Origin of the sequence: Mycobacterium sp. URHB0044 (genome assembly GCF_000620625.1) — a bacterium.
GTDB lineage: Bacteria > Actinomycetota > Actinomycetes > Mycobacteriales > Mycobacteriaceae > Mycobacterium.
This window is the reverse complement of sequence record NZ_JIAW01000002.1, coordinates 1-110,860: the sequence shown is the minus strand read 5'-3', so window position 1 is coordinate 110,860 and position 110,860 is coordinate 1. Positions and strand designations below refer to the sequence as shown.

At 67.8% G+C, this 110,860-nt stretch carries 118 protein-coding genes (1 of these 118 cut by a window edge); 42 read left to right on the top strand and 76 right to left on the bottom strand.

Annotation, left to right across the window (positions count from 1 at the left end):
• Positions 1-620, top strand: partial view of an APC family permease gene (locus N536_RS0104545; protein ID WP_029112518.1) — the final stretch only. Its footprint begins 805 nt before the window's first position; only the last 620 of its 1,425 coding nucleotides appear in the window; the start codon falls outside the window, past its left edge; the stop codon is at positions 618-620.
• A 31-nt stretch (positions 621-651) separates the two neighbouring features.
• Here N536_RS0104545 and N536_RS0104540 read toward each other — a convergent pair whose 3' ends face one another.
• The gene (locus N536_RS0104540; RefSeq protein ID WP_029112517.1) at positions 652-960 is read right to left on the bottom strand and encodes a hypothetical protein; all 309 of its coding nucleotides are present in this window, start codon (positions 958-960) and stop codon (positions 652-654) included.
• 100 nt (positions 961-1,060) lie between these two features.
• Here N536_RS0104540 and N536_RS0104535 point away from each other — a divergent pair, with 100 nt between their 5' ends.
• Positions 1,061-1,825 carry an META domain-containing protein gene (locus N536_RS0104535; protein ID WP_029112516.1) on the top strand — a complete coding sequence of 255 codons (765 nt, stop codon included), beginning with the start codon at positions 1,061-1,063 and terminating at the stop codon, positions 1,823-1,825.
• Positions 1,826-1,829: 4 nt separating this feature from the next.
• On the opposite strand, the gene N536_RS37460 is transcribed toward N536_RS0104535, so the two are convergent.
• Positions 1,830-2,708, bottom strand: coding sequence for a hypothetical protein (locus N536_RS37460; protein ID WP_051574246.1), 879 nt, complete (start codon positions 2,706-2,708; stop codon positions 1,830-1,832).
• A complete protein-coding gene (locus N536_RS0104525; protein ID WP_029112515.1) occupies positions 2,705-3,220 on the bottom strand; it encodes an Lrp/AsnC family transcriptional regulator in 516 nt (171 codons plus the stop codon). The genes N536_RS37460 and N536_RS0104525 overlap by 4 nt, the downstream gene beginning before the upstream one ends.
• A 92-nt stretch (positions 3,221-3,312) precedes the next feature.
• Here N536_RS0104525 and ald point away from each other — a divergent pair, with 92 nt between their 5' ends.
• The 4 genes from ald (at position 3,313) to N536_RS42520 (ending at position 6,739) form a co-directional block, all read left to right on the top strand.
• The gene (ald, locus tag N536_RS0104520) at positions 3,313-4,428 is read left to right on the top strand and encodes an alanine dehydrogenase (RefSeq protein ID WP_029112514.1); all 1,116 of its coding nucleotides are present in this window, start codon (positions 3,313-3,315) and stop codon (positions 4,426-4,428) included.
• A gap of 191 nt (positions 4,429-4,619) precedes the next feature.
• On the top strand, positions 4,620-4,964 hold the full coding sequence (locus N536_RS0104515) for a hypothetical protein (RefSeq protein ID WP_029112513.1): 345 nt from the start codon (positions 4,620-4,622) through the stop codon (positions 4,962-4,964).
• Positions 4,965-4,992: 28 nt separating this feature from the next.
• Positions 4,993-5,256 carry a hypothetical protein gene (locus tag N536_RS0104510; RefSeq protein ID WP_029112512.1) on the top strand — a complete coding sequence of 88 codons (264 nt, stop codon included), beginning with the start codon at positions 4,993-4,995 and terminating at the stop codon, positions 5,254-5,256.
• A gap of 100 nt (positions 5,257-5,356) precedes the next feature.
• The gene (locus tag N536_RS42520) at positions 5,357-6,739 is read left to right on the top strand and encodes an RNA polymerase sigma factor (protein WP_081809074.1); all 1,383 of its coding nucleotides are present in this window, start codon (positions 5,357-5,359) and stop codon (positions 6,737-6,739) included.
• Here the strand turns inward: N536_RS42520 and bla are convergent.
• The 6 genes from bla to N536_RS0104475 form a co-directional block, all read right to left on the bottom strand.
• Positions 6,736-7,638 (bottom strand): class A beta-lactamase, encoded by a 903-nt coding sequence (gene bla / locus N536_RS0104500; protein WP_029112511.1) that lies wholly within the window; start codon positions 7,636-7,638, stop codon positions 6,736-6,738. The two genes, N536_RS42520 and bla, sit on opposite strands and share 4 nt — an antisense overlap.
• 18 nt (positions 7,639-7,656) lie before the next feature.
• Positions 7,657-8,958, bottom strand: coding sequence for a pitrilysin family protein (locus N536_RS0104495; RefSeq protein WP_029112510.1), 1,302 nt, complete (start codon positions 8,956-8,958; stop codon positions 7,657-7,659).
• The gene (locus N536_RS0104490; protein WP_029112509.1) at positions 8,936-11,209 is read right to left on the bottom strand and encodes a polyribonucleotide nucleotidyltransferase; all 2,274 of its coding nucleotides are present in this window, start codon (positions 11,207-11,209) and stop codon (positions 8,936-8,938) included. The genes N536_RS0104495 and N536_RS0104490 overlap by 23 nt, the downstream gene beginning before the upstream one ends.
• A 286-nt stretch (positions 11,210-11,495) precedes the next feature.
• Entirely contained in the window at positions 11,496-11,963 is a 468-nt protein-coding gene (locus N536_RS0104485; protein ID WP_029112508.1) for a hypothetical protein, read from the bottom strand.
• Positions 11,964-11,989: 26 nt separating this feature from the next.
• Positions 11,990-12,259 carry a 30S ribosomal protein S15 gene (rpsO, locus tag N536_RS0104480; protein WP_029112507.1) on the bottom strand — a complete coding sequence of 90 codons (270 nt, stop codon included), beginning with the start codon at positions 12,257-12,259 and terminating at the stop codon, positions 11,990-11,992.
• A gap of 102 nt (positions 12,260-12,361) precedes the next feature.
• Positions 12,362-13,339, bottom strand: coding sequence for a bifunctional riboflavin kinase/FAD synthetase (locus N536_RS0104475; protein WP_029112506.1), 978 nt, complete (start codon positions 13,337-13,339; stop codon positions 12,362-12,364).
• A gap of 81 nt (positions 13,340-13,420) precedes the next feature.
• On the opposite strand from N536_RS0104475, the gene mntR reads away from it, so the two are divergent.
• Positions 13,421-14,134 (top strand): manganese-binding transcriptional regulator MntR, encoded by a 714-nt coding sequence (mntR, locus tag N536_RS0104470; protein WP_029112505.1) that lies wholly within the window; start codon positions 13,421-13,423, stop codon positions 14,132-14,134.
• Here mntR and N536_RS37450 read toward each other — a convergent pair.
• Together N536_RS37450 and N536_RS37445 are read right to left on the bottom strand one after the other, a co-directional pair.
• Positions 14,131-14,637: an SRPBCC family protein gene (locus tag N536_RS37450; RefSeq protein WP_064751520.1), complete on the bottom strand. Its 507-nt coding sequence runs from the start codon at positions 14,635-14,637 to the stop codon at positions 14,131-14,133. The two genes, mntR and N536_RS37450, sit on opposite strands and share 4 nt — an antisense overlap.
• A 130-nt stretch (positions 14,638-14,767) precedes the next feature.
• The gene (locus N536_RS37445; RefSeq protein ID WP_051574245.1) at positions 14,768-15,355 is read right to left on the bottom strand and encodes a TetR/AcrR family transcriptional regulator; all 588 of its coding nucleotides are present in this window, start codon (positions 15,353-15,355) and stop codon (positions 14,768-14,770) included.
• A gap of 154 nt (positions 15,356-15,509) precedes the next feature.
• On the opposite strand from N536_RS37445, the gene N536_RS0104455 reads away from it, so the two are divergent.
• The gene (locus tag N536_RS0104455; protein WP_029112504.1) at positions 15,510-15,959 is read left to right on the top strand and encodes an SRPBCC family protein; all 450 of its coding nucleotides are present in this window, start codon (positions 15,510-15,512) and stop codon (positions 15,957-15,959) included.
• Positions 15,960-15,963: 4 nt separating this feature from the next.
• On the opposite strand, the gene truB is transcribed toward N536_RS0104455, so the two are convergent.
• The 3 genes from truB to N536_RS0104440 are packed head-to-tail and all read right to left on the bottom strand — an operon-like array spanning position 15,964 to position 18,484.
• The gene (gene truB, locus N536_RS0104450; RefSeq protein ID WP_029112503.1) at positions 15,964-16,866 is read right to left on the bottom strand and encodes a tRNA pseudouridine(55) synthase TruB; all 903 of its coding nucleotides are present in this window, start codon (positions 16,864-16,866) and stop codon (positions 15,964-15,966) included.
• A complete protein-coding gene (locus tag N536_RS0104445; RefSeq protein WP_029112502.1) occupies positions 16,863-17,531 on the bottom strand; it encodes a 4'-phosphopantetheinyl transferase in 669 nt (222 codons plus the stop codon). Before N536_RS0104445 ends, truB begins: the two co-directional genes overlap by 4 nt.
• On the bottom strand, positions 17,531-18,484 hold the full coding sequence (locus N536_RS0104440) for a metallophosphoesterase (RefSeq protein ID WP_029112501.1): 954 nt from the start codon (positions 18,482-18,484) through the stop codon (positions 17,531-17,533). The genes N536_RS0104445 and N536_RS0104440 overlap by 1 nt, the downstream gene beginning before the upstream one ends.
• 131 nt (positions 18,485-18,615) lie before the next feature.
• Between N536_RS0104440 and N536_RS0104435 the strand changes: the two genes are divergently transcribed.
• Positions 18,616-19,200 carry a membrane protein gene (locus tag N536_RS0104435; protein WP_029112500.1) on the top strand — a complete coding sequence of 195 codons (585 nt, stop codon included), beginning with the start codon at positions 18,616-18,618 and terminating at the stop codon, positions 19,198-19,200.
• Here N536_RS0104435 and N536_RS0104430 read toward each other — a convergent pair.
• Both N536_RS0104430 and N536_RS0104425 read right to left on the bottom strand, forming a co-directional pair.
• A complete protein-coding gene (locus N536_RS0104430) occupies positions 19,197-20,273 on the bottom strand; it encodes a hypothetical protein (protein ID WP_029112499.1) in 1,077 nt (358 codons plus the stop codon). The two genes, N536_RS0104435 and N536_RS0104430, sit on opposite strands and share 4 nt — an antisense overlap.
• Positions 20,258-21,427 carry a sulfotransferase gene (locus N536_RS0104425; RefSeq protein ID WP_029112498.1) on the bottom strand — a complete coding sequence of 390 codons (1,170 nt, stop codon included), beginning with the start codon at positions 21,425-21,427 and terminating at the stop codon, positions 20,258-20,260. The genes N536_RS0104430 and N536_RS0104425 overlap by 16 nt, the downstream gene beginning before the upstream one ends.
• A 70-nt stretch (positions 21,428-21,497) precedes the next feature.
• Between N536_RS0104425 and N536_RS0104420 the strand changes: the two genes are divergently transcribed.
• Complete coding sequence (locus tag N536_RS0104420) at positions 21,498-22,100, top strand: TetR/AcrR family transcriptional regulator (RefSeq protein ID WP_231514422.1); 603 nt, start codon at positions 21,498-21,500, stop codon at positions 22,098-22,100.
• 36 nt (positions 22,101-22,136) lie between these two features.
• Entirely contained in the window at positions 22,137-23,819 is a 1,683-nt protein-coding gene (locus N536_RS0104415; RefSeq protein ID WP_051574244.1) for a CocE/NonD family hydrolase, read from the top strand.
• Here the strand turns inward: N536_RS0104415 and N536_RS0104410 are convergent.
• Positions 23,808-24,356 carry a DUF1802 family protein gene (locus N536_RS0104410; RefSeq protein ID WP_029112495.1) on the bottom strand — a complete coding sequence of 183 codons (549 nt, stop codon included), beginning with the start codon at positions 24,354-24,356 and terminating at the stop codon, positions 23,808-23,810. The genes N536_RS0104415 and N536_RS0104410 overlap by 12 nt on opposite strands.
• Complete coding sequence (locus tag N536_RS0104405; protein ID WP_029112494.1) at positions 24,353-24,619, bottom strand: DUF2277 domain-containing protein; 267 nt, start codon at positions 24,617-24,619, stop codon at positions 24,353-24,355. Before N536_RS0104405 ends, N536_RS0104410 begins: the two co-directional genes overlap by 4 nt.
• Before the next feature lie 31 nt (positions 24,620-24,650).
• On the opposite strand from N536_RS0104405, the gene N536_RS0104400 reads away from it, so the two are divergent.
• Together N536_RS0104400 and N536_RS0104395 are read left to right on the top strand one after the other, a co-directional pair.
• Positions 24,651-25,415 carry an enoyl-CoA hydratase gene (locus N536_RS0104400; RefSeq protein ID WP_029112493.1) on the top strand — a complete coding sequence of 255 codons (765 nt, stop codon included), beginning with the start codon at positions 24,651-24,653 and terminating at the stop codon, positions 25,413-25,415.
• Positions 25,416-25,465: 50 nt separating this feature from the next.
• Positions 25,466-26,029 carry a class I SAM-dependent methyltransferase gene (locus tag N536_RS0104395; RefSeq protein WP_029112492.1) on the top strand — a complete coding sequence of 188 codons (564 nt, stop codon included), beginning with the start codon at positions 25,466-25,468 and terminating at the stop codon, positions 26,027-26,029.
• A 12-nt stretch (positions 26,030-26,041) separates the two neighbouring features.
• Here the strand turns inward: N536_RS0104395 and N536_RS0104390 are convergent, their stop codons facing one another.
• Genes N536_RS0104390 through N536_RS0104380 form a run of 3 tightly spaced genes read right to left on the bottom strand, consistent with a single transcriptional unit; the run spans position 26,042 to position 29,231 of the window.
• Positions 26,042-26,887, bottom strand: a complete 846-nt coding sequence (locus N536_RS0104390; protein ID WP_029112491.1) for a sugar phosphate isomerase/epimerase — start codon at positions 26,885-26,887, stop codon at positions 26,042-26,044.
• Complete coding sequence (locus N536_RS0104385; protein ID WP_029112490.1) at positions 26,887-28,074, bottom strand: dihydrodipicolinate synthase family protein; 1,188 nt, start codon at positions 28,072-28,074, stop codon at positions 26,887-26,889. The genes N536_RS0104390 and N536_RS0104385 overlap by 1 nt, the downstream gene beginning before the upstream one ends.
• A complete protein-coding gene (locus N536_RS0104380; RefSeq protein ID WP_029112489.1) occupies positions 28,071-29,231 on the bottom strand; it encodes a Gfo/Idh/MocA family protein in 1,161 nt (386 codons plus the stop codon). Before N536_RS0104380 ends, N536_RS0104385 begins: the two co-directional genes overlap by 4 nt.
• A 211-nt stretch (positions 29,232-29,442) precedes the next feature.
• Between N536_RS0104380 and N536_RS0104375 the strand changes: the two genes are divergently transcribed.
• From N536_RS0104375 to N536_RS0104360, 4 genes are all read left to right on the top strand, one after another.
• Complete coding sequence (locus N536_RS0104375; protein WP_029112488.1) at positions 29,443-30,474, top strand: LacI family DNA-binding transcriptional regulator; 1,032 nt, start codon at positions 29,443-29,445, stop codon at positions 30,472-30,474.
• Positions 30,475-30,748: 274 nt separating this feature from the next.
• Positions 30,749-31,489, top strand: a complete 741-nt coding sequence (locus tag N536_RS0104370) for an ABC transporter permease (RefSeq protein ID WP_231514421.1) — start codon at positions 30,749-30,751, stop codon at positions 31,487-31,489.
• Between the two features lie 31 nt (positions 31,490-31,520).
• On the top strand, positions 31,521-32,555 hold the full coding sequence (locus N536_RS0104365) for an ABC transporter substrate-binding protein (protein ID WP_029112486.1): 1,035 nt from the start codon (positions 31,521-31,523) through the stop codon (positions 32,553-32,555).
• Between the two features lie 13 nt (positions 32,556-32,568).
• Positions 32,569-33,381, top strand: coding sequence for an ABC transporter ATP-binding protein (locus tag N536_RS0104360; protein ID WP_029112485.1), 813 nt, complete (start codon positions 32,569-32,571; stop codon positions 33,379-33,381).
• An 8-nt stretch (positions 33,382-33,389) separates the two neighbouring features.
• Here the strand turns inward: N536_RS0104360 and N536_RS0104355 are convergent, their stop codons facing one another.
• The 7 genes from N536_RS0104355 to rimP form a co-directional block, all read right to left on the bottom strand.
• Positions 33,390-34,697, bottom strand: coding sequence for an MATE family efflux transporter (locus N536_RS0104355; RefSeq protein ID WP_036435488.1), 1,308 nt, complete (start codon positions 34,695-34,697; stop codon positions 33,390-33,392).
• 16 nt (positions 34,698-34,713) lie between these two features.
• Positions 34,714-35,721 carry a bifunctional oligoribonuclease/PAP phosphatase NrnA gene (locus tag N536_RS0104350; protein ID WP_155948455.1) on the bottom strand — a complete coding sequence of 336 codons (1,008 nt, stop codon included), beginning with the start codon at positions 35,719-35,721 and terminating at the stop codon, positions 34,714-34,716.
• Positions 35,690-36,208 (bottom strand): 30S ribosome-binding factor RbfA, encoded by a 519-nt coding sequence (rbfA, locus tag N536_RS0104345; protein WP_029112482.1) that lies wholly within the window; start codon positions 36,206-36,208, stop codon positions 35,690-35,692. The genes N536_RS0104350 and rbfA overlap by 32 nt, the downstream gene beginning before the upstream one ends.
• Before the next feature lie 38 nt (positions 36,209-36,246).
• A complete protein-coding gene (infB, locus tag N536_RS0104340) occupies positions 36,247-39,036 on the bottom strand; it encodes a translation initiation factor IF-2 (RefSeq protein ID WP_081809049.1) in 2,790 nt (929 codons plus the stop codon).
• A 77-nt stretch (positions 39,037-39,113) separates the two neighbouring features.
• Positions 39,114-39,422: a YlxR family protein gene (locus N536_RS0104335; protein WP_081809048.1), complete on the bottom strand. Its 309-nt coding sequence runs from the start codon at positions 39,420-39,422 to the stop codon at positions 39,114-39,116.
• A gap of 110 nt (positions 39,423-39,532) precedes the next feature.
• Positions 39,533-40,573 (bottom strand): transcription termination factor NusA, encoded by a 1,041-nt coding sequence (gene nusA, locus N536_RS0104330; RefSeq protein ID WP_029112479.1) that lies wholly within the window; start codon positions 40,571-40,573, stop codon positions 39,533-39,535.
• Positions 40,570-41,166 (bottom strand): ribosome maturation factor RimP, encoded by a 597-nt coding sequence (rimP, locus tag N536_RS37440; protein ID WP_036435485.1) that lies wholly within the window; start codon positions 41,164-41,166, stop codon positions 40,570-40,572. The genes nusA and rimP overlap by 4 nt, the downstream gene beginning before the upstream one ends.
• 155 nt (positions 41,167-41,321) lie before the next feature.
• Between rimP and N536_RS0104320 the strand changes: the two genes are divergently transcribed.
• Positions 41,322-41,855: a hypothetical protein gene (locus tag N536_RS0104320; protein WP_029112478.1), complete on the top strand. Its 534-nt coding sequence runs from the start codon at positions 41,322-41,324 to the stop codon at positions 41,853-41,855.
• Positions 41,852-42,331: a ferritin-like domain-containing protein gene (locus N536_RS0104315; RefSeq protein ID WP_029112477.1), complete on the top strand. Its 480-nt coding sequence runs from the start codon at positions 41,852-41,854 to the stop codon at positions 42,329-42,331. The genes N536_RS0104320 and N536_RS0104315 overlap by 4 nt, the downstream gene beginning before the upstream one ends.
• An 8-nt stretch (positions 42,332-42,339) precedes the next feature.
• Here N536_RS0104315 and N536_RS0104310 read toward each other — a convergent pair whose 3' ends face one another.
• The 11 genes from N536_RS0104310 to mqo form a co-directional block, all read right to left on the bottom strand.
• Positions 42,340-44,085, bottom strand: a complete 1,746-nt coding sequence (locus N536_RS0104310) for a proline--tRNA ligase (protein ID WP_029112476.1) — start codon at positions 44,083-44,085, stop codon at positions 42,340-42,342.
• A gap of 27 nt (positions 44,086-44,112) precedes the next feature.
• A complete protein-coding gene (locus N536_RS0104305; protein WP_029112475.1) occupies positions 44,113-44,793 on the bottom strand; it encodes a VOC family protein in 681 nt (226 codons plus the stop codon).
• Between the two features lie 10 nt (positions 44,794-44,803).
• On the bottom strand, positions 44,804-45,841 hold the full coding sequence (locus N536_RS0104300; RefSeq protein WP_029112474.1) for a hypothetical protein: 1,038 nt from the start codon (positions 45,839-45,841) through the stop codon (positions 44,804-44,806).
• A 56-nt stretch (positions 45,842-45,897) separates the two neighbouring features.
• A complete protein-coding gene (locus N536_RS0104295; RefSeq protein ID WP_029112473.1) occupies positions 45,898-47,403 on the bottom strand; it encodes an MFS transporter in 1,506 nt (501 codons plus the stop codon).
• A 57-nt stretch (positions 47,404-47,460) separates the two neighbouring features.
• Positions 47,461-49,029, bottom strand: a complete 1,569-nt coding sequence (locus N536_RS0104290; protein WP_029112472.1) for an MFS transporter — start codon at positions 49,027-49,029, stop codon at positions 47,461-47,463.
• A 33-nt stretch (positions 49,030-49,062) separates the two neighbouring features.
• On the bottom strand, positions 49,063-50,259 hold the full coding sequence (gene cobA, locus N536_RS0104285; RefSeq protein WP_029112471.1) for a uroporphyrinogen-III C-methyltransferase: 1,197 nt from the start codon (positions 50,257-50,259) through the stop codon (positions 49,063-49,065).
• Between the two features lie 9 nt (positions 50,260-50,268).
• A complete protein-coding gene (locus N536_RS0104280; protein WP_029112470.1) occupies positions 50,269-51,651 on the bottom strand; it encodes a cobyrinate a,c-diamide synthase in 1,383 nt (460 codons plus the stop codon).
• A 74-nt stretch (positions 51,652-51,725) separates the two neighbouring features.
• Positions 51,726-52,340, bottom strand: coding sequence for a cob(I)yrinic acid a,c-diamide adenosyltransferase (cobO, locus tag N536_RS0104275; protein WP_029112469.1), 615 nt, complete (start codon positions 52,338-52,340; stop codon positions 51,726-51,728).
• 23 nt (positions 52,341-52,363) lie between these two features.
• A complete protein-coding gene (locus N536_RS0104270; protein WP_029112468.1) occupies positions 52,364-54,220 on the bottom strand; it encodes a magnesium chelatase subunit D family protein in 1,857 nt (618 codons plus the stop codon).
• Positions 54,217-54,681 (bottom strand): GNAT family N-acetyltransferase, encoded by a 465-nt coding sequence (locus N536_RS0104265; RefSeq protein ID WP_029112467.1) that lies wholly within the window; start codon positions 54,679-54,681, stop codon positions 54,217-54,219. Before N536_RS0104265 ends, N536_RS0104270 begins: the two co-directional genes overlap by 4 nt.
• Entirely contained in the window at positions 54,678-56,210 is a 1,533-nt protein-coding gene (gene mqo, locus N536_RS0104260; RefSeq protein WP_029112466.1) for a malate dehydrogenase (quinone), read from the bottom strand. The genes N536_RS0104265 and mqo overlap by 4 nt, the downstream gene beginning before the upstream one ends.
• A 142-nt stretch (positions 56,211-56,352) precedes the next feature.
• Between mqo and N536_RS0104255 the strand changes: the two genes are divergently transcribed.
• Positions 56,353-57,378 (top strand): alpha/beta hydrolase, encoded by a 1,026-nt coding sequence (locus N536_RS0104255; protein WP_029112465.1) that lies wholly within the window; start codon positions 56,353-56,355, stop codon positions 57,376-57,378.
• A 4-nt stretch (positions 57,379-57,382) separates the two neighbouring features.
• Positions 57,383-58,762 (top strand): mycothione reductase, encoded by a 1,380-nt coding sequence (mtr, locus tag N536_RS0104250; protein WP_029112464.1) that lies wholly within the window; start codon positions 57,383-57,385, stop codon positions 58,760-58,762.
• 12 nt (positions 58,763-58,774) lie between these two features.
• Here the strand turns inward: mtr and N536_RS0104245 are convergent, their stop codons facing one another.
• Positions 58,775-59,869 (bottom strand): HoxN/HupN/NixA family nickel/cobalt transporter, encoded by a 1,095-nt coding sequence (locus N536_RS0104245; protein WP_029112463.1) that lies wholly within the window; start codon positions 59,867-59,869, stop codon positions 58,775-58,777.
• 84 nt (positions 59,870-59,953) lie between these two features.
• A complete protein-coding gene (locus tag N536_RS0104240; protein ID WP_029112462.1) occupies positions 59,954-60,283 on the bottom strand; it encodes a helix-turn-helix transcriptional regulator in 330 nt (109 codons plus the stop codon).
• Between the two features lie 80 nt (positions 60,284-60,363).
• Between N536_RS0104240 and N536_RS0104235 the strand changes: the two genes are divergently transcribed.
• Both N536_RS0104235 and N536_RS0104230 read left to right on the top strand, forming a co-directional pair.
• Positions 60,364-61,893, top strand: coding sequence for a hypothetical protein (locus N536_RS0104235; protein WP_029112461.1), 1,530 nt, complete (start codon positions 60,364-60,366; stop codon positions 61,891-61,893).
• Between the two features lie 10 nt (positions 61,894-61,903).
• Complete coding sequence (locus N536_RS0104230; protein ID WP_029112460.1) at positions 61,904-62,308, top strand: hypothetical protein; 405 nt, start codon at positions 61,904-61,906, stop codon at positions 62,306-62,308.
• A 78-nt stretch (positions 62,309-62,386) separates the two neighbouring features.
• On the opposite strand, the gene N536_RS0104225 is transcribed toward N536_RS0104230, so the two are convergent.
• The 5 genes from N536_RS0104225 to N536_RS0104205 are packed head-to-tail and all read right to left on the bottom strand — an operon-like array spanning position 62,387 to position 67,336.
• Positions 62,387-63,112 (bottom strand): FadR/GntR family transcriptional regulator, encoded by a 726-nt coding sequence (locus tag N536_RS0104225; RefSeq protein ID WP_029112459.1) that lies wholly within the window; start codon positions 63,110-63,112, stop codon positions 62,387-62,389.
• 3 nt (positions 63,113-63,115) lie between these two features.
• Positions 63,116-63,898: a 3-oxoacyl-ACP reductase gene (locus tag N536_RS0104220; protein ID WP_197040066.1), complete on the bottom strand. Its 783-nt coding sequence runs from the start codon at positions 63,896-63,898 to the stop codon at positions 63,116-63,118.
• Positions 63,899-65,266, bottom strand: coding sequence for an aldehyde dehydrogenase (locus tag N536_RS0104215; protein WP_029112457.1), 1,368 nt, complete (start codon positions 65,264-65,266; stop codon positions 63,899-63,901). It abuts the gene before it with no gap.
• Complete coding sequence (locus N536_RS0104210) at positions 65,263-66,000, bottom strand: gamma-glutamyl-gamma-aminobutyrate hydrolase family protein (RefSeq protein WP_029112456.1); 738 nt, start codon at positions 65,998-66,000, stop codon at positions 65,263-65,265. Before N536_RS0104210 ends, N536_RS0104215 begins: the two co-directional genes overlap by 4 nt.
• Entirely contained in the window at positions 65,987-67,336 is a 1,350-nt protein-coding gene (locus tag N536_RS0104205) for a glutamine synthetase family protein (RefSeq protein ID WP_029112455.1), read from the bottom strand. Before N536_RS0104205 ends, N536_RS0104210 begins: the two co-directional genes overlap by 14 nt.
• Before the next feature lie 215 nt (positions 67,337-67,551).
• Here N536_RS0104205 and N536_RS0104200 point away from each other — a divergent pair, with 215 nt between their 5' ends.
• Positions 67,552-69,129 (top strand): amino acid permease, encoded by a 1,578-nt coding sequence (locus tag N536_RS0104200; RefSeq protein WP_029112454.1) that lies wholly within the window; start codon positions 67,552-67,554, stop codon positions 69,127-69,129.
• 16 nt (positions 69,130-69,145) lie between these two features.
• Here the strand turns inward: N536_RS0104200 and N536_RS0104195 are convergent, their stop codons facing one another.
• The 4 genes from N536_RS0104195 to map form a co-directional block, all read right to left on the bottom strand.
• Complete coding sequence (locus tag N536_RS0104195) at positions 69,146-69,709, bottom strand: alpha/beta fold hydrolase (RefSeq protein ID WP_029112453.1); 564 nt, start codon at positions 69,707-69,709, stop codon at positions 69,146-69,148.
• Between the two features lie 64 nt (positions 69,710-69,773).
• Positions 69,774-70,442, bottom strand: a complete 669-nt coding sequence (locus N536_RS0104190; RefSeq protein WP_029112452.1) for a hypothetical protein — start codon at positions 70,440-70,442, stop codon at positions 69,774-69,776.
• Complete coding sequence (locus N536_RS0104185; RefSeq protein WP_029112451.1) at positions 70,439-71,947, bottom strand: cobyric acid synthase; 1,509 nt, start codon at positions 71,945-71,947, stop codon at positions 70,439-70,441. Before N536_RS0104185 ends, N536_RS0104190 begins: the two co-directional genes overlap by 4 nt.
• A gap of 48 nt (positions 71,948-71,995) precedes the next feature.
• Positions 71,996-72,856 (bottom strand): type I methionyl aminopeptidase, encoded by an 861-nt coding sequence (gene map / locus N536_RS0104180; RefSeq protein ID WP_029112450.1) that lies wholly within the window; start codon positions 72,854-72,856, stop codon positions 71,996-71,998.
• A gap of 80 nt (positions 72,857-72,936) precedes the next feature.
• Between map and N536_RS0104175 the strand changes: the two genes are divergently transcribed.
• The 4 genes from N536_RS0104175 to N536_RS0104160 all read left to right on the top strand — a co-directional run bounded on the left by N536_RS0104175 (position 72,937) and on the right by N536_RS0104160 (position 74,599).
• Positions 72,937-73,323, top strand: coding sequence for a PaaI family thioesterase (locus tag N536_RS0104175; protein ID WP_029112449.1), 387 nt, complete (start codon positions 72,937-72,939; stop codon positions 73,321-73,323).
• Positions 73,324-73,567: 244 nt separating this feature from the next.
• On the top strand, positions 73,568-74,044 hold the full coding sequence (locus N536_RS0104170; protein WP_029112448.1) for a DUF1772 domain-containing protein: 477 nt from the start codon (positions 73,568-73,570) through the stop codon (positions 74,042-74,044).
• A gap of 43 nt (positions 74,045-74,087) precedes the next feature.
• Positions 74,088-74,219: a hypothetical protein gene (locus tag N536_RS43305; protein WP_255358399.1), complete on the top strand. Its 132-nt coding sequence runs from the start codon at positions 74,088-74,090 to the stop codon at positions 74,217-74,219.
• Entirely contained in the window at positions 74,216-74,599 is a 384-nt protein-coding gene (locus N536_RS0104160; RefSeq protein WP_029112447.1) for a DUF4267 domain-containing protein, read from the top strand. The genes N536_RS43305 and N536_RS0104160 overlap by 4 nt, the downstream gene beginning before the upstream one ends.
• A gap of 31 nt (positions 74,600-74,630) precedes the next feature.
• On the opposite strand, the gene N536_RS0104155 is transcribed toward N536_RS0104160, so the two are convergent.
• The 7 genes from N536_RS0104155 to sigI form a co-directional block, all read right to left on the bottom strand.
• A complete protein-coding gene (locus N536_RS0104155; protein WP_051574243.1) occupies positions 74,631-75,245 on the bottom strand; it encodes a DUF1707 domain-containing protein in 615 nt (204 codons plus the stop codon).
• Positions 75,246-75,277: 32 nt separating this feature from the next.
• Positions 75,278-77,101, bottom strand: a complete 1,824-nt coding sequence (locus tag N536_RS0104150) for a penicillin-binding transpeptidase domain-containing protein (RefSeq protein ID WP_029112445.1) — start codon at positions 77,099-77,101, stop codon at positions 75,278-75,280.
• Between the two features lie 175 nt (positions 77,102-77,276).
• Positions 77,277-78,131 carry a GNAT family N-acetyltransferase gene (locus tag N536_RS0104145; RefSeq protein WP_029112444.1) on the bottom strand — a complete coding sequence of 285 codons (855 nt, stop codon included), beginning with the start codon at positions 78,129-78,131 and terminating at the stop codon, positions 77,277-77,279.
• A 58-nt stretch (positions 78,132-78,189) separates the two neighbouring features.
• A complete protein-coding gene (ispG, locus tag N536_RS0104140) occupies positions 78,190-79,347 on the bottom strand; it encodes a flavodoxin-dependent (E)-4-hydroxy-3-methylbut-2-enyl-diphosphate synthase (protein WP_197040065.1) in 1,158 nt (385 codons plus the stop codon).
• An 8-nt stretch (positions 79,348-79,355) separates the two neighbouring features.
• Positions 79,356-80,585, bottom strand: coding sequence for an RIP metalloprotease (locus N536_RS0104135; RefSeq protein WP_029112442.1), 1,230 nt, complete (start codon positions 80,583-80,585; stop codon positions 79,356-79,358).
• Positions 80,582-81,757, bottom strand: a complete 1,176-nt coding sequence (dxr, locus tag N536_RS0104130; RefSeq protein ID WP_029112441.1) for a 1-deoxy-D-xylulose-5-phosphate reductoisomerase — start codon at positions 81,755-81,757, stop codon at positions 80,582-80,584. Before dxr ends, N536_RS0104135 begins: the two co-directional genes overlap by 4 nt.
• 84 nt (positions 81,758-81,841) lie before the next feature.
• On the bottom strand, positions 81,842-82,693 hold the full coding sequence (sigI, locus tag N536_RS0104125; protein WP_029112440.1) for an RNA polymerase sigma factor SigI: 852 nt from the start codon (positions 82,691-82,693) through the stop codon (positions 81,842-81,844).
• A gap of 81 nt (positions 82,694-82,774) precedes the next feature.
• On the opposite strand from sigI, the gene N536_RS0104120 reads away from it, so the two are divergent.
• Positions 82,775-83,617 (top strand): NAD(P)H-binding protein, encoded by an 843-nt coding sequence (locus tag N536_RS0104120; RefSeq protein WP_029112439.1) that lies wholly within the window; start codon positions 82,775-82,777, stop codon positions 83,615-83,617.
• An 11-nt stretch (positions 83,618-83,628) separates the two neighbouring features.
• Positions 83,629-84,072: a nitroreductase/quinone reductase family protein gene (locus tag N536_RS0104115; protein WP_029112438.1), complete on the top strand. Its 444-nt coding sequence runs from the start codon at positions 83,629-83,631 to the stop codon at positions 84,070-84,072.
• 18 nt (positions 84,073-84,090) lie between these two features.
• Here N536_RS0104115 and N536_RS0104110 read toward each other — a convergent pair whose 3' ends face one another.
• From N536_RS0104110 to N536_RS0104095, 4 genes are all read right to left on the bottom strand, one after another.
• The gene (locus tag N536_RS0104110; RefSeq protein WP_029112437.1) at positions 84,091-84,897 is read right to left on the bottom strand and encodes a DUF4097 family beta strand repeat-containing protein; all 807 of its coding nucleotides are present in this window, start codon (positions 84,895-84,897) and stop codon (positions 84,091-84,093) included.
• 38 nt (positions 84,898-84,935) lie between these two features.
• The gene (locus tag N536_RS0104105; RefSeq protein WP_029112436.1) at positions 84,936-85,427 is read right to left on the bottom strand and encodes a hypothetical protein; all 492 of its coding nucleotides are present in this window, start codon (positions 85,425-85,427) and stop codon (positions 84,936-84,938) included.
• Between the two features lie 65 nt (positions 85,428-85,492).
• A complete protein-coding gene (locus N536_RS0104100) occupies positions 85,493-86,251 on the bottom strand; it encodes an SDR family oxidoreductase (protein ID WP_029112435.1) in 759 nt (252 codons plus the stop codon).
• Positions 86,251-87,081: a MerR family transcriptional regulator gene (locus N536_RS0104095; protein ID WP_029112434.1), complete on the bottom strand. Its 831-nt coding sequence runs from the start codon at positions 87,079-87,081 to the stop codon at positions 86,251-86,253. Before N536_RS0104095 ends, N536_RS0104100 begins: the two co-directional genes overlap by 1 nt.
• Before the next feature lie 127 nt (positions 87,082-87,208).
• Between N536_RS0104095 and N536_RS37435 the strand changes: the two genes are divergently transcribed.
• On the top strand, positions 87,209-87,691 hold the full coding sequence (locus N536_RS37435; protein WP_369798377.1) for a hypothetical protein: 483 nt from the start codon (positions 87,209-87,211) through the stop codon (positions 87,689-87,691).
• A 10-nt stretch (positions 87,692-87,701) separates the two neighbouring features.
• Here N536_RS37435 and puuE read toward each other — a convergent pair whose 3' ends face one another.
• Together puuE and N536_RS0104080 are read right to left on the bottom strand one after the other, a co-directional pair.
• Positions 87,702-88,634 carry an allantoinase PuuE gene (puuE, locus tag N536_RS0104085; RefSeq protein WP_029112433.1) on the bottom strand — a complete coding sequence of 311 codons (933 nt, stop codon included), beginning with the start codon at positions 88,632-88,634 and terminating at the stop codon, positions 87,702-87,704.
• Positions 88,635-88,670: 36 nt separating this feature from the next.
• Positions 88,671-89,540, bottom strand: coding sequence for a TIGR03619 family F420-dependent LLM class oxidoreductase (locus tag N536_RS0104080; protein WP_029112432.1), 870 nt, complete (start codon positions 89,538-89,540; stop codon positions 88,671-88,673).
• A gap of 58 nt (positions 89,541-89,598) precedes the next feature.
• Here N536_RS0104080 and N536_RS0104075 point away from each other — a divergent pair, with 58 nt between their 5' ends.
• The 3 genes from N536_RS0104075 to N536_RS0104065 all read left to right on the top strand — a co-directional run bounded on the left by N536_RS0104075 (position 89,599) and on the right by N536_RS0104065 (position 92,020).
• Positions 89,599-90,891, top strand: coding sequence for a deoxyribodipyrimidine photo-lyase (locus N536_RS0104075; protein ID WP_029112431.1), 1,293 nt, complete (start codon positions 89,599-89,601; stop codon positions 90,889-90,891).
• A gap of 93 nt (positions 90,892-90,984) precedes the next feature.
• Positions 90,985-91,239, top strand: coding sequence for a DUF2631 domain-containing protein (locus N536_RS0104070; protein ID WP_029112430.1), 255 nt, complete (start codon positions 90,985-90,987; stop codon positions 91,237-91,239).
• 103 nt (positions 91,240-91,342) lie between these two features.
• Complete coding sequence (locus N536_RS0104065; RefSeq protein WP_029112429.1) at positions 91,343-92,020, top strand: DUF427 domain-containing protein; 678 nt, start codon at positions 91,343-91,345, stop codon at positions 92,018-92,020.
• A gap of 9 nt (positions 92,021-92,029) precedes the next feature.
• On the opposite strand, the gene N536_RS0104060 is transcribed toward N536_RS0104065, so the two are convergent.
• Both N536_RS0104060 and N536_RS0104055 read right to left on the bottom strand, forming a co-directional pair.
• A complete protein-coding gene (locus N536_RS0104060) occupies positions 92,030-92,950 on the bottom strand; it encodes an LLM class F420-dependent oxidoreductase (protein ID WP_029112428.1) in 921 nt (306 codons plus the stop codon).
• A gap of 42 nt (positions 92,951-92,992) precedes the next feature.
• The gene (locus N536_RS0104055; RefSeq protein ID WP_051574242.1) at positions 92,993-94,168 is read right to left on the bottom strand and encodes a phosphotransferase family protein; all 1,176 of its coding nucleotides are present in this window, start codon (positions 94,166-94,168) and stop codon (positions 92,993-92,995) included.
• Positions 94,169-94,264: 96 nt separating this feature from the next.
• Between N536_RS0104055 and N536_RS0104050 the strand changes: the two genes are divergently transcribed.
• Positions 94,265-94,738 carry a polyketide cyclase gene (locus N536_RS0104050; protein WP_029112426.1) on the top strand — a complete coding sequence of 158 codons (474 nt, stop codon included), beginning with the start codon at positions 94,265-94,267 and terminating at the stop codon, positions 94,736-94,738.
• On the opposite strand, the gene N536_RS0104045 is transcribed toward N536_RS0104050, so the two are convergent.
• From N536_RS0104045 to N536_RS0104015, 7 genes are all read right to left on the bottom strand, one after another.
• On the bottom strand, positions 94,729-95,709 hold the full coding sequence (locus N536_RS0104045) for an alpha/beta hydrolase (RefSeq protein ID WP_051574241.1): 981 nt from the start codon (positions 95,707-95,709) through the stop codon (positions 94,729-94,731). The two genes, N536_RS0104050 and N536_RS0104045, sit on opposite strands and share 10 nt — an antisense overlap.
• Positions 95,706-97,214: an NAD(P)/FAD-dependent oxidoreductase gene (locus tag N536_RS0104040; RefSeq protein WP_155948412.1), complete on the bottom strand. Its 1,509-nt coding sequence runs from the start codon at positions 97,212-97,214 to the stop codon at positions 95,706-95,708. Before N536_RS0104040 ends, N536_RS0104045 begins: the two co-directional genes overlap by 4 nt.
• A gap of 5 nt (positions 97,215-97,219) precedes the next feature.
• The gene (locus N536_RS0104035) at positions 97,220-97,951 is read right to left on the bottom strand and encodes an SDR family NAD(P)-dependent oxidoreductase (protein WP_036435475.1); all 732 of its coding nucleotides are present in this window, start codon (positions 97,949-97,951) and stop codon (positions 97,220-97,222) included.
• Positions 97,948-98,736 carry an HpcH/HpaI aldolase/citrate lyase family protein gene (locus N536_RS37430; RefSeq protein ID WP_036435473.1) on the bottom strand — a complete coding sequence of 263 codons (789 nt, stop codon included), beginning with the start codon at positions 98,734-98,736 and terminating at the stop codon, positions 97,948-97,950. The genes N536_RS0104035 and N536_RS37430 overlap by 4 nt, the downstream gene beginning before the upstream one ends.
• Entirely contained in the window at positions 98,733-99,701 is a 969-nt protein-coding gene (locus tag N536_RS0104025; RefSeq protein ID WP_029112422.1) for a zinc-binding dehydrogenase, read from the bottom strand. The genes N536_RS37430 and N536_RS0104025 overlap by 4 nt, the downstream gene beginning before the upstream one ends.
• Positions 99,702-99,704: 3 nt before the next feature.
• Positions 99,705-100,880 (bottom strand): cytochrome P450, encoded by a 1,176-nt coding sequence (locus N536_RS0104020; RefSeq protein ID WP_051574283.1) that lies wholly within the window; start codon positions 100,878-100,880, stop codon positions 99,705-99,707.
• Positions 100,881-100,942: 62 nt separating this feature from the next.
• Positions 100,943-101,647 (bottom strand): hypothetical protein, encoded by a 705-nt coding sequence (locus tag N536_RS0104015; protein WP_029112420.1) that lies wholly within the window; start codon positions 101,645-101,647, stop codon positions 100,943-100,945.
• A 137-nt stretch (positions 101,648-101,784) separates the two neighbouring features.
• Here N536_RS0104015 and N536_RS0104010 point away from each other — a divergent pair, with 137 nt between their 5' ends.
• A complete protein-coding gene (locus tag N536_RS0104010) occupies positions 101,785-102,603 on the top strand; it encodes an SMP-30/gluconolactonase/LRE family protein (RefSeq protein ID WP_029112419.1) in 819 nt (272 codons plus the stop codon).
• 30 nt (positions 102,604-102,633) lie between these two features.
• On the top strand, positions 102,634-103,449 hold the full coding sequence (locus N536_RS0104005) for a thioesterase family protein (protein ID WP_029112418.1): 816 nt from the start codon (positions 102,634-102,636) through the stop codon (positions 103,447-103,449).
• Between the two features lie 21 nt (positions 103,450-103,470).
• Here N536_RS0104005 and N536_RS0104000 read toward each other — a convergent pair whose 3' ends face one another.
• Complete coding sequence (locus tag N536_RS0104000; protein WP_029112417.1) at positions 103,471-103,662, bottom strand: ferredoxin; 192 nt, start codon at positions 103,660-103,662, stop codon at positions 103,471-103,473.
• 15 nt (positions 103,663-103,677) lie between these two features.
• On the bottom strand, positions 103,678-104,967 hold the full coding sequence (locus N536_RS0103995) for a cytochrome P450 (RefSeq protein ID WP_231514420.1): 1,290 nt from the start codon (positions 104,965-104,967) through the stop codon (positions 103,678-103,680).
• A 103-nt stretch (positions 104,968-105,070) separates the two neighbouring features.
• Between N536_RS0103995 and N536_RS0103990 the strand changes: the two genes are divergently transcribed.
• On the top strand, positions 105,071-105,646 hold the full coding sequence (locus N536_RS0103990) for a TetR/AcrR family transcriptional regulator (protein ID WP_051574240.1): 576 nt from the start codon (positions 105,071-105,073) through the stop codon (positions 105,644-105,646).
• Positions 105,647-105,685: 39 nt separating this feature from the next.
• On the opposite strand, the gene N536_RS37425 is transcribed toward N536_RS0103990, so the two are convergent.
• Positions 105,686-106,132 (bottom strand): DUF1942 domain-containing protein, encoded by a 447-nt coding sequence (locus N536_RS37425; protein WP_231514418.1) that lies wholly within the window; start codon positions 106,130-106,132, stop codon positions 105,686-105,688.
• A gap of 165 nt (positions 106,133-106,297) precedes the next feature.
• Between N536_RS37425 and N536_RS0103980 the strand changes: the two genes are divergently transcribed.
• A complete protein-coding gene (locus tag N536_RS0103980) occupies positions 106,298-106,843 on the top strand; it encodes a TetR/AcrR family transcriptional regulator (protein WP_036435469.1) in 546 nt (181 codons plus the stop codon).
• Between the two features lie 9 nt (positions 106,844-106,852).
• On the opposite strand, the gene N536_RS37420 is transcribed toward N536_RS0103980, so the two are convergent.
• Positions 106,853-107,491: a TetR/AcrR family transcriptional regulator gene (locus N536_RS37420; protein WP_051574239.1), complete on the bottom strand. Its 639-nt coding sequence runs from the start codon at positions 107,489-107,491 to the stop codon at positions 106,853-106,855.
• 147 nt (positions 107,492-107,638) lie between these two features.
• Here N536_RS37420 and N536_RS0103970 point away from each other — a divergent pair, with 147 nt between their 5' ends.
• The 3 genes from N536_RS0103970 (at position 107,639) to N536_RS0103960 (ending at position 110,827) form a co-directional block, all read left to right on the top strand.
• A complete protein-coding gene (locus tag N536_RS0103970; protein ID WP_029112413.1) occupies positions 107,639-109,123 on the top strand; it encodes an aldehyde dehydrogenase family protein in 1,485 nt (494 codons plus the stop codon).
• On the top strand, positions 109,120-109,533 hold the full coding sequence (locus N536_RS0103965) for a nuclear transport factor 2 family protein (protein ID WP_029112412.1): 414 nt from the start codon (positions 109,120-109,122) through the stop codon (positions 109,531-109,533). Before N536_RS0103970 ends, N536_RS0103965 begins: the two co-directional genes overlap by 4 nt.
• A 97-nt stretch (positions 109,534-109,630) precedes the next feature.
• Entirely contained in the window at positions 109,631-110,827 is a 1,197-nt protein-coding gene (locus N536_RS0103960; protein ID WP_029112411.1) for an IS30 family transposase, read from the top strand.
• The last annotated feature ends 33 nt before the right edge of the window (positions 110,828-110,860 follow it).

Sequence of the window (110,860 nt, the reverse complement as noted above, 5' to 3'; positions counted from 1 at the left end):
CCGAGAGCGCGAACCCGTTGCAGGACATCGCCGTTCTGATCGGCATGCCGTCGTGGTTCACTCCGATCCTGCTCTTCGGGGTGGGCGCGTCGTTCTTCGCGGTCGTCGTCGCTCCGCTCAACGTGGTGGGGCGCATCGTGTACGTGATGGGCAAGGAGGGCGTCGTTGCCGACAGCCTTGGCCGCACCCACGAGCAGCATCTCACTCCGCATCGGGTCCTTCTCGTGGCCGGACCCGCCGCAGTGGTGCTGGACGTCGTGTTGCTCGCTGTTGGTGTGCAGCCGATGGAAATCGTGGTGTGGGTGGATACCTATGGCACCTACGGCTACATGGTCGCGTACTCCCTGGTTGCCGTGGCCTGCATCGCCTATACCAAGCGCACGAACCAACCGAACCGGGGCGTCTGGGTAGCGGCGATCGTGGCGGTCCTGGCGATGGCGTACACCTTCTTCGCCAACGTGTACCCGGTTCCGGCGTTCCCGCTCAACGTGATTCCCTACCTGTTCCTGGCCACCATGGCCGCGGCGCTGGCGTGGTACCTGCTCTTGATGCGCCGCCGCCCGGACGTCATCGCAAGGATCGGTCAGACCGAGACGGACACGCTCGAGGGCGTCGGGTAGCCAACTCCAGATGTGCTCGGCGCAACCAGCCTCAGCAGGTCGCGTCGACGTACACCGTCATCGAGGTGACCGTGGTGACGATGTCATCCATCGCGCCAGGTACACCTGAATCCATGCGGGAGAACGTTTGACCCGGACGTAGCCCGCTGACCACGCACTGATCGAGCGGTGCAGTGCCGACCTTGTTGACGATGACGTGGAACCCGTCGGCTTGGAGTTTGTCGACGGTCTGATCGACCGACGATGGACCCGCCGGCGCGGCAACGGCCGAACCGGCCAATCCGATGGCGGCACTGGCGAATACACCGACTGCAGCGGCAGCCATGGCGAGAGACTTCATTGTCTTTTCCCTTCGGGGTTGAATGGCACTTCCGGTAATGACGTGTGGGCCAATCCGCCATTCGTTACAGCTGCGGCGCGCTAGCCCCTACCGTTTGGGTATGCGCCTCGTCGCACCGCCCCTGGTGTCATTGCTCCTCGTTGCAGGCTGTTCGAGCGTCGCCGCCGCCGATGACCCGACCCCTGACGGCCGAACGTTCGTCTCAGTGGGCGTCGACGGTGAGCAGATTCCGGGTGGCGGCCCGCTGGTCCTCGGATTCGAGGCCGGCCAGGTCACGGCCTATGCCGGGTGCAATCACGGCTCTGGACCGGTCGATCTTGCGGACGGCCGGATGACCGCCCAGCTGGCGACGACCCTGATGGGCTGCCCGTCCCCGGTCGGCGACGCCGATGCATGGATGACCAGACTGTTCGACGCACGCCCGGCGTGGACGCTGGCCGGTGACACCTTGACCCTGACCGGCGATGGCGCCGTCGTCACCCTTCGCGACAAGAAGGTGGTGGATCCCGACCGGCCACTCACCGACACCACTTGGCTGGTGGAGAGCCTGGTCTCCGCGCAGGCGGTGACGACGTCGGTCGTGCTCGAGCAGGCGCGGCCGACCCTGCACATTGCACCCGACGGCGCATTGACCGGATGGACCGGTTGCAACCACATTTGGGGTCACGCCGATCTTTCCGGCGCTGCCAGTGCCATCGTGATCGGCCCACTCACCAGCACGGAGCGCTCCTGCTCGGCCGAGTTGGCCGGCGTCGAGCAGTCGGTGCTACGCGCACTCGACGGCCGCGTGCAAACAACGATCGACGCCGACGCGCTGCACTTGACCGGGCCCGACGGCCACGGGCTGATTCTTCGAGCTCAGTAACGCGCTAACGTGACGAGGTAACTGCCGCCAGCACCGAATCAGCTTCTGCCAGAGCCAATTTCGCCGCTTCCACCCGCTCAGTCGCTTCTTCGGCAGCTTGCTCGGCCGCCGTGTGCTCTGCGTCGGCCTCGTTCAACTCGCGTTCGGCCGCGTGCAGGGATTCCAAGATCTTCTCGTAGCGCCTGCGCGCGGACTTCAGCTCGGCCTTCCGGTCGCCAAGCGCGTCGACGGCCTCGGCTCGCGCCTCCTGTGCGGCCTCCACCTCGGCGGCCGCGGCGGCCTGCCTCTTCCGCGCAGCCCTGACCTCGGCCGCTGACGGTCCGGGCGGGGCCGATGGCTTCGGTTCGCGGGCCTTGGGTTTACTGGTCGTGGGGGTCGGAGCGTCCGCCTTGGGACCGGCGACGACGGCCGACGAAACGCCGAAGTCTCCGAAACCCGACCACTGTTCGGCCTTCGTCAATCTTCCCAGCCGCCCGGCGATCTCGGGGTCGGCGATCGCGGCCTGCAGCGTTCCGGTCACGTCTTCTCGCAGCGCGGCCGACGGATTCTCGATCCCGGCAGCGGTGAACCCCGCGCGCACCAGCTCGTCGATCAGCTTGCGTTGTGCGGCGGACAACTCGCGGATGCGAGCGCCGTCCATCGAGGCGTGGGCGGCGCGGAGCCGTTCGCTGAGATCAGCCAACCGCTCCCGCGCAGTCTCGTCGCTGCGAACCAGCGCGTTCACCACCCACGCCGCAGCGGTCGGCCGGCGGGCGGCGCCGATCTGCTTCGCGCCGTCCGCATCACCGCGCTTCTTCGCCGCGGTGACAAGCTCGGTGCGCAGCGCGGTGAACTCCTCCGGCGGAACGCCGTACAGCCGATCGATGTCGTCCTCGGCGCTCACAGTGGCGACGCTCCGCGAAGGTGCTCGAAGATGAGGGAGGTCTGCGTGCCCGCGACGTCGGCATCGGCGTTGAGGTTCTCGACCACGAACGAGCGCAGGTCCTCGGTGTCACGGGCGGCGACGTGCAGGATGAAGTCGTCACCTCCGGCAAGGAAGTAGACGTCCATCACCTGGGGCTTGCGCCGGATCTGCTGGATGAAGTTGCGGATCTTTCCGCGGGCGTTGGACTGCAGGCTCACCGAGATCATCGCCTGCAGCGACAAGCCGATCGCCGCCGGGTTGATGTCGGTGTAGAAGCCGCGGATCACCCCGAGGTCCTGCAGCCGCCGAACCCGCCCGTGACACGTCGACGGCGCGATGCCGATCGCGTCGGCGAGCGCGCTGTTGGAGATCCGCGCGTCACCATGCAGTATCGCCAGAATCCGCCTGTCGACGTCGTCCAGATCGCCGGGCCGAACATCCTTCGGCGAGCGCGGCAGACCCGCCACCGATTTCGTTGATTCTTCGGGCACTGGCCGATCTTAGCGAATCATCAACACGATCATTGCCATTCCATCGCGAATTATTCACACTTGATGCAGTTCACACGACTTTAGGAGCCGTCATGCGCGTCGGAATCCCGACCGAGATCAAGAACAACGAATACCGGGTGGCCATCACGCCCGCCGGTGTCGCCGAGCTGACCCATCGCGGTCACGAGGTGCTCATCCAGGCCGGTGCGGGCGACGGTTCGGCGATCTCCGACCTCGACTTCAAGGCCGCGGGCGCCCAGGTGGTCAACACCGCCGAGGAGGTCTGGGCCAAGGCCGATCTGCTGCTCAAGGTCAAGGAGCCCATCGAGGCCGAGTACGGCCGGATGCGCAAGGGCCAGACCCTCTTCACCTACCTGCACCTGGCAGCGTCCAAGGCCTGCACCGACGCATTGCTCGCGTCGGGCACCACCTCGATCGCGTACGAGACGGTGCAGACCGCCGACGGGGCACTGCCCCTGCTGGCCCCGATGAGCGAGGTCGCCGGGCGGCTCTCCGCCCAGGTCGGCGCCTACCACCTGATGCGCACGCAAGGCGGTCGCGGCGTGCTGATGGGCGGCGTCCCCGGCGTCGCTCCGGCCAAGGTCGTGGTGATCGGCGGTGGAATGGCAGGCGACAACGCCGCGGCCGTCGCCTGGGGCATGGGCGCTCACGTCACCGTGTTCGACCTCAACGTCAACATCCTGCGCAAGATCGACGCGGAGTACGGCGGCGCCATCGAGACCCGCTACTCGTCGAGGCTCGACCTGGAGGACGCCGTCAAGCAGGCCGACCTGGTCATCGGCGCCGTGCTGGTCCCCGGCGCCAAGGCGCCCAAGCTGGTCACGAATTCGACTGTGGCGCACATGAAGTCCGGCGCCGTGCTGGTGGACATCGCGATCGATCAGGGTGGCTGCTTCGAGGACTCCCGCCCGACGACGCACGACGATCCGACCTTCGCCGTGCACGACACGGTGTTCTACTGCGTCGCCAACATGCCGGGCGCGGTCCCGCGGACGTCGACCTACGCGCTGACCAACGCGACCATGCCCTACGTGCTGCGGCTCGCCGACAAGGGATGGCAGGCCGCCTGCCAGTCCGATCCGGCTCTGGCCAAGGGTCTGTCCACCCATGACGGCGCGCTGCTGTCCGAGCAGGTCGCCAGCGACCTCGAGCTGCCGTTCACCGATCCGGCGACACTGCTCGTCTAGCGCTTTCCCTCCCATCGCCCGGTCGGCGCCCACGCGGCGCAGGCCGGGCGATGACCTTTTTTCCGGGCAATCCAAAAATGTCCGGGCAATCCAAAAAGGCTTCCGAAAAAAGTGTGCAACGGAGGCAGGCTCGTCGCTCCTACCCGTAGAACCCGGCCAACCCCGCCGGGTCACACGGAAGGGAATCCGACATGTCCACCACCTCACTCCGCTCCCGCACGCGCTTCCTCCTCGGCGCCACACTGGCGGCCGCCGCGATCGGCGTCGGCGCCGGACCGCTCGGCCTGGCCGCCGTGGCAAGTGCCCAGCACGACGCCAATTGGTACGACTGGTGCATGAACAACCTGGACGAAGGGTCGGACTACTGCTGCGAGCACAGCGGTGGCGTCGTGCGCGGTGGCGCATGCATCGACCCCGACGATCTGCGGGCACCGTTGCAGGACATGCAGGTACTGGAGCCCAGCGGGCCCACGCATCCGTTCAACCCGGGAGTCATCTCCCCCACCGTCCGCGACACGTGGGTCGTCGCCCGCTAGCCGGCCGACGTGAACGACGGAGCCTGACATGAATCGCTCATTCGCCTCAGCCCTGATCATCGCCGTCGCCCTCGCGATGGGCGCGATGTCATCGGTCGCGTCGCCGGTCGCCCAAGCGAAACCGATCAGCGAGAAGACCATCAAGAAGGAGTGCAAGGACGCCGGTGGCACCTACGGCACCACCGTCAAACAGGGAACGCGCTTCTCGACGTGTAGCTACAACGACATCGGCGGCGACAACTACGTCGACTACTACGCCGACGGCAATTACTACAGCACGTGGCCACACTGACCGGCCGCAGGTGTCGGGTGCGGGCCCGACTTTGTCGAAAGCCTTCCCGCACCCGGCCCGCGCTGGTCGAATGGAACCACCATCGGCACGGAGCGAACGCATGACCGCACAACCCGACCGGCACACCACCGACGCTGATCTCGCGACCGCCGCCGCGGCCGGTGACCGCCCGGCGTTCGCCGCGATCTACGACCGCTACGCCAACCGGTTGCACGACTTCTGCGTCGGCATGCTGCGCGACCGCGACGCCGCCGCCGACTGCGTTCAGGACGCGTTCTGCACGGCGGCGACGAAACTGCCGCAGCTGCGCGACCCCGACAAGCTGCGCCCCTGGCTCTACTCCATCGCCCGAAACGAGGCGCTGCGACACCAAAGGGAGCGCCGCCGCGAGGAACCCACCGACATGCTGCCCGAACTCGAAACGACCCACGCCGGGCCCGAAAAACTAGCCGCCCAAAGCGAACTCGCCGAACTGGTGGCTCAGGCGGCGGGTGGACTCTCCGACCGCGACCGGACCATCCTCGATCTCACCTACCGGCACGAACTGGACGGCCTCGAACTCGCCGAGGTACTCGGCGTCACCCAAAGCAACGCAGGCACCCTGGTACATCGGCTGCGCGACACCGTGGAACGCTCGCTCGGCGCACTGCTCGTCGCGCGCCAAGTACGCAGCGCCCCCGAGACATGCCCCGAACTGGCGGCGATCATGGACGGTTGGGACGGTCAGTTCACCGTCCTGATGCGCAAACGGGTAGCCCGCCACATCGAGTCATGCGTGGTGTGCGACGACGAGCGCAGCCGAATGCTCACGCCCGCGGCGTTGCTCGGCGGCGCACCGGTGTTCATCCCCGCGCCTGCGTGGTTGCGTGACCACACCCTCACCGCCGCCCACTCGGCGTTGCCGAGACCAAGCTCGAACGAGCCGTTGGCCGCTGGCGGTTCACCGACCGGCGAATCGACTCGGCGCCGTTCCCGGGCGCTGGCCGCCGTCGCACTGATCGGACTGATCGTCGGTGCCGGAGCGACCATCGCGACGTTGAAGCGTGCCGACGGCACGGCCATCACGCCCGTCGTGGTCACCACGCTGGAGTCATCGACTCCGACTGTCACACAACCGATTTCGCACCTGCCCGCGCCGTTGCTGGCACCGCCTCAGACGGCGGCGACCGAATCGGCGCGCACGGCCGAGTCGACCAGCGCCGCACCCACCGCCGTGGCACCCGCGACCCCCACCACCAAGCGGACCCGGGCGACGGAGGTCTCCACGACGGTCACCACCGAACCGACCCAGTCGTTCACACCGACCGTCCGCTCGACACCCACCCGCACCACGGAGGTGGAGACGACATCCGAAGAACCGCCGAGCAGCACGTCAACACCCGAACCGACGACGCCGACCAGTCGTCGGCCGCCGCCCGTGGGCACGCGCGTTCCCGGCACCATCGTCGAGGTGACGACGACGACGATTCCGCCGATCGGCTAGGGGCGGCCCGTCAGCCACGGCACTGCGAGGCCAGCCAATTCGCCGATCAGCGGGCGCAGGTTCTCGGCCTTCGGGTCGTCGGTGCGCGAACGCGTCATGATCGACAGCAGCACCCGTCTTCCATCGGGCCCGTAGACGATCCCGACGTCGTTGGTGCTGCCGTAATCGCCGCTGCCGGTCTTGTCGGCGCTCGTCCACCCTGGCGGCAGCCCCGCCCGCATGCTGGAGGTGACGTTCGCCCGCATCCAGGTCTCCAGCAGATCGCGACTTGCCGGCGCGAGCGCGTCACCGGTGAGCAGGTTCTGGTAGCCGCCACCGAGCGCCCGCGGCGTGCTGGTGTCCCGGAGATCCCCTGGCACAGCCGAATTCAGTTCGGTTTCCCAGCGGTCGAGGCGGGTCTCGTCGTCGCCGATGCTGCGGGCGAAGTCCGTGACGGCCGGTGGGCCGCCGATTGCGCGGAGCAATAGATTGGCTGCCGTGTTGTCGCTGCGCTGCAAAGCCGCTTGGCAGAGGTCCGCAAGTGCCAACGTGCCACCGACGGCGGGTTCGGTGACCGGCGAGTTGGACACGATGTCGGCCGACTCGATGGGGACCGCGTCATCCAGACGCAGCTGGCCGCGCTCGGAGCCTCGCAATACGCGGGCCGCGGCGTAGCCCTTGAACGTCGAGCACATCGCGAACCGCTCACCGTCGAGGTAGGTGATGCTGCGACCGGTGGTCAGGTCGACGCCGTACACGCCGATCTTGGCGTTGTGGCGTTGTTGTAGTGCGTCGATCCGGTCGTGGATCGGCGGCACCGGTTCATCCGTGTCGGCACGAGCGGGTTCGCGGGAGCAGGCGGCCAGCGCGGCGAGCGCCGCCGAGCCAATCAACAAGCCGCGCCTGGAGAGTCGATTCATCGACTCCCACCGTACCGATCAGCCGGCGATGGATCGAAGCGCCGACGGCAACGCCCGCTTGGACCGCATCGGCCCCAGCACGGCGGCACCGAACGGCTTGCTCAGCAGTTGCCGCGCCACCGCGTTGACCTCGTCGAGGGTGACGGCGTCGATCTGTTCGAGGGTGTTCGCGATGGTCCGGTGGCTGCCGTAGTTGAGCTCGCTTCGCCCGATGCGGTGCATCCGCGACGCCGAGTCCTCGAGACCGAGTACCAGGCCACCACGCAAGGAGCCCTTGGCAATTCGGCACTCGCCGTCGGTGATGCCGTCGCGTGCCACCTCCTCGAGCACGTCGGTGGCCACGCGGACCACCTCGTCGAACCGCTCCGGCAGGCACGCCGCGTACACCGAAAGGGCGCCGGAGTCGGAGAAGGTGTCGACCGTCGAGTACACCGAGTAGGCCAACCCGCGCGTCTCCCGAATCTGTTGGAACAGACGCGAACTCAGGCCGCCACCGAGAGCGCCGTTGAGCACCGACAGCGCCCAGCGGTGATCCCAGTGCCTGCCCGGTGCGCGTACGCCCAGGTACAGGTGCGTCTGCTCGCCGTCCCGGTTGACCACCTGCAGCGTCGGTTGGCCCGGCACCCGCCCGGTGCCCTTGCGCGGAGCCACCGGCTTGCGCCCACGCACCAGCCGCGGCCCGAAGTACTCCTTCACCAGGGCCACGACGTGGTCGTGATCGACGTTGCCCGCCACCGCCACGATCATCCGCTCGGGCGTGTACCGCCGGACGTGGAAGGAATGCAGTTGTGCGCGTGTCATTCCCTCGATCGACTCGACGCTGCCGATCACCGGCCTGCCCACCGGATGTGCCCCGAACATCGCCGAAAGGAAGACATCCCCGAGGGTGTCCTCCGGATCGTCGTCGCGCATCGCGATCTCCTCGAGCACGACGTCGCGTTCCACCTCGACGTCCTCGCTCGCACACCGGCCACGCAGCACGACGTCGGCGACCAGATCCACCGCCAACTCGACGTCGGTGTCGATCACGTGGGCGTAGTAGCAGGTGTGTTCGCGCGCGGTGAACGCGTTCAACTCGCCGCCGACGGCGTCGACCGCTTGCGCGATCTGCACCGCCGAGCGGGTCGGCGTCGACTTGAACAGCAGATGCTCGAGGAAGTGGGCGGCGCCGGCCACGCTGCGACCTTCATCGCGTGACCCGACGCCTACCCACACCCCCACCGATGCCGAATGCACCGATGGGATGAACTCCGTGACGACGCGCAGTCCACCCGGAAGGGTGGTGCGCCGTACTGATTCAGTTACTGGCGGTCGCGGCATCGGCAGGTGCCGCACCCGAATCCGTCGAGACCTCGGCAGGTGCTTCGGCAGCCTCGTCTTCGGCCACCAGCACCAGCGAGATCTTGCCGCGGTTGTCGATGTCCGCGATCTCGACGCGCAGCTTGTCGCCGAGCTTCACCACGTCCTCGACCTTGGCGATGCGCTTGCCCCGGCCGAGCTTGGAGATGTGCACCAGCCCGTCACGACCCGGCAGCAACGACACGAACGCGCCGAAATCGGTGGTCTTGACCACGGTTCCGAGGAACCGCTCCCCGATCTTGGGCAGCTGCGGATTGGCGATGGCGTTGATCTTGTCGATCGCGGCCTGCGCCGATTCGCCATCGGAGGCGCCGACGAACACGGTGCCGTCGTCCTCGATCGAGATCGAGGCACCGGTCTCCTCGGTGATCGAGTTGATCATCTTGCCCTTCGGCCCGATGACCTCGCCGATCTTGTCGATCGGCACCTTGATCGTGGTGATCCGCGGCGCGTACGGGCTCATCTCGTCCGGCGCGTCGATGGCCTCGGCCATCACGTCCAGAATCGTCAGCCGCGCATCCTTGGCCTGCGACAGCGCTCCGGCCAGCACCTGCGATGGAATGCCGTCGAGCTTGGTGTCCAATTGCAGGGCGGTGACGAAGTCCTTCGTGCCTGCGCACTTGAAGTCCATGTCGCCGAAGGCATCTTCGGCGCCGAGGATGTCGGTCAGCGTGACGAACCGGCGCTCGGTGCCGCCGCCCTCGACCTCGATGTCGTCCGAAACCAGGCCCATCGCGATGCCCGCGACCGGCGCCTTCAGCGGAACGCCCGCGTTCAGCAGCGACAGCGTCGACGCGCACACCGATCCCATGGACGTGGAGCCGTTGGAGCTCAGCGCCTCGGAGACCTGACGGATGGCGTACGGGAACTCCTCGATGCTCGGCAGTACCGGCATCAGGGCCCGCTCCGCCAGCGCGCCGTGGCCGATCTCGCGCCGCTTCGGCGAACCGACCCGGCCGGTCTCACCGGTCGAATACGGCGGGAAGTTGTAGTGGTGCATGTAGCGCTTGGACTTCTCGGGCCCCAGCGAGTCGATCTGCTGGGCCATCTTGACCATGTCCAGGGTGGTGACACCCATGATCTGGGTCTCGCCACGCTCGAACAACGCGCTGCCGTGCGCGCGCGGGATGACGGCGACCTCGGCGGACAGTGCGCGAATGTCGGTGATGCCACGGCCGTCGATGCGGAAGTGATCGGTCAGGATCCGCTGGCGCACCAGCTTCTTGGTCAGCGACCGGTAGGCGGCGCCGATCTCCTTCTCGCGGCCGGCGAACTGCTCGGACAGCCGCTCGAGCACCTCAACCTTGATCTCGTCGGTGCGGTCGTTGCGCTCTTCCTTGCCGGCGATCGTCAGCGCCTTGGCGAGCTCGTCGGTGGCCACCGAGGACACGGCGTAGAAGACGTCGTCCTGGTAGTCGGGGAACACCGGGTACTCGCCGGTCGGCTTGCCCGCGGCCGCGGCCAGCTCCTGCTGGGCCGTGCACAGCGCTGCGATGAACGGCTTCGCAGCCTCGAGGCCCTCGGCGACGATGGCCTCGGTGGGTGCCTGCGCACCGCCCGCGACGAGCTCGATGACCTTGTCGGTGGCCTCGGCCTCGACCATCATGATCGCGACGTCATCGGCGGTCTTGCGGCCGGCGACGACCATGTCGAACACCGCGCCCTCGAGCTGCTCAACGGTCGGGAACGCAACCCACTGGCCGTCGATCAGCGCGACGCGCACGCCGCCGACGGGGCCGGCGAACGGGAGTCCGGAGATCTGGGTGGACGCCGACGCGGCGTTGATCGCCAGGACGTCGTACAGGTCCTTGGGGTCCAGGCTCAGGATGGTGACGACGACCTGGATCTCGTTGCGCAGGCCACTGATGAAGGTGGGGCGCAGCGGCCGGTCGATGAGCCGACAGGTCAGGATCGCGTCGGTGGACGGCCTGCCCTCGCGACGGAAGAACGAGCCCGGGATCCGTCCCGCGGCGTACATCCGCTCTTCCACGTCGATGGTGAGTGGGAAGAAGTCGAAGTGGTCCTTGGGCTGCTTGCTGGCGGTGGTCGCCGACAAGAGCATGGTGTCGTCGTCGAGGTAGGCGACGACGGCTCCGGCGGCCTGTTGTGCCAGCCGGCCGGTCTCGAAGCGGATGGTGCGGGTGCCGAGGCTCCCGTTGTCGATGACGGCGGTCGATTCGAATATGCCGTCTTCAATTTCTACTGCAGACATGACGTGCGTCAGGCCTCTCTGGTTCTCGTGTTCGGTGTTTTACGCCATCACACGCCAGAACCCGGGAAATCCCGACGGCCATCGATCGAAGCGGCCGGACCAACCCATACGAGCTGGGTGCCCGACAGCCACTACCGAAGACCGCCCATTCGAAGACGGGTCTGGTGCGACGCGCTGGAACGGTGCGCGCGGTTGTGCGCGAACCGCACCGGATGTTCGAGCCTTTCCAGCTCAAAACACGTTCATGCTACACCGTGGCAATCGCCGGATTGCCCGATGGGACTGCTTAGCGCACGTCCTCGACGCACACCGTGAACTGGCGTTCGTCGTAGGCGTAGCCCACTCCGGTGGCGCACTGATCGACGTTCGCCACGTTCTGTAGCACCTGGGTGGCTCGCTGCCGGTCGGGCGCCGAGGCGTCGCTGCAGTCGACCCGGACCGGATCGCGGTCGTTTTCGGGGTCGACGCTCATGCAGCCGCCGACCACCCAGTCGACGTCCATGCACACCGTGGTGCCGGAGTTGCTGAACGAACTGCGGGTCGAATAGTACGAATCTGCATCCGACGGGCAGTCGTCGGTGTCTTGCACCGTCGAAATCACCTTGAAATTCGAAGCGGCGCTGCCACACTCGGCCTTCGAGGCTTCCGGGCGGTCGGGTGGGCCGCCGATCTTGAGACAGTCACCTGCCTGCATGTCCGCGGCGGCCGCCGACGAGCATCCCGAAACCGTGAGCGCGATGACGACGGCCGACATGACCGCGCGAAGCGCCCTCAGTCGGATCAGCGGCGCAGACCCAGTCGCTCGATCAGCGAGCGGTAACGCTGCACGTCGACCTGCGCGACGTACTTCAGCAGCCGGCGGCGGCGACCCACCAGCAGCAGCAGACCGCGCCGCGAGTGGTGATCGTGCTTGTGCAGCTTGAGGTGTTCGGTGAGGTCGGAGATGCGCTTGGTCAGCATGGCGACCTGCGCCTCCGGCGAGCCCGTATCGGTCTCGTGCAGGCCGTACTGGCCCAGGATTTCTTTTTTCTGTTCGGCAGTAAGCGCCACGAATTCACTCCATTTGATCGGTCCGCGAGGTTCATCTGAGGCACTGCCACCGCGAACTGCAGCAATGCTGGGTCGCCGGAGAGTCTAACAGCGCACCAGTGCTCAGAAGGAATCGCGCAGAATCGTCCGCGCCTTGGCGGTATCGGCGCCCATCGCCGTGATGAGGTCGTCGACCGAGGCGAACCTCTCCTGCCCCCGGATGCGGGCGACGAAGTCGACCGCGACGTGCTGACCGTACAGATCGGCTTCCGTGTCGAGGACGAACGCCTCCACGGTGCGCGTGCGGCCCGAGAACGTCGGATTTGTGCCCACCGACACCGCCGCCTGGTACCGCTCGCCGGGCGTGACGGTGCCCATCACCGGGCCGTGCCCCAGCACCGTGAACCACGCGGCGTACACACCGTCGGCGGGGATCGCCGAGAACATCGGCGGCGCGACGTTGGCGGTGGGAAAGCCCAGGACCTTGCCGCGGCCGTCGCCGCGCACCACGACGCCTTCGACCCGGTGCGGCCGGCCCAGCGCCTCCGTCGCGGCCACCACGTCACCGGCGTCGACGCAGGACCGGATGTAGGTGGACGAGAACGTCACCGTCTCGTCGCGGTGATGCTCGGCCACCAGCGACATGCTCTCGACGGCGAAGCCGAACCGCTCACCGGCCTTGCGCAGCATGCCCACCGTGCCCGCAGCCTTCTTGCCGAAGGTGAAGTTCTCGCCGACCACGACCTCGACGACGTGCAGCCGTTCGACGAGCAACTCGTGGATGTAGCGCTCGGGGGTCAGCTTCATGAAGTCGTGGGTGAACGGCATGACGAGGAAGACGTCGATGCCCATTTCCTCGACGAGTTCGGCGCGCCGGGTCAGCGTCGTGAGCTGGGCCGGATGGCTGCCAGGGAACACGACTTCCATCGGATGCGGATCGAACGTCATCAAGACGGTCGGCACCTCACGGGACCGGCCGGCCTTGACGGCATGATTGATCAGTTCGGCGTGTCCACGGTGCACACCGTCGAACACGCCGATCGTGACGACGCATCTGCCCCAGTCCGTGGGGATCTCGTCCTGACCCCGCCAGCGCTGCACGTCTGCAAGCGTACGGCGCGGCGGCCCCGTCGTCGTCGCTGGATCCCCAGTTGAGGTGATCATTGCCTAAACTTCTTGGTTGTGACTCCTGAAGGCAATCAGCGCGACCTGTCGACGGTTGCCGAGGACTATCTGAAGGTCATCTGGACCGCGCAGGAATGGTCGCTGGAGAAAGTCAGCACGAAGCTGCTCGCCGAACGGATCGGGGTGTCGGCGAGCACCGCGTCGGAATCCATCCGCAAGCTCGCCGACCAGGGACTGGTCGACCACGAGAAGTACGGCGCGGTGACGCTGACCGAGGCGGGGCGCAAGGCGGCGCTGGCGATGGTGCGACGCCACCGGCTGATGGAGACGTTTCTGGTCAACGAACTCGGCTACGGCTGGGACGAGGTCCATGACGAGGCCGAGGTGCTCGAGCACGCGGTATCCGACCGGATGCTCGACCGCATCGACGCCAAGCTCGGCTATCCCACCCGCGATCCGCACGGCGATCCCATCCCGGCTGCCGATGGCCAGGTGCCCACGCCACCCGCGCGCCAGCTGTCGGTGTGCCACGACGGCGACGCGGGCACGGTGGCACGGATCTCGGATGCAGATCCCGAGATGCTGCGCTACTTCGACAGTGTCGGCATCAGCCTGGACTCGCGGCTGCGGGTGCTCGCCCGGCGCGACTTCGCGGGGATGATCTCGGTGGCCATAGAGAACCCCGCGAATCCCGCGGCGCCCGGCGACGCAGGTGAGACCACCGTGGATCTGGGAAGCCCTGCGGCGCAGGCGATCTGGGTGGTCGCCTAACCCGTTGGCCCCAGTCCGTGTACCAGGCGAAGCGCCGGCCGCAGGGCGCCCGCCCGGGCACGGGCCTCGCTGCCCGACGCCAGGGCTTCGAGCAGCGCCATGCTCTTCACCAGCTGCGCGACTCCCTCTCGCTCGACGGCTTTGACGACGGAGCCCCTGACGAGGGTCCCGGCGAAGTCGCCGACGACGGTGAACCGCGAGCCCGTTCCCGCGGGGGTGATGGTGAAGCCGCACTGGGCGGTCAGGCCTGCCACTCCGGTCCCGACCATCATCATGCTGACCGGAGCGATGATCGACTCCACCGTCCACACGATGTTGTTGGCGACACCCAAGATGAACATGCCTGCGGTCAGTCTCGTCCCCGCTGCGAGACTGGCCGGCGGCTCCACCAGCCAGCGGCCGTGCACCGTGAACCACTCATCCCAGGTCCGTGGATCGGCGACGATCGCCCACAGTGCATCCGGGGCGGCGGCGAGATGCCGGGAGACTGCGACATGGCCCATGCCCGCTCCTTGCATTCGTTCGTCGGTCAGGTGCGCTTCGTGGTGTCGGTAGCATACCTGCCAGTTGGTATCTAAGTTGGCCGGAACGCAGCACGACGGGACTTTTTCCTCCCTTGTGGCCCATGCCAGTTCAGGTCTGCGGACGCCCGTCCGACGCGAGCGCCTCGCTGAGATCGCGCCGCAGGCGGGAGCTCGCCCGATCCCAACGCTTGCGCAACCGGCCGACGTCGCCGTCGACGAAGCCGGTCAACAGGATTCCCCGCAGCGCATCCATCGCCGTGTAGACCGAGTCTCTCAGGTCCTTCTGCGCGGCCCGGTCGGGCAGTACCTGCCCGATCGCCGCGAACAATGCGCCGTTCACCACCGGCTCCACCCGCTGAACGTGATGCGCGAGTGTCGGATCGGTTCGAGAAGCCATCCAAAGCTCAAGTGTGGCAACGAAGATCGGGCCCTGATGCAAATCCCAGAGGAAGTCCAGGACGGCCGTCGCCGGATCGACACTGTCGCGGATTCGGCCTACTTCGCGAATGGTCACCTGAGCCCGCTGCTGCGCCAGGTGCTCGATCGCCGCGACCACCAGATCCTCCTTGGCGCGGAAGTGATGGATCTGCGCGCCTCGGGTGACTCCGGCCAACTCGGCGACGCGGTGCGTGGTGGTGCCCGCATAGCCATACGCCACCAGACACTCGACGGTGGCATTGAGCAGGCGCAGGCGCATGGCGGCACTGCGTTCGGCCTGAGTGCGCCGCCCGCGTCGGACGTCCGCGCCCTCACGTGTGCTGACTGCGTCGGCCCCTTCCCACCCCCGGTCGGTGGATCGATGTTACCTCCAGATCGGCAGGTAATCGCGTTGCTCCCTCTACGATCCGGGGGTGGCGAAACTCGAGCTGACCCGAACGCTTTCCCTCACTCCGGAGGACGCGTGGGTGCATGTGTCCAACCTCGCGGAATTGGGCGACTGGCTGCAGATGCATCAGGGGTGGCGATCGGAACTTCCCGACGAACTCACCGTCGGAACCACGGTCATCGGCGTGGCAGGTGCCAAGGGCTTGCGCAACCGGGTGACGTGGACGGTGCGGAAGTTCGATCCGCCATCATCTTCAAGAACCACGGGGTCGCTGGAGATCACCGGCGACGGCGTCGGCGGTGCCAAGTACGCCCTCACGATGACCGTGGCGCCGAAGGACGCGGGCAGCTCGTTCACCGTCAAGCTCGATCTGGGCGGCAGGCCTCTGTTCGGCCCGATCGGAGCAGCGGCGGCCCGCGCCGTGAAGGGCGACATCGAGAAGTCGATAGAACGGTTCGAGGCGCTGTACGGCTGATCGGCTACAGCGTGGCGGGGCGCAGCACCACCACGGACTTGGTGCGCGACGCCTCGTCGCTCAGCAGCGCGATGACGTCGCCGTCCGGCGCGGCCGCCGCGTAGATGCCGTCGATGCCTGCAGGCCGCAGTGCCCGACCGTGCCGCGCCGACTCGGCTTCATCGGCGGTGAGGTCGCGACGCGGGAAGGTCAGCAGGCACGCCTCGTCCAGCGAATGGCTCAGACGCGGTGCGTCCGCGAGTTCGTCGAGCGTGTGGGCCTCCCCCAGCCCGAACCGGCCTACGCGGGTGCGCCGCAGTGCGGTGAGATGCCCACCGACACCGAGTATTTCGCCGACGTCGCGAGCGAGCGCCCGGATGTAGGTGCCCGACGAGCAGTCCACCTCGACGTCGACGTCGATCAGCCCATCGGGAACCTCGTGGGGTCGGCGGGTCGCCAGCACCTCGAAGCGGTCGATCCGCACCCGTCGCGCGGCCAGTTCGACCGTCTTGCCCTCGCGGGCGAGTTTGTACGCGCGCTGCCCGTCCACCTTGATGGCGCTGACCGACGACGGCACCTGCTCGATGTCGCCGCGCAGGCGCGAAACGGCCGCACCGATGGCGGCATCCGTCACGTCCGCTGCCGAAACCGATTGCAGCAGTTCACCTTCGGCATCCTCGGTGGAGGTGCTCTGCCCCAGCCGGATGGTGGCCGCATACGACTTGTCGGTCGTGGTGAGCAAGCCGAGGATCTTGGTGGCCCGCTCGATGCCCACCACCAGCACGCCCGTGGCCATCGGGTCCAGGGTCCCCGCGTGCCCCACCTTGCGGGTGCCGAACAGCCGGCGACAGCGGCCGACGACGTCATGACTGGTCCACCCGGCGGGCTTGTCGACGACGACGATGCCGGGACTGGGGTTGGTACTCACAACACGATCGCCGTCAGCGCCAGACCGTCGCGCACCGACCAGCGCCCGGTCAGCGAGGTCAACGGCGGCCCCGACTCGGCGGCCGGATCGATGAGAATCGCCGAGGTGAACGTGCCTGCGTCTGAAGAACCATCGACCGTAAAGGTGATGTGCGCATCCTCGAAGCCCAGCCACCGGTGTGTCAGTGGAAACCAGGCCTTGTACGTCGCCTCCTTGGCGCAGAACAGAATTCGATCCCAGTGCAGGCTGGCAGGCAATCCCGCGAGCTCGGCACGTTCTGCGGGCAGGCTGATGGCCGGCAACACACCCTTGGGCAGCACGTCATGGGGTTCGGCGTCGATGCCGATCGTGCGGACTTCGGCCCGGCGGCCCACCACCGCGCCGCGGAAGCCTTCACAGTGCGTCAAGCTGCCGACCACGCCGTCCGGCCAGCACGGCTCGCCCTTGTCCCCCTTCAGAATCGGCACCGGCGGCAGCCCCAGTTCGCCGAGCGCCTGGCGTGCACAATAGCGCACGGTGACGAATTCGTTGCGCCGCTTGGCCACCGAGCGGGCGATCAGCGGTTCCTCCTCGGGCAGCGGCGCCAGATCGGGTGGGTCGTCGTAGAGTTCGGCCGCCGCCACCTGATCGGGCAGCACCCCGCCGAGCAACTTGTTGCTGCTCATCACCTGGCCTGCCGGTCCCTGATTCGCGCCTGCATCTTCTCCGCATGGCCGCGCATCTCGTCGGTGAGCTCGAAGTGGCCGCCGAACTCGTTGAGATAGCCGGGCGGATACTTCGGGTCCGGCAGGATCTGACGCATCCATCGATACGGCTTGCGGCGCCGCCACTCTCGCGGATAGCCGACCGACACCTCTTCGAACCGCACGCCGTCATACCACGTGGTCCGCGGTATGTGCAGGTGGCCGTAGACCGAGCAGATCGCGTTGTAGCGGGTGTGCCAGTCGGCGGTGGCGGTGGTGCCACACCACAGGGCGAACTCCTTGTAGAACATCGCCTCACACGGTTCGCGCACCATCGGGAAGTGGTTCACCAGAACGGTCGGCGTCATCCAGTCCAGGTCCTCCAGCCGCTTGCGGGTCTGGGTGATCCGGTCGCGGCACCATGCGTCGCGGGTGGCGTAGGGCTCGGCGGACAGCAGGAACTCGTCGGTGCCCACCACGTTGCGCTCGCGGGCCAACGCCAAACCCTCGGCCTTGGTGGCCGTGCCCTCCGGCAGGAACGAGTAGTCGTAGAGCAGGAACATCGGCACGATGGTCGCCGGTCCGCCCTCCTCGGTCCACACCGGGAACGGATGCTCGGGCGTGACGATGCCCATCTCGTCGCACATGTTGACCAGGTAGTCGTAGCGTGCCCGGCCGAAGATCTGCATCGGGTCCTTGCCGGTGGTCCACAGTTCGTGGTTTCCGGGCACCCAGATCACCTTGGCGAAGCGCTTGCGCAGCAGGTCCAGGGACCATCTGATTTCATCGGTGCGCTCGGCGACGTCGCCGGCGACGATCAGCCAGTCGTCGGGCGATGCCGGATGAAGCGACTCGGTGACAGGCTTGTTGCCGGTGTGACCGATGTGAAGGTCGCTGATCGCCCAGAGGGTTGGGTGCCGATGTTCCAGAGACACAACTGCCGAGCCTACTGGCGCGGGCGCGCCGAGCCACCGCGGCAACTAGAACATGTTCTTCTTTCCCCTTCGGGTCGGGCGTCGCGACTTGTACACTCCCCCGGAATGCCCAACAAGCGCGAAGGAGTGTGATGGCAGCCAAATTGCGCTTGCTGTCGGCAATGTGTGCGCTGGTCGCGGCAGTGATCGTCGTCTGGCAGACCAACCCCGTCGCCGCGCCGGACAACGGCGCCGTGCAGCTTCGGTCCACGTCAGCGCCCATGAGCGACGTCTCCACCACCATCAAGTGGCCCGTGATCGAGACGGTCAACCCCTCGCCGTTCGACGCGTGCAAGGACATCCCGTACGACGTCATCACGCGACTCGGCCTGGCGTTCACGCCGCCGCAACCCGAGGACGGGCTGCGCTGCCACTTCGACGCCGGCAATTACCAGATGGCCGTAGAAGCTTTCGTCTGGCGAACCTATGAGCAGACGATCCCCGCGGACGCCGTCGAACTGGACATCGGCGGGCACCGCGCCGCGCAGTACTGGATCATGAAGCCCACGGACTGGAACAACCGTTGGTGGATCACCTGCATGATCGCGTTCGACACCAGCTACGGCGTGATTCAGCAGTCGGTGTTCTACTCGCCGATCTACGACGCCGACAACGTGGACTGCCTGGCGACCAACCTGCAGCGAGCGCACGAACTGGCGCCGTACTACAAGTTCTAGTCGCGCTCGATCTGATCCATCGGAATCGACCGTTCGAGCATGCCGTAGGACTGCTCCCCGTCCCAGCTGTACCGCACACCCGCCTGCTGCAGCGCCGGGAACGTCCAGTTCGCCATCTTGGCCAACTGATCGGCGGGAACCTGACTGGGGTCGGTGATGTCGTGGGTAGAGATCACCGTCTCCCCTTCGATCCGCACGATGCCGTCCGTAGTCTCGAGCACGACGGAGACGTCTTCGCCGAGCGGTTGCAGCCGTCGCAGCCATGGGGCCTCGATGACGCGTGCCGGAATCAGGTCGCCGCCGCCATCCGAATCGCCGAGGTACAGGTAGCCCTCGTTGAAGGTCGGCTGCCCGTCGGGGCGCGGCGGATAGGCGATGTAGCCGAACCCCCTCCCGCTTCCGAACAGCGCCGATTGCCAGCAGTGCCCCCAGAATCCCTCGAGCTTGCGGACACCCTGCCGACGGATGCGTAGGCCACTACCGGTGAACGAGTGGTTCGCGCCACCGACCTGTAGTGATCCGGTTGCGCGGAACAGTTGTTCGTAGCGGGGACCGCCCATCAGGTCGCCTTCGACCGACTTCTGCAGCCTTGACCCGGACTCCGCATCGAGCGAGCCCTGCACCCACGGTGGCGCCGCCAATTCCGCTTCGACGTCGAACCGGACGTGCACCGACGGGCCGTCCTTGCGACCCGCGGCCAGGTCAGCCGACGAGGTCTGAATCGCCATGCCGTCGAACGCCATTGTCCAGGTATCAAATTCACGCACGCACGCGAATGTCAGCGGTCCAGCACCTAGCACCGTCGGCCGCCCGTCGGGGCCCGCGGTGGGCCGGCTCGGCGCATCCTCGCGCAGGCGGAACACCCTGCCGTCCGGGAAGGCCACGTTGACCTGAATCGAGTGGTCCTCCCAGCTAGCGGCGACCGCCTCGATGCCGATTCGGGGTAGCCCCAACGCACCGCGGTCGTCGAATACCCAAAAGCTCACCGAATCCCGCATTTCAGGATTGGCGGGTCGCTCGGCGAACATCAGTTCCCGCCGCGGATCGATGCCGCCCGTCAGATCGATTGCCATGTATGCGATGTCACCCTTCCGGTGTCTCGTGCCGTCCAGCGTCGTGAGTGTTCGACGTAGTTTGCGAACCGGGGACGGATCTGGTCGACGTCCAGGCCGAAGTCCTGTGCGTCGGCCTTCGGCTTCGGCTCCCGAGTCTGGGCGTTCTGGGCCCACCAGGTCCGCATGCCCGCTTCGAACTGGTGGGTGACCGGCACGCCGAGCCACGCGTACAGAGCGCGCACCTCGGCCACCGGATCGGCGACCATCGCGCGGAAGTCGATGTCGAAGAACCGGTGATCGGCACCGCCGTCACGGAACTCGACCGCCCGGTCCATCCCGACCGACCACTGGTGGACGTTCAACTCACCGAGGTAGCGGCGGTCGAGGTGATCGGTGAATCCGCCGACGATGTCGGCATAGACGTCGGTTACCGAAAGCAACACGTCGGTTGGATCGCGGTGCGTCATGACGAAGCGGGCGTCCGGGAACGCCTTGTCGAGGTAACTCAGCGACAACACGTGCGACGGAGATTTGAGTCGCCACGGCCTCGTGGGCTGACCCCACTGCAGCAGCTTCAGCACGCGCCGCTGGTAGGCATAGGTCGAGTTGAAGTCGGCCCGCTCGACGAGCCACTCCGAATACGTCGGGATTTGGGCGTAGGCCTGGAAGATCTGCGACGTGAAGTCCAGAGCCATCAGGTCGAGGCATTCCATCGGACCATCGGGGTCCTGCGGGACGTGGTGACGGCTGCCCGCCATAACCTCCGCGACGCCGGGCGGTATGCGCGGGTCCGCTCCCAGGACGGTCGACGGCGGTGGGCAGGGCTGCGCCGCCTCCCAAGAGCGCAGGTACCGGACGTCCGCATCCTGAGCGAGAAGGAACGACAGGGCTGTGGACCCGGTCCGCGGCAGACCGAGCCCGAAGAGCGGCATGTCAACCGGCTCGTCGTCGATCTCGGGGTGACGCCGGTACCAGTTCTCGACCTGAAGCCGCTGCCGCAAGTGCAGCACGATGCGCGGGTAGACGTAGGCCTCGCCGCGCGCGTTGAGGCGGGCCTCATCGTCCAGCGCCTTGAGCAAGATCTCGAACCCCTCGCGAAACGAGTCTGCCCCGAAGTCATCGAGACCCGTCTGCGCAATGGCGGTCTGCAACAACTCACTCGGTGATGCCACGGTGCACCTCCACTGTAATTAGAGACAGTAGACTGTCACCAATATGAATGAACCGTCAAGAGGGACAGGGATGCGGCGCGCCTACGACAGTCCGGCGCGCCGCCATCAGGCCGCGCAGACCCGGGACCGCATCGTGACGGCGGGCGCGGACCTCGCCCACGGCTTCGCCAGCTGGGACTGGCGAGATCTGACGTTCCGCGCCGTCGCGGAACGCGCAGGGGTTGGCGAGCGGACCGTCTACCGCCATTTCCCCACCGAGCGCCATCTGCACGACGCCGTCATGCAGCGATTGGAGGACGACGCCGGCATTTCGTACGAGGACGTCGACTTGGAGAATCTCGCCGAGGTGACCAGCCGGGTGTTCGCCTCGCTGCAACGGTTTACGGTTGCCGAAACACTCCGCACCCCTGGCGATCCGACGTTCGCCGGGGTCGACGAGCGCCGCAAGGACGCGCTGCTGCGGGCGGTGTCGGCGGCGACACCGCGCTGGTCCGAGGTCCAGCGCCACGCCGTGGCGGGACTGCTCGACGTGTTGTGGAACCTGCCGACCTACGAACGTCTCGTTGGACCGTGGAACGTGCCCGCGACCGACGCCACCACCGCAATCACCTGGCTGATTGCGAGGGTGTTGGCAACCATCACCGACGACGATCCACCACCACTTGGACAGTGATCCGACCGAGGATCGCCGCCCCAGTAGCCTTTTCGCGTGACCGCGACATTCACTCGGCCGACGTCCTCGTCCGCGCGCACGCGGATCCGCCGCTACACAGGCCGCGCCATCAGCCGTCTACTTCGGCTGCCGCCTCCGACCACCGAATACACCGTGGAGCGCGGGCTGCGGGTGCCGATGCGCGACGGGGTCGAGCTCATTGCCGACCACTACGTGCCGGCAACACCCACACCGTCGGGCACGCTGTTGGTCCGCGGCCCCTACGGCCGCACCTACCCCTTCTCCAGCCTGTTCGGCGCCGTCTACGCCGCTCGCGGCTATCACGTGGTGATCCAAAGCGTGCGTGGCACGTTCGGCTCCGGTGGGGAGTTCGTGCCGATCGTGCACGAGGCCGAGGACGGCGCCGACACGGTCGCCTGGCTACGGGAACAGACGTGGTTCACCGGCTCGTTCGCCACCATCGGGTTGTCCTATCTCGGCTGGACCCAGTGGGCGCTGCTGCAGGACCCGCCACCGGAGCTGACGGCGGCGGTCATCGTCGTCGGCCCGCACGACTTCAGCGCATCCTCCTGGGGTACCGGCTCCTTCTCGCTGAACGACTTCCTCGGCTGGGCCGACCTGGTCACCCACCAGGAAGAACCCCGCGGCTTGCAGGCACTCATCCGGCAGGTGCGGGCACAGCGGCTGGTGAAGGACGCCGCGAACGGCCTGCCCATGGGCGAGGCGGGGCGCCGGCTGCTCGGCGCGGGCGCACCGTGGTACGAGTCCTGGCTCGAGCATCCGGACCCGGACGACCCGTTCTGGACGGCGTTTCGGGCAGCCGAAGCGCTCGACCGCGTACGGATTCCGGTGCTGTTGACCAGCGGGTGGCAAGACCTGTTCCTCGACCAGACGCTCGCCCAGTATCGGCACCTGCGGCAGCGCGACGTGCCCGTCGCGCTGACGGTTGGCCCCTGGCCGCACAGCGAGATGATGACCAAGGGCGCACCAACCGTCATCCGCGAATCGCTGGACTGGCTGGGCACGCATCTGGCCGGCAGCCACTCCACGTCGCGCAGCCCCGTGCGGATCCACGTCAACGGGCGGGGGTGGACCGACCTGCCAGACTGGCCACCCTCGATGCCCGAGGAAACGCTGTACCTGCGGCCAGGCGGCAGCCTCGGCGACACACCGCCGGAGGAGACGGCGCGGCCGTCGCGCTTCACCTACGACCCGGCGGACCCGACACCGACCGTCGGCGGACGGCTGCTCTCGAGGGAGGCCGGCTACCGCGACGACAGTGCGCTGTCGCGACGCGCCGACGTCCTCGGCTTCACCGGTGGCGCGCTCGCGACGGACCTGTACGTCGCCGGAAGCCCGGTCATCGAGTTGGCGCACTCCTGCGACAACCCCTTCAACGACCTGTTCGTCCGGATCAGCGAGGTCGACGCCAAGGGCCGCTCCCGCAATGTCACCGATGGATTCCTCAGGCTCACAACCGATTCCGGCCTGGTTCGCATCGAGCTCGACGCGGTCGCGCACCGCTTTCCCGCGGGTTCGCGCATCCGGGTCCTGGTCGCGGGCGGCTCGCACCCGCGGTTCGCGCGCAACCTGGGCACCGACGAGCCTCCCGTCACCGGGCGCCGCCTGGTGCCTGCCACCCACACCGTCCACCATGGTGATGGCGGCCTGTCTCGGCTGCTGCTGCCCGCCGGTCCGCGTCCTCCGTCAGCCGACTGAGCGACGGACGCGCTCGACGACCTCGGCAAGCGTCGCGTCGTCGTGCACCGGCTGCGCCCACTGCGGCGTCACCGGCAACTGCACCCAACTCGTGCAACCCGCGTATTCGGGTTGCCTTGGCAGCCGCAACGGTTCGGTGAGCGGTCGAGCCTGCACCACCAGCACCGTGAGGCGATGCTTGGGCCGGAAGTCCAGTCGGTCGGTGCGCACCGACTCGGCGGTCCAGATGTGGGCGTCGGAGATCTCGTCCAGCCCGTCGGGGCGGTTGACCGCCACCGCGGCAACCACTTTCGCGCCCGCCCGAATCACCAGCTCGTCCTCGGTGCTATCGGGGGCCGCCGCGTCCAGCAGCTCGAGGTGTTCGGGGCGCACCCGTTCGGCGTGCCCGTGCGCAATGGTCGGGAAGAAGACGAACTCCGGCGATTCCAGAGCGAAGCGCTTCTCGTGGATGCCGCCCTTGCGCAGCAGCACGGTCTGACGACCGTCGAGCATCGCGTGCACGGCCGCGCTCCACTCCTTGAGCGCGGGCGTGCTCACTTCGCCGCGAGGCGGGCCCGAACCTCGGGACGACGCAACGGCGGAACCGTCTTCGGCGGCTGCCGTCGCGGCGGCAGTTGGGACAGCAGACGGGTCGTCGTCGCGGTCACCTCGGCGACCGCGGCTTCGAAGGCGTCGGCGTTGGCGGCGGTCGGGCGGGTGATGCCGCTGACCTTGCGGACGTACTGGCGCGAAGCGGCCTCGATCTCCTCGGCGGTCGCCGAGGGTTCTAGACCGCGCAACTCGGTGATGTTCCGGCACATGCTTCAACCATAGGTCGATACGGTGAAGCACATGCCCGCCACCGAAGATGACGTCCTGTTGGTCGACACCACGGACCGCGTCCGCACGTTGACCCTGAACCGCCCACGGGCACGCAATGCGCTCTCCTCCGCATTGCGCACCCGGTTCTATGCGGCGTTGCGGGAGGCCGAGGTGGACGACGGCGTCGACGTGGTCATCGTCACCGGCGCCGACCCGGTGTTCTGCGCCGGCCTGGACCTCAAGGAACTCGGCGACACCACGCAACTTCCCGACATCTCCCCCAAATGGCCCGCCATGGGAACGCCGGTGATCGGCGCGATCAACGGCGCCGCGGTCACCGGCGGCCTGGAAATCGCGTTGTACTGCGACATCCTGATCGCGTCCGAGAACGCCCGCTTCGCCGACACCCATGCCCGCGTCGGCTTGCTGCCCACGTGGGGCCTCTCGGTGCGGCTGCCCCAGAAGGTCGGCGTCGGTCTGGCCCGACGCATGAGCCTCACCGGTGACTATCTGTCCGCCCAGGACGCGCTGCGCGCAGGCCTGGTGACCGAGGTGGTGCCGCACGACGACCTTCTGCCTGCGGCCCGCAAGGTCGCCGCCTCGATCGTCGGCAACAACGCCAAAGCCGTGCGCGCACTGCTGGAGTCCTACCACCGCATCGACGAACAGCAGACCAGCGCCGGGCTATGGATCGAGGCGACGTCGGCCAAGGAGTGGATGAGCGTCGCCACGGGTGACGACATCGCCGCGAACCGATCGGCGGTGTTGGAGCGCGGCCGCGCGCAGGTGCACTGACCGTCGACGTACGGACCCGACGGGGCGGTGCCCGGGCGTAGTCTGCCGCCATGAACGAGGCGCATCAGAAGTGTGGCAGCGACGAGTGGCGCCAGGCCATTCGCGAGGTCATCCTGCCGTGGGCGCTGGGCGACACCGACCTCGGCGACGACGTGCTCGAGGTGGGCCCGGGCTACGGCGCGACCACCGACGTGCTCAGCGTGGCCGTGCCACGTTTGACGTCGGTGGAGATCGACGAGGAACTCGCCGCGATGCTGCGCGAGCGGTTCGCCGACACGCCGACGGTCGAAATCGTCAACGCCGACGCCACCTCGCTCGCCTACCCCGACGAAAGATTCACCGGCGCTGCGTGTTTCACCATGCTGCACCACGTGCCGACGATTGCGTTGCAGGACCGGTTGTTCGGCGAGATCGCGCGGGTGCTGCGGCCGGGCGCGGCGCTGGTGGCAAGCGACAGCCTTGCCAGTGAAGAACTGGCCGCCCACCACGAGGGCGACACCTACAACCCCGTCGACCCCGACTCGCTCCCCGACCGGCTAGCCGCCGCGGGCTTCGAACGAATCGACGTGCGCACCAACCCGTACGGGTGGGCAGTGATCGCGCGCCGCGGCTAACCGGTCCGGGCCTCACCCCGCCAGGGCGGGCAGCACGAGGTCGCGGTAGCGGTCCTTCATCGTGTCGATGACGGCGTATCCATCTGTCCCCCAAACGGTCTCGTTGAAGATCTCGACTTCGACGTCACCGCGGTATCCGCTGGCTCGCACCAGCGCCGCGATCGCGCGGAAGTCGATCACGCCGTCGCCCATCATTCCGCGCGACACGAGTGGGTCCGGCGTCATCGGCGTCAGCCAGTCGCAGATCTGAAAACAACTGATCCGGCCCTGCGCGCCGGCAGCGGCAATTCCCTCGGCCAGCGCAGGATCCCACCACACGTGGAAGGTGTCGACGACGACGCCGACCGTCGCCGCCGGATGCGGCGCCGCCAAGTCGAGCGCCTGGGCCAGCGTCGAGATCACCGCGCGGTCCGCGCAAAACATCGGGTGCAACGGCTCCAGCGCCAACCGCACGTCCCGATCGGCGGCGTAGGGCACCAACTCGGCAAGTCGCTCCGCCAGCCGCGCACGTGCCCCGGCCAGATCGCGATCGGGAATTCCCCCGGCGACGACGACCAACTCCGGCGCACCCAGAGTGGCGGCCTCATCGATCGCACGCCGGTTGTCATCGATGGCCGCCGACGCGTCGTCGACTCCCGTCAGGAAGCCGCCCCTGCACAAGCTGGAGACGCGAAGTCCGCAGTCGCGCACCAGCTTCGCTGCGTTCCCGACGCCTGCTTCGGCAACCCGGTCACGCCACAGCCCGATCGCGGGCAAGCTGGCCGCGGCGGTCGCCTCGACGGCGTCGCGCAACGACCACGACTTCGTCGTCATGGTGTTGAGCGACAGCCTCGAGAACGTGTCGTTCCCGGCGGTCATCAGAGCACTCCGTTGACGGCGAGGAAGCTGCGCATCCGGTGCGTAGCGAGCTCGGGATCGGACAGCAGGCCTGCGCGGTCCGCGAGCACGAAGACCTCACACAGATGACGCACCGAGCGCCCACTGGCCAACCCGCCGACCATCGCGAACCCCGGCTGGTGACCGTTGAGCCAGGACAGGAACGCGATGCCGGTCTTGTAGTAGAAGGTCGGCGCGGCAAACACGTGCCGACCCAAAGCCCGTGTCGAGTCTAGGATTTCGCGAGCGCGCTCGGCGTGGCCGGCGTCGAGTTCCTGCAGGGCCGCAGACGCCGCCGGGTAGATGGCTGCGAAGATTCCCAGCAGTGCGTCGGAGTGCCCGTCGCCGTCACCGACGATCAGTTCGGGGTAGTTGAAGTCGTCACCGGTGTAGAGCCTGACACCGGGGGGAAGAGCGCGGCGCAGAGCCACCTCGTGGTCGGCGTCGAGCAACGACACCTTGACGCCGTCGACCTTGTCCGCGTTCTCCTCGACGAGTTGCACGAACGTCGCGGTGGCAGAGGTGATGTCGGCACCACCCCAGTAGCCCGTGAGGGCCGGGTCGAACATCTCCCCCAGCCAGTGCAGAATCACCGGCCGATCCACCTCCGCGAGCAGAGTGCCGTACACCGACAGATAGTCGGCCGGCGATGCCGCGACGTGCGCCAGCGCCCGCGATGCCATCAGGATCACCTTGGCGCCGGCCTCGCGAACCACGTCGATCTGCGCACGGTAGGCGTCGGTGATGACCGCCAGGCCACGTGTGCCGCCGGGCAGGTCGGCGGCATCGAGGTTGTCCGTCCCGGCGCCGCACGCCAGGAGGCCGGAGACCGTCGCGGCTTCCTGGCCGCTGCGTCGGATCAATTCTCGGGTCGCACCCCAGTCCAGTCCCATGCCCCGCTGCGCGGTGTCCATCGCGTCCGCCACGCCCAGCCCGTACGACCACAGCTCGTGCCGGAAGGCGAGTGTGGCATCCCAGTCCAGGTCGGCGGGAGCACCAGGAGTGTTGTCCCCCAGCACCTTCGGCACGACATGTGCCGCGGCGAACGCGATCCGAGATTCGATGGGCCGGGTGGGCCTGCGCCATGGGCCGGGATCTCCGAGTTCGTAGGTGCGCAGCTCGCCACCGACCGGCAGGGTGAGCGCGGTGGCCGTCGTCGGGGCACTCACAGCACGATCTCCGGCACGGCGATGCGGCGACCTTCGGCCGAGCTCTGCAAGCCCAGGGCAGCGAGTTGCACGCCGCGGGCGGCCGAAAGCAGCCCGAACCGGTGCGGGCGGCCGGCGGCCACGTCCCGCAGGAATTCCTCCCACTGCAGCTTGAACCCGTTGTCGAGATCTGCGTTCGCCGGCACCTCGAGCCATTGGTCGCGGAACTGCTCCGTCGCTGGAAGGTCGGGATTCCACACCGGTTTCGGGGTGTGCGCGCGCTGTTGGGCGACACAGCGCCGCAGGCCGGCGACCGCGGAACCGTGGGTACCGTCGATCTGGAATTCGACGAGTTCGTCGCGGTAGACCCGTACCGCCCAGGACGAGTTGATCTGCGCGACGATGCCGCCGTCGATCTCGAAGATGCCGTATGCCGCGTCGTCGGCGGTGGCGGGATAGGGCTGGCCGGTTTCGTCCCAGCGCGTCGGGATGTGGGTGACGGCGCGAGCCGTTACCGCCTGCACCGGCCCGAGAAGCGCCTCCATCACGTAGTTCCAGTGGCAGAACATGTCGATGGTGATGCCGCCGCCGTCCTCGGCGCGGTAGTTCCAGCTTGGTCGCTGCGCCGCTTGGCCGTCGCCTTCGAACACCCAGTAACCGAATTCCCCGCGCATGGACAGGATGCGCCCGAAGAAGCCCTCATCGACCAGGCGTCGCAGTTTGACGAGCCCCGGCAGATACAGCTTGTCGTGCACCACGCCGGCGACGATGCCGGCGTTCTCCGCCATCCGCGCGAGTTCGACGGCTTCGGTGAGGGTTTCGGCGGTCGGCTTCTCGGTATAGACGTGCTTGCCCGCCTTGATCGCTGCCGAAAGCGCCTCCACCCGCCGCGACGTGACCTGCGCGTCGAAGTAGACGTCGACTGTCGGATCGGCGATGACCGACGCCAGATCGGTCGTCCAGTGCTCGATGCCGTGTTCGGCCGCCAGCTCAGCGAGCTTTTCGGCATTGCGGCCGATGAGGATTGGCTCGACGTAGACCTTCGTGCCGTCCTCTAGCACCAGCCCGGAGTCCCGCAGCGGCAGAATCGAGCGCAGCAGATGCTGGCGGTAGCCCATGCGTCCGGTCACACCGTTCATGGCGATGCGGAGGTTTCGTGTAGGGGAAGCGGAAGCCATCGGGAATTCCTTGTCTAGGTGCCCGCGGAGATCGGCGGGCTAGTGCTGTCGATTGACTGCACCGAAACTTGCTCGGCAGCGAGCAGCCGCGGTGTTAGCACTTCGGAATGCGCATTCCACGCTAAGCTGTGACCGCGTTCCGGTCAACCCCGGGCCTTCGCAGCGCTCTGTCGAACTGCGAAGCAGGCGCGCGACGACGGTTGGAGTGCTGATGGCGGCGGTGACACTGCAGGATGTGGCCGTGCGGGCAGGTGTTTCACAGGCCACGGCGTCGCGCGTGCTCAACGGGTCGAGTCGCATCCCCGGCGAGGGCGTCGCCGACCGGGTCCGCGCGGCCGCCCGCGAGCTGGGGTACGTGCCCAATGCCCAGGCGCAGGCGCTGGCGCGAGCGTCGACCGGACTGCTCGGCCTCATCGTCCATGACATTGCCGATCCGTACTTCTCGTCCATCTCCCGCGGGGTGCAGGCGGCCGCCCGCACGGCGCACAAGCAGGTGCTGCTGGCCAGCACGGACCGTGACTTCGACATCGAACGCCAAGCGGTGAGTACGTTCATCGCCCACCGCGCCGACGCGATCGTGCTCGCCGGTTCGCGCCAGAGCGGACACCTCGACCGCGACCTCGAGGCCGAGTTCGGCGGTTATCGCGCCAACGGCGGCCGCGTGGTGGTCATCGGTCAACCGCTGGCCTTCGGTGGTGCCGTCGAACCGGAAAATCGCTTTGCTGCAAGCGAATTGGCTGACGAACTGGTTGCGGCCGGCCACACTCAGTTTGCGATCATCGGAGGCCCGGGCAACATCCGGACATCGGTGGACCGCCGCAACGGGTTCGTCGAAGCGCTCGGGCGCTGTGGCCTGACCCCGCTGGTGGAGGTCTCCGGCGACTTCACCAGGGACGGGGGCTATTCGGCAGCCAGGCGCCTTGCCGCAGCCCTGCAGTTGGCGCCGGAGAGCGGCGCGGCACCGGTGTGCGTGTTCGCGGTCACCGACGTGATGGCGATCGGCGCCATCGCCGCGTGGAGTGAACTCGGCCTGTCGGTACCCCGCGACGTGTGCGTCGCGGGGTTCGACGACATCCCGACGCTGCGCGACCACACTCCGAGCCTGACGACCGTGGCGCTACCGCTGGAGGAGATCGGCGTGCGGGCCGTCGAACTCGCCCTACGCACCGACGCCGAAGGCGACGGCCTTCGCGTCCGGATCCCAGGGAAGGTGCTACTCCGGGATAGCACGCGCTTGCCCTGACCTGGCCCGCAGCGTCGGAATCGACGACGGCGTTGACAGTGTGCGCTGGGTCACGTTAACCTCGAAATTGCTTCGGAAAGCGCATTCCCAATCGGGTCACTGATCCGCGTCCACCGCGAACCTTAGGAAGATCATGGCTGTAACCGCTTCGGCCGGCATGCGACCTACGGGGTCCACGCCAGCCCGGTCGGCTCCCGCCCGCCGGAATCCTCTCCGGTATCCAACCCTTTCCCTGCGCAGAACCGCCGCAGGCCTATGGCGCCCGCTGGCTCTCGTGGTGGTGTTGCTCGCCGGGTGGTGGGCGGTCACCGAGGCCGAACTGGTTGCCCCGTACATCCTGCCCTCCCCCACGGACACCTGGCACGCCGCGCAGGAGAACATGTCCTACCTCGCCACCAACACCTGGGTCACCACGTGGGAGACCGTGATCGGGTTCGTCATTGCCGCGGTCGTCGGCGAGTTGGTCGCGGTCTTGATGATCTACTCGGCAAGCCTGGAGAAGACGGTGTACCCGTTGATCCTCTTCGCCCAGGTGGTCCCCAAGATCGCCATCGCGCCGCTGTTCATCGTGTGGCTTGGCTTCGGACCGTCGCCAAAGATCCTGGTGGCTGTGCTGATGGCGTTCTTCCCGATCGTCATCTCCGGTCTGGCGGGCCTGCGCACGGTGGACCCGGAGATTCTCGAACTGACCTCCACCATGGGCGCGAGCAGATTCAAGACCTTCCTCAAGGTCCGGCTCCCCGCATCGCTGCCCCAGCTGATGTCCGGCCTGAAGGTCGCCGCGACGCTCGCAGTCACCGGCGCCGTGGTCGGCGAGTTCGTCGGCGCCAACGAGGGCTTGGGCTACGTCATCCTGCAGGCCAACGGAAACGTCGACACCGCAATGCTGTTCGCCGCATTGATCATCATGTCGGCACTCGGCATCCTGCTGTTCGCGATCATCGAGATCGCCGAGAAGCTGCTCATCCCGTGGCACTCGTCGCGTCGCACCGTCAATTCGGCCACCACGGCGTGACCCCCCTACTTTCAGAATCAGGAGCGAATCCATGACCTTCTCCCGACGCGCCATGACCGCCGCAGTCGCGGCCTCCGCTGCCATGCTGGTCCTCGCCGGCTGCGGCGGCAGCAACACCGACAAAGACTCCGCCGCAGAGGGCGCCAATTCACCCACCACGCTGATGCTGAATTGGTATCCCTACGGCGAGCACGCGCCGTTCTACTACGGCGTCGAAAAGGGCATCTTCGCCAAGCATGGAATCGACCTGCAGATCGACGCCGGGCAGGGCTCCACCAAGACCGTCCAGGCAGTTGGCTCCAAGCAGGCCGACTTCGGCTGGGCGGACACACCGGCCGTCTTGAGCAACATCGACAAGGGTGTGGACGTCAAGAGCACGGGAGTATTCCTGCAGACCACTCCGTCCGCGGTGCAGGTGTTCGCCGACTCCGGCATCCAGAAGCCACAGGATCTCGTCGGCCGCACCATCGCGGTGTCGGCTGGCGACGCTCCGACCACGACGTTCCCGATCTACCTGAAGAAGGTCGGCGTGCCGCAGGACCAGGTCACGCAGCAGAGCCTCGACGCCGCAGGCAAGATGGCCGCGATGCTGTCCGGCCGCGTCGACGGCCTGATCGGCTTCGCCCACGACCAAGGGCCGACCGTCGCCAACAAGAGCGGACGTGAGGTCCGCTACCTGCGCTACTCCGATGCCGGGCTGAACTTCTACAGCAACGGACTGATCGCCAACACGTCGACCATCGCGGACAACCCCGAACTCGTGCAGTCGATGGTGGACGCCACCAGCGAGGCGTTCGCGGCTGCCGCGGCCGACCCCGAGGGCGCCGTCTCGGCGATGGCAGGCAAGGATCCGCAGATGCCGCCGCGCGAGGTGCTGCTGCAGCAGTGGCAGCAGACCATCCCGCTGCTGTCCACCCCTGCCACCGCCAACCAGGTGCCGGGCACCAACGCCAAGGAAGACTGGACCACCACGATTTCCACTCTGACCGATGCCGGACTGCTGAAGTCCGCCAAAGACCCTGCGGAGTACTGGGATTCATCCTTCACGCCCAAGGCCCAGCGGTAAGGACCACATCGACATGACTGCAGCCACCATCCCGACCCGGGGAACCACCGTGACGTCCGACGCCATCACGATCGAAGACCTCACCGTGACGTTCTCCTCGAAACGGGCCACCACCACCGCCCTGGAGGGCATCGACCTGCGCGTCGCCGACGGCGAGTTCGTCGCGATCGCAGGCCCGTCCGGTTGTGGCAAGTCGACCCTGCTGAAGGTGATCGCCGGCCTGACCGACTCCAGCTCAGGTGAAGTCCGCCTGCGCGGCAACCGCGTCCGAGGGCCCCAGCGCGAGATCGGCTTCGTGTTCCAGCGCGCCGCGCTGCTCGAGTGGCGCTCGGTGCGCAAGAACATCCTGCTGCAAGCCGAGATGCGTGGCATGCCACGCCAGGCCGCGCAGCGCCGCTGCGACTACCTCATCGAGATGACTGGATTGACCGGCTTCGAGAACGCGCTGCCGCACGAGCTGTCCGGTGGTATGCAGCAAAGGGTTTCGTTGTGCAGGGCGCTGTTGCACGAACCGGAGGTGTTGCTCATGGACGAGCCCTTCGGGGCGCTGGATGCACTCACGCGGGAAAAGATGAACGTCGAGCTGCACCGCATCTGGCGGGAGACGGGAACCACCGTGGTGCTGGTGACGCACTCGGTCGCCGAGGCGGTGTACCTGGCCAACCGGGTGGTCGTGATGAGTCCGCGGCCGGGCCGCATCGTCGAGACGCTGGACGTCGACCTGCCCGCCGAGCGCGAGTACGCCGAGACGATGGAGCGCCAGGAGTTCATCCGGGTGGCCAATCGGGTGCGTGACCTGTTGGGCAGCACCAGCGCTGCGGACTGACTGCGGAACTAGCCGGTTCCGGCCACCAGCCAGCGCCCGGAGAACGCGCGCCAGCCGACGAACACCAGCCGCAGCACCATGAACGTCGTCAGACCCGACCAGATGCCGAGCAGGCCCCAGCCGAACACCAGCGACAACCAGATCAGCGGCAGGAACCCGATCAGCGCACTCGCCAGGGTCGCATTGCGCATGAACTTCGCGTCCCCGGCACCGAGCAAGACCCCGTCGAGCGCGAATACCACGCCCGCGATGGGCAATTGGGCCACCAGAAACCACCACGGCACGCCGATCTCGTCGAGCACCGAGCGGTCGTCGGTGAACAGCGACGGCATCACCGACGACCCGACGGCGAACGTGGCGGCCAGCACAACCGCACCCAGCGTGGAGAACACGGTCACCCGCCACGCCACCGACTTGGCGTGCGCCAGCTGACCCGCCCCCAGCGCGGCACCGACGAGCGATTGCGCGGCGATCGCCAGCGAATCGAGCACCAGGGCAAGGAAACTCCATAGCTGCAGCACGACCTGATGTGCGGCGACGGCGGCCGCACCGAACCGCGCCGCGACCGCCGCGGCCGATACGAAGCAGGCCTGGAACGCCATGGTGCGCACCACCAAGTCCCGGCCCATCACGACCTGCGCGCGCAACACGGTGAAGTCCACCCGCAGCGGCACCCGTTCGGCCAACAGTGCGCGGCAGAACAGCACCGCCGCCAGCCACTGGCCGACCAGATTCGCCACCGCCGAGCCGGCCAGTTCCAGGCGCGGAAATCCCAGCCAGCCGTACACCAGCGTCGGGCACAGCACCGCCGACACGGCGAAACCCGTTACGACGTACCGCAATGGCCGGGCCGTGTCCTGCACGCCCCGCATCCAGCCGTTGCCTGCCAACGAGATCAGGATGGCCGGCGCACCGAGGATCGCGATGCGCAGCCACGGCAGCGCCATGTCGGCTATCTCGCCGCCGTCGGCGATCAGCCGTAGCAGCGGCACCGCTGCCACCTCGATCGTCGCCACGATCAACGCACCCAGCCCGATGGCAAGCCACGTCGCCTGCACGCCCTCACCGACGGCCGAGTCGCGGTCACCCGCCCCGAAGTACCGGGCCGCCCGCGCGGTCGTGCCGTAGGACAGGAAGGTGAGCTGCGAGGCCACCAGCGCCAGGACCAGCCCGCCGATCGCCAACCCGGCCAGGCTCAGTGCGCCGAGCCGGCCGACCACCGCGATGTCGAACAGGAGGTAGAGGGGCTCGGCGGCGAGCACCCCGAGCGCGGGCAACGCCAGCCCCGCGATTCGCCGGCCGGTTGCCGGCGGCATGGGCTGATCGGCTGGCTCAAGCAAGCGCGACTTCTAGTGCCTTCACGACGTCGTCGACCGCGCCGGTCGCGGAGTATCCAGCGGCCAGGCGGTGCCCGCCACCACCGAACGAGCTGGCGACGGCGGCCAGGTCGACCGCCGACTTGGCCCGCATCGACACCGACCAGTGCCCGACCTCGATCTCCTTGAACACCGCGGCGACCTCGGCCTGCGACGTGGTGCGCACGATGTCGACGATGCTCTCGACCTCTTCGGGACGCGCCTGCGCCCACTCATGGTGCGCGACAACGGCATACACCAAGCCGCGGCCGCCGGCGGCGTCCGGCACCAGCCGCGCCGACGACAGCACGCGCGACAGCATCGGCAGCCAAGAGAATGGATGCGTGTCCAGCAGCGTGCGGCTGATCTCCGCGTTGTCGACCCCGAGCTCCAGCAGTCGGGCTGCCAGCCGGTGTGCGCGGGCGCTGGCCCACCGGAACGAACCGGTGTCGGTGGTCAACCCCGCGTACAGGCAGTGCGCCACGCTGGCGTCGATCGGCTTGTCCCAGGCGTCCAGCAGTTCGGCGACCAACATCGTCGTCGAATCCGCGGACGGATCGACGAAGTTGGCAGTGCCGAACAGCTGATTCGAGGCATGGTGGTCGATCACCAGGACTTCGCCACCGAGCTCGGCGAGGTCGCGCAGCGAACCAAGGCGGTTGACGCTGGGGATGTCGACCGTCACCACCAGATCGGGGTCCCGGCGCATGGACTCCGGCGACACCAGCAGATAACCACCGGGAAGCGACTGCAGCGATTCGGGCAGATCCGCGGGAGCCGCGAACGCAACCTGCACGTCCTTGCCCGCGTGCTGGAGAACCAGCGCCAGCGCCAGACCCGCGCCGATGGTGTCCGCGTCTGGGTAGACGTGGCACACGATTCCGACGGTGTCCGCGGCAATCAGCAGGTCAGCTGCTCCGCGGGCATCGACGCGCACCGACGACCGAGGTCGCTCAGTCGTCGGATCGATCGCGGTCACGGGCATCCTCAGGGTCGAACTGGTGGTCAAGCTCCACATCTTCGTCCCCACCGGATCCCTCCGCCCCCGACACACGGTACGGGTCCGCGTCGCCGGCGGGAATGGCACCCTGCCGAATCCGCGCCAGGTCCGCGTCCGCCGCCCGCGCACGAGCCAACAACTCTTCCATGTGTTGGGCCGTATCGGGCACCTTGTCCAGCACGAATGCCAGCGTCGGAGTGAACCGAACCCCGGTAGCCGCACCGACCTTGGTACGCAACGTCCCCTTCGCACGCTCCAGCGCCGCAGCCGCGCCCGCGTAATCCGGCTCGTCCTGCAACGTCTCCCCGCGCACCGTGTAGTACACCGTGGCGTCGTGCAGATCTCCCGTCACCTTCGTGTCCGTGATGGTCACGAAGGCCAACGGGGGATCCTTGATCTCGAACTCGATCGCCGAGGCCACGACGGTGCCGATGCGCTTGGAGAGCCTGCGCGCCCGCCCAACGTCAACCATGATGCTCTTCGCGCAAGCGCTCGATCATGAGGACGCGCCTACACACGAGCTTTTTCAACGAGCTCGTACGCCTCGATGACGTCGCCTTCCTTGATGTCGTTGTACGTCAAGGTGAGACCACATTCGTAGCCGTCGCGAACCTCGGTGGCGTCGTCCTTCTCCCGCTTCAGCGACGAGATGGTGACCGTCTCGGCCACCACGACGTTGTCGCGGATGAGGCGTGCCTTCGCGTTGCGACGGATGATGCCCGAGGTGACGAGGCAGCCGGCGATGTTGCCGACCTTCGACGACCGGAAGATCGCCCGGATCTCGGCGCGGCCGAGTTCCTTCTCCTCGTAGACCGGCTTGAGCATGCCCTTCAGGGCCGCCTGGATCTCATCGATGGCCTGGTAGATCACCGAGTAGTACCGGATGTCGACACCCTCGCGGTTGGCCAGCTCGGTGGCCTTGCCCTCCGCACGGACGTTGAAGCCGATGATGATGGCATTCGAGGCCGACGCCAGGTTGACGTTGGTCTCGGTGACACCGCCGACGCCGCGGTCGATGACGCGCAGTTCGACCTCGTCGCCGATGTCGATGCCCAGCAGGGCCTCCTCCAGCGCCTCGACGGTGCCGGAGTTGTCGCCCTTCAGGATCAGGTTCAGCTGGCTGGTTTCCTTCAGCGCCGCATCCAGATCGTCCAGGCTGATGCGCTTGCGGGTACGCGCGGCCAACGCATTGCGCTTGCGCGCGCTGCGCCGGTCGGCGATCTGCCGGGCGATCCTGTCCTCGTCGACGACGAGCAGGTTGTCACCGGCACCGGGCACCGACGTGAAGCCGACGACCTGAACCGGACGCGACGGCAGCGCCTCCTCGACGTCCTCGCCGTGCTCGTCGACCATGCGCCGGACGCGGCCATACGCGTCGCCGGCGACGATCGAGTCGCCGACCCGCAGCGTGCCGCGCTGGATCAGCACGGTCGCCACCGGTCCACGGCCACGGTCCAGGTGCGCCTCGATCGCGACACCCTGAGCCTCCATGTCGGGGTTGGCCCGCAGGTCGAGCGTGGCATCCGCGGTCAGCAGCACTGCTTCGAGCAGTGCGTCGATGTTGGTGCCCTGCTTGGCCGAGATGTCGACGAACATGGTCTCGCCACCGAAGTCCTCGGCGACCAGGTTGTATTCGGTCAGCTGTGCCCGGATCTTGGCCGGGTCGGCGCCTTCCTTGTCGATCTTGTTGACCGCCACCACGATCGGCACGTCGGCCGCCTGTGCGTGGTTGATGGCCTCCACCGTCTGCGGCATGACGCCGTCGTCGGCGGCGACCACCAGGATCGCGATGTCGGTGGCCTTCGCACCACGGGCACGCATGGCGGTGAACGCCTCGTGACCGGGGGTGTCGATGAAGGTGACCAGCCGCTCGTTGCCGTCCAGTTCGGTGAGGACCTGGTAGGCACCGATGTGCTGGGTGATGCCACCGGCCTCGCCCTCGCGGACGTTGGCCTGCCGGATGGTGTCCAGCAGGCGGGTCTTGCCGTGGTCGACGTGACCCATGACCGTGACGACCGGCGGACGGAACTCGAGGTCCTCTTCGCCGCCCTCGTCCTCGCCGTAGGTGAGGTCGAAGGACTGCAGCAGCTCGCGGTCCTCGTCCTCCGGGGAGACGACCTGAACGACGTAGTTCATCTCGCTGCCGAGCAGCTCGAGGGTCTCGTCACCCACCGACTGGGTGGCGGTGACCATCTCACCGAGGTTGAACAGCGCCTGCACGAGCGATGCCGGGTTGGCGTCGATCTTCTCGGCGAAGTCCACCAACGACGCACCGCGGGCCAGCCGGATGGTCTCGCCGTTGCCGTGCGGCAACCGCACGCCACCGACGACCGGTGCCTGCATCGAGTCGTATTCCTGGCGCTTCTGCCGCTTCGACTTACGGCCGCGTCGGACCGCGCCGCCGGGACGACCGAAGGCGCCTGCCGCTCCGCCGCGCTGGCCGGGACGACCGCCGCCACCGCCACCTGGGCGTCCGCGGAAACCGCCTGCGGGTGCGCCACCTGGCGCTCCTGCGCCGCCGGCACCGCCACCGCGGTAGTTACCGCCACCGCCGCCTGCGCCACCGGGACCACCCGGACGACCGCCGCCGCCGGGTCCGCGGGCGCCGGGGCCCGGCCGGGCACCACCGGGACGACCGGTTGCAGCGCCGGGACGGGCGCCGGGCGGACGAGGAGGCATGTTGCCGGGCGTCGCGCCGGGGCGAGGTCCGCCACCGGGCCGTGGTCCGCCACCGGGGCGAGGCGGTGCGCCCGACGCGGGTGGGCGCGGGGCCGGACGCTCGACGGGCTGCGCCGAGGAGAAGGGGTTGTTGCCGACCCGTGGCGTGCGGGGGCCGGGCCGGGGACCCGGGGTGGGGCCGCCGGGACGGGCGGGTGCAGCGGGTGCGGCGTCAGTGCTGGCCGCAGGAGCCGCCGGAGCCGCGGGGGCTTCGGGTGCTGGCGGGGGCGCCGGTGCTGCCGCGGGCGGCGGTGGTGCCACGGGCGGAGCGGGGGGTGCGGGCTTGGGACCTGCGGGCTTGGGTGGCGCGGTGGCCACGCCGCCGGCCGATCCGTTGGCCTCGGCTGCTGCGGCGGGCCTGGCGGCCGCGGCGGGCGCACTCGAGGCACCGTTGCCTGCAGCCTTGCCGGGCGCAGGCTTCGATCCGCCGAAGGACTCACGCAGTCGCCTGGCGACGGGAGCCTCCACGGTGGAAGACGCTGATTTTACGAATTCGCCCTGTTCACTAAGTCGGGCGAGCACTTGCTTGCTGGTTACACCGAGTTCTTTCGCCAACTCGTGTACGCGGGCCTTACCTGCCACTACAACTCCTGTCTAAGAGGCGACAGCGGTTGTAGGCCGCGCCTCGGGTTTAGCTATGACGCATGGTCATCGAGACTTCACGGTGTGCTCATGTTCTTCGCTGCCTGTTCTGTTGCCAGGGTGACCGAGTCATCCAGTGAACTGAAGTACTCGACCACCGCGGAGGTGTCCGGCGAACCGGTGATGCGCAACGCTCGGGCGAAAGCTCGCCGCCGGATTGCCACGCGTAGGCACTGCTGGTCGGGATGCAGCCACGCACCCCGCCCCGGCAGATTACCCGCTGAGTCAACGGTCACGACGTAAGCGTCGTTCCCGTGGCGCTCGGCGACTACTCGAAGCAGTTCGACGGCCAGCTCTCGTTTCCTGCAACCGATGCACGTCCGCACTGGTCCGACGGGGTGGTCGGGGCGGTCGCGCGCGGAGGCAGAAGTCTCGCGCTGGATCACGGTTCAGTCTAGCGTCAGGAGCTCCCGCAGACAGAATCGCGTGTCCGGCCCTACCCGTCGGACGCGGCTCCGCGCGTCGCTCCGGCAGACGGCACGTCCGGTACGGGGGCGGCGTCACTGCGAATGTCGATCCGCCATCCTGTGAGCCTCGCGGCCAGCCGGGCGTTTTGCCCCTCCTTGCCGATGGCCAGCGACAGCTGGAAGTCCGGAACCACGACGCGCGCGGCGCGGCCCGCCTCGTCGATGACGCCGACCGACACCACCTTGGCCGGGGACAGCGCATTGGCGACGAATCGCGCCGGGTCCTCGTCGTAGTCGATGATGTCGATCTTCTCGCCCGACAACTCGCTCATGACGTTGCGCACCCGCTGCCCCATCGGCCCGATGCAGGCGCCCTTGGCGTTGAGCCCCGACACCCGCGACGAGACGGCGATCTTCGACCGGTGACCGGCCTCGCGGGCCACCGCGACGATCTCGACGGAACCGTCGGCGATCTCGGGCACCTCGAGAGAGAACAGCTTGCGCACCAGGTTGGGGTGGGTACGCGACAGCGTGATCAGTGGCTCGCGGGCGCCGCGCGCAACGCCGACGACGTAGCACCGCAGCCGGTCGCCGTGCTCGTACCGCTCCCCCGGCACCTGCTCGGCGGCGGGGATCACGCCCTCGGAACCCTTGGTCTCGCTGCCGACGCGCACGACCACGAGGCCGCGGGCGTTGGCCCTGGCGTCGCGCTGGATCACGCCTGCGACGATGTCGCCTTCGCGGGCGGAGAACTCGCCGTAGTTCTTCTCGTTCTCGGCGTCGCGCAGCCGCTGCAGGATCACCTGACGGGCGGTGGTGGCGGCGATGCGGCCGAAACCCTCTGGGGTGTCGTCCCATTCGCTGATCAGGTTGCCGTCTTCGTCCGTCTCACGCGCCATCACCTTGACGACGCCGGTCTTGCGGTCGATGTCGATGCGGGCTTCGGCTTCGTGCCCCTCGGTGTGGCGATACGCGGTGAGCAGTGCGCTCTTGATCGTCTCGACGACGACGTCGACCGTGATTCCCTTGTCAGCCTCGATGGCGTGTAGTGCCGCCATGTCGATGTTCATGCTTCGGCCTCCTTTCCGGATTGACCTGAATTAATTCCCGAGTCGCTACGCTCCTGCCCGCCGGAGAGCTCCAACTCACGCCGACTAGGCGGCGAGAACTCAACCTGGACAATGGCTTTCGTGACCGCCTCGCGTGGAACCTCGCGAACGGAGTACTTTCCGTGGCCGCCCTCTGCGACGACCAGCCGCAGCACGCCCCCGGCGAGTTCACCCAGCCGTCCGGTCAACTGCGAACCATCGGACAACGTCATCTCCACCTTGCGACCGCGGGCCCGGCGAAAGTGCCGGTCCGACGTCAGCGGCCGGTCCACTCCTGGCGAGGTCACCTCGAGCACGTACGGATCCAACTCTCCGGTGGACTGCTCGAGCCCGTCGAGCAGTTCGGACGCCGACCGCGACAAGGCCGCAACTGCCTCCAGGTCAAGGCCCTGGTCGGCATCGGCGACCACGACGATGCGCGGCGGTTTGGTGGCAGCCTCGACGACGACGTCCTCGATGTCGTATCCGGCGCGCGCGAACTCTTCCCCGAGTAGCTCGATCACCTGCTGCTGCGACGGCAGTCGCGTGGACCGCAGCGGTGCATCCGATGCCACGGCGAGCTCCTCGTCTTGAGTTGTGCGGACACGATCCGAGAGTGGATGACTCGGAATCGAGTATCAACGATACGCCAGCGCGGGATGCCCAATTGGCAAACGTGCGGCGGCGTCCAGCCGATCCTCGGCCGGCAGGCAATGGCAGGATGTCCCCGATGTCCACAGTGCCCGTCACCTCTCCGTCCGTCAGCAGGCGGCGCGTCCTGATCGGTGGCGCGGCGCTGGCACTGCTGTCTGCGACGGCGGCCGGCTGCAACGCACCGGCCCCGCGGCCCGAGATAGACGGGCTCGTCACACAACTGGACCGTGCGCGCGCCGACAGTGAGCTCGCGGCCGGCGCGGCGACCGCCGCCCGTCCCGAGATCGCCGCGACCTTGAACACCGTGGCCGCCGAGCGGTCCGCGCACGCCCAGGCGCTCTCCGACGAGATCACCCGGATCTCCGGCGACGCGCCCCCGTCAGCCTCCGCCTCGTCCTCTGCGTCGTCGGAGCCCACGTCGACCGGCACGTCGGCCGAACCGCTTCCGCCACCCACGGCGCAGGACGTGATCGCCGCACTCAAGCAGTCCGCCGACGGCGCTGGGCAGTTGGCGGCCCAGCAATCCGGCTACGCCGCGGGCCTACTCGGCTCCATCGCCGCATCGTGCACGGCGGCGTTCAGCGTTGCACTCGGCGGAGGCAAGTCGTGACGTCACCACAGACATCGGCGGAGCCGAGCCCGTCTCGGCCCCCGGCCGGTCCTGACGCCGCGTTGTACGACGCCGTCGCGGTCGAACATGGCGCGATCTACGGGTACGGCCTGGTGTCCGCGCACTCGACGCCGGCCGTGAACGACCTGGTGTCCGAAGCGATGGCCGGGCACCGCGAACTCCGCGAGGAGGCCATCGCGCGACTCGGCGGCCGTGGTGTGCCTGCTCCGCTGCCGGCCGCCGGCTATCAGATGCCGATCGAGGTCGACAGCCCCACCGACGCGGCGAAGTTGGCGCTGCGGATGGAGGAGGACTGCGCGGCGGCGTGGCGCGCGGTCCTCGAACAGGCCACCACCAGCGAGGACCGCACGTTCGCGGTGACGGCCCTTACGCAGTGCGCGGTCACCGCCGCCAAGTGGCGCGGCGTGCTGAATCTTGCGCCGGACACCGTCGCGTTCCCCGGCGGCAGCGAGTAGGGGGAACGCTAGGCCGTGATGGCCGCGGTGATGTCGGCCGCGGCGTTGTCCGCGCCGATGTCGCGCTTCTCGCCGGTGAACCGGTTGCGGAACTCGACCACACCGTCGGCCCAGCCGCGACCCACCACCACGATCCACGGCACGCCCAGCAGCTCGGCGTCCTTGAACTTCACTCCCGGCGATACCGTCCGGTCGTCGAGTAACACCTCGACGCCCACCCGATCGAGCGTTGCGGCCAGTTCGGTCGCACCGGCACGCGCCTCGGCGTCCTTGTTGGCGATCACCACGTGGACGTCGAACGGGGACACCGACGCAGGCCAGCGCAGACCCAGCTCGTCGTGGTGCTGCTCGGCGATGACCGCGACCATCCGCGACACCCCGACCCCGTAGGAGCCCATGGTCAGCCGTGCCGGCTTGCCGTTCTCGCCGAGCACGTCGACGCTGAACGTGTCGGTGTACTTGCGGCCGAGCTGGAAGATGTGGCCGATCTCGATACCGCGTGCGGACACCAGCGGACCGGCGCCGTCCGGCGACGGATCGCCGTCGCGCACCTGCGCCGCCTCGATCGTGCCGTCGGGGGTGAAGTCGCGGCCCGCGACCAGACCCACCACGTGTCGGCCCGGCGCGTCCGCACCGGTGATCCACGAGGTGCCGTCCACCACGCGCGGATCGACCAGGTAGCGAACACCGTTGTCCTGTAACGCCTTCGGTCCGATGTAACCCTTGACCAGGAATGGATTGCTCGCGAAATCCGCCTCATTGAGCAACACGTACTCGGCCGGATCGAGTGCGGCACCGAGCCGCTTGTCGTCGACCTCGCGGTCACCCGGCACGCCGATGGCCAGCAGCTCCCAGTCGCCACCGGGCTGACGCACCTTCAACAGCACGTTCTTCAGGGTGTCGGCGGCGGTGACCTCGAAGCCGAGATCCGCGCTGTTGGCCCACTCCACCAGGGTGGCGATCGTGGGGGTGCCCGGAGTGTCGTAGACCTTCGCCTCCGGCAGTCCCTCGATCGGCGGTGACGGCGGAGCGATGGTGGTGACGGCCTCCACGTTGGCGGCGTACCCGGACTCCATGCACCGCACGAAGGTGTCCTCGCCAACCTCGCTCTCGGCGAGGAACTCCTCCGACGCGCTTCCGCCCATGGCCCCCGAGACCGCCGACACGATGACGTAGCGCACGTCGAGGCGCTCGAAGATCTTCTGGTACGCCTCGCGGTGCGCGTCGTAGGCCGCCTGCAGGCCTTCGTCGTCCACGTCGAACGAGTAGGAGTCCTTCATCACGAATTCCCGGCCGCGCAGGATGCCTGCCCGCGGCCGCGCCTCGTCGCGGTACTTGGTCTGGATCTGGTAGAGCCGCAGCGGAAAGTCCTTGTAGGAGCTGTACTCCCCCTTGACCGTCAGCGTGAAGAGTTCCTCGTGCGTGGGACCGAGCAGATAGTCGTTACCCCGCCGGTCCTTGAGCCGGAACACGCCGTCGCCGTACTCCGTCCAGCGGTTCGTCGCCTCGTACGGTGCGCGCGGCAACAGCGCGGGGAACAGGATCTCCTGCCCGCCGATGGCGTTCATCTCCTCGCGGACCACGCGCTCGATCTTGCGCAGCACCCGCAGGCCCAGCGGCAGCCAGCTGTACAGCCCCGGGCCGACGGGTCGGACGTAACCGGCCCGGATCAACAGTTTGTGGCTCGGTACTTCGGCGTCGGCCGGGTCGTCGCGCAGCGTTCGCAGGAACAGCTCGGACATGCGGGTAATCACAGGCGACCACCTTAGCCATGCCCCCGATCAGTCCCTCCCCTGCCACGTGCAGATGCACGCTTCGTTGCCCTCGGGATCGGCGAGCACCCAGAACGCAGGTGCTTCCTCGTCGTAGAGCAGCCTGCCGCCCGCGGCGATCGCGGCGTCGATCCGCGGGGTGGCGACGTCGTGCGGCACGTCGACGTCGAGGTGGATCCGACTGCGTTGAAGGCGCGGCTCGTCCATCTGCTGAAACCAGATCGCGGGACCACGACCAATTGGGTCGATCAGCCCGTTGGACAGATCCGACGGCCCCGGCTCGTCGACGTATCCGGTGATCGCCTTCCAGAACGGCCGCACGGCCGGGATGTCGAGCGCGTCGATCGCAATCTCCAACGCCTGCAGCGAACCGGCGCCTGGCGTTGCACGCATTCCGTTCGCGGAGAGGGCATTCGACACTTCCCGCGCCAGTCGCACGTCGCGGCCGGTGACCGCCCCGACATCCGCGGACCGCAGCCGCAGCACCGCCCGGTCCGAGCGAACGTCGACGGTCAAGTGCCCCTGCCCGTCATCACCGACCGCAGACACCGACAGCGTCGCCGCCTCCGCCGCCGCTACCAGGGAGGGCGTCAGCACCTCGGTGTGAATGGCGCCGAGCACGAGTCGCCAGCCCAGTGGGCTGACGGAGTCGGACACCTGTTGGCGCGTGACCCGCGCGGACTCGTCCATGGCGGCAACGCTAGTTCGACGAGCGCACACCCGCCATCGAAGTTCCTTCGCGCAGTCGCGTGATGGTGGCCGAGTCCTGAGGTTGGTGGAAGGTCATCGGCTGCAACGCCAGTCGCTCGTCGGCTCCCAGCGACGACAGGTGCTGGAGCACGATCCCCTCGCGTAGCGCCCATGGGCTGACCTCGGCCTCCTCGATGCCGAGACACCGCATCGTCTCGTAGGCAACCACGGCGCCCCCGACGATCTGCCAGGCGCGTGACGGCTTGATGCCACGTAACTTGCCGCGGTCGCGCGCAGCGACGTCCATCAGCCGCGGAATCGACTCGCGGACTTGGGCTCTCGACACCGTGCGGCGGACGAATGGGCCTTCCCTGCCGCGCGGGGCACCGTTCAGGCGGGCCAGCTGCTTGAACGTCTTGGAGGTTGCCACCACGCGCCGCGGCGTGCCTTCCCATTGCACTCTGTTGACGACTTCGTGCAACTGCGCGCGTACGTACTGGCGCAAGATCTTGATCTGAGTCTGCGACGGCGGGTCGGGCTGAAGGAACGCCGTGCTGACCCGGCCAGCACCCAGCGGAAGCGATACGGCCAGCTCCGGGACCGCGTCGCGCCCGAACGCCAGTTCCATCGACCCGCCACCGATGTCGACGTTGAGCAACCGGCCCGCTTGCCATCCGTACCAGTTGCGCACCGCCAGGTACGTCAGCCGCGCCTCCTGCTCGCCGGTGAGATAGTCGAGCCGAACACCGGTCTCGGCGAGTACCCGCTCGAGGATGGCGTCGCGGTTGCTTGCGTCCCTGATGGCCGCGGTGACGAACGGGTACAGCTGATCGACGGTCAAGCCGCGAGCCGCGTCGAGCGCCTGCTGCACCGCCGCGACGACCCGGCTGGCACCTTCCGGGGAAATGGATCCCTGCGCCCCGACTTCCTCACCGAGCTCGGTGGGTACCTTCACCGCGTGAATCGGTAGCGGTGGGGCGCCGGCGCGCGCGTCCACCACCTGCAACTGCGCGGCATTCGAGCCGACGTCCAGCACTCCCAAACGCATGGACACCGAACTACCCGATTGAATTCGCTTCAACCGATCGACGCATAACGAGTTCGCTACAGCTCGCCCGCCTCAACGGCTTCCCTGGTGTGTTGGGCGCGGGCGATGTCGCGGGCCGAGAAGCCGATCCAGAACGCGGCAATGCCGACGAGGATGGAGATGCCGGCCACCCATAGCAGGGAATACGTGTAGCCGTAGCCGAGCGCATCGAGCTGAGCCGGCGTCATGTTCTTCACGGGTCCCGTGGTGCCCCCGAGGTACAGGGTGCGCGACGTCTGCACCGCCATGATCACCACCAACACCAGCGGGCCGCCGAGGTTCTGCACCATCAGCGTGATCGCCGAGACCGGCCCGATCTCCCGTGGCCCCACCCCCGCAACGGCACACAGTGGCAGGATCACCGAAATCACGCCGATTCCGAAGCCGCCCACCACGATCGGCCCGAACAGGTCCGGGAAGTACGGAATGTCACGCGTCAACGTCGAGCCGTACAGCATGGCGGCGAGTACGAAGAGCCCGCCGCCGATGATCAGCCAGCGCGGCGCGATCAGCGGTGCCAGCCGGGTGGCCAGCACGTTGCCGACGCCAACGGCGACCGCGAACGGCAGGAAGCACACCCCGGCGCGCAGCGCGGAGTACCCGAGGACGTCCTGCGCGAGCAACCCGACCATCACGGTGACGGTCAGCAGCACGCCGCCGCCGAGGAACCATGCGATGAACGTCATCACCCGATTGCGGTCGTTGAACACCGAGAACGGCACCAGCGGGTTCTCCGCGGTGCGCTCGGCGAGCAGGAAGGAGACGAAGAAGACGATGGCGGCGACGCCCGCGCCGATCACCCACGGGTCGATCCAGCCGCGGGGCGGGCCCTGGGTGAACACCAGCACGGCGGACGTGCACCCGAGGGTGGCCAGCAGCGCACCGGTGACGTCGAGCTTGAGCCGTTCGTGGTGCGTCTCCCGGATCCGCAGCACGGCGATCGTGATGATCACGATGCCGATCGGCACGTTGATCAGAAATGCCAGCCGCCACGAGACGACCGTCAGCAGGCCGCCAAGCACCAGGCCCAGCACCGAGCCGGTGGCCTGCATGCCAGCCGACACGGCCATCGCCTGGTTGCGGGCGTGTCCGACGGCGTACGTGGTGGCGATCAGCGCCAGCCCGGTGGGCGCCGACACCGCCGCACCGATGCCCTGCAGGGCGCGTGCGGCGATCAGCGTGTATTCCTCCTGCGCCAGCCCGCACACCAGCGAGGCGAGAGTGAACACGCCGACGCCAGAGAGGAACGCGCGCTTCTGCCCGATCGCGTCGCCGACACGGCCACCGAGCAGGAGCAGCCCACCGAACGTCAGCACGTAGGCGGTGATCACCCAGCTCTTGCCCGCATCGGAGAGGTCGAGGTCGGCCTGCATCCGCGGCAGCGCGACGATGACGATGGTGCCGTCCAGCGTCGACATGAGCTGCATGCCCGTGATCGCGACGATGGCGATGCCGAGCACCGACGACGACAGGGGTGCCGTGGAGCGGTCGGTCGAGCCCGATGTTCCACCCACGCCAGACATGCCTGACGAGCCTACCCAGAGCGGATTTCGGAGTGTGGAGCGGCGGTGCGCGGCTGGTTACAGCTCGCCGGCGTCGATCGCGTCCTTGACTTCCTGGGCATGGGCGACCTGCGCCGCGGTGTAGCCGATGAACAGCGCAACGACACCGACGATGACGGCGACCGCCGCCACCCACAGCAGGCCGTAGGTATAGCCCTGGTCCAGGGCGTGCAGTTGCGCGGCGTCCATGTTCTTCACCGGGCCGGTCGTGCCGCCCAGGTATAGCGTGCGCGACGTGATGACGGCCTGGATGATGGCCAGTACCACCGGGCCGCCGAGGTTCTGGAGCATCAGCGCGATCGCCGACACCGGGCCGATCTCGTCGAAGCCGACACCGGCGATGGCCGACACCATCAGCGGCACCACGATCATGCCGATGCCGAATCCGCCGACGGTGATGGGCAGGACCAGGTTCGGGAAGTACGGGATGTCGCCGTGCAGGGTCGAGCCGTAGAGCATCGCCGCGAGTACCAGCACGCCGCCGGCGATCACCAGCACGCGCGGCGGGAACCGCGACGCCAGCGCCGACGACAGGCCAAGCCCGATGCCGAGCGCGATGACGAACGGGATGAAGCCGATGCCCGCGCGCAGTGCGCTGTAGCCCATGATGTCCTGCACGTACAGGCCGATCAGCACGGTCAGGGTGAACATCACGCCGCCGGCCAGGAACACCGCCGCGAAGGTGGCCACCCGGTTGCGGTCGCGGAACAGGCTGAACGGCACCACGGGGTTGATCGCGGTGCGTTCGGCGTAGACGAAGGCGACGAAGAACGCGACCGCGGCGAGAGCCGAGCCGAGCGTCACGGTGGACGTCCAGCCCTTCTCCGGGCCCATCGAGAACGCGAACACCGCTGCGGTGCAGGCGAGCGTGGCGAGGATGGCGCCTGCGGCGTCCAGCTTCATCCGCTCGCGGTTGGTCTCGCGCAGCGTGGTGCGGGCCAGGTAGATCATCAGGATGCCGATCGGCACGTTGACCAGGAAGGCCCACCGCCAGGACACCTCGGTCAGTGCGCCACCGACGACGAGGCCCATCACCGAACCGACGCCCGTCATCGCGGCGAACACCGCGGTGGCGGCATTGCGGGCCGGCCCCTTCGGGAACGTGGTGGCGATGAGCGCCAGACCCGTGGGTGAGGCGATCGCCGAACCCACGCCCTGCAGCAGTCGGGCAATCACCAGGGTGGTCTCGTCCCAGGCGACACCGCACAGGATCGAGGCGATGGTGAACAGCGCGACACCGACGATGAAGGTGCGCTTGCGCCCGATCGTGTCGCCGAGGCGTCCACCCAGGAGCATCAATCCACCGAAGGTCAGCACGTAGGCGGTGATGACCCAGCTACGTCCGGCGTCGGACAGGTTGAGCTCGTCCTGAATCTTAGGAAGCGCGACGATGGCCACGGTGCTGTCCATCGTGGCGAGCAGCTGCATTCCGCCGATCGCGATGACCGCGGCAAGGAATCGTCGAGAGGGCAGCCAAGCCGGGTACCAGCTGGTTCGCTCCGCGGTGGCCTGCCCCACGTGTACGGGCAGTGCGCGATTGCTGGCGTCTCGGGCAGCGGCGCGCTTCGCGTCGTTGGGAGCCGTCATAGCTGGTTACCTTACAGTAATCTTAAGAATCCTTTAACCCGCGAACGCGGCGACGGAGCCAATCACGATGATCGCCGGAGGTCGTATGCCCTCTGCGCGTATCCGTTCCGGCGCCTCGGCAAGCGTGGTGCGCACCGTGCGCTGCGCGGCCGTGGTCCCGTGCTGGACTACCAGCACCGGTGTTTGTGCAGGTCGTCCCCCCTCTTGGAGGACCTTGGCGAACTGTTCGATGCGCTCGACCGCCATCAGCAGCACGATCGTGCCGGACAGCGCGGCCAGCGCATTCCAATTCACTAACGATTCGGGGTGGTCGGGCGCAACATGGCCGCTGACCACCACGAACTCGTGCGTGACGCCACGGTGGGTGACGGGTACGCCCGCGAGCGCAGGAACCGCTATGGCACTGGTCACACCCGGTACGACGGAGACCGCGACCCCCGCATCGGCGCACGCGATGACCTCTTCATAGCCCCGCGCGAAGACGAACGGGTCACCGCCCTTGAGCCGGACCACGAACTTGCCCGCCCTGGCCCGGTCGATGAGCACGTCGTTGATCGCATCCTGCGCCATCGCCCGGCCGTAGGGGATCTTCGAGGCGTCGATCACCTCGACGTGGGGAGCGAGTTCTGCGAGCAGTTCCGGCGGGGCGAGCCGGTCGGCGACCACGACGTCGGCCTGGGCGAGCAGCCTGCGGCCCCGGACGGTGATCAGCTCGGGATCGCCGGGCCCGCCGCCGACGAGTGCGACGGCACCACGCAGCGTTTCGGGCATCTCGTCGGCGATGACGCCGCTCTGGATGGCCTCGCGGATCGCCGTCCGGATGGCCGCCGAACGACGGTGCGCGCCGCCGGCGAGCACGCCCACCGACAGTCCCTCGTACTCGAAAGAGGCGGGCGTGACGGCGGTGCCATCGCGTGCCGCGTCGGCGCGCACGCAGAAGATCCGGCTGCGTTCGGCTTCGGCCACGACGGCGGCGTTGACGTCCGCGTCGTCGGTCGCCGCGATCGCGTACCAGGCGCCGTCGAGGTCGCCGTCGCGGTAGTCACGCAGTTCGAGCGTGATGCCTTCGGTGGCCTCGACGGCGGGGGTGGCCGCGTGCGCGATCACGTGCACGTCGGCGCCGTTGGCCAGGAGCAGGGGTAGGCGGCGTTGCGCGACCGTACCGCCGCCGACCACAACGACTTTCCGTCCGGACAGCCGCAGGCCGGCGAGGTAGGCGTTCTCGGTCACCCGGCGAGCCTAGAGGTTGCCGCGGGCGGCTCGGATACGCGACTCCGCCGCGGTGACGAAGCGGGCAGCTGCGTGCGGCTGGGCGGCGGCATGGACGTGCAGATAGGCGGCGTGCACCCCGGCGTGCACGGCGCCGTCCGCGACGGCGTCCCCTTGGCCACGGCCGAACCGCCACGCCGGCTCGTAGCTGCGCGCGAACGTCGCCTGCGTGCGATGGAATTCGTGCCCGACGGCCCGCGTCCCCGCCGGATGCATCGAGGAGTCCGCCGTCGCGACGGCGTTGCGGTATCCGAGGGTGAGTCGTTCGGTGAACCGAGCGGAGCCGGACAACACTCCGCACATCGGGACGCCGTCGAGGTCGTCGACGAGATAGGCCAGGCCGGCGCACTCGGCGTGGATCGGCGCGCCCGCTTCGGCCAATTGTCGAATCTGTTGCCGGACAACGTCGTTGGCCGACAACTCGGCGGTGAACTGTTCGGGGAACCCGCCAGGCACGACGAGCGCCGCGGTGTTGGCGGGCAGTGGCTCGGTGAGCGGATCGAACTCGGCGACGACGGCGCCCGCCGCTCGCAGCAGTTCGGCGTGCTCGGGGTAGCCGAAGCTGAACGCCTTACCCGCGGCCAGTGCGACGACCGCCGCACCGGCCGGTTCTCCGACGGCGACCGCGGGATCCCATGGCTCGTCGGCGACGCGGGAGGTGGCCGCGCTGCGTACCGCGGCGACGTCGACGTGCCGGGCCACCAGCTCGGTCATCGCGGTGACGGCGTCGTGTGCCAGCTTGCCGTGCTCGACCGCTGTCACCAGGCCGAGATGCCTTGATGGAATGGACAACTCGTCGGCGCGCGGGATCGCGCCGAGCACGGGAACACCGGCCTGTTCGCAGGCCTGTCGAAGCACCTGCTCGTGGCGTGGCGTACCGACCCGGTTCAGGATGACGCCCGCGATCCGCACCGACTGATCGAAGGTGGCGAAGCCGTGCAACAGCGCGGCGATGCTGTGGCTCTGGCCCCGCGCGTCGACGACCAGCAGCACGGGCGCGCCGAGCAGACCGGCGACGTGCGCGGTCGACCCTTCGGCCGGGCCGACGGCATGCTCGGAGATCCGGCCGTCGAACAGTCCCATGACGCCCTCGACGACGGCGATGTCGGCCCCGATGCTGCCGTGCCGAAACAGCGGGCCGATCAGCTGCTCGCCGACGAGCACCGGGTCGAGGTTGCGTCCCGGTCGACCGGTGGCCAGCGCGTGGTACCCGGGATCGATGAAGTCGGGACCGACCTTGAACGGCGCGACGCGGTGCCCGGCCCGCCGCAGCGCGCCCATCAGCCCGGTGGCGACCGTGGTCTTGCCGCTGCCCGAGGCGGGTGCGGCGATCACGACGGCAGGGGCACTCATCTACTCGAACCTCGCGATTTCGGCGTGCTGCGTCACGCTGAGCGGAACGGAGCACGCCGAAAACGCAGGGGTGGTCACCACTCGATGCCCCGCTGGCCCTTGCGGCCGCTGTCCATCGGGTGCTTGACCTTCGTCATCTCGGTCACCAGGTCGGCGGCGTCGATCAGCCGCTGCGGCGCGTCCCGGCCGGTGATCACGACGTGCTGGTGGCCCGGCCGCGACGCGAGCACCTCGACCACATTCTCGGTGTCCACCCAGCCCCACTTCAGTGGATAGGTGAACTCGTCGAGCACGTAGAAGTCGTGGCGCTCCTCGGCGAGCCTGCGGGCGATCTCGGCCCAGCCGTCGGCGGCGTCGGCGGCGTGGTCGACGTCGCTGCCCGCTTTACGCGTCCACGACCAGCCCGACCCCATCTTGTGCCACTGCACCGATCCGCCGATGCCCTGCTCGTCGTGCAGGCGGCCGAGCTCGCGAAAGGCCGCCTCCTCGCCCACCTTCCACTTGGCGCTCTTGACGAACTGGAACACAGCGACGTCGAAGCCCTGGTTCCAGGCGCGCAGCGCCATGCCGAACGCCGCCGTCGACTTGCCCTTCCCGGGCCCGGTGTGGACCGCGAGCAGCGGGGCGTTTCGCCGGGCGCGCGTGGTCAGTCCATCGTCGGGAACGGTGAGCGGTTGGCCTTGTGGCATCGAACTTCTCCCCTACCGGTCGATCACGCGGCGCCGAGGTCGGCCTCGGACTTGACCAGCCTGGTCAACGAATCCGCGTGAAGTTGGCCTAGTCGCACGGTCGGTGCACCCAACTGGTTCGCCAGATCCTCAGCCAAACCCAGTCTCACATAGGACGTCTCGCAGTCGACCACGACGGCGGCGGAGCCCTCCGCCAGCAGCAGGCCCGCCGCGCGGCGCGTGCGCCCCAGCGGGTCGGGCCCACCGGTCGCCCGGCCGTCGGTGAGGACGACCACCAGACTGCGGCGCGCGCGGTCGCGAGTCTTCTCACGCACCACCACGTCGCGCGCCGCCAACAGGCCCTGCGCCAGCGGTGTCTTGCCGCCGGTGTCGAACCGCGCGAGCCGGCGGCTCGCGATGTGGACCGACGATGTCGGCGGCAACACCAGTTCGGCTTGCTGCCCGCGGAACGTGATCACGGCGACCTTGTCCCGACGCTGATACGCGTCGCGCAACAACGACAGCGTGGCCCCGCCGACCGCCGCCATCCGGTCGCGTGCGGCCATCGATCCGGACGCGTCGACGACGAAGATGACCAGGTTGCCCTCGCGGCCTTCGCGGATCGCCCGCCGCACGTCGGCGGCGCCCACGGACACCCGGCCTGGCCGCTGCTGGCGGCCCACCGCGGCGAGCAACGTGCCGAACATGTGCACGCCGTGCCCGACGTCGGGATCGTCGGTGGCCGACACCGTGGTGCCGGTCCGGTTCCTGGCCCTGGACCGCCGGCCGGGCGCGCCCTCGCCAACCCCGGGCACCACCAGCGCCTTGGTCCGGAAGGTCGCCGCGGGCGGCGCGTTCGGCCGTGATCCGGCCGACGGCGAATTGCGCTGGGGCGATGAGTGTTCCGGTGAATCGCCGGACACTCCACCGCCGCCCGGCGGCTCGGGATCGGGTTCTGGTTCCGGCTCGGCGTCGGGCCCGGAGTCACCGGCCTGGGCCAGCGCCTCGTCCAGCTGGTCGGGGTCCAACCCGGGATCGTCGAAAGGATCACGGCGACGCCGGTGCGGCAGGGCCAATTCGGCGGCGACGCGAATGTCTTGCTCCGCAACGGTATCGGCGCCGCGCCACGCCGCGTGCGCCACCGCGGTGCGTGCAATCACCAGGTCGGCGCGCATGCCGTCCACGTCGAACGCCGCACACAGCGCCGCGATGCGCCGCAACTCCCCGTCCGGCAACACCACGTCGGGCACCAACGCGCGGGCTGCCGCGATCCGCCGGGCCAGGTCGGTGTCGTCGTCGGCGTAGCGCCCGGCGAACCCTTCCGGGTCGGCCTCGAACGCCATCCGCTTGCGGATCACCTCGACGCGCACGTCGACGTCGCGCGAGGCGTACACGTCGACGGTCAGTCCGAACCGGTCGAGCAACTGCGGACGCAGTTCGCCCTCTTCGGGATTCATGGTGCCGATCAATACGAACCGGGCGTCGTGGCTGTGCGAGACGCCGTCGCGTTCGACGTGCACCCGGCCCATCGCGGCGGCGTCGAGCAGCACGTCGACGAGGTGGTCGTGCAGCAGGTTGACCTCGTCGACGTACAGCACGCCACCGTGAGCGCGCGCGAGCAGGCCGGGGCTGAATGCGTGCTCACCGTCGCGCAATACGCGTTGCAGGTCGAGTGAACCGACGACGCGGTCCTCGGTGGCACCGATGGGCAGTTCGACCAGCCGTGCGTCGTCGTCGACGGCGGACAGCACGGTCGCCAGGCCGCGCACGGCCGTCGACTTGGCGGTGCCCTTCTCGCCGCGGATCAGCACCCCGCCGATGTCCGGCCGCACCGCGCACAGCACCAAGGCGAGCCGCAGCTGATCCTGTCCGACGAGCGCGCTGAACGGATACGACGTCACGGGGTTCCGTGAATTCCGCTGCGCACCATGGGGACATGAGGAATTCCGTCGTCGAGGAACTCGTCACCGGAGCGGACGAAGCCGTGCTTGACGTACATCTCCTCAAGGTAGGTCTGCGCATCGATGCGGCAGGGGTAGTCACCGACCTCGGCCAGCGCCGCCTGCATCAACCGGCTGGTGTGGCCGTGACCGCGATCGCTGCGCTTGGTGCAGACCCGCCCGATGCGGAACGCCTTCTCCCCGCCGGGATGCTCCTCCATGAGCCGCAGCGTCGAGATCACCCGTCCGTCTGGGCTTTCCAGCCAGAAGTGACGCGTTTCGGCGAGCAGATCACGCCCGTCCAGTTCCGGATACGGGGTGGCCTGCTCGACGACGAACACCTCGACGCGCAGCTTGAGCAGTTCGTACAGCGTCGCGGCGTCGAGGTCCTTGGCCCAGCTTCGTCTGGGGACGACCGTCACGGTGAAACCGCGGCTCCGACGGCGGGCACTCCGCTGGCGGGTCGGTCGAGCTTGAGCGCCTTGGTGCCCCAGTCCCACACCTCCTCGTACAGCTTGGGTTCGTTGGACAGTTCGATGCCCAACGACGGCACCATCGCCTTGAGCTTGGGCTGCCACGCGGCGTAACGGTCGGGGAAGCAGCGCTCCATCACGTCGAGCATGGCGGGCACCGCGGTGGAGGCGCCGGGTGAGGCGCCGAGCAAGCCGGCGATGCTGCCATCGGCCGCCGACAACACCGTGGTGCCGAACTCCAGCACCCCGCCGGCGCCCTTGCGGCGAATCACCTGCACGCGCTGGCCCGCGACGTCCAGTTCCCAATCGGAATCGACTGCGCCGGGCGCGAATTCGCGCAGTGCATCGACGCGGTCGGCTTCGCTGAGCCGCAGCTGTCCGACCAGGTACTTCACCAGGCTCATCTCGGTGAGCCCGACGCCCAGCATCGAGGCCAGGTTGTTGGGCTTGACCGACAACGGCAAATCGGTGACCTTGCCCTGCTTGAGGAACTTCGGCGACCAGCCCGCGAACGGTCCGAACAACAGCCACGACCGCCCGTTGATGACCCGGGTGTCCAAGTGCGGCACCGACATCGGCGGTGCGCCGAGCGGCGGCTGCCCGTACACCTTGGCCTGGTGCGCGGCGGCCAGCGCCGCGTTGTCGGTCCGGAGGAACTCGCCGCCGACCGGAAAGCCGCCGAATCCCTTGGCCTCGGCGATGCCCGACTTCTGCAGCAACGGTAGCGCGCCGCCACCGGCGCCGACGAACACGAACTTCGCGTTGATCTTGCGCTTCGCCTTGGTGCGGCGGTTGGTCACCTTGAGCGTCCAGCTGCCGTCGGACTCCTTGTGCAGGTTGCGGACGTCGTGGCCGAACAGCGTCGTCATGCCCCGCTGGGCACCGAACCCGATCAACTGGCGCGACAGCGACCCGAAGTCGACGTCGGTGCCGTCCTGCGTCCAGTTCAGCGCGACGGGTTCGGAGAAGTCACGCTTGTCGGCCATCAGCGGCAGGCGCCGGGAGAACTCGTCGCGGTCGTCGATGTACTCCATCGACGCGAACAAGGGGTTCGCGACCAGCGTCTGATGCCTGCGCTTGAGGTAGTCGATGTGCTCGGCACCGTGCACGAACGCCACGTGCGGGATGGGGTTGAGGAAGCTGCGCACGTCGGGCAGCACGCCGTTCTCCACGGCGTACGACCAGAATTGGCGGGAGACCTGGAACTGCTCGTTGACGTGGACCGCTTTGCTGATGTCGATGGTGCCGTCGGGCCGCTGCGGGGTGTAGTTCAGCTCACACAACGCCGAGTGCCCGGTGCCCGCGTTGTTCCACGGGTCGCTACTCTCGGCGGCTGCGCCGTCGAGGCGCTCGATCAGCGTGATCGACCAGTCGGGCTCCATGAGCTTCAGCAGCGTGCCGAGGGTGGCGCTCATGATGCCCGCACCCACCAGCACGACGTCCGTCTTCGTTGTCTTGGCTCCGTTGGACTCAGACACGGGTTTTTGATCCTTCGCGGTCGCACGTCCGCTCGATGCGGTTTGGCTGGTTATCAGGTTATCCCGCCGCTTCGAGGCCCAACCTGCCCACCGGTCCCCGTCGACGTTCGATTGGTCACATCGCGCGGTTAAGGTAGCTGTCGTGAGCTCGTCGGCGTCTGGATGGGAGCCCGACGTGCTGCCCGGATACTGGCAGCAGACGATTCCGCTCGGTCCGGATCCGCACGGCGAGGGTGACCTCGTCGCCACGCTCGTCCGCCGCGGGGAGGCAGGCGGCGCCCGCCATGCCGTGCTTGCGCTGCACGGCTACACGGATTACTTCTTCAACGCCGAGCTGGCCGACCACTTCGCCGCGCGCGGCGTCACGTTCTACGCCATCGACCTGCACAAGTGTGGGCGCTCCCGGCAGCCCGGCCAGACGCCACACTTCACGACCGACCTCGCGAGCTACGACGCGGAGCTGGAGCGTGCGTTGGCGATCATCGCGGCCGACGACCCCGGGGTGACGGTCTGCCTCTACGGGCATTCCGCCGGCGGTCTCATCGCCACGTTGTGGCTGGATCGGCTGCGCCGGCGCGGGGGCAGCGCCGCGGTCGACATCGGCGCACTGGTGCTGAACAGCCCGTTCTTCGACTTGCACGGTCCCGCGGTGCTGCGCACGCCACCCACGTCGGCGGCGCTGTTCGCGCTGGCCCGGCTGCGCAAGCGGCACGTCATCCGCAAGCCGACCCCCGGCGGTTACGGCACCTCGCTGCACCGCGACTACGCGGGCGAGTTCGACTACAACCTGGACTGGAAACCGCTCGGCGGGTTCCCCGTCACGTTCGGCTGGATCAATGCGGTGCGCCGTGGCCAAGCGCGCCTGCACCGCGGGCTCGACGTCGGCGTACCCAACCTGATCCTGCGGTCGGACCACAGCGTCCGGGAATCGCCCGATCCGGAACTGATCCAACGCGGCGACGCCGTGCTCGACGTCGCGCTGATCGCCCGGTGGTCCGGTTGCGTGGGCAACCACACCACCATCGCCCCGATCACCGACGCCAAGCACGACGTGTTCCTGTCGCTGCCGCAACCGCGCGCGGCGGCCTACCGTGAGTTGGACGACTGGCTGGATCGCCACCTGCTCACCCGGACCTCACCACCCACCACACGATCGGAACAGGGCTGACACTTTGGAGCACTTCGATCTGACGATCATCGGAACCGGTTCGGGCAACAGCATTCTCGACGAGCGCTACGCCGGCAAGAAGGTCGCCATCTGCGAGCAGGGCACGTTCGGCGGCACCTGCCTCAACGTGGGATGCATCCCGACCAAGATGTTCGTCTACGCCGCCGAGGTCGCGCGCACCATCGAGACCAGCTCGCGGTTCGGCGTCGACGCCCACGTCGACAAGGTGCGCTGGAACGACATCGTGTCGCGGGTGTTCGGCCGCATCGACCCGATCGCGCTCGGGGGTGAGGAGTACCGACGGTCACTGCCGAACGTCACGGTGTACGCCAGCCACACCCGGTTCGGTCCCACGCAGCCCGATGGGCGCTACACGATGCGCACCGAGGCCGGCGACGAGTTCACCACCGATCAGGTGGTGATCGCGGCGGGTTCGCGGATCAACGTTCCGCCGGCGATCGTCGACTGTGGCGTCCACTACGAGACCAGCGACACGATCATGCGCATCGCGGAACTGCCCGAGCATCTGGTCATCGTCGGCGGCGGCTTCGTCGCCGCCGAGTTCGCGCACGTCTTCTCCGCCCTCGGCGTGCGGGTCACCATCGTCGTGCGGGGACACGGCCTGTTGACGCATTGCGATCCGACGATCTGCGAGGCCTTCACCGAACTGGCCTCGCACAAGTGGCAGCTGCGTACGCACCGCAACGTCGTCGGTTCCCGGCAGGAGGCCGAGGGCGTCGCACTGGAGCTCGACGACGGGTCCGTCCTGCGCGCCGACATGCTGCTGGTGGCGACGGGCCGGCTACCCAGCGGCGACCTGCTCGACGCCCACCTCGCAGGAGTCGAGATCGACGATGGCTCAGTGGTGGTCGACGAATACCAGCGCACCACGGCACGGGGCATCTTCGCCCTGGGCGATGTGTCGTCGGCGTATCAGCTCAAGCACGTCGCCAACCACGAAGCTCGGGTCGCGCGGGACAACCTGCTGCTCGACTGGGACGACACCGATGCGATGACGCGCAGTGACCACCGGTACGTGCCGTCAGCGGTGTTCACCGATCCGCAGATCGCGATGGTCGGCCTCACCGAACTGGAGGCCATCAAGGCCGGTTACGACATCGTCGTCAAGGTGCAGCGGTATGGCGATACCGCCTACGGCTGGGCGATGGAGGACGAGCACGGGATCGCCAAGCTGATCGGTGACCGGGCTACGGGCAAGATCCTCGGCGCGCACGTGATGGGATACCAGGCATCGTCACTCATCCAGCCGTTGATCCAGGCGATGAGCCTGGGCCAGACCGCCAAAGAGGTTGCCCGCGGCCAATATTGGATTCACCCCGCGCTGTCCGAGGTGATCGAGAACGCCTTGATCGGCCTGATCTAGCTCGGGCCTGACCTAGCTCGACGGGCTGAAGCGTTCCTCGACGCGGCCGAACCGCCACACCGCAACGGCGACCACCCAGACGGCGACGAACATCCCGACGATCACGAAACCGACGGACTGGAGGTCGGCCGAACCGATGGCCGCCAACGGCCCGGAATGGATGCCGAGCCGGTCGACCAGAAGGCCGGTCAGCACGATGACTCCGATGATCAGGGCGACGATCACCGACAGCACGGTGATGGTCAGGTTGTAGTACACCTTGCGGATCGGCTTGAGGAACGCCCAACCGTAGGCCCGCGCCATGAAGATGCCGTCGACCGCATCGAAGAGGCTCATCCCGGCCGCGAACAGAACCGGCAGCACCAGGATGGCGTACCAGGGCAGCGTGAACGCCGCCGTGCCTGCGGCGAGTACCAGCAACGCCACCTGTGTCGCGGTGTCGAACCCGAGCCCCATCAGGAAGCCGACCGGGTACAGATGCCACGGCTTGCTGACCCGGCGCATCACCCGACCGAGCAGCCGGGCCAGGAAGCCGCGGCTGTTGAGTTGCCGCTCGAGCTCCTCCTCGTCGAAGTCGCCGCTGCGCATGTTGCGGAAGACCTTGGCGATGCCGACCACCGCGAAGAGGTTGGTCAAGCCGATCAGGATGAGGAAGGTGCCTGCGACGAGCGAGCCGATCAGCCCGAGGGTCTGCAGCATCGGCGAGCCTTCGTCCTGTACCGGACCGACGAGCGCCTTGACGCCAAGGGCGAGCAGGAAGGCCAGACCGAACACGACGCTGGAATGCCCCAGCGAGAACCAGAAGCCGGCGGACAGCGAGCGCGTCCCCTCCCCGACCAGCTTGCGGGTGGTGTTGTCGATCACCGCGATGTGGTCGGCGTCGAAGGCGTGTCGGACACCGAGCAGGTAGGCGGTCACGCCGAGCCCGACGCCGAAAACCCCGGCCGATCCGAGCGTGATGTGCTGGGGGGCAACCCCGAATACCAGGACGCCCCAGCCGAATACGTGCAGGAACAGGACGACGGCGCCGATCGCCGCGACCGACGTCCAGTCGGCTCGGTCGAATCGGGTGGCCCCGCTGGGGGTCGCTTCGGTGGTGATGGTCATCGGACACTTTCCCCGAGGGGCGGCGCGACGCTCATCCGTCGAGCCTAGGCCCGGCCAGCACCATCTGTCTAGCTGTTCAGATGATCAGGAATGTCTCGCGCCGATCCAGTGCAGCAGATCGTGCACGATCTCGTCCTCCAAACGGTACGCCACGGCGCGGCCAACCCGCGTGCTGGAGACCCAACCCTGCTGGCGAAGCACCCGAAGTGCTTGGGAAACGGCGTTTTCCGATCGCCCAAGCGCGGCGGCGAGGTCACTGACGCAGATACCCGGCGTCCGGTGCAGGATGAGCAGGATCTCCAGCCGGTTGGGATCGGACAGCAAATCGAAGCGCTGCGTCCAGGTCGCGCTGTCCACGTCGGCCAACGCGGACGACGCATGCTTGACCTGCGTCTGGTTGCCGTGCCGTTCCACGGTTCGAATCTAATCCAGGAACGTCGCCGAAGGGCGCAGGCGTAGCTTTGAACACGAATTCCAGCCGAAACGCTCGCCGAATGGGAATGCAGTTGGCCGAAGATCGCCGCACATCTGAGCTACTCGATGAGTTCCGCTCGTGGATGGCCGACGCAGGCGATCCATACCCCGACGACACCGTCGCCAATGCCGCCGTCTTCGCCGACTGGCAACGTACGCACGCCGGCGGAGGACTTGGTGCGGTCGACGAGGACCAGATCGTGGACTTCCTGCTCGACTGGTGTCCCCCTCGCATGACCATCGACGCCGAGGAGTCGACGGTGTTCTGCGCGTCGATCGGCGCGTTTCTCGAATTTCTCGGCGACACCGGACGGCTGGCGGGTGGGTCTCCGCGCGGCGCCGGGTTGAGCCACTTGACCGCGAGCCTCGCCGGCGCCGTGCACCAGACGTCGACGAGCCCGAACGGCTCGTCCAAGGCCCTGCTCACTCACCCCGGTTTCAACCCACCGGGCAAGCCGCGGTACATCGAGCTGCTGGCGCAACCCAATGCGATGTCCGAGGATGAGCTGACGGCCGAACTTCGGTCCCGAATGGCCGCGTTCAAAGCTCTACCGGTTGAACAACAGGCCGCGGCGCTCGACCAAGTCTTGGACGAAGAACCCGGGCCGTTGGAGCTGCCGTTCCTGTACATCCCGCCGCCCCTTGCCGACGTCGAATCAGTCGCGGCGCAAGCGCCGATGCTCGCCACGATCGATGCGCTGCGCGACTATCTCGGCGAATCCGGCAAGCCGCTGACCGAACGAGGCAACATCAAGCGGGCGGACGGCAAGGCGCTGATCGACCTGCTCGACACCGGCGACGAGATGGACCCAACCTTCGGGGACCGAACCTTCCGAACCAGCACCACGGAACATCTGCCGGGGCTGAATTCGATCGTCAACATCGCGAAGAAGGCTGGCGCCGTTCGGGTTCGAAACCGTCGCCTGACGCCGGTGAAAGCGTGGTCCCGGACATCGGCCACCGACCGCGCGACCGCCGTCTACAACGCGATCATCGAGCTCGGCGCCCTTGGGTCGCGTGGCCAATTCTACGAATTCCTCGACACCGTCCACGAGCTGCTCGACGGCTGCACGGTGCACTGGCTGGCCCGCATCCTCGACCCCGACGTGGCCGGTGACGTCGACGAGCTCGTCGAACTCGTCGAACCGGCGTTGCGCAACGAGGTCGAACCGTACTGGCCGCAATGGTCGGAAACCATGGAAGGCATTGCGCAGAGCGGCGTAAGCAACATCTTTCAGACGCTCGAAGCCGTCGGCGTCATCGACTGGACCGAGCGCAGGCAGATCGAGCGCCACGCACGTACCCTTCCCATCGGTGGGATCATCCGTCTGACCGCCCTCGGTCGGCACGTCGTGGCCCATCCACCTCGAAGAGGCCGGTTACCTCCTGCACCGCGTCGACGATCTCGTCGACGGGCCCGCGTCGGCGCTGATCGATGCGCTCGACTCAGTGCCCGACGAACAGCGGCAGGCCGTGATGGATGCGTGGCAGCCCGGTATCGAGACCCAAGACCGGGTTGGCCAGATCATCGAGGTGATTCGGTCAGGTGACGATGCAGCTTTGCGGCTCAAGGGATTCGGCGCCCTCGAACTGTTCGACGACGCCTCGGTGCAAGCTGCGGTGCGCGAACTGCTGGACAGCCCCGTGGCAGGCCAAGCCGCCCTCTATCTCATGGCGCGCGGTCTGGCGGACGAAGCGGAACTTGGCCACCTCGTCGACATCGGTGTGTTCGTCGACGTGCTGGCCGCCTCGCTCGAGGATCCCGAGGAATTGTGCGAGATGTTCTGCGAAGCACCGCACGCCAGCGACCAGTACGACGCAGTGGAACGGATGGTGCGGCACCCGGCGCCAGAGACGGAGCTGGTGCTCGACGCTCTCGGCCGGCACTTGCCCGACAAGAAGCTCGCTAAGGCCGCCCGCAAAGCCGCAATGCGGCACCGTAGTTGGATGGCCAACCACACCTGACGACGCGTGAACGTGCGCAAAATGCCGTCGTTTCGCGGCGTGTCGTCTGCAAACGCGCACGCTCGCGCCAGGAGGAAGCTAGTCCAGGAAGCCGTGCAACAGGGCCGCGGAGCCCCAGATGTGTGCGGCCATGACCTCGGCGGCGCGCTCCCCGTCACCGGCAAGGATCGCTACCACGATGGCCTCGTGCTGTTCGTCCGAGTGCGCGATGTTGCGTGCCAGCAGCGGAATGTGATCCAGCAGTTCGTTGAGCCGCATCCGGTTCTCGGCGACCAGCGGCACCAGTGACGGCGCCCCGGCGGCCTCGGCGATCGCAAGGTGCAGGCGCGAGTCGAGCCGCCGATAGTCCTCCGGTGCGGCACCCCGGACGTCGGTCAACCGGCTCCACAACATCTCCCGCTCGGTCGCGGCCAGCGTCCGGGCCGCGGACATCCGGGCGGCGCCCACCTCGAGGATCTCGCGCAGCCGCAGCGCGTCGTCGATCTCGGCGCGGCTGAACCCGCTGCCGTCGCCGCTCGGGGTGGGCAACTCGTCGGCCAGGAACGTGCCGCCGTATCGGCCCCGCCGCGACACCAGGTAGCCCGCCTCGGCGAGCGACTTGATGGCGTCGCGCACGGTGTCGCGGCTGACCCCGAGCCGGGTGGCGAGTTCGCGTTCGGGTGGCAGCGACTCGCCGGGCGCCAGCAGGCCCAGCCGGATGGTTTCGAGAAGCCGGCCGACGGTGTCTTCGAAAGCATTGCCGAGCCGAACCGGACGCAGCAGAGCCTCAGAGCGGGGCTGTGGCGCGTCCGGGTCGGCAGTCATGGCTTACACCGGCGTCACGTACGCCGAGCTGATGCCGCCGTCGACCAGGAACGTCGACCCGGTGATGAACGACGAGTCATCGCTGGCCAGGAACGCGACCGCCGCGGCGAGCTCCTCGGGCTCGGCGAACCGGCCCAACGGAATGTGCACCAGCCGGCGCGCCGCCCGCTCCGGATCCTTGGCGAACAGTTCCTGCAGCAGCGGCGTGTTCACCGGTCCCGGGCAGAGCGCGTTGACGCGGATGCCCTGCCGGGCGAACTGCACTCCCAGCTCCCGCGACATCGCCAGCACCCCGCCCTTGGACGCGGTGTAGGAGATCTGCGACGTGGCCGACCCCATCACCGCGACGAACGACGCCGTGTTGATGATCGAGCCTCTCTTCTGCGGCACCATGTGCCGCAGCGCGGCCTTGCTGCACAGGTACACGGACTTGAGGTTGATGTCCTGCACCCGCTCCCACGCATCGAGTTCGGTGTTCTCGATCAGGTCGTCCTCGGGCGGCGAGATGCCCGCGTTGTTGAACGCGATGTCGACCGAGCCGTACGTCGCGGCGGCCGTGTCGAAGAGGTTGTCGACCGCCTCCTTGTCCGCCACGTCGACCTGGACGAACAGGCCGTCGAGTTCCTCGGCGACCGACTTGCCGGTCGCCGGGTCGATGTCACCGATCACGATGGTGGCGCCCTCGGCCCGCATCCGCTTGGCGGTGGCCAGCCCGATGCCGCTGGCGCCGCCGGTGATGACGGCGACCTTGCCCGAAAGCCGTTGGGTCAGATCCACTTTTTCCATCTAGATGTTCTCCGTTATCGCAAAGAAGACGTTCTTGGTTTCCGTGAAGTGCAGTGGCGCGTCCGGACCGAGTTCACGGCCAAGCCCGGATTGTTTGAAGCCGCCGAACGGGGTGCTGTAGCGCACCGAGGAATGCGAGTTCACCGACAGGTTGCCGGATTCCACCGCACGGGACACCCGCATCGCCCTCGACAGGTTGTCGGTCCAGATGGACCCGGACAACCCGTACGGCGAATCGTTGGCCAGCTCGATGGCGTCGGCCTCGTCCTCGAACGGCAGCACGGTGACGACGGGGCCGAAGATCTCCTCGGTGACCGTGCGGTCGTTTCGATGTGGGGTGAGAACCGTTGGCGGGAACCAGTAGCCGGGGCCCGACGGCGCGGACCCCTGAAATGCTATTGGGGCGTCCTTTGGCACGTAGGACGCCACGGTGTCGAAGTGCGCACGCGAGACCAGCGGGCCCATCTCACTGTCCCGCGACGCGGGATCGCCAACGACGACGCCCTTCACCGCGGGCTCGAGCAGTTCCATGAAGCGGTCGTACACATTGCGCTGAACCAGGATTCGGCTGCGCGCGCAGCAGTCCTGGCCGGCGTTGTCGAACACTCCGTAGGGTGCGGTGGCCGCGGCCTTCTCGAGATCGCAGTCGTCGAACACGATGTTGGCGCTCTTGCCACCGAGCTCCAGCGTCACGCGCTTCACCTGCTGCGCGGCGCCCGCCATCACCTTGACGCCCACCTCGGTGGAGCCGGTGAAGACGATCTTGCGGACGTCCGGATGACTGATGAAGCGCTCCCCCACCACCGAACCCTTGCCAGGCAGCACCTGGAACAGTCCCTCTGGCAGACCCGCCTCGAGGCCGAGTTCGGCCAGCCGCATGGTGGTCAACGGGGTGATCTCGGCAGGCTTGACCAGAACTGCGTTGCCGGCGGCCAGGGCGGGCACGAAACCCCATGACGCGATGGTCATCGGGAAGTTCCAAGGCGCAATGACGGCGACGACGCCGAGCGGCTCGTTGAAGGTGACGTCCAGGCCACCGGCGACGGGAATCTGCTTGCCGGACATGCGTTCCGGGCTGGCCGAGTAGAACTGCAGCACGTCGCGAACGTGACCGGCCTCCCACTCGGCGTTGCCGATCACGTGCCCGGAGTTCGTCACCTCGAGCGCCGCCAATTCGCCGACGTGGGCATCCACCACCGCGGCGAACGACCGCAATGCGGCGGCCCGCTCGGCGGGCGCCAGCTTGGCCCACTGCTTCTGCGCGGACTTCGCGCGGGCGATCGCATCATCGGTGGCAGGCACGTCGAGCAGTTCGACGGTGCGCAGCTCCTCTTCGGTGGCCGGGTTGATCAGTGTCGAGGTAGTCAAGAGGTGGCCCTTTCCGTTGCATACTCCGCCGCCGCCTGCACGACACCGGAGAACAGTCGTAGATCGTCGAGTCGTTCCTCGGGATGCCACTGCACGGCCAGAACGAACTGCTCGCCGGGAAGCTCGACGGCTTCCACCACGCCGTCGGGATCCCACGCGGTGGCGATCAGTCCCTTGCCGAGCTCGGAGATGGCCTGGTGGTGGTAGCACTGCGCGTCGGTGGATTCGCCGATCAGCGCGGCAAGGCGGGTACCGGGCACGGTCTGGATGGTGGACGTGTTGAACACGGCGTTGCCGGCCTGATGCCAGTTGTGACCGATGACGTCGGGCAGGTGCTGATGCAGCGTTCCGCCCAGTGCCACGTTGAGAACCTGTGCGCCGCGGCAGATCCCGAGCAGCGGTATGCCGCGTTCGACGGCGCGCCCGACGAGCGCGAGTTCCCAGGCGTCGCGTTCGCGGGCAGGCGGATCGGTGGAGGGATGCGGCGCTTGCCCGTACGTGGCGGGGTCGACGTCCCTGCCGCCGGTGATCACCAGGCCGTCCAGGCCGTCGAGTACCCGGTCGGCGATGTCGGCGTCGACCGGTTGCGGCGGCAGCAGCGTGGCGATGCCGCCCGCGAGGGTGACGCCCTCGACGTAGATGGCGGGCAGGAAGCTGGCCTTGACGTCCCACACCCCGGTCTGCGCCTGCTGCAGGTAGGTGGTCAGGCCCAGGACAGGTCTAGAGCCGTTCAAAACCGCGAACCCTCTCCCAGTCGGTGACGGCGGAGTTGAACGCCGCCAACTCGACGCGGGCGTTGTTCAGGTAGTGCTCGACGACGTCGTCGCCGAACGCCTCGCGTGCCACGGCCGAGCCCTCGAACAGCGCGGCGGCCTCGGCCAGCGTGGTCGGCAACCGCTGCGCGCCAGACGTATAGGCGTTGCCCGAGCACGGGTCGGGCAGTTCGAGCTCCTGATCGATGCCGCGCAGGCCGCCGGCGATCAGGGCGGCGACGGCAAGGTACTGGTTGACGTCGCCACCGGGTGCCCGGCACTCCATCCGCATGCCGTGGCCATGCCCCACGACCCGCAGCGCGCAAGTCCGGTTGTCCATCCCCCACGCCACCGCAGTCGGTGCGAAGCTGCCTTCGACGAAGCGCTTGTAGGAGTTGATGTTCGGTGCGTAGAACAGCGTGAGCTCGCGCAGCGTGGCCAGCTGGCCGGCGATGAAGCTCTGGAACATCCGCGACATGCCGCGCGGCTGGTCTTCGTCGGCGAACACCGCCGTGCCGTCCTCGCCGCGGAACGAAATGTGGATGTGGCAGCTGTTGCCTTCGCGCTCATCGTATTTCGCCATGAACGTCAGGCTCTTGCCGTGCTGGTCGGCGATCTCCTTGGCACCGTTCTTGTAGATGGAGTGGTTGTCACAGGTGACCAGCGCGTCGTCGTAACGGAAGCCGATCTCCTGCTGTCCGAGATTGCATTCCCCCTTGACGCCCTCGCAGTACAGCCCCGCACCCTCCATGCCGAGCCGGATGTCGCGCAGCAGCGGCTCCATCCGCGTCGACGCCAGCATCGCGTAGTCGATGTTGTAATCGGTGGCAGGCGTCATGCCCCGGTAGCCCGCGGCCCACGCGGCGCGGTAGGAGTCGTCGAACACCATGAACTCCAGTTCCGTGGCGGCCACGGCGGTCATGCCGCGATCCGCCAGCCGGTCCAGCTGGCGGCGCAGGATGCTGCGCGGGGCGGGCACCACCGGCTTGCCGTCGTGCCAGCCGAGATCGGCCATCACCAGCGCGGTGCCCGGCAGCCACGGGATGAGACGCAGTGTGGTGAAGTCCGGCGTCATCACCATGTCGCCGTAGCCCGCTTCCCAGCTGGACATCGCGTAGCCGTCGACGGTGTTCATGTCGACGTCGACGGCGAGCAGATAGTTGCAGCACTCGGCTCCGTGCGCCACGACGTCGTCCACGAACAGCCGCGCCGAGATCCGCTTTCCGGTCAATCGGCCCTGCATGTCGGTGAAGGCGACGATCACGGTGTCGATCTCGCCGGCCGCCACTCGGCTCTCGAGGTCCGTTTGCGACAACATGCCGGACCGCTGGGCCGATGGCGTCATTGCGGGCCCTTTCTGTGAGTCATGACGAAAAGTCAACCATTGGAAACCGTCCACCTGCCGAACTCTGGGCAGATTTACCAAACCGTCACTGCCAAAGGTCGGACACCAGACCAATAGCACTCTAATGTGCCTAGGCAGTGGCCCGCCGCGTCAAGGGGTGGGCATCTTCGGAACGAAGGGAAATCACCGTGCCCGAGGGTCACGAACTACTCGACGACGACGAGAAGCACCTTGCGTCGCTCGGCTACAGCCAGGAACTGCATCGATCCTGGTCCGGCTTCTCGAACTTCGCCATCTCGTTCTCGATCATCTCGATCCTGGCGGGCTGTTTCACGTCGTTCGGCCTGGGCTGGAACAACGGCGGCCCCGCAGCGATCGCCTGGGGCTGGCCGATCATTTCGGTCTTCATCCTGATCATCGGACTCTGCATGTCCGAGCTGGTGTCCGCGTATCCCACGTCGGGCGGCATCTACTGGTGGGCCAGCAAGCTCGGAGGGGCGAAGGCCGGCTATTACACCGGCTGGCTGAACCTGATCGGGCTGATCGCCATCCTGGCGTCGGTCGCCTACGGGTCGGCGACGTTCCTCGACCTCACGCTGGGCACCTTCAGCGAGACCTGGTTGAACGGTTACAGCCTGACGAGGACGTTCATCATGTTCCTCGTCATCCTGGTGATAGCCGCGACGATCAACATCTTTTCGTCGCACCTCCTCGCGGTCATCAACAACATCTCGGTCTGGTGGCACGTCGTCGGTGCCGCCGGCGTCATCGTCATCCTGTGGCTGATTCCCGAGCAGCACGCCAGCTTCTCGACGGTCTTCGCCACGACCGTCAACAACACCGGCTTCTTCGGCGGATCCTCGTCGGGCCTTACCTTCCTGTTCTTCGTGCTGCCGATGTCGGCGATCCTGACGCAATACACGATCACGGGTTACGACGCGTCCGCGCACCTGTCGGAGGAGACAAAGAGCGCGGCTGACGGTGCGGCCAAGGGCATCTGGCGCTCGATCTTCTACTCGGCGATCGGCGGCTGGATCCTGCTGCTCACCTTTCTGTTTGCCGTTCAGGACGTCGACGGCGTGACGGCGGGCGGTGGCGCGGTCGCGACCATCTTCAGCCAGGCGATGGATTCCAAGTGGGTCGCCGTCGTCCTGCTCATCTCGACCGCCGGGCAGCTGTTCTGCACGACCGCCTGCCAGACCAGCGCGTCGCGCATGCTGTTCGCGTTCAGCCGCGACCGTGCGGTACCGGGACACCAACTGTGGTCGAAGCTGAGCACCAAGAAGGTGCCAGCGAATGCGGTCATGGTCACTGCAACCATTGCGGCGATCATCACGCTGCCGGCGCTGGTCGAGGTGGACATCAACGGCGCACCGGTCCCGATCGCGTTCTTCGCGGTGGTGTCGATCGGCGTGGTCGGCCTTTACCTGTGCTTCGCGGTGCCGATCTACTACCGCTGGAAGCTCGGCGATTCATTCGCCGTTGGCAAGTGGAACCTGCGCGGACACCACAAGTGGATGGCGCCCGTGGCGCTGATCGAAATCGTCGTCACGTCGATCATCGCGATGTTCCCCACTTCGATCGGTGGCGCACCGTGGGACGCCAGCTTCGAGTGGAAGTTCGTCAACTACACACCGCTGCTGGTGGGTGGCGTGCTGATCCTGCTGTGGATCTACTGGCACGCATCGGTGAAGAACTGGTTCACCGGTCCGATCAAGCAGGTGGAGTTGACCGACTCGGGTGAGGAAGTGTTCCTCGAGAACTAGCTGGTGGCCGCCGGGATCACCAGGTACTGGTGCGCAGCACGATCTCGGCGGCCAGCTGCGCCGTCGACTCTTGCGCGTTTCGCCTGCCGAGCAGTTCGACCAACCGGAAGTCGCCGTACACGTAGCGCTGACTGGCCCTGGCCACGTTGCGGGCGGCGGGCGTACTCACCAGGGCGGTGGTGTTCACCTCCACCGGGGGGCAGTCACCGTCCCGGATCACGCCGGCCTGGTCGGCGACGCACGGATGGCCGCGGTCGATCACCACCAGACCGGTGAAGCGATCCCACCGCAAGGCCGCCAGTTCCCAGGCCAACTCGCCGCCGATGCGGTCGCCGACGAGGAGCGCCCACCGCACCCCGAGGCTGTCCAGGATGCCGATCACCGACTTCGCGCTGAGACGTGGGTCGGGTCCGATCACGACGGTGCGCAGCGATGCGGTGTGCAGCCGCTGACAGACCGCGTCGTACGCCGACGGCCCCTGGTGTGCGGCCCCGAGCACCACGACGACGGACCCGTTGTCGGGGCCTGACACGTCGACGGCGGCTTGGAAACCGTCGACGGTTACGACAGTCGAGGGCATTCGGCCACGCTACAGGGATTGATCAAGTCCGTGGGCTGGTTTTCACCCGCCGTTCACTTCGCGGTCAGCGTAATTCGAGGCGTTGCGCCTGCTGGACGATTAGGTCCAGAAACGTCTGCGGCAGCGTGGCTTTGGCGGTCACCGCCGGGTTCGGAGTCGGGAACGCGATGGCGAACAAGGCCGACGGGCCGATGTTCTCGAACGAGAAGAAGGCGCTGCTGCGCTCGGTTCCCAGCTGCATCGTCTGCTGGTAGACGAGCGCGTGTGGACGCGACGTCTCGAGCCGCGTGGTGGTCATCGGGATGCCTTGCGAGGACGGGTCGAAGAACGTCTGAAAGTTCGCGCAACGGTCCGCGACGGCCGCGAGCCCGTCGAGGTCGAGCTGCCAGGACACCAACGTCATCACGATGCGGGCGCCGTCGTAGGCGACGACGTACTTCGCCGCAGCGCCCGCCCCGCGCTCGGCCGACTCGGCGATCACCCGGGTGAGCCCGTCGGTGCAGCCCTCGGGGTGCGACGGCATCGGCGGTGGACCACCCTCACCGTCGGCGGCGCCAGGGGCGTCCGTGATGCGGCCGTACTGCACGCCGGGCGGAAAGTCGGCGGGCGTCAGCAGTGCTGCCTGCAGTCGGGCGCCGGGCCAGGTCGCGGTTCCCTCGATGGCGCGCGCACAGCCTGACGACGTGGCGGTAAGCAGCGCCAGTACGACGGCTGCGGTTCGCCGTCCGATCATGTCTCGAGGCTACTCAGCCCCGACGTCACGGTCGGCCGCCGCGGCGCGCCACGCTCGAGTAGTTCCATGACGGCGTCGACGTCGAGGTGGGAGGCCAACAGGTCGGCCATCAAATCCAATTGGGCGTCGCGGCGCGCGGTGACGTCCGTGTCGTCGGCAACGGTGAAACCCCGTCGTCCCGCCGCCTCGGCGGCCTCGGTCAACCACGCGCGGCGGACGTCGTCATTGTCGAGTAGTCCGTGCCAGTGGGTGCCGAATACCGCCCCGTGGCGGATCCCGACACCGAGCCAGTCGGCCTCCGCGCTGCGAGTGAGCTGGCCGTGGTGGATCTCGTAGCCGTGCAGGGGCTCCTCCCAGTGCTTGAGGGTCTTCTCCGGCGCGAAGACGATGTCGGCATCGAGCAGACCGAGGCCCTCGGTGCGGCCCGTCGCGGATTCCACCTCGTCGTCGATGGTGCGGCACAACATCTGCAGGCCGCCGCACACACCGAGCACCGGCTTCCCCGACTCCGCGTGCGCGGCAACCCCGTTCGCCAGTCCGCTCGAACGCAGCCAGCCGAGATCGGTCACCGTCGCCTTGCTGCCGGGAAGCACGACGACGTCGGCGTCTGCCAGATCGGAGGGTTCGGTGACCCAGCGCACCAGCACACCGGGTTCGCAGGCGAGCGCCTCGACGTCGGTGGAGTTGGAGATGCGCGGAAATCGGATGGCCGCCACCCTCAGCCACTCCGACCCCCGCGGCGGTTGCGACTCCCCCACCACACGGTGCGCGTGCACCGACAACGAGTCCTCGGCGTCCAGCCACAAGCCGTCGCTGTACGGAATGACGCCGTAGGTGGGACGGCCGGTGAGCAGACGCAGCTGCTCCAGCCCGGGTGCCAGCAGGGCGGGATCGCCACGGAACTTGTTGACCACGAAGCCGGCGATGAGGCGCTGGTCGTCCGGTTCGAGCACGGCGACGGTGCCGAAGAGGTGCGCGAGCAGCCCGCCCCGGTCGATGTCGCCGACCAGCAGGACGGGCAGGTCAGCCGCGCGGGCCAAACCCATGTTGGCCAGATCGGTTGCGCGCAGGTTGATCTCGGCCGGTGAGCCGGCGCCCTCACAGATCACGGCGTCGAATTCGCCTCGCAGCGAAGCGAGTTCATCGGCCACCACTGCCGCTAGCTCAGTGCGGTGCTGGAAGTAGTCGGCGGCGGCGACCGATCCAGCGACCCTGCCTCGGATGACCAGTTGCGACGTGCGGTCGCCGCCGGGTTTGAGCAGGATCGGGTTGAACCGGACACTGGGCGCCAATCCCGCGGCGCGTGCCTGCATGGCCTGGGCGCGGCCGATCTCGCCGCCGTCGACGGTGACCGCCGAGTTGTTGGACATGTTCTGCGCCTTGAACGGCGCGACGCGAATGCCCTTGCGCGACAAAAGTCGGCACAGCCCGGCGACGACCATCGACTTTCCGGCATCCGACGTGGTGCCTGCGACCAGCAGCGCGCCGCCAGTGTGCGGATTCATACGCCCAGACCGGCGCGTCGCGTACGAAACCGCACTGTCGGCGTCAGATCAGTCGACCAGCGTCAGGATGTCTGCGCCGTCCTCGGTGACCACCAGCGTGTGCTCGAACTGCGCGGTCCACTTCTTGTCCTTGGTGGCGACCGTCCAGCCGTCGTCCCAAATCTCGTAGTCCAGCGAGCCGAGGTTGATCATCGGCTCGATGGTGAACGTCATCCCGGGCTCCAGCACGGTATCGACGGCGGGCTGGTCGTAGTGCAGCACGACCAACCCGTTGTGGAAGGTGGTGCCGATGCCGTGGCCGGTGAAGTCGCGAACCACGTTGTAGCCGAAGCGATTCGCGTACGACTCGATGACCCTGCCCACCACCGACAACGAACGTCCGGGCTTGACCGCCTTGATCGCCCGCATCGTCGCTTCGTGGGTGCGCTCGACGAGCAACCGGTGCTCCTCGGAGACGTCGCCCGCCAGGAAGGTGGCGTTGGTGTCGCCGTGCACGCCATCGATGTAGGCGGTGACGTCGATGTTGACGATGTCGCCGTCCTCCACGACCGTCGAGTCGGGGATGCCGTGACAAATGATCTCGTTGAGCGACGTGCAGCACGACTTCGGGAAACCCTTGTAGCCCAGCGTCGACGGGTACGCACCGTTGTCGACCATGTAGTCGTGGGCGATCCGATCGAGTTCGTCGGTGGTGACCCCCGGCGCGACGGCCTTGCCGGCCTCGGCCAGAGCGCCCGCCGCGATCCGTCCGGCGACCCGCATCTTCTCGATCACCTCGGGCGTCTGCACCCAGGGTTCGGTGCCCTCCTGCACGGTCGGCTTCCAGGCGTACTCCGGGCGCGGAATCGACTTGGGTACCGAAAGCGTCGGCGACAAGTCTCCAGAACGGAGTGCGGTGCGAACGGGCATGACACCTAGAATAGCTAGGAGAACGTCACTCTCTTAAATTGAGAATGATATCGTGAGTCATGCTAAGTGAGTCGACTCCCATGGACGTCACGCCCGGACATCTCCTGGGCCAGCTGGGCATGCGCGACGTGGTCGACTCCGCCGATCGGATCGTCATCGAGATGGACAACCGGCCCGATCTGACCAACATCCGCGGCGCGCTGCAGGGCGGACTGCTGGCCACGCTGATCGACATCGCGGCAGGGCGGTTGGCGGGCAACCTCGTCGGCTCCGACCAGGACGTCACCACCGCGGACATGAACGTCCACTTCCTGGCCCCCATCGTGGTCGGACCCGCGCGGGCGGAGGCCACGATCGTGCGAGCCGGCAGACGATTGATCGTCACGTCCGTCGACGTCACGGATGCGGGCCGCGACCGGCTTGCCGCGCGCGCGACGCTGTCCTTCGCGGTGCTCGAGCGCCGCTGACCGGCTCCCTGTCGCCGGACGTCGCGTGCCGGTGAGCTGTTCGACGAACAGTTGAAAGATGGCCTGCGTCGTCGCAGGGCGTAGTCGACCAGCACGACTGAGGGTGGCCAGTCCCCTCACGCTCACGCCGATCATCGCTCGCCATGTCTCCCTTTAGCAGCGATAGGAACCCTAGCACTGCTATTGACACCGCATAGGCTCAGGGTTAGCGTTGCTAGCAGTTGCCCCGAAGAGGAGTCATGACATGGAGCTGGATCTCATCACCCGCGCCGCCGCACTGCTCGCGGTGCTCGCAACCGCGGTGGTCTACGGCACCGACGTGTTCTGCGCGATCGTGCTGCGACCGGCCCTGGCCGCCGTCGACGACAGCGCCCTGGTCGCGCTCACGGGAAGCGTGCATCGCTACGGCGACCGACGCATGCCGGTGCCCGGGGCGCTCGGGGTGCTGGCCACTGCCACCACCGCGGTGCTGGCGGTGGTGGCCGGACACTGGGCACAGGCCATCGCGGCAGCCGCCGCCCTCGTCCTGCTGGTGGTCTGGCTCGTGCTCTACACACGGGTGAGCGCACCCATCAATCGGCAATTGACCGCAGCCGCCGGCGCCGGCCATACACTGCTGAACGGGCGTGCGCTGCAAGCAAAGTGGGACTCGATCATCGTGGTTCGCGCGGGCCTGCAAGGTCTAGCAGTGGCCGGCCTATGCGTGGCGCTGATGCTCTGACACTCCCCAACGCCACCACTGTCACCAACTCACCCAGCAAGTCATGACCAGTCCAGAATTCGCCGCCGACATGGCCGGCTTCGACGTCGACGACATCACCGACGTTCAGTCGGTACTGCTCGACCCGACGCCATTCTCACCAATTCACCAGCCACACGCAGGAGTACGCCCATGAACATCCTCACCGCGATCGGCTACACACTCGCCGGAGTCATCGCCGCGGCCATCATCGTCATCGGCGTACGATTCCTCGTCGCCCCGCGCGCCGCGGCCGCCGGATACGGCATACAACTCGACCTTGGCCAGGCATCCGTCGGCGCCTACACGAGCATCAAGGGCATTCGCGACATCGCATCGGGACTGTTCGTCATCATCCTGATGGTCGCAGGAGCCACCCACCTACTGGGCTGGGTAATCCTGGCCGCCACCATCATTCCGCTCGCCGACACCGCCATCGTGCTCAGCAACGGTGGCCCCAAATCCATTGCCTGGGGAATCCACGGCGCCACCGCCGCCATCATGCTCATCACATCCGCACTGCTACTCGTCTCCTAAACGAAGCGGAGGAGTGCTCGAACGGCGCTGACTAACCCCGGTCGCGGCCGAACCACGACCGGCGCGGCCCGCGGATGTCGATCGAACCGCAGACGCTTCGCCCGGTGAGGATCACGTGCGGCCGCCCGTCGGCGGGCGCGTCCTTGCGGTGATCGCGTGCGCTGCCGACGATCACCTCGACGTCGTCGATCGACGCGCTCGCACCGTCCGGCAACCGGATGTCTACCGAGCCGAACTTCACGTCCAACTCGATCACCACGATTGGGCCGGCGAAGCGCGCCTTCGTCAGATCCAGATCGATGGAGCCCATGCGCCGAACCAGCGCCAGGCGGGTCGGCACCACCCACTCCCCTTGGCGCTTCAGCGATCCCAACACACCCCGCAGCTCGACGCGGTCGGTCGCGGTGGTGACGATCGCACCGGGCCCCGGCAGATCCTCGACCAGGGCCGCGAGTTCGGAGTGCAGCCGGGCATGCGATACCGCGACCGACCGTTCTTCGAACTCGTCGATGTCGATCAAGCCGAGCGCCACGGCGTTGTGCAGCCGGCGTTGCGTGCCGTTGCGGTCGGCATCCGAGATGCGCAGCGCGGCCACTTCGGCGTTCGCACCGGAGTTGCTGCTGGAGCCAGGATTGCCAATGGTCATGTGAGCCCGTCCCCTTTCAGGGACCAGGCTACTCAGGCGAGGTAGTCGGGGGGCAGTCCGTTGAGCATGTCCTTGCACATCCGCACCGCGTATTCCGAGCTGCCTCCCCCGACGATCAGCGCGGCGAAGGCGAGGTCACCGCGGTATCCGGCGAACCACGCGTGTGAACCGCCCTCGAACTCGGCCTCACCGGTCTTGCCGCGCACGTCGCCTGCGTCTTGCAGATCCTTCGCGGTGCCGTTGGTCACCACCAGCCGCATCATCGGCCGCAGGCCGTCGATCATCTTCGGCGAGATCGGCGGAACGTCTGCGGACACCTCGGTCTGGCGACCCTCGATCAATTGGGGCACAGGGGTTTTCCCGGCAGCGACGGTCGCGGCGGCCAATGCCATGCCGAACGGGCTGACGAGCACCTTGCCCTGGCCGAAACCGTCTTCGGTGCGTTCGGTGAGATTCACCGTCGGCGGCACCGAACCGGTCACGGTCGTGATGCCGTCGACCACGTAGTCCGTGCCGATGCCGTATTGAGCGGCGGCGGTGGTCAGGCCCTTCGGCGGCATCCTGCTGGCCAACTCCGCGAACGTGGTGTTGCACGAACTCGCGAACGCCCGCGACATCGGCACGGTGCCCAGATCGAAGCCGCCGTAGTTGGGGATCGTGCGCTGGCCGATGTCCATGTGCCCGGGGCAGCCCAACAGTGTGTTGGGGGTGGCCATGTCGCGGTCGATCGCTGCGCCGGCCGTGACGATCTTGAACGTCGAACCGGGCGGGTAGAGCCCGGTGGTGGCAGCCGGCCCGTCGGCGTCGGCAGCGGCATTCTGCGCGACGGCGAGGATTTCGCCGGTGGACGGTTTGATCGCCACGATCATCGCCTTGCGGCCGACCATGTTGACGGCGTCCTGCGCCGAGTCCTGCACGGCCCGGTCCAGGCTGATCGTCACCGATGGCGCAGGCGCACCCTGCACCTCGTTGAGCACGTCGACTTCGGCGCCGTTCTGGTTGACGCTGACGACGCGCCAGCCTGCTTCGCCGTCGAGTTCGTCCAGCACGGACTGCTTCACCTGGCTGATGATCGCCGGAGCGAAGCGATCGTCGGTCGGCAGCAATTCGGCCTGAGGGGTGATGATCACGCCCGGCCGGTTGCCGATGGCGGCCGCCACGCGGTCGCGGTCGGCCTGGCGCAGCGTGATCAGATCGAACGGCTTCGGCGAGGAACTGGCCTGCTCGGCGAGGCGTTGCGCGTCGATGGTGTCGTCGAAGGGACGCAAGGCATCGGCCACGGCCACGGCGGTCGGCATGAGGTCGCCGCCTGCGGCCCTGGCGTCCAGCGCGTAGTGGTACAGGTAACCGGGCACCAACACGTCGCTGCCGCCGCGCTCGTTGACCGACGCCCGCCGTGGCGGGTCGGCCCGCAGCGCGAACGTCTGATGCTCGCCGAGGTTCGGGTGCAATCCGGTTGCGCTCCAACGGACTTCCCACTTGCCCTCGTCGCGGACCATGTTGAGCTGCCCGTCATAGGTCCAGGTGCGCTTCTTCGGCAGGTGCCAGGTGTATCGGTACGTCACGCTGCCGGTGTCCTCGGCGTACTTGGAGCTGAGGATCTGGGCGTCCAGGCCGGTGGCCTGCAGCCCCGACCAGGCCTCGTTGAGCGCGGCCTGCGCGTCGGCGGGCTTGTCGCTGAGGTCGGCGGCGGCGCCGGTGTTGCCCGTCGCGAGGGCCGCGAAGAAGGCCTCGGCGGTCGGTTCGGGCCCGTTGGGTTTCGGCGTGCACGCACTCAGCGCGCCGGCGGCCCCGATGACGATGGTCACCGTCAGCAGACTGGCGACCCGTGATGCGGATGAGGTTCGTGTTGCCATTGGGGCAAATGTTATGAGCGTGACGGCACGATTCGGCGGAGGCGCACCGAGACCGGACCGTGACTAATCCGACAACCCACGGCGACCATTGCGCCGAAATGGAATTCCTCGTCGTTCAACGGCGCGCGCAACGACCATGTGCGCCGTCTCGGCGAGGGGATCAGACCGACGGCTGTCAGTCGAGCAGCACCGTGGCGAACGTGCCGACCTCGCGAAAACCGATTCGCGCGTAGGTGGCTCGGGCGACGGTGTTGAAGCTGTTGACGTACAGGCTCGCAGTGCGGCCGCTGCGGACGACGGCGGCAGCGAGCGTGGCGGTGCCCGCAGCACCCAGGCCTCGCCCGCGGGAGTCCGGATGCACCCACACGCCCTGGATCTGGCCGACGGCCGGCGATTGCGAGCCGACTTCCGCCTTGAACACGACTTCGCCGCGCTCGAAGCGCGCCCACGCGCGGCCCGCGGCGATCAGACCGGCCACCCGACGCCGATAGCCGCGACCACCGTCCCCGAGGCGGGGATCGACACCGACTTCGCCGATGAACATGTCGATGGCAGCTACCAGGTACGCGTCGAGTTCGTCCATTCGGACGGGGCGCACGGCGGGATCGATCGGACACTGTGGCGGACCGTCGAGTGCCATCAGAGGCTGATGCTCCCGCACGTCGCGGGCCGGACCCCAGGCGTTCTCCAGCCGATGCCACATCGGCATGACCAACTCGGCGCGGCCGACCAGCGACGAGCAGCGGCGGGCGGTTCCCATCGCCTTGTCGGCGAACGCGTTCAAATCACCGATGTCGCCACGCAGCGGGATGAGGTTCGGCCCGGCGTAGCACAGCGATTCGCTGGGACGGCGCCTCGTCCACAGCTCTCCCCCGATGGCGGTCGGGTCGACACCGTGATCGGCGACCCGCGAGGCGACCATGCACGTACCGACGGGGTCCTCGTTGAGCACCTGGCCAACCACGGCGGCATCGCGCACCACGGTCACGCGTCGCTCGTCGGCGAGGCGGAACAGCGGAGGGGCCGACATGATGACTCTTTCTACAACAACCCTCGGAGTGAGGTGACCCCGCTCACAGGGGTCGACCTCAGCTTACGGTCACGATGGGCGAACCGCTCGCATCATCGGAAGTGCGCTCCTCGGCGATGCGCATTGCCTCCTCGATCAGGGTCTCCACGATCTGCGACTCGGGCACCGTCTTGATGACCTCGCCCCTGACGAAGATCTGGCCCTTGCCGTTGCCCGACGCGACACCGAGGTCCGCCTCGCGTGCCTCACCTGGCCCGTTGACTACGCAGCCCATCACGGCCACCCGCAGCGGGAAGTCCAAGCCGTCGAGCCCGGCGGACACCGCGTTGGCCAGCGTGTAGACGTCGACCTGGGCGCGCCCGCACGACGGACACGACACGATCTCCAGCCCACGCGGGCGCAGATTCAACGACTCGAGGATCTGGTTGCCGACCTTGATCTCCTCGACGGGCGGCGCCGACAACGACACCCGGATGGTGTCGCCGATGCCGCGAGACAGCAAGGCGCCGAACGCGACTGCGGACTTGATGGTGCCCTGGAACGCCGGGCCCGCCTCGGTGACACCGAGGTGCAGCGGATAGTCGCACTGCGCTGCCAGCTGCTCGTAGGCGGCGACCATGACGACGGGATCGTTGTGCTTGACGCTGATCTTGATGTCGCCGAAGCCGTGCTCCTCGAACAGCGAGGCTTCCCACAGCGCGGACTCGACCAACGCCTCCGGGGTGGCCTTGCCGTACTTCTTCATCATCCGCTGATCTAGCGAGCCGGCGTTGACGCCGATCCGGATCGGGATTCCCGCGGCACCGGCCGCCTTCGCGACCTCCTTGACCCGCCCGTCGAACTCCTTGATGTTGCCGGGGTTGACCCGCACGGCCGCGCAACCGGCGTCGATCGCGGCGAAGATGTACTTGGGCTGGAAGTGGATGTCGGCGATGACCGGGATCTGAGACTTCTTCGCGATCGCGGGCAATGCGTCGGCGTCCTCCTGGCGCGGGCAGGCCACGCGGACGATGTCGCACCCCGAGGCGGTCAGTTCGGCGATCTGCTGCAGCGTCGCGTTGATGTCGTGGGTCTTCGTGGTGCACATCGACTGCACCGCGATCGGGTAGTCGCTGCCGACGCCGACGTCGCCCACCATCAACTGGCGGGTCTTGCGCCGCGGCGCCAGGGTCGGAGGGGGCGGGGCAGGCATGCCCAGCCCGATGGATGTCGTCATGGCGTCTCCTACTGGAAGAGTCTGATGGGGTTGACCAGGTCGGCGGTGACGGTCAGCAGCATGTAGCCGACCACCACGACCAGCACGACGTAGGTCGCGGGTAGCAGTTTGAGGTAGTTCACCGGAGCCGCGGGCAGGCGACCACGCGCCGACCGCAGCAGGTTGCGGATCTTCTCGAATACCGCGATGGCGATGTGGCCGCCGTCGAAGGGCAGCAGCGGAACGAGATTGATCGCGCCGAGCACGAAGTTCAACTGCGCGAGGAAGAACCAGAACGCCACCCACAGCCCGTGGTCGACGGTGTCGCCGCCGATGATGCTGGCGCCGACCACGCTGATCGGCGTCTCCGGGTCGCGCTCGCCGCCGCCGATCGAATGCACCAGCGCCCCGACCTTGGTGGGGATCTTCACCAACGACTTGCCGAGTTCCACAGCCAGGTCGCCGGTGAAGGCGAACGTCGCGGGCACCGCCGACAGCGGGTTGTACGGCGTGGGCAGGAACTGGGCGGGTGCCACCCCGATGGCCCCGATGGTCGTGGGGCTGGTGTCGTCCTTCTTGACCCAGCGCTCGGTGCGTTCGACGTCGACGACGGTGGTGAATTCGCGGACCTGACCGTTCTCGTTGCGCTGCACGACGAACGGCGTCGGGCCGCCCGCCTTGCGCACCGCAGCCACCAACTCGTCGAAGGTCTTCACGTCGGTGCCGCCGACCTTGACCACGGTGTCGCTCGGCTTGATTCCCGCGATGGCCGCGGGGCCGGGGCCCTGGCACTTGCCCGGCTCGCCCTTGCTGACATCGGCTGCCACGCAAGCGGTTTCGCCGACGATGGCGGTGGTCGGCGGATGCAGGTTCGGCAGCCCCCACACGATGGCGATGCCATAGATCAGCACCAGGCCGATGATGAAGTTCATCGCGGGCCCGGCGAACAGCACCGCGACGCGCTTCCACACCTTCTGCCGGTACATCGCGTACGGGCGGTCCTCCGGTGCGATTTCGTCGACCGACGTCATGCCCGCGATGTCGCAGAAGCCGCCGAGCGGGACGGCCTTGACGCCGTACTCGGTATGACCCAGCCGGTTCGGCCGCATGGTCGACCACACGGTGGGGCCGAAGCCGACGAAGTAGCGGCGGACCTTCATGCCGGTGGCGCGCGCCACCCACATGTGTCCGCATTCGTGCAGGGCTACGGACAGCAGAATGGCCAGCGCGAAGAGCACGATGCCGATCACGAACATCATCTGGTGGGTACGACCTCCTGTGCGACCGCCCGTCGGGCCCGGTCGCGGGCCCAGTCCTGCGCGTCGAGTACGTCTTCCACGGTAGCGGGTTCGACGGCCCACTGATCTGCGGCGTGCAACACGTCGCTCACCGTTCGGACGATGGACGGGAACCGGATGCGCCCGGCGAGGAACGCCGCCGCGGCCTCTTCGTTCGCGGCGTTGTACACGGCGGTCAGGCAGCCACCGCGGCTTCCGGCGTGCCTGGCGAGCGCGACGGCGGGAAACACGGCGTCGTCCAGGGGCTCGAACTCCCAGGTCGAGGCCGTGCTGAAGTCACACGCCTGCGCGGCGCCGGCCACCCGGGCGGGCCAACCCAGCGCGAGCGCGATCGGCAGCTTCATGTCGGGCGGGCTGGCCTGGGCGATCGTGGAGCCGTCGGTGAAGGTCACCATCGAGTGCACGATCGACTGGGGGTGCACCACCACGTCGATGCGGTCGTAGGCGACGCCGAACAGCAGGTGCGTCTCGATGAGTTCCAGGCCCTTGTTCACCAGCGACGCCGAGTTCAGCGTGTTCATCGGACCCATCGACCAGGTGGGATGGGCGCCGGCCTGCTCGGGGGTGACGTGCTCGAGGTCCGCGGCGGCCCACCCCCGGAACGGTCCACCCGAGGCGGTCAGGACGAGGCGCGCGACCTCGTCGGCGGACCCACCACGCAGGCACTGCGCGAGTGCGGAGTGCTCGGAGTCCACCGGCACGATCTGTCCTGGCGCGGCGGCCTTGAGCACCAGCGGCCCGCCGGCCACCAGCGACTCCTTGTTGGCCAGCGCCAACCGGGCGCCCGACGCCAGCGCGGCGAGCGTGGGCCGCAGGCCGAGCGCACCGACCAGGGCATTGAGCACGACGTCGGCCTCGGTGTTCTCCACCAGCCGGGTCGCGGCGTCGGGACCGGCGTACGTGACGTCCCCGATCCGGGCTGCGGCCGCCGGATCGGCTATCGCCACGCTGGACACGCCCGTCTCGCTGCGCTGACGATCGAGCAGGTCGGCATTGCCGCCGCCCGCGGCCAGCCCGACCACCTCGAAGCGGTCCGGGTTCGCGGCGATGACCTCGAGGGCCTGAGTGCCGATCGAGCCGGTGCTACCCAGCACCAGGACGCGCAGGCGGCCAGAGTCGCCGGAATTGCTCACCGGTCCATTGTGCCGCGCGACCGCCGTCCCGAACGAGTCCGCGCTCGTTATGGCCGAAAAGTGACGCGAACGCTATTCGTTCATCTAGCGCATCGCCCCCCGCGCCGAGGGATCTGCGGTGGCCTCGATCTTCATCACCTTTTCGTCGCGGATCGTCAGCACCACCACGGCGAAGAGGTGCCCGCGGTCGAACGCCAGGAGCACCGGCTCCCCTGCCGGGCCGCCGACGACCGTCGCTCCCGGCCCGAGGTAACGCATCAGGTTGGCGGCAACGGCTTGCGGTCCATGGTTGACCTGAGGCGGAGGTGCCGGGTCGGCGAGCACGGTGCCGACGCCCCACACCGTGGGGTCGAGCACCGACGCCAGCGCCTCGATGTCGCCGTTCGCGCAGGCCGTGATGAACGTGTCGGTGACGCGCCGATGGTCGGTGCGCGGCACCTCGGCGGCCCGGGGCGCCGCGTCCGCGAACTTGCCCCGTGCGCGACGGGCCAGCTGACGGCACGTACCCGCCGGCCTCCCGACGGTCTCCGCGATCTCGTCGAACGGCACCGCGAACACGTCGTGCAGAACGAATGCCACCCGCTCCCCCGGTGAGAGGCGGCGCAGCACCTCCAACAGCGCGTTGCCGACTTCGTCGTCCAGCGTCACGCGATCGGCGGGATCACGTCCGGCGGCGACGTCGTGTTCGGGCCGCAGCACCGTCTCCAGCCGGACCCGCGCCGACCTCAGTTGGTCCAGGCACAACCGGCCGGCGACGACGGTCAGCCAACCCCTGACATCGTCGATGCCGTCCTGGTCTGCGCGTGACAGCCGCAGGAACGCCTCCTGCGCGACGTCCTCGGCCTCGCCGACGTCGCCGAGCATCTGATAGGCGAGGTTGACCAGGTAGGGGCGATGATTGCGCCACGCCGCTTCGACCGACGGTGAATCGCTCATGTAATCAAGACGATTCAGCGGCTCGGAAAGTTACGCACAGCCGGGTGTAACTTTTGCCGGCGCCGTCTCGTCCTATTCGTCATGAACACGATTCTGATCACTGGCGCTACCGGCAACGTCGGCCGCCCTCTCGTCAATCATTTGGTCGACGCCGGCGCACGGGTCCGCGCGCTCACCCGTCACCCGGAGACCGCGCAGTTCCCCGCAGGCGTACAGGTGGTCGGCTCGGCCACCGAAGGTCTGCGTGGAGCGGATGCGGTGTTCCTCAACTCGCGGGCGCTCGGCGCGGAAATGGAGCCGGTGGTCGCCGCGGCACGCGCCGCCGGCGTGACACGCCTGGTCGCCCTGTCCGCCATCAACGCCGACGACGACTTCGCCCGGCAGCCGTCCCGATTCCGGGGCGACCGCAACAAGGAGGCCGACCAGCTGGCCGCCGAGTCCGGTTTGGAGTGGGTCAGCCTGCGCCCCACGGTGTTTGCATCCAACTTCGCAGGCATGTGGGCACCCCAGCTCCGCGCCGGGGACGTGGTGGCCGGACCGTACGCCTCCGCATCCACCGCGGTCATCGTCGACCACGACATCTCGGCAGTGGCGGCGCGCGCATTTCTCACCGATGACCTTCTGGGCCAACGGATTCCGTTGACCGGTCCGCAGGCGCTCACCAACGCGGAGATGGTCGCCATCATCGGGACCGCCCTCGATCGTCCGGTGCGCTACCACGAGGTTCCCAATGAACTCGTGCGTCAGCGCTTCATCGGGCTGGGCTTTGGAGCGGAGTTCGCCGACGCGTACATCGCCCTGCTCGCCGAGACCGTCGACCGGCCGGCGTTGGTGACCCATGACGTGGAGAAGATCCTCGGTCGCGCAGCCACCTCGTTCGCGCAGTGGGTGTCCGATCACCGCGCGTTCTTCACCGAATCGTAAGGGAGACACTGATGTCCGACCTACGGCCACCGCGGTGGCTGAAGCCGATGAACAAGCTCGTCGTCGCGATGCAGAGGGTTGGTGTGCGTACCGGGCCGGCGATGGTGCTGACCGTTCCTGGCCGAAAATCCGGGCGGCCACGCAGCACTCCGATGACCCCGTTCGAGTTCCGCGGCGGCCTGTACACCGTGGCCGGATATCCCGGCTCCGACTGGGCGGCGAATGCCCGCGCGGCGGGGTCGGGAACGCTCGTCGGGGGCCGCCGATCACGCCGCGTCAGAATCGTCGAGTTGTCCGTCGCGGAGTCGCGGCCCGTGCTGCGAGCGTTCGCGGTGAAGGTGCCGGTCGGCGTGGGCTTCGCCAAACGCAGCGGCCTCGTCGTCGACGGCACGCCCGACGAATTCGAGGCGCTGGCCGGACGTTTGGCGGTGTTCCGGTTCGACGACGTGTCGTGACGCCGGTTGGCTCGCGGCTCAGGCGGCCGCCGGGCCCGCCGCCCGCCGCACGTCGATGTCGCCCGATGCGGTGCGGGCTCGAACGACAAGGGTTTCGTCGCCGTCTTCAGGACCATCGGACGCTTGCAGTCCGTTGCTGACGACGCCCGATCTGGTTTCGAGATCGAGCCGCGCCGCGGTGCCCATGGCGATGCCAACCTCGACCTCACCGCTGCTGGTGTCTGCCGAGATGGTGCCGTTGACGGCGGTGGCGACGCTGACTCCCCCGGACGCCGACTGCGACTTGACGGCCCCGCGCAGCGTGCCGATCACGAGGTTTGCACTGGCCGCCTGGAACTTCAGGTCACCCTCGAGCTGGTCGATGGTCGCGTTGCCCGAGGCCGTCGAAATCGACACGTTGCCCCGCGCTTGGTGCACGGTGGTGGCCCCGGATGCGGTGTCGGCCTTGACGTTCCCCGTGACGGAGTCCACCTGTAGTTTGCCGCTGGCCGAGCTGAAGCGGCAGTCGGCGAATACGCCGTCGGCGCGGACGTCGGCGGACGCCGATGACGCTTTGAGCCGGGAACCCGAAGGCAATTGGATGTCGATGTCGACCGCGCCGCCGCGGCCCAACGAGACGAATCGTCTGCCTGCGGAAACCGTCAGGGTGCCGTGGCCGAAGTCGACGCGCGCCTGCTCGGCGGCCCGGACGTCGGAAGCGCGCGACGGGTCGTGCGGTCGGACGTCGACGGCGGTGTCGTCGCGGTCCGTCGCCGTGACCCGGACCGTGCCTGCGACCACCTCGATGACGGCCGTGATCGGTTCGGGTGTCTGAAAAGTGGGCATTGCGAATCCTTTCGATTGCCGTTCGGTTTCTTGGGGTTTCAGCGGACCCAGCCGCTGAACTGCTTGTCGGTAGGCCGCACGCGACGCGATTGACCACCACCGAGGGCCGAGGTGACGGCGCGGACCAACCAGCCGTTGACGGACGCACCGTCGCGGCGTGCGGCGGCTTCGACGCCCGACTTCAGGTGTTCGGGCAGTCGCAGCGTCACGCGCCACGTGCCGCCGTCCTCGACGTCAGCCTGCGGGGTGTCGAGCGGACCGTCGTCGTACTCCTCGACCGGCCCGTGCGTTGGTGACGTCACCGCGAACTCCGGATCGCGGCCACGAAGCCGGACCTCGACCGATCCCGGCGCCAGTTCGCGGGTGATCTCCTCGGCGGCCGCCGACAGCGCCTCGAGCACGGCGAGGCGGATGGCCGACTCCAGTGGTGCGCTGAGGCGATCGGCCAGCGCCGCAGCGTCGTCTCCGCCCGCACCAGCGGCGACGTTCAGCTCGTGCCGGACGGAATCGACGTAGGGCTGCAAGTCCATGGTGTCATGGTGACATCACTTTGATGTCACCGCAAGTGTCGTGGCGGTGTCAGCGGCGGACGCCGCTACACCGTCGCCACGGTGCCGCCATCGACCGTCACGTCGGTGCCCACCACCGACGACGCCGCGTCGGACACCAGGAAGCCGACCACCTCGGCGACTTCCTCGGGGCGAGCAGGCCGGCCCAAGGGGATTCCGCCGAGCGAGTCCATCAGCGTCTGCAACGCAGCGGCTTCATCGGTACCGCCAGCAGCGGCGATCCGGGCGATCAGCGCGTCGGCCGCGGTGGTCTGGATGAAGCCCGGTGACACGGTGTTGACCCGAATTCCCTTCGGCGCCAGCTCGTTTGCCAGACCCTTGCTGTAGGCGCGCAGTGCGGCCTTGGCCGCGGCGTAGCCGAGCGTGCCGTCGTACAGCGGCATCCGCGCCTGGATCGACCCGACGTGGACGATCGCACCGGAGCCGGCCTCGATCATGGCGGGCACCAGGGCGCGGTCGAGCCGGACCGCACCGAGCAGGTTGAGCTGCAGCTCGTCGAGCCAGTGCTGGTCGGTCAACGTCGCGAATCCGCCTGCGGGCGCCGATGATCCACCGGCGACGTGGACCAGGATCTGCGCACCGCCCAGCCTGGACACATGCTCGGCTACGGCGTCGACGCCTTCGGCGGTGGTGATGTCGGCGACGACGAAGTCGTCCGCCTCTCCGACTCGGTGGCGCGCGACCACGGTCGTCTCCGCCCCCGCCGCGCGCAACCGGGCCACGACGGCGGCGCCCGCACCTTTGCTCCCTCCGGTCACGACGGCGCGGCGCCCTTCGAGCGACATCACGCCACCCCTCCACGGTCGGAGCGGAAGATCGGCCAGCACAGGTCGGTCTCCCACTGCGACGAGTCGTCGGTATCCCAGGCGAATCTTCGGTAGTACTCGCGCAGTGGACCGTCGACGCTGATCTCGTGCCGGGTCGCGTAGTCGCCGAGTGCACTGTAGGCAAGGTCGACGTCGTCGTGCGGACCCCGATGCGCGATCACGACGAGTTCGGCTGCGGGCACGGCGAATTCGCCCACGCGGCCGACCGCGCGAACGTCGCCGGCGACGGGGATGAACACCGTGGCGGGGCCGCGGTCGTCGGCGAAGATCTCGAAGCCGAACAGGGCGCCTAGCGGCCCCACCTGGTCGAGTCGCTGAGCCCGCACCGCATCCCGTAGTTCGGTGACCGCGTCCTGCCACCACGCCAGCAGTTCGTCGCGCTCGACGACGGCGTGCACCGCGATCGACGGCGTCGCCGGCACACTGCGGTGCTGAAGTTCGGGCGCGCCCGCCGGCCTCTCGAGGATGTCGCGCAGCGCCGTCACGGCGGCGCGGGTCTGCGCCAGCTGAGCCTCCAGACGGCTGAGGTGGGCGCTGATCATGGCGTTGCGGTCGTCGGGGTCGGCGGCGAGCACCGAGCGGACGTCGGGAATCGGCATGTCGAGCGCCCGTAGTCGGCGCACCACCTGCGCGGTCGGCACCTCGTCGTGCGAGTAGTACCGGTACCCGGTGGTGGGGTCGACGTGATGCGGCTCGACGAGTCCGACGTCGTGGTAGTGCCGCAGCGTCTTGACGCTCAGCTGCGTCATCCGCGAGAAGTCACCAATGGAGAGCAAGTCAGCAGGCATGCGGCCAGTCTGGAGTCTCCCCCTACGGAAGGGTCAAGGCACGTCCCACCGCATGCGTTTGACAGCCCGTTTTTCGGGTACCAAGCCGGTGTAATCCGTTGCTGGCCAGGATTAGGAGGTGCGGCACGTGAAAAGGCTCATCGTTCTTGGTACAGGATCCGTGGGAGCTGCGGTCGCCGCGATGGCGCTGTTCGGAACGGGTATCGCGGCCGCGGATGACTACGCCGGCCAGACCTACTCGGATGCGTCCGCGGCGGCCAGTGATGCCGGTCAGACGGTCGTGATCGCCAGCAAGGTCGGTGACTTCCTGCAGCAGGACGACTGCATAGTCACGAGTTCGCAGAATGCCCCGTTCCTCCATGGCGACGACTTTGCGCACGTCACCGACACGGTGCAGTTCAATTTGAACTGCATGGGCGCCGTCGCCACCGCCTCCAGTCCCGGCGCTTCGGCGGCCAGTCCCGAGGGCCGAGCGGCCAAGTCCACGGTGGAGGAGGCTGCGGCGGCGGCTGGTGAGACCTCTCCCGACGGAGTGCCAACGATCGACGGCATTCCATGCACTGGCAGAGAACTCAGCGAGTGCATCGGACTCGCCAAGAGCGCCGGCTGACGGCTCGGCGCTATATCGAGTCCCCCGGCGGGAAGTTCTCGACCCAGTGCCGAGCGATGTCGACGCGGCGGGCGATCCACACCTTGTCGTGCGACAGCACATGATCGAGGAACCGCTCCAGCGCCGCGATGCGGGCCGGACGGCCGATCAGGCGGCAGTGCAGCCCGACCGACAACATCTTCGGGGCGCCTGCCGCTCCCTCGGCGTACAGCACGTCGAAGGCGTCGCGCAGATACGTGAAGAAGTCGGTGCCGCTGGGGAATCCGCTGGCGGACACGAACTTCATGTCGTTGGTGTCCAGCGTGTAGGGCACCACGAGGTGGTCCTTGCCGTCGACGGGCGTCCAGTAGGGCAGGTCGTCGGCATAGGAGTCGGCGTCGTAGAGGAAGCCGCCGTGCTCGACGACCAGTCGGCGCGTCTGCGGTGAGTCTCGGCCGGTGTACCAGCCCAGCGGGGCCGCGCCGGTCAGCTCGGTCATCAGCTCGACCGCCTGCGCCATGTGCTGCCGCTCGACGTCGGGGTCGACCAGCTGATAACTCAGCCATCGCAGCCCGTGGCAGGCCAACTCGTCGCCGCGGGCCATGAACGCGGCGACCGCTGCCGGATTGCGGGCCAGTGCCAGCGCCACCCCGAAGACGGTCAGCGGCAGACCGCGCCGGTCGAACACCCTCAGCACCCGCCACAGCCCGGCACGCGAGCCGTACTCGTAGAGCGATTCCAGGCTCATGTGCCGGTTGGGGAATGCTTGGGCGCCAACGACTTCGCTGAGGAACGTCTCGGAGGCGGGGTCGCCGTCCAACACGTTGCTCTCGGCGCCCTCCTCGTAGTTGAGGACGAATTGCACCGCGACCTTGGCACCGCCGGGCCAGCGCGGGTCGGGCGGGTTGGGCCCGTAGCCGATCATGTCGCGCGGATTGTCGGCCGCGCCGGAGCCCTCGGTCATGTTGGCATTCTGGCAGCAGGCCGGCGCCGGTGCCGCCTACCGCACCTTCGACATCACGGTTTCGGCGAACCGTTCGATGGGGCTGCGGAACGACGCGACGTCGCCCGGTTCGACATCGGCCGCGCCCATCCAGGGCGCGCACATCACCGCGGTGATGCCGATGTCCTCGGCCCGCTGGTACAGCTCCGGCGTCGGCACGTCCAGTAGGGCGAGCATGATGTCGAACGGTTCGTCGTGGCGCCCGTACTCGCGGCGCAACTCGTGCAATCGCTCGACGTAGCGCACGGCGTCGTCCCAGAGGTATGCGGTGCCCACCCAGCCGTCGCACAAGCGGGCGGCCCGGCGCAGGGCCGCCTCGGATTCGCCCCCGCACATGATCGGCACCGGCGCGGGCGGGTGCGGTTCGAGCATCAGCTCCGGCACGTCGTAGTACTCGCCGCTCCACGACACCCAGCCGCCCTGCCACAGCGCGCGCAGTGCCGGAATCATCTCGTTGAGCCGCTTGCCGCGGTTGTCGAACGGCTGGCCGAGCAGCTCGAACTCCTCGCGCATCCAGCCCGCGCCAACGGTCAGCGACACTCGCCCATCGGAGATGACGGCAGCGGTAGCTACCTGCTTGGCCACCTCCAGAAGAGGCCGGGCCGGCGCAACGTAGACGGCGTTGGTGAAGCGCAGCCGACTCGTGATGGCGGCCATCGCACCGATCATCACCCAGGAGTCGGGCCAGCCGGTTTCCGGCGGCCACGGCGGGGCGTCGGCGCCAGTCGGGTAGGGCGACGTCAGCTTTCGCGGATAAATGAGGTGATCGGCACAGATCATGCCGTCGAAGCCGGTTTCGTCGAGCATCCGCGTCACGGCCAACGCGTCGCCAGCGTTCATGAAGGCCGTACCGGACCAGAACTGCATCGCCCCAGCCTGCCGCACCGTGGGTTTCCGTAGGTCGGAATGCGGGCAAGATCGGTGCATGCCCACGCTGCTGTGGTTTCGCCGCGACCTGCGCCTGCACGACCTTCCGCCGGTGCTGGACGCGGCGCAGCCCGACGGGCAGGTGCTGGCCTGTTACGTATTGGACCCCCGGCTGCGGGCGTCGGCCGGGCCGCGGCGGCTGCGATACCTCTACGACTCGCTGCGGGAGCTTCGTGACGGGCTGGACGGCAGGCTGCTGGTCGTCCACGGCCGGGCCGAGGCTCGAATTCCCGCACTGGCCAAGCGGATTCGCGCGTCATCGGTGCACGTCTCTGCCGACTACTCGCCGTTCGGCGTGCGTCGCGACGCCGCTGTCCGCGAAGCACTTGGCGACGTGCCGCTCGAGGAGTCGGGGTCGCCGTATCTGGTGTCGCCGGGCCGCGTCACCAAGGCCGACAGCACACCGTACAAGGTGTTCACCCCGTTTTATGCGGCCTGGCGGGAGCACGGCTGGCGCACGCCCGCCAAGTCCGGGCCGAGGTCGGCGCAATGGATCGATCCGACGGACGTCGGCGGCGGCGTCGACATCCCTTCGGGCGACGTCGAACTCGACCTGCCAGCCGGCGAGTCCGCGGCACTGCGGCAGTGGCGGCGGTTCGTCGACACCTCGCTCGCCGACTACGCCGAGGACCGCGACCGTCCCGACCGCGACGGCACCAGCAGGATGTCGGCGCACCTGCACTTCGGCACCATCCATCCGCGGACCATGGCCGTCGACCTCGGCAGCGGCAGGGGCGCGCAGGCGTATCTGCGCGAACTCGCGTTCCGCGACTTCTACGCCGACGTGCTCCACGAATGGCCCGCCAGCGCGTGGTGGAACTGGAACACGTCCTTCGACCGCATCGAGGTCGACGACGATGCCGACGCGAACGCGCGGTTCGAGGCGTGGAAGGCCGGCCGCACCGGGTTCCCCATCGTCGACGCGGGCATGCGGCAACTCGCCGAGTCCGGGTTCATGCACAACCGGCTGCGCATGATCGTCGCCTCATTCCTCGTCAAGGATCTGCACCTGCCGTGGCAGTGGGGAGCCCGATGGTTCCTGGAGCAGCTGGTGGACGCCGACATGGCCAGCAACCAGCACGGCTGGCAGTGGGCGGCGGGCTGCGGAACCGACGCCGCGCCCTACTTCCGGGTGTTCAACCCGACCACGCAGGGACGCAAGTTCGACCCCGACGGGTCGTACGTGCGGCGCTGGGTGCCCGAAGCGGCCGAGCTCGACTATCCCGAGCCGATCGTCGACCATGCCGCCGAACGCGCCGAGGCACTGCGCCGGTACCAGGCCATCCGGTGAGGCCGGACGGGCCACCCGAAGGAAGCCTCACCCAAAACGACGTTGCGTCGTATGTCAGAATTACCCCGTTCACACCCACCGTGAGGAGCAGCCGTGGCCAACACCGAGGTCGAACGACACACCGGCGTAGACGTCGAGGAAGTGCCTTCGGCGAACTGGGGCTGGTCCAAGGAGAACCACCGGGCCATCCAGATCGGCGGCATCCTGGCCGGGCTGTTCATGCTGGCCATGCTGCGCGGCAACCACGTCGGGCACGTCGAGGACATCTTCCTGATCGGTTTCGCGACGGTCATCTTTCTCGTCGTCATCCGCGATTGGTGGCTGCGCCGCCGGGGCTGGACCCGCTAGCGCGCCAGCTTCGCGGTACTGGTTTCGCACCTCCGGCGTGACATTTTCGGCATTTCTTGTAAACCTGAGCTGTGACCGAAACGCATAGCGCCGAGCCGGGCCGATGAGCCTGGTCGCCGGCCGCGGCCCGCTCAGCACCGAGCCGGCGGGATGGTTCTCACCCCCGGTGCCCGGACACGTGGTGTTCGTCGAGCCCCACCCACGACGGGTCGTCGCGCAGTCAGGCGGCCGCATCGTGATCGACACGGAGCAGGCGCTGATGGTGCACCGGCCGGGCCACCCGCTGAGCTACGCGTTCCGCGCCGACGAGGTGGGCGACGTTCCGCAACAGCCGGTGCCCGAGGCGCCGGGATACGTGCACGTGCCGTGGGATGCCGTGGACGCCTGGTTCGAGGAGGGGCGCAGGCTGGTGCACTACCCGCCGAATCCGTATCACCGCGTGGACTGCCGACCCACCAGTCGCCGCCTGCGCACGGGCGTGGCCGACACCGTCCTGGTCGACACCACGGACACCGTCATCGTCTTCGAAACCTCGCTCGAGCCGCGGCTGTACGTCGACCCCGCTCTGGTGCGCACCGACGTGCTGCGGCGATCGGAGACCTCGAGCTACTGCAACTACAAGGGCGTGGCGACGTACTGGTCCGCGGTCATCGGCGACACCGTGGTCGACGACGTCGCCTGGAGCTATGACGATCCCCCACCCGAAACACTGCCCATCAAGGGGTATCTCAGCTTCGACGTCGCCCGCGTGGACGTCGTCGCCGAACTACCGCGGGCCTGAGCCAAACCGTCACGACGCGGCAATGACCAGCCGGCCGAACCGCTCGATGGTCTCCACCGCGTGCGCCAGGCTGTCGCCCGGCACCTGCACCTGCGTCCAGGTGACGCCCAGCGCGGCGAGCTTCTCGACGCCGGAAAGGTATGCGTCGGCGTTGAAGTCGTCGTCCGCCGGATTGCCGCCCGCGGCGTTGCTGAACGTGACGTCGATGGCCCCCGGATCCCGGCCCGCCGCCTCGCACCGGAGGCGCAGGTCGTCGATTCCCGCGCCGAGCTCGTCCAGTGATTCCATGCTCGCCGTGCGCGCGGTCTGCGCGAGCACTGCGGGCGCGGGGAACGGGCACCACCCGTCGCCGTATGCGGCGACCCGCCGCCGTGCCGCCGCGGTGTTGCCACCGATCCAGATCGGCGGATGCGGTTGGGTTACGGGCCGGGGATGCGCGGTGATTCCGCTGGCACTGAAGTGCAGACCGTCGAACGTGACGTCGTCACCCGTCCAGATGGCGCGAATGGCTTGCAGCGCCTCTTCGAAGAGCACTGCGCGTTCGTCGAATTCGACACCGAGGGCGGCGAACTCCCGCTTCAGGTAGCCGACGCCGACCGCCAGGGTAAAGCGGCCGCCCGACAGCAGGTCCAGCGTCGCGCCGGCCTTCGCGACGACGAACGGGTTGCGGTACGGCAGCACCACGATGTTCGGTATCAACCGCAACGTCGTGGTGTGTGCGGCCGCGAATCCCATGGCCACGAAGGGATCCAGCGCATCGTGGCCGCCGGCTTCCAGCCAGCGCTGGGTCGGGGCGGGATGATCGGTGAAGCCGAACCCGCCGAAACCCGCCGCCTCGGCCGCCGCGGCGACCGCGGCCACCCCCGACCCGCTGACCAGTTCCGGGTTGTACGGGTGGCTGTGCATCGGGTGGGTAATCGTGAATCGCATCAGAACACTCCTATGGTCAGAGCAGCACAGTTGTCAAGCACGTCACATCGCCTGCCGCAGGGCCGCAACGGTTTCCAGGTCCTCGACGGCCGCCACCGCCCGTTCGAGACCTTCCAGCGCGATCCCGTCGGATTGCATGCCGCCGAGCCCAGCCGTGGTCAGCGGCGACACGAACGCGTACGTCGCCGCCTGGCGGTACCGCAGCCACAGCTCGTCGTGATCGAGCTCCGGCCCGCCCGACGCGGCCAACGCCTTGCGGTAGACGTCGAGCAGATCGTGTTGCGCAGCGAGGCGTTCGGCGGTGGGCATGCCAAGGACCAACGTGTACGTCAGATCCCGCGCCGGATGGCCCCGCCGGACCACCTGCCAGTCCAGCAGCCCGGCGCCACCGTCGCGGAAGTACGTGTTGCCGGGGTGTGAGTCTCCGTGCAACACCGTGTGCGTTCCCGCGTCGACGATGTCGGTGGCCGCCTGGTAGTTCTCCCAGATGAAGCGGCCCGACTCGATGGGCGCGGCGGTCCGGTCGGCGAGCTTGCGCGCCGACATCCGCATCAGGCCGGGGGTGAGGAGGTTCGCGGGATCCTCCGACGGCGCGGTCAACCAGCTGAATTGCCCTCGCCCGCGCGGTTTCTCGGGTAACCGGCCGCAGAACGTACCGTGCACCGCGGCGAGAACCTCGACCAGATCCGCCATCTGATCGGTACTCAGCGGATGCAGCGTGTCGGGAAACACGCATGGCGAGCTCGCCATGTCCTCGAGGACGATGAGGTATCTCCCGGTCACCGGATCGAAGGCGGACCCGTACGAACGTGGGATGCCGGTGCCGAGCTCGGGTGCCAACCGGCTGTAGAAGCGCGCCTCGGTCTCCCCCAGTCGGGCCAGCTCACCGAGCATCCGGTTGGCGGCAGTGGCTGCCGACAGCTTGACGAACACCGAGGCCGGCACGTCCGCGCCCGTGAGCGCGAGGCGAGCTCTCGACGACGTTCCCGCTACACCGTCGATGACCGACACCGAATCGACGGCGCGTCCCATCAACCGCGAAAGCGCCCGTGGCGTCAGATCCTCGACGCGGCGCGGGAACGACCGCACCCGCGCAAGCGCTGCGTCGACGCCGAGGCGGCCGACACCGTGGCCGAGATGCACGCCCAGCCGGACCGCCCTGACCACCGTCGCGGCCCGTCGACCCGCGCTTGCCTCCCGCTCGCCGACCCGTGTCATCAATCATCTGCTCCGATCCGAGAGGGCGTGACAATATCGTCCTGATTTGTAAAGCTACTCGGTGACCGTAGTCCAGGACAGAGAGGCCAAACCGCAGTGGGAATCGTCACCACGAGTTCGGAGACCGCATTCAGCCAACCGCCGGAGACGATCTACGACTTCGTCACCAACCCGGTGAACTGGACCAAGACGTATCCGGGCAGCGCGCACGTCGGCAGCGTCACCAACGACATGCCGTTGAAGGTTGGCGACACCTGGACCGAAGCGGGTCCCGACGGTGACCGGATCTTCACCTGGCATCTGGCGATCGCCATGCGTCCGAAGATGTGGGTGTTCAACTCCGTCGGCCGGCTCGGCCACGACCGGGAGGGCAACGGCGGCATGGAGGGTCGAATCACGGTGCAGTACCACTTCACTCAGCCCGGCGAGGGCGTCACCCTGTTCGCTAGGACGATGACCATCGAGGCCTACAAGGACACCCCGTTGCCCGACGGCTTCTTCCGCATCGTCAACCCTGCCAACATCGACAAGTATCACGCTGCGATCGCGCGAGAGCTCAGTCACGAATAGCACTGCCCCGCAGCGTCTCCACGATGCAGCGCCCTGTGCAGCGCGGCGCCCTGCAGGGCGAACAACTGTTGGGTGATCTCCCATTCGGGCAGCAGGGAGTCGAATCCGTGGCAGGTGCCGGGGAACACGTGCAGTTCGGTGGCGACGCCCGCCCACATCAGGCGAAGCGCGTAATCGACCGCCTCGTCCCGCAGCGGGTCCAGCTCCGAACAGGTGACGAGCGCATCCGCCAGCCCGGTCAGGTCTTCGCAACGGCCGGGCACGGCGTCGGCGGGCACCGGTTCGCCTCCACTCAGGTGCCGCCACATCTGCGACGTCGCAGGCCCGTCGAATCCCGGGGTGGCGGTGAACTCGATTTTCGACGGTGTCGGTCGATCGTCGAGCACCGGCTGATGCAGCAGCTGGAAGACGATGGGCGGCGCCGATCCGTCGGCCGCGCACTGGGCAAGACACGCCGCCAGTGCAGCCCCCGCGCTGCTGCCCGCGACCGCGAGGCGCCCAGCATCCACGCCCAGGCCGACGGACTGTGCTGCAACCCATTTCAGTACGGCCAGCGCGTCGTCGAAACCCGCGGGGAACGGATGCTCCGGCGCCAAGCGGTAGTCGACCGACACCACCGTGCAGAGCGCGCGGCGGGCCAATTCGATGCACTGCCGGTGGTCGGTGTCGAGATTGCCGAGCACGAACGCACCGGAATGGCAGTAGACCACGCCCGGCGCGGGCGAGGACGCGCCGCGGTAGATCCGCACGGGGATGCGGCGACCCGCGTCGTCCATCGCGAGACCGTCGACGACGTCGACTCCCGACGTGTCGACGCCTCCTGCCGTCTGGCGTCGCCGACGGTTCAGCGAATCCCGCACGGCGGGAAGGACTTCGGCCGCCAGGTCGGTTCGCGCGGCGGCCAGGTGGCGCAGGGCGGGCGCCAGCCTGCGGGTGGTGTCGGCGTCGGTGGCGCCCCAGGCACCCGTCATGCACCCGCCGTACTGTGCGCCTGGACCTGGATGTCCGTCCGTACCGTCGGCGGATCGAACGTGTAGTCGGCCGGCTTGAACCGCCGGGTCATGTTCCAGAAGTCACGGGCACTGCGGGGCCACTGCGTCACCACCCTGCCGTTGGGGGCGCGGAAGTAGTTGCTGCAGCGCGTCGTCCACACCGTGCCCTGCATCCATTCGTCGATCCTGTCGATGAACGCGGCCATCGTCTCCGCCCGCACCGCGACGTAGGACTTCCTGCGCCGCCTGGCGTACCGCAGTGCCCGGACCACATAACGGGCCTGCGCCTCGAGCATGAAGATGACGCTGTTCGAACCGACGTTGGTGTTCGGGCCGTAGAGCATGAAGAAGTTCGGGAAGCCCGGCACCGTCATGCCCAGATACGCGTATGCGCCATCGCGCCAACACTCGTGCAGCGACGTGCCACCCTCGCCGACCACGTCGATCTGGCCGAGGTAGTCGGCGGCGGCGTACCCCGTCGCGCAGACGACGACGTCGACGGGCAGTTCGCGGCCGTCCTCGGTGACCAGCGACCCGGCCCGCAGCGCCCGCGCGGGGCTGGCCACCACTTCGACGTGAGGCTTGGTGAGTGCGGGAATGAAGTCCGAGGAAAACACCAGTCGTTTGCAGCCGAACGGGGTTTCGGGAGTGAGCCGGTTGCGCAGGTCGGCATCGGCAACCGCACTCTCGAGCATCGTGGAAGCCACCGCGCGGAACTCGTGCGTCTTGTCGCTGCCGTGCTCGATGACCGAGATGTTCGACTCGCTGCGCAGCCACAACCGGGTCCGGTAGAACTTCTTGGCGAACGGAACGTGTGCGAAGATCCACCGCTCCCTGTCGGTGTAGGCCCGGTCGGGCTTCGGCAGGATCCAGGTCGGTGACCGTTGAATCGAGTAGACCCTTCTCGCGATCTTGGCGACCTCCGGCAGCAGTTGCGCTGCCGTCGAGCCGGTGCCCAGCACCGCCACGTTCTTGTCCGTCAGGTCCAGCGAGTGGTCCCAACGCGCGGTGTGCATGACCGTCCCGCCGAACGGCTCTTCCTCCACCAGCTTCGGCATGGTCGGTTGCGTGAACAGTCCAACCGCCGACACCACGAAGTCGAAGGTGTGTTCGGCGCCGGTCGACGTGGTCAACCGCCACGTCCTCGAGCCGGCATCCCAACGGGTCGAGACGATCTCGGTGTTGAGCTTCAGGTGCGGGCCAAGTCGATGCCGCTGCGCACAGCGCTCGAAGTAGGCCAGGATCTCCGCCTGACCGGACCACAGCCGCGACCAGTCCGCGTTGAGGTCGAACGAGAACGAATACAGGTGGGACTTCACGTCGCAGGCAAGGCCCGGATACGTATTGATCCGCCAGGTTCCGCCGACGCCGTCCTCGCGGTCGAAGATGGTGAAGTCCCGGAATCCGGACTTGCGCAGGAAGATTCCCAACGCCAGCCCGCCAGGACCGGCTCCGATGATTCCCACGGAGGGGTTCGTCGACATCAGTGTCATCCAATCCGCAACGATTGTCCGCCGTCGACCACGAGTTCCGATCCGGTGATGAACGACGCGGCGTCGGACACCAGGTAGGCGACGGCGTCGGCCACCTCCATCGGCTTCCCGAGCCGTCCGCCGCTCGCGACCAGTCGGCTCTGGGTCTCGGGGTCGAGCATCGGCGTCTCGATGGGCCCCGGCAGAACGGCATTGACCCGGATGCCCGACGCGGCCAACTCTGCCGCCACGATCTGCGTCAGACCCCGCAGCGCCCACTTGGCGGAGCCGTACGCGGCGTGGTTCGGGAACGGCCGAATGGCGCCAGTGCTGCACGTGTTCACGATCGCCGCACCCTCGGCGTTGCGCAGTGCTGCCAGCGCGGCGCGGATGCCGAGGAAGGGGCCGAGGCAGTTGACGCGCCAACTGCCTTCGAATCCTTCTGGCGTCTCGTTCTCCAACGACGCCCGATGCAGGACGCCGGCATTGTTGACCAACGTCGTCAGGGCGCCGAACCGGTCCAGTGCCTCGGCCACCGCCCGCTCCCACTGTTCGGCCGACGTGACGTCCAATGCAATCGCGGCGACGTCGTCACCGAATTCCCTGGTGCTCTGCAGCAGTTCGTCGGCGCGCAGATCACAGGCCGCCACGCGGAAGCCGTCGGCCCGCAAGCGCGCGACGATCGCCGCGCCCTGCCCGCGCGCAGCCCCAGTGACGAGTGCAACGCGGTCCGTCTTCGTGGCGTTCAGTGGTATCCCCTTGTCGTGTCACCGGAAGCCGGTTCGTCGCCCCGCGCCTTCGCCGCGGCGAGGTGTTGCGCGGCACCGTGCCGCAGGGCAGCTGACTCCGAGGCCAGTGTGATCATGCGAAAGCCCATCTGCGCGGCCGTGTTTCCGATCCCGCCGTCGGCGGCGTGCACGCCGGCGACCAGGCCGGCGGCGGTCGTTCTGGACTGGATGTGCGCCATCGCGTCGAGAACGGCCGGGTGCCGCCAGGCATCGGCGGGCGCGTGCCCCATCGAGATGGCCAGATCCGCAGGCCCGACGTAAATGCCGGCAAGTCCTGGCACTCCGCATATCTCGTCGACGGCCGCCAGGCCCGCGGCGGTCTCGACCATGGCGTAGACGCTGACACGTGCTTCCAGTGCGGCGACGTCGTGTCCCAGGCTCGCGCGCAACGGTCCGAAGCTGCGTACTCCCCGCGGCGCGAACCGGCACGCGGCGACCGCCGCTTCGGCGTGGGATGCGGACTCGATCATGGCGACGATGATCGCGTCGGCTCCGGCGTCCAGCACCCGCCCGATGGGCGCGGGCGCGGTCGAGGGCAGCCGTACCGCGGTGGCGATCGGGACGTACTCCAGCCGGTTCAGCAGCAGCGCGACGTCGGCGTCGTCCAGGTATCCGTGTTGCAGGTCGAATCCGACGTAGTCATAACCCGTCTGGGCGAACGCCTCAGGGCCGATGGCGGTGGGCCCGACCACCCAGCCGCCCCAGATCTGCGGTCGGCTTTCGAGCGCATCGGCAAGGGCACTCATGCGACGATCGCGATCTTGATCCGGCCCGGCGTCGGTCTGCTCGCCAGCTCGAAGGCCGCCTGGACGTCGCTTACCCCGAACGTGTGGGTCAGGTAGTTGGGCAGCAGATCGGGATGCTCGCGGGCGAACGCGTCGGCCTCTCGCAGGACTCGCCTGCGGTCCAGTGTCACACCGGATTTCAGCGTCAGGTTGTTTCGCAGCATCGTGCGCATGCTGATCGGGTAGCAGTCGTCGTCCGGTACGCCGAAGTAGAAGACGGTGCCGCCGGACGCCGCCGCCTCGACCGCGTGGTTCAGCGTCGCCACCTGATGGCCCACGGCCTCGATGACGACGTCGGGCTTGGCGTCGGCGGCGAGGTGGCTGACCCAGCGGTCGCTGGTGGCGCGAACCACGCTGTCCACTCCGAACTTTCCGCCGACGTTCGCACGGTCGATCGGGTCGACACCGGTCACGTGCGCGGCACCGGCCGCCTTGGCGACGTAGGAGAAGAGCAGACCTATCGAACCCTGCCCGATCACCGCGACGTGCTTGCCACGAAGGTCGGGAAGCTGTTCGACGGCGTACAGCACGCAGGCCAGCGGTTGCAGGCCGACCGCGAGTTGCGGTGCCCACGCAGGGTCATACGGTGCCAGACCGTTGCCGTCGGCCACCACCCGTTCCATCAGGCCGTCGAATCCCGAGGCCCATCCGACCACGCGGTCACCGGCTCGATGGTCGGCGTGCCGGCTCGCGATCACCTCACCGGCGACCTCGTGGATGGGAAATCCGTCCATCTCGGCGGCGCGGACGCCGGTGTCGCCGGGCAACTTGCCCTTCGTGCCGCGGAAGCCAGGGATGTCGCTGCCGCAGATGCCGGCTGCCAGGAACTCCAGCAGCACTTGGCCGTCCCGCAGGGATTCCGGCGACTTCTCCGGCAGCTCGGTTCGCTCGAAGGCGTACGGCGCGACCAGTCGGTAGGACCACACGGCTCAGACCTCCACCGGTACGTTGTTCCAGCCCCACTGAAAACTCGACGGCGGCCGTGCAGCCCGTGCCTCGTCGACGCGGAAATCCGGTACGCGCTTGAGCCATTCGGTGACCAGCGTGGTGATCTCCAGCCGCGCCAGGTGCACGCCGAGGCAGAAGTGCTGGCCGCGACCGAAGGCGAGGAGACGCTCGATCGGGCGGTTCCAGATGAATTCGTCGGGGTTGGCGTACTCCCGGTCGTCGCGCGCGGCCGACGCGAGCAGCGTGATGATCCGCTGGCCGGGTTTGATCGTGGTGTCGTGGATCGTGAACGGCTTGCGCAGGGTCCTGGCAAACCATTGCGCCGGTGCGCAGTACCGGATCATCTCCTCCCGCACGATGGGCACGTTCGCCTCGAGATCGGCGCGCACCACAGCCAATTGATCGGGCCGCCGGTGCAGTTCCCATAACCCGTGCGCCACGATCTTCGGCACCGTCTCGGTACCACCGATGAAGACGCCGAGCATCTGCGTGGCGACCTCGACGTCACTCAACTCGGTGCCATCCGGCTTGCGGTAGCGGATCAGCCCATCGACGATGGGCAGCCCACCGTCGGCGGCTTCGGCGCGTCGGCGCTGCACGACGGGGACGAGATACTCCAGGAAGCCGGGCCGGGCGTTCGCCGTGTTGACGCCATCGCCCGGCGTGGCCAGACTGCCTGCGTTGACGGTCGCCAACACGTCAGCGGCGAGTTCAACCGGCAGGCCCACCAATTCGCACACCACGGACGCCGCGACGATGCCGCCGTAATCCTGAGTCAGGTCGAAGCCACCGCGTGGCAGCAGCACGTCGAGGCGCTCGTTGGCGAGTTCGCGAATCCTGTCCCCCAGCCGACCGACGCTCTTCGGCCGCAGCGGAGCCGAATGGCTCCGCCGCACGTCGTCGTAGATGGGCGAATCGAAGTTCGCGTGAAAGGGCATGGGATGCAACGGCGGATCGGACACCGGGCCGCCGTTGTGATGGGCCAGCACCGTAGCGGCCGGCAAGGTTCCCTCCGAGGCGACGAAGGTGCCGTCATTGGTCTCGAGGACCTGCCAGATGTCGGAGAACCGGGACAGCGCATAGGTGTCCCACTTCGGGATGTAGTACAGCGGATGGTGTTCGCGCAGCACCCGGTAGTACGACAGTGGGTCGGCCATCACCGCCGGATCGAACGGGTCGTAGGAGAAGCGCTGCGTGGCAACGCCATCCACCTGCGTGCTCACTGCAGCGGGGACGGGGTCAGGGCCTGCAGGATCGAGTCCTCCCAGCCGTCCCGCAAGGCGGGCGCAACACTCATCCACGTGACGATCTCCGCGGGCGGTTGGTCCTTCCACGACGGGTAGTGCTCGGCGAAGCAGTCCCAGCCCCCATCCAGCGCCCAGTAGTGAATCACCTCGTTGAACCGGAAGGTCGTGGTGAACGAGCCCAGCCAGCGCTTGCCGGTGCGTTCCGACCACGGCACGTACAACCGCTCCAATTCGCGGATATAGTCGTCCTGGCGACCGGGCTTGGTCTGCATGATTTCCTGAATCACCACGCCCGCACCGAATTTGGCCGCTTTGAGCTCGGCCAGGGTCTTGTTGCTCGGGCCGGGGTACATGATCCTTCCCTCTCCCGACGCGCCGATGTCGGCCAGGAACGTCGACCACTTGGCGGCCTCGGCGTCGTGGCTGCCACCGCGTGCCTGGGCCCGCCCGATGCGCGCATAGTCGGCGAACGCGTCGATCTCCCAGATGATCGTGACCTGCGGCCAGTGCCCGTTGAAGGGTGTCGACTCCCAGATCGCGAACAGTCGTGCGCCGAGGTCTTGCATCATCGGTTGGTATACGTCGCCGAACACTTCGACGAAATGATCTGCGCGCCCCGAGCCGAGCGCGATGGTCTCGTGCAGATAGAGAAGCGTGTGGCTGTGGTACTTACGCATGACCGTTCGACCCTCCTCGTACGTCGTTCACTGCAGCCGTACGGGTCCCTCGCGTGGTTGACACCGACACCCAGCGAGCGTGACACTTATGGCGTGTTTTGTAAAGTCACGTCCCCGCACCGTTCGCTCGGCGCCGGATGAACCCCACCCCGCTGGCCAACGGATTCTGCTTCGGTGAAGGCCCCCGCTGGTTCGAGGGCCTGCTGTGGTTCTCGGACATGCTCGGCGAGGCCGTACACACCGTCGCCCTCAACGGGTCGATGAGCACGCTGCCGTTGCCCGGTCGCGCCCCGTCCGGCTTGGGATTTCGGGCCGACGGCTCGCTTCTGATCGTGTCGACGGAGGACCGCCAGGTGCTGCGCTACGACGGCGACACCGTGGCTGTCATCGCCGATCTGGCGGACATCGTGCCTGCGAACCTCGGCGATATGGTCATCGACGACGCGGGTCGCGCGTTCGTCGGGTCGCAGGCCCGCGAGGGCGGCATGATCGTCCGGATCGACCCCGACGACACCGTCACCGTCGCGGCGGGTGATCTCGAATTTCCCAACGGCATGGTCGTCACGCCCGAGGGGACCGCGCTGATCGTGGCCGAGTCGACGGGACGGCGCTTGACCGCCTTCACGATCGAGGCCGACGGCACGTTGTGCGACCGCAGAGTATTCGCCGACGGGCTCGATGGACCGCCCGACGGCATCACCCTCGACGCGGAAGGTGGCGTGTGGACGTCGATGACGTTGGCTCACCAGTTCGAGCGAATTGTGGCTGGCGGCACGGTGACCGATCGCATCGACATGGGTGACCGCACGGCCATCGCCTGCACGATTGGCGGTCCCGAACGTCGCACGCTGTTCCTGTTGTCGAGCACCGACGCCTATCCCGAACGCTTGATCGGCACCAAGTCGTCCCGCGTCGATGCAGTGACCGTCGACGTACCCGGCGCCGGCCGGCCCTGACGCAAAACGCCTGACCTCAGAAAGGTGGAGATGTCCGACTCGTACTACGTACTGATCGATGCCGACGACGCGCACGGCGAGAAGTTCACGGCTACCGACATGGTCCGCAGCACCTGGACTGCCGCCATTCAGCATGCCGCGCCCGTGTCCTCGTTGCTGGTGCGCGCGCTGGAACGGTGCGCACCTCGTGACGATGCCCGGCTGAGCCGGGTGATGATCGACCTGCTGGGCGGCGTCCCCGCCGAAGGCGACTTGTGGGTGCGCTCCCGGGTGGACCGGCCGGGCAGGCAGATCGAACTGCTCAGCGCCGAGATGCTGGCGCTGGGCCCGGACGGCACACCCCGACCGGTGGCCAGAGCGAGCGGCTGGCGGATGACGACGCTGGACACCGTCGGCGTGGTGCACTCGCCCGCCCCGCCACTGCGTCCGCTGTCGGACGCGGTCAGCCGGGACCTCGCCAAGGACTGGGACCCCAACTACGTGCACAGTCTGGACTGGCGCTGGCTGACCACGCCGATGGCCGACGGACCCGGCGAGTCGTGGATCAGGCCAACCGTCGCCCTCGTCAAGGGTGAAGCCATGACGCCGCTGCAGCGGTTGTTCGCCGTGGCCGACGACGCCAACGGCATCGGCACCAAGTTGGACATCAGGAAGTGGACGTTCATGAACACGGATCTGGTGGTGCACCTGCACCGCGTGCCGGAGGGCGAATGGACGGGCATCCGCGCCGAGACCAGCTACGGCCCCGACGGCATCGGGACCACGATCGGCACGCTGTTCGATGAGAGTGGAGCGATCGGCGGCATTCAGCAGTCGGTGCTCGTCCGCCCCATGCCGCCGCGATAGGCGCGGGCCGGACCCAAAGCCTCAGTCCACCAGGCGAAGTGCCGCAGCGGGGCACTGCGTCACGGCTTGCCGCATCCGATCCCGGTCTGACTCCGGCCGATCGGCATCGTGGATCAGCACGCTGCCGTCGTCCTGAACCTCGAACACGTCCTCGGCGATCGATTCGCAGATACCGTGCCCGGTGCATTTGTCGAGGTCGACTTCGACCCTCATGGCGTCCCCGCTCTCCTACTCGACCACCGCTGGAAGCCGCTTGATGCCGTGCACGAAGTTGCTGTGCAGGAAGTCCGGTGCGCCGAATTCGACGCGTTTCAACCGAGTCAGCAACTCGCGGAAAAAGGTTCGCAGTTCGGTCTTGGCCAGCTGGTTGCCGAGGCAGAAGTGCGGCCCGCCCGCACCGAATCCGACGTGCGGGTTGGGCGAGCGGCTGAGGTCGAAGGCGCCCGGCGCGTCGAACACGTTCTCGTCCCGGTTGGCCGAACAGTAGAACAGGCCGACCTTCTCACCCCCCGCGACGGGCGTGCCGGCGATCTCGGTGTCCTCGGTGGCGAACCGCGCGAATTGCAGCACCGGTGACGACCACCGCACGAACTCCTCGACGGCGTGCCCGATTCGGTCGTCGAAGTCCTCCATCAACCAATCCCGTTGCCCGGGGTTGTCGACCAGCGCCATCATCGCGTGCGAGGTGGCCTGCTTGGTGGTGTCGTTGCCCGCCGAAGAGAGCAGGATCAGAAACGCGCCAATCTCCTCGTCGGTCAACCGATGACCGTCCACCTCGGCATTGACGATGCTGGTCATCAAATCGTCGCCGGGGTGGCTGCGTCGGTACTTGGCCAGCTCGGCGCCGGTATTGGCCAGCAGCATGATCTCGTTGATGGTGGCGGCGGCGCGCTCCTCGAGCGTGGCGTACTCGTCGTCGCTCATGCCGAAGAGTTTCTCCGCAGCGGTTGCGACCGCCGGCTGTTCGGAGGGCGGAACCCCCAGCATCTCCATGATGGTCAACATCGGCAGTCGCGCCGAACACGCTGACACGAAGTCGATTTCGCCGACGCCGACGAGGTCGTCGACCACCTTGACCGCGGTGTCCTGAATCTGCTCCTCGATCCGCCGGACGTTGCGTGGGGTGAACGCCGAGCTGATCAGCTTGCGGTAGACGGTGTGCTGCGGCGGGTCCATGGTCAGGAAGAACGAGGCGAACCGCTGGACCTCGGCGGGCATGGGATCCAGTGCGACTCCCTGCGCGGAGGTGAACAGCTCCGGGTGCTGGCTGACGTAGGCGATGTCGGCGCGCCGGGTGAGCGCCCAGAATCCGGGTTCCTCGACGTCGAACAGCGACGGCAGCGGCTCGTGCCACGTAATTCCGTCGAGCGCCCGCAGTCGGGCGAAGGTGCGGTCGCGTTCGGCGAAGGATTGACTCCAAAAGCCGTGGGAGGTGATGTCGTGGGGACTGAACTCGCGCACCGGTCGTGATCCCGGGGTCGCGTCGCTGCCCTCCGGAGCCGCGCTTTCGACCGCCACTCAACATCCCCTTTTCCAAGTCGATTCACCCGAGCAACTCGCCCGCCCCGACGGAGACGGCCTGCCGATTTAGCGTGACAGTTCGACGATAATTTGTAAAGCTATGTCAGTGATCCAACCGTTGCCGGCCTCGCGGCTTCCCGCACCGGTCGAGGCCGACACCTCGACTCGCGAGCGGATACTCGCCGCCACAGCCGAGGTGCTGGGCAGCAACGGCATGACCAAGCTCAGCCTGTCCGAGGTGGCGGCGCAGGCCGGCGTGTCCCGTCCCACGCTGTACCGCTGGTTCGGTTCGAAGCGGGAACTGCTGGATGCATTCGCGGGCTGGGAGCGGCAGTTCTACGAACGCGCCATCGCGGAGGCCTCCGTCGGTTTGCCTGCCGGCGAGAGACTCGATGCGGCACTGCGGATCATCGTCGAATACCAGCAGTCCTACCCGGGGCTGCGCATGGTCGACGTCGAACCCGAGCAGGTGATCAAGCGGCTGGCGGCGGTGCTGCCGCTGATGCGGGAACGGTTGGAGCGCCTCATCCCCGGCCCGCACGCCGCCGTGGCCGCGTCAACGGTGGTCCGCGTGGCGATTGCGCACTATCTGGTTCGCAGCGACGACGGCGCCGACTTCCTGGCGCAGCTCCGACACGCCGCAGGCATCAAGCAGTCAGACCACGCGGACCCGTAATCCCTTGGGCTGCTTGGTTTGAGCGGACTGGTGGTCCCGTTAGGGGCGGGTGCCTCCCTCTGGCGGACCGGGGATCCATGCCAGAAGGTCGCGAACGCCGTCGTTGTAGACGACGCTGTTGGGCGCGTCACCGACGACGTCGAAGTAGATCTTGCCGGGCACCGTGCCGCCGATGACGCGGTAGTTGGCGCCGTTCTCAGAGCGGGCGTTGAACCACGGAACCATGGGAATGGCCCCGCCCCCGCCGACGGTCACGGTCGCTTCGTACAACTGGCCGTTGTGGGGCACGGCATCCGAACTGGGATTCAGCCCGTGAACCGTATAGGCGATCATCGGAGCACCGGTCGCGGGATCGAGCAGGATCTCCTCCTGACCGAACGGCTTGATGTTGTCGGCCGCCGAAGCCGGCGCGACGCTGGCGACCCCCATGCCAACCGTGACCGCTGCGGCGGCCACGGCGCTCGTCAGTTTCTTGATGTTCACCATTGACTCCCTTCGTCGACCTGGTGTCAGACAGCCGAGCCGTACCCACGAATGCGGCGTCGAAACGCCAAAACACCGGAGAGCCCCATTACGATCGCCGACGCATCCGTAATCTGCCGCCGTCCAGCTACGATCAGTTCACGTCGAGAGTTGGAAGTGAGTGAACCGATGACCATCGAGCAGGCCACCGCCGAGTCGGGTGACGACACGTCGACCCGACGACGGATCCTGGCCGCCACCACCGAGGTGCTCGCGCGCAACGGTCAGACGAAGCTGAGCCTTTCCGAGGTCGCCATGCAGGCGGGTGTGTCACGCCCGACGCTGTATCGGTGGTTCGCATCGAAGGAGGAGCTGCTCGATGCGTTCGGCCGCTACGAGCGCGAGATGTTCGACTCCGGCGTCGGCAAGGCCACCGCGGGCCTTCGCGGCAACGAAAAGCTGGATGCTGCACTGCGTTTCATCGTGGAATACCAACGGGCCTACTCCGGCGTCCGAGTGATCGACATCGAACCGGAGGTCGTGATAGCCCAGCTGACGCAGGTGATCCCCGTGATGCGCACCCGCTTGGAGCGCCTGCTGCAGGGCCCGAACCGCTCGGTGAAGGCGGCCACCGCCATCCGGGTGGCCGTGTCGCACTACATCGTCCGCAGCGACGACACCGACCAGTTCCTGGCTCAGCTGCGGCACGCGGTCGGCATCAAACACGCTGACTGACCGGCGCCCTCAAGCGCCGAAGGTGGCCCGGACGAGGTCCAGGAACTCCTCCAGGGTGAACTCGCCCGGCTCGGGGCCTCCCGTGCGGTCGAGAGCGTGGAAGGTTTCCAGCATTCCCATGAAGATCTGCGCCAGTGCGCCAGGCGGGCCGTTGCGGATGGCCCCCTCGCGTTGCCCCCTGGCGATGACCTCGGCATGGATGTCGGCGACGACCTTGTGCCCCGACTCGTAGAGCCGCGACATGTTCCCGGCCGGTGGATCGGCACGCGACCCGCTCATCAGCATCGAGGCCACGCGAGTCCAGTCGGGGTGCTCGCGGAAGAAGCGGATTTGCAGCTCGGCTAGCTCGACGAGTCGGTCGTCGCCTCGACCGGGCTGGGACGCCTTCGCTTCGGTCAACGCCCGGAGTGCCGCACCGCGACGGCGTAGCACGCCTTCGAAGAGTGCGTTCTTGTCGTCGAACAACGTGTAGATGGTGCCGACGGCGATCTCGCACTGCTCCGCAATGGATTTCACGGTGGTGGCGTGGTAGCCCGTCGAGGCGAAGGTGCGCTCGGCGGCGTCCAGAATCTGCATTCTGGCCGTGTCCATCCGGACTCTGCGTCGTTCCTCGCGCGGCGACTCGGAGACCGCGACCTGCTCGCTCATCCGAACCTCCTCTCCGCGCGAACCGTGGACCGAGCCTAACTGAACAGGCGATCTATTTTCTGAATTATCGTTCATTTTTGCTCGCAGCTCTCTAGGCTTCGTCGTCATGAGGGCGGCTGACCGATCTACATCGAGACGAGGAGACGCATGACGAACGTGCAGAGCGACACCGGGGTGTTGGCCGGCGACGAGCGGATGTTGATCGACGGCGAGTTGCGCCATACCGACAGCGGAGCCACGTTCGACGTCATCCACCCGGCCAGCGAGGAGGTGGCCGGTCAGGCCACCGACGGCACGGTCGCCGACATGCACCGGGCCATCGGCGCCGCCCGGCGGGCGTTCGACGAGACCGACTGGTCCCGCGACCTGGACTTCCGCTACCACTGCATGACGCAGTTGCACGAGGCGCTGGAACGCAACAAGGAACGGTTGCGCCGCGTGTTGATCACCGAGGTCGGCTGCCCCGTCACTGTGTCAGGCTCGCAGATCGAGAGCCCCATCGAAGAGGTCAAGCACTGGGCCGAGCACGCCCGCAACTTCGAGTACCTCGTCGACACCGGCGTGCACGACACCCCGATGGGACCGGCGCGCCGCAAGATTCACTACGAGCCGATCGGGGTGGTCGGAGCGATCACGCCGTGGAACGTGCCGTTCTACCTCAACATCGCCGAAACCGTGCCCGCACTGATGGCAGGCAACACCGTCGTGCTCAAACCCGCACAGCTCACTCCGTGGTCGGGCAGCGAGTACGGCCGCATCGTCGCCGAGGAAACCGACATCCCCGCGGGGGTGTTCAACGTCGTCGTGTCCAACGCCAACGAAGTGGGTGCGGCGTTGTCGGCCGACCCGCGCGTGGACATGATCACCTTCACCGGTTCCACCGCCACCGGCCGGGCGATTCTGGCCGCCGGCGCGCCGACGGTGAAGAAGACGCTTCTGGAGTTGGGCGGCAAGTCCGCCCACATCGTGCTCGACGACGCCGACTTCAACTCGGCCCTGCCGTTGGCAGCCATGATGGCGTGCGTCATGTCCGGGCAATCCTGCATCCTACCCTCACGAATCCTGCTGCCGCGCAGTCGATATGACGAAGGCATCGAGATCCTCAAGACCATGATGGAGGGCTTCCCCGTCGGTGATCCGTGGACGCCGGGCAACATGCAGGGCCCGCAGATCAGCGCGACTCAACGCGAAAAGGTGCTGGGCCTGATCCGCTCCGGCATCGACTCCGGCGCCCGACTGGTCACCGGCGGCGGAATTCCGGAGAACCTGCCGACCGGCTACTACGTGTCCCCCACGCTGCTGGCCGACGTCGACCCCGACGCTCGGGTGGCCCAGGAGGAGATCTTCGGCCCCGTGCTCACGGTCACGCCGTACGACACCGAGGACGAGGCGATCGCCATCGCCAACAACTCGATCTACGGACTGTCCGGTGAAGTCTCCAGCGCTGACGTCGACCGCGCCCTCGCCGTGGCGAAGCGCATGCGCACCGGCAACGTCACCATCAACGGCAAGAGCCACTTCGGCATCACCAGCCCGTTCGGCGGCACCAAGCAGAGCGGCCTTGGCCGACGCAACGGCGACGAAGGTTACCGGGAGTACTTGGAGGGCAAGACGATCGGGCTGCCCGCGTGACCGACGAGATCGCCGCACTGCTCTACCGCTACGCCCGCGCGGTCGACACCAAGGACTGGGAGCTGTACCGCTCGGTGTTCACCGCCGACGCGTACATCGACTACTCGTCGGCGGGAGCGATGGCAGGCACGGTTGACGAGGTCGCCGACTGGCTGAGCAAGGGTTTCGGTGCGATCCCGATGTCGATGCACTACGTCAGCAACATCGAAGTGCTCGGGGTTGACGGCGACACGGCTCGGGTTCGGGCGATGTTCTACAACCCGATGCAGCTACCCGGCATGACGGACCTGAGCTACTGCGGCGGGTACTACCACCACGAGATGGTCCGGACGGCGGACGGCTGGCGCAGCCGCAGTCTGCGCGAGGAGAACGTCTGGTTCACCAACGCCCCGGCGCCCGCCCAGCTCTGAACTCCCCCGCCATCCCCGCCGAGACTGCTGTCAGATCGCAAAAATTGCGGGCAGATTCATACGGTCAATGCAACATCCATCAATGTGGGAGGTTGCAATGCCGAGCGGTTACCGGGCGCCGTGGTGGTTGAAGCGGCAGTTCTTTGATCTGGTGTGCGGTGGGACGTCGGTGTTGCAAGCCGAGCGACAACTCGGTGTGTCCCGCACTGTTGGCCAGCAGTGGTGGCGTAAGGCTGGGGCCATGAAGCTACGTCTTGGCAGCGGTGTTCTGGGATTGGCCGATCCTGGTGATCTAGAGCGCGCCGGTGGCCGGGGGCACCATCTCAGTTACGACGAGCGCGTGGTCATCATGCGGGGTCGAGACCAGGGACTCAGGCAGGGCGAGATCGCACGCCAACTCGGCCGCGACCCGAGCGTGGTCAGCCGTGAGATCCGGCGCAACCGCAATCCCGACGGGGATTACCACGCGGGGTTGGCTCATGCCCGAGCTAGCCAGAATGCCAAGCGGCCCAAGGAGTTCAAGCTCAACGACACCCGGTTGTGCGCCACCATCGAAACCTGGATGGACGATGGGTGGAGCCCGAAGCTGATCGCTGAGGTCTTGGCACGTGATCATCCCGGTGACAAGCTGGCGCAGGTGAGCCACGAAACCATCTACAAGTGTCTCTACGTCCAAGGCCGCGGCCAGCTGCGCGCCGATCTCAACAAGTGCTTGTCGACCAAACGGGCAGCTCGCAAACCCCGTGGTCACACTGAGCGCCGCGGGAAGTTCAGCGATGTGATCACCATCAGCCAGCGTCCCGCCGTGGTGGATGACCGTGCGGTGCCCGGGCACTGGGAAGGTGACCTGATCCTGGGCACGGCGTGTGGCAGTGCGATAGGCACTCTGGTCGAGCGCAGCACCCGATTCACCATCTTGTTGCATCTGCCAGGCGATCACACCGCCGACTCGGTGGCCGCCGCGATGATCGAGGCGATGAATGAGCTGCCCGCTCATCTGCGCCGCACCATCACCTGGGACCGCGGCAGTGAGATGGCCAGCTGGCAGCACATCAGCCTGCAGTTGCAGGCCCCGGTCTACTTCTGCGATCCCCATTCGCCCTGGCAGCGTGGCAGCAACGAGAACACCAATCGGCTACTGCGGTTCTGGTTTGAAAAGGGCACCGACCTCAGCGGCTACACCAAAGCCGATCTCAAACGGGTCCAAGACAAACTCAACAGCCGGCCCCGACCCACCCTCGATCTCGACACCCCAGCCCAACGCCTAGCCACCCTCCTCAACCAAGCCGCCTAGCCGCGTTGCGATAGCCACTTGACTTTGAGGCGA

What these genes read in the sequence shown, in the direction of transcription:
- N536_RS0104540 (WP_029112517.1), bottom strand. Translation starts at nt 960, where the DNA reads ATGAAGTCTCTCGCCATGGCTGCCGCTGCAGTCGGTGTATTCGCCAGT.
- N536_RS0104535 (WP_029112516.1), top strand. Translation starts at nt 1,061, where the DNA reads ATGCGCCTCGTCGCACCGCCCCTGGTGTCATTGCTCCTCGTTGCAGGC.
- ald (WP_029112514.1), top strand. Translation starts at nt 3,313, where the DNA reads ATGCGCGTCGGAATCCCGACCGAGATCAAGAACAACGAATACCGGGTG.
- N536_RS0104515 (WP_029112513.1), top strand. Translation starts at nt 4,620, where the DNA reads ATGTCCACCACCTCACTCCGCTCCCGCACGCGCTTCCTCCTCGGCGCC.
- N536_RS0104510 (WP_029112512.1), top strand. Translation starts at nt 4,993, where the DNA reads ATGAATCGCTCATTCGCCTCAGCCCTGATCATCGCCGTCGCCCTCGCG.
- N536_RS42520 (WP_081809074.1), top strand. Translation starts at nt 5,357, where the DNA reads ATGACCGCACAACCCGACCGGCACACCACCGACGCTGATCTCGCGACC.
- bla (WP_029112511.1), bottom strand. Translation starts at nt 7,638, where the DNA reads ATGAATCGACTCTCCAGGCGCGGCTTGTTGATTGGCTCGGCGGCGCTC.
- N536_RS0104495 (WP_029112510.1), bottom strand. Translation starts at nt 8,958, where the DNA reads ATGCCGCGACCGCCAGTAACTGAATCAGTACGGCGCACCACCCTTCCG.
- N536_RS0104490 (WP_029112509.1), bottom strand. Translation starts at nt 11,209, where the DNA reads ATGTCTGCAGTAGAAATTGAAGACGGCATATTCGAATCGACCGCCGTC.
- N536_RS0104485 (WP_029112508.1), bottom strand. Translation starts at nt 11,963, where the DNA reads ATGTCGGCCGTCGTCATCGCGCTCACGGTTTCGGGATGCTCGTCGGCG.
- N536_RS37450 (WP_064751520.1), bottom strand. Translation starts at nt 14,637, where the DNA reads ATGGGCCATGTCGCAGTCTCCCGGCATCTCGCCGCCGCCCCGGATGCA.
- N536_RS37445 (WP_051574245.1), bottom strand. Translation starts at nt 15,355, where the DNA reads ATGCGCCTGCGCCTGCTCAATGCCACCGTCGAGTGTCTGGTGGCGTAT.
- N536_RS0104445 (WP_029112502.1), bottom strand. Translation starts at nt 17,531, where the DNA reads ATGAGCAGCAACAAGTTGCTCGGCGGGGTGCTGCCCGATCAGGTGGCG.
- N536_RS0104435 (WP_029112500.1), top strand. Translation starts at nt 18,616, where the DNA reads ATGGCAGCCAAATTGCGCTTGCTGTCGGCAATGTGTGCGCTGGTCGCG.
- N536_RS0104430 (WP_029112499.1), bottom strand. Translation starts at nt 20,273, where the DNA reads ATGGCAATCGATCTGACGGGCGGCATCGATCCGCGGCGGGAACTGATG.
- N536_RS0104420 (WP_231514422.1), top strand. Translation starts at nt 21,498, where the DNA reads ATGCGGCGCGCCTACGACAGTCCGGCGCGCCGCCATCAGGCCGCGCAG.
- N536_RS0104405 (WP_029112494.1), bottom strand. Translation starts at nt 24,619, where the DNA reads ATGTGCCGGAACATCACCGAGTTGCGCGGTCTAGAACCCTCGGCGACC.
- N536_RS0104400 (WP_029112493.1), top strand. Translation starts at nt 24,651, where the DNA reads ATGCCCGCCACCGAAGATGACGTCCTGTTGGTCGACACCACGGACCGC.
- N536_RS0104395 (WP_029112492.1), top strand. Translation starts at nt 25,466, where the DNA reads ATGAACGAGGCGCATCAGAAGTGTGGCAGCGACGAGTGGCGCCAGGCC.
- N536_RS0104390 (WP_029112491.1), bottom strand. Translation starts at nt 26,887, where the DNA reads ATGACCGCCGGGAACGACACGTTCTCGAGGCTGTCGCTCAACACCATG.
- N536_RS0104380 (WP_029112489.1), bottom strand. Translation starts at nt 29,231, where the DNA reads ATGGCTTCCGCTTCCCCTACACGAAACCTCCGCATCGCCATGAACGGT.
- N536_RS0104375 (WP_029112488.1), top strand. Translation starts at nt 29,443, where the DNA reads ATGGCGGCGGTGACACTGCAGGATGTGGCCGTGCGGGCAGGTGTTTCA.
- N536_RS0104365 (WP_029112486.1), top strand. Translation starts at nt 31,521, where the DNA reads ATGACCTTCTCCCGACGCGCCATGACCGCCGCAGTCGCGGCCTCCGCT.
- N536_RS0104360 (WP_029112485.1), top strand. Translation starts at nt 32,569, where the DNA reads ATGACTGCAGCCACCATCCCGACCCGGGGAACCACCGTGACGTCCGAC.
- N536_RS0104355 (WP_036435488.1), bottom strand. Translation starts at nt 34,697, where the DNA reads ATGCCGCCGGCAACCGGCCGGCGAATCGCGGGGCTGGCGTTGCCCGCG.
- N536_RS0104350 (WP_155948455.1), bottom strand. Translation starts at nt 35,721, where the DNA reads ATGCCCGTGACCGCGATCGATCCGACGACTGAGCGACCTCGGTCGTCG.
- rbfA (WP_029112482.1), bottom strand. Translation starts at nt 36,208, where the DNA reads ATGGTTGACGTTGGGCGGGCGCGCAGGCTCTCCAAGCGCATCGGCACC.
- nusA (WP_029112479.1), bottom strand. Translation starts at nt 40,573, where the DNA reads ATGAACATCGACATGGCGGCACTACACGCCATCGAGGCTGACAAGGGA.
- N536_RS0104320 (WP_029112478.1), top strand. Translation starts at nt 41,322, where the DNA reads ATGTCCACAGTGCCCGTCACCTCTCCGTCCGTCAGCAGGCGGCGCGTC.
- N536_RS0104305 (WP_029112475.1), bottom strand. Translation starts at nt 44,793, where the DNA reads ATGGACGAGTCCGCGCGGGTCACGCGCCAACAGGTGTCCGACTCCGTC.
- N536_RS0104300 (WP_029112474.1), bottom strand. Translation starts at nt 45,841, where the DNA reads ATGCGTTTGGGAGTGCTGGACGTCGGCTCGAATGCCGCGCAGTTGCAG.
- N536_RS0104295 (WP_029112473.1), bottom strand. Translation starts at nt 47,403, where the DNA reads ATGTCTGGCGTGGGTGGAACATCGGGCTCGACCGACCGCTCCACGGCA.
- N536_RS0104290 (WP_029112472.1), bottom strand. Translation starts at nt 49,029, where the DNA reads ATGACGGCTCCCAACGACGCGAAGCGCGCCGCTGCCCGAGACGCCAGC.
- N536_RS0104280 (WP_029112470.1), bottom strand. Translation starts at nt 51,651, where the DNA reads ATGAGTGCCCCTGCCGTCGTGATCGCCGCACCCGCCTCGGGCAGCGGC.
- cobO (WP_029112469.1), bottom strand. Translation starts at nt 52,340, where the DNA reads ATGCCACAAGGCCAACCGCTCACCGTTCCCGACGATGGACTGACCACG.
- N536_RS0104245 (WP_029112463.1), bottom strand. Translation starts at nt 59,869, where the DNA reads ATGACCATCACCACCGAAGCGACCCCCAGCGGGGCCACCCGATTCGAC.
- N536_RS0104235 (WP_029112461.1), top strand. Translation starts at nt 60,364, where the DNA reads ATGGGAATGCAGTTGGCCGAAGATCGCCGCACATCTGAGCTACTCGAT.
- N536_RS0104225 (WP_029112459.1), bottom strand. Translation starts at nt 63,112, where the DNA reads ATGACTGCCGACCCGGACGCGCCACAGCCCCGCTCTGAGGCTCTGCTG.
- N536_RS0104220 (WP_197040066.1), bottom strand. Translation starts at nt 63,898, where the DNA reads ATGGAAAAAGTGGATCTGACCCAACGGCTTTCGGGCAAGGTCGCCGTC.
- N536_RS0104205 (WP_029112455.1), bottom strand. Translation starts at nt 67,336, where the DNA reads ATGTTGTCGCAAACGGACCTCGAGAGCCGAGTGGCGGCCGGCGAGATC.
- N536_RS0104195 (WP_029112453.1), bottom strand. Translation starts at nt 69,709, where the DNA reads ATGCCCTCGACTGTCGTAACCGTCGACGGTTTCCAAGCCGCCGTCGAC.
- N536_RS0104190 (WP_029112452.1), bottom strand. Translation starts at nt 70,442, where the DNA reads ATGATCGGACGGCGAACCGCAGCCGTCGTACTGGCGCTGCTTACCGCC.
- N536_RS0104185 (WP_029112451.1), bottom strand. Translation starts at nt 71,947, where the DNA reads ATGAATCCGCACACTGGCGGCGCGCTGCTGGTCGCAGGCACCACGTCG.
- map (WP_029112450.1), bottom strand. Translation starts at nt 72,856, where the DNA reads ATGCCCGTTCGCACCGCACTCCGTTCTGGAGACTTGTCGCCGACGCTT.
- N536_RS0104175 (WP_029112449.1), top strand. Translation starts at nt 72,937, where the DNA reads ATGGACGTCACGCCCGGACATCTCCTGGGCCAGCTGGGCATGCGCGAC.
- N536_RS0104170 (WP_029112448.1), top strand. Translation starts at nt 73,568, where the DNA reads ATGGAGCTGGATCTCATCACCCGCGCCGCCGCACTGCTCGCGGTGCTC.
- N536_RS43305 (WP_255358399.1), top strand. Translation starts at nt 74,088, where the DNA reads ATGACCAGTCCAGAATTCGCCGCCGACATGGCCGGCTTCGACGTCGAC.
- N536_RS0104160 (WP_029112447.1), top strand. Translation starts at nt 74,216, where the DNA reads ATGAACATCCTCACCGCGATCGGCTACACACTCGCCGGAGTCATCGCC.
- N536_RS0104155 (WP_051574243.1), bottom strand. Translation starts at nt 75,245, where the DNA reads ATGACCATTGGCAATCCTGGCTCCAGCAGCAACTCCGGTGCGAACGCC.
- N536_RS0104150 (WP_029112445.1), bottom strand. Translation starts at nt 77,101, where the DNA reads ATGGCAACACGAACCTCATCCGCATCACGGGTCGCCAGTCTGCTGACG.
- N536_RS0104145 (WP_029112444.1), bottom strand. Translation starts at nt 78,131, where the DNA reads ATGTCGGCCCCTCCGCTGTTCCGCCTCGCCGACGAGCGACGCGTGACC.
- ispG (WP_197040065.1), bottom strand. Translation starts at nt 79,347, where the DNA reads ATGACGACATCCATCGGGCTGGGCATGCCTGCCCCGCCCCCTCCGACC.
- N536_RS0104135 (WP_029112442.1), bottom strand. Translation starts at nt 80,585, where the DNA reads ATGATGTTCGTGATCGGCATCGTGCTCTTCGCGCTGGCCATTCTGCTG.
- sigI (WP_029112440.1), bottom strand. Translation starts at nt 82,693, where the DNA reads ATGAGCGATTCACCGTCGGTCGAAGCGGCGTGGCGCAATCATCGCCCC.
- N536_RS0104120 (WP_029112439.1), top strand. Translation starts at nt 82,775, where the DNA reads ATGAACACGATTCTGATCACTGGCGCTACCGGCAACGTCGGCCGCCCT.
- N536_RS0104115 (WP_029112438.1), top strand. Translation starts at nt 83,629, where the DNA reads ATGTCCGACCTACGGCCACCGCGGTGGCTGAAGCCGATGAACAAGCTC.
- N536_RS0104110 (WP_029112437.1), bottom strand. Translation starts at nt 84,897, where the DNA reads ATGCCCACTTTTCAGACACCCGAACCGATCACGGCCGTCATCGAGGTG.
- N536_RS0104105 (WP_029112436.1), bottom strand. Translation starts at nt 85,427, where the DNA reads ATGGACTTGCAGCCCTACGTCGATTCCGTCCGGCACGAGCTGAACGTC.
- N536_RS0104100 (WP_029112435.1), bottom strand. Translation starts at nt 86,251, where the DNA reads ATGTCGCTCGAAGGGCGCCGCGCCGTCGTGACCGGAGGGAGCAAAGGT.
- N536_RS0104095 (WP_029112434.1), bottom strand. Translation starts at nt 87,081, where the DNA reads ATGCCTGCTGACTTGCTCTCCATTGGTGACTTCTCGCGGATGACGCAG.
- puuE (WP_029112433.1), bottom strand. Translation starts at nt 88,634, where the DNA reads ATGACCGAGGGCTCCGGCGCGGCCGACAATCCGCGCGACATGATCGGC.
- N536_RS0104080 (WP_029112432.1), bottom strand. Translation starts at nt 89,540, where the DNA reads ATGCAGTTCTGGTCCGGTACGGCCTTCATGAACGCTGGCGACGCGTTG.
- N536_RS0104075 (WP_029112431.1), top strand. Translation starts at nt 89,599, where the DNA reads ATGCCCACGCTGCTGTGGTTTCGCCGCGACCTGCGCCTGCACGACCTT.
- N536_RS0104065 (WP_029112429.1), top strand. Translation starts at nt 91,343, where the DNA reads ATGAGCCTGGTCGCCGGCCGCGGCCCGCTCAGCACCGAGCCGGCGGGA.
- N536_RS0104060 (WP_029112428.1), bottom strand. Translation starts at nt 92,950, where the DNA reads ATGCGATTCACGATTACCCACCCGATGCACAGCCACCCGTACAACCCG.
- N536_RS0104055 (WP_051574242.1), bottom strand. Translation starts at nt 94,168, where the DNA reads ATGACACGGGTCGGCGAGCGGGAGGCAAGCGCGGGTCGACGGGCCGCG.
- N536_RS0104045 (WP_051574241.1), bottom strand. Translation starts at nt 95,709, where the DNA reads ATGACGGGTGCCTGGGGCGCCACCGACGCCGACACCACCCGCAGGCTG.
- N536_RS0104040 (WP_155948412.1), bottom strand. Translation starts at nt 97,214, where the DNA reads ATGTCGACGAACCCCTCCGTGGGAATCATCGGAGCCGGTCCTGGCGGG.
- N536_RS37430 (WP_036435473.1), bottom strand. Translation starts at nt 98,736, where the DNA reads ATGAGTGCCCTTGCCGATGCGCTCGAAAGCCGACCGCAGATCTGGGGC.
- N536_RS0104020 (WP_051574283.1), bottom strand. Translation starts at nt 100,880, where the DNA reads ATGGCCGACCCACTGTCGTACTACCGGGTGCTGCGCGAACACCATCCG.
- N536_RS0104015 (WP_029112420.1), bottom strand. Translation starts at nt 101,647, where the DNA reads ATGCGTAAGTACCACAGCCACACGCTTCTCTATCTGCACGAGACCATC.
- N536_RS0104010 (WP_029112419.1), top strand. Translation starts at nt 101,785, where the DNA reads ATGAACCCCACCCCGCTGGCCAACGGATTCTGCTTCGGTGAAGGCCCC.
- N536_RS0104005 (WP_029112418.1), top strand. Translation starts at nt 102,634, where the DNA reads ATGTCCGACTCGTACTACGTACTGATCGATGCCGACGACGCGCACGGC.
- N536_RS0104000 (WP_029112417.1), bottom strand. Translation starts at nt 103,662, where the DNA reads ATGAGGGTCGAAGTCGACCTCGACAAATGCACCGGGCACGGTATCTGC.
- N536_RS0103990 (WP_051574240.1), top strand. Translation starts at nt 105,071, where the DNA reads ATGTCAGTGATCCAACCGTTGCCGGCCTCGCGGCTTCCCGCACCGGTC.
- N536_RS37425 (WP_231514418.1), bottom strand. Translation starts at nt 106,132, where the DNA reads ATGGTGAACATCAAGAAACTGACGAGCGCCGTGGCCGCCGCAGCGGTC.
- N536_RS0103980 (WP_036435469.1), top strand. Translation starts at nt 106,298, where the DNA reads ATGACCATCGAGCAGGCCACCGCCGAGTCGGGTGACGACACGTCGACC.
- N536_RS37420 (WP_051574239.1), bottom strand. Translation starts at nt 107,491, where the DNA reads ATGAGCGAGCAGGTCGCGGTCTCCGAGTCGCCGCGCGAGGAACGACGC.
- N536_RS0103970 (WP_029112413.1), top strand. Translation starts at nt 107,639, where the DNA reads ATGACGAACGTGCAGAGCGACACCGGGGTGTTGGCCGGCGACGAGCGG.
- N536_RS0103960 (WP_029112411.1), top strand. Translation starts at nt 109,631, where the DNA reads ATGCCGAGCGGTTACCGGGCGCCGTGGTGGTTGAAGCGGCAGTTCTTT.